The organism is Methylophaga sp. UBA3603 (assembly GCF_002375335.1).
Taxonomy (GTDB): Bacteria; Pseudomonadota; Gammaproteobacteria; order Nitrosococcales; family Methylophagaceae; genus Methylophaga.
Genome location: NZ_DFMC01000009.1, coordinates 510,468 through 625,810, shown reverse-complemented (window position 1 = coordinate 625,810; position 115,343 = coordinate 510,468). Strand labels below are relative to the sequence as shown.

Annotated in this window: 103 protein-coding genes, 1 tRNA gene and 5 riboswitches (1 of these 109 only partly in view); of the genes, 18 read left to right on the top strand and 86 right to left on the bottom strand. The window is 43.3% G+C overall.

The window, feature by feature from the left end:
* Nucleotides 1-403 carry the start of an excinuclease ABC subunit UvrB gene (gene uvrB / locus B4F66_RS10220; RefSeq protein ID WP_292356016.1) on the bottom strand. The gene continues 1,610 nt to the left of window position 1, outside the view, so 403 of the gene's 2,013 nt are visible here — the first part of the coding sequence; the start codon lies at nt 401-403; its stop codon lies beyond the left edge, outside the window.
* Nucleotides 404-475: 72 nt separating this feature from the next.
* Here uvrB and B4F66_RS10215 point away from each other — a divergent pair, with 72 nt between their 5' ends.
* A complete protein-coding gene (locus tag B4F66_RS10215; protein ID WP_292356018.1) occupies nt 476-1,663 on the top strand; it encodes a pyridoxal phosphate-dependent aminotransferase in 1,188 nt (395 codons plus the stop codon).
* Between the two features lie 25 nt (nt 1,664-1,688).
* Here the strand turns inward: B4F66_RS10215 and B4F66_RS10210 are convergent, their stop codons facing one another.
* Complete coding sequence (locus B4F66_RS10210) at nt 1,689-2,333, bottom strand: hypothetical protein (protein ID WP_292356020.1); 645 nt, start codon at nt 2,331-2,333, stop codon at nt 1,689-1,691.
* Nucleotides 2,334-2,498: 165 nt separating this feature from the next.
* On the opposite strand from B4F66_RS10210, the gene B4F66_RS10205 reads away from it, so the two are divergent.
* A tRNA-Asn gene (locus B4F66_RS10205) sits at nt 2,499-2,574 on the top strand.
* 335 nt (nt 2,575-2,909) lie between these two features.
* The gene (locus B4F66_RS10200) at nt 2,910-4,682 is read left to right on the top strand and encodes a methanol/ethanol family PQQ-dependent dehydrogenase (protein WP_292356022.1); all 1,773 of its coding nucleotides are present in this window, start codon (nt 2,910-2,912) and stop codon (nt 4,680-4,682) included.
* A gap of 161 nt (nt 4,683-4,843) precedes the next feature.
* Here B4F66_RS10200 and B4F66_RS10195 read toward each other — a convergent pair whose 3' ends face one another.
* The 4 genes from B4F66_RS10195 to B4F66_RS10180 all read right to left on the bottom strand — a co-directional run bounded on the left by B4F66_RS10195 (nt 4,844) and on the right by B4F66_RS10180 (nt 8,459).
* Nucleotides 4,844-5,524 (bottom strand): response regulator transcription factor, encoded by a 681-nt coding sequence (locus B4F66_RS10195; RefSeq protein WP_292356023.1) that lies wholly within the window; start codon nt 5,522-5,524, stop codon nt 4,844-4,846.
* A 2-nt stretch (nt 5,525-5,526) separates the two neighbouring features.
* Complete coding sequence (locus tag B4F66_RS10190) at nt 5,527-7,083, bottom strand: sensor histidine kinase (protein ID WP_292356024.1); 1,557 nt, start codon at nt 7,081-7,083, stop codon at nt 5,527-5,529.
* Between the two features lie 113 nt (nt 7,084-7,196).
* Entirely contained in the window at nt 7,197-7,874 is a 678-nt protein-coding gene (locus B4F66_RS10185) for an OmpW/AlkL family protein (protein WP_292356025.1), read from the bottom strand.
* A 63-nt stretch (nt 7,875-7,937) separates the two neighbouring features.
* Nucleotides 7,938-8,459, bottom strand: a complete 522-nt coding sequence (locus B4F66_RS10180; RefSeq protein WP_292356027.1) for a metal-independent carbonic anhydrase family protein — start codon at nt 8,457-8,459, stop codon at nt 7,938-7,940.
* A 334-nt stretch (nt 8,460-8,793) separates the two neighbouring features.
* Here B4F66_RS10180 and pstS point away from each other — a divergent pair, with 334 nt between their 5' ends.
* The 5 genes from pstS to B4F66_RS10155 all read left to right on the top strand — a co-directional run bounded on the left by pstS (nt 8,794) and on the right by B4F66_RS10155 (nt 13,470).
* Complete coding sequence (pstS, locus tag B4F66_RS10175) at nt 8,794-9,885, top strand: phosphate ABC transporter substrate-binding protein PstS (protein ID WP_292356029.1); 1,092 nt, start codon at nt 8,794-8,796, stop codon at nt 9,883-9,885.
* Between the two features lie 200 nt (nt 9,886-10,085).
* The gene (gene pstC / locus B4F66_RS10170) at nt 10,086-10,991 is read left to right on the top strand and encodes a phosphate ABC transporter permease subunit PstC (protein WP_292403011.1); all 906 of its coding nucleotides are present in this window, start codon (nt 10,086-10,088) and stop codon (nt 10,989-10,991) included.
* Complete coding sequence (gene pstA, locus B4F66_RS10165; RefSeq protein WP_292356032.1) at nt 10,988-11,887, top strand: phosphate ABC transporter permease PstA; 900 nt, start codon at nt 10,988-10,990, stop codon at nt 11,885-11,887. Before pstC ends, pstA begins: the two co-directional genes overlap by 4 nt.
* Nucleotides 11,888-11,901: 14 nt before the next feature.
* Nucleotides 11,902-12,729 (top strand): phosphate ABC transporter ATP-binding protein PstB, encoded by an 828-nt coding sequence (pstB, locus tag B4F66_RS10160; protein WP_104934604.1) that lies wholly within the window; start codon nt 11,902-11,904, stop codon nt 12,727-12,729.
* A 66-nt stretch (nt 12,730-12,795) separates the two neighbouring features.
* Nucleotides 12,796-13,470, top strand: coding sequence for a hypothetical protein (locus tag B4F66_RS10155; protein ID WP_292356034.1), 675 nt, complete (start codon nt 12,796-12,798; stop codon nt 13,468-13,470).
* 32 nt (nt 13,471-13,502) lie between these two features.
* Here B4F66_RS10155 and B4F66_RS10150 read toward each other — a convergent pair whose 3' ends face one another.
* The 5 genes from B4F66_RS10150 to B4F66_RS10130 all read right to left on the bottom strand — a co-directional run bounded on the left by B4F66_RS10150 (nt 13,503) and on the right by B4F66_RS10130 (nt 19,214).
* The gene (locus tag B4F66_RS10150; RefSeq protein WP_292356036.1) at nt 13,503-13,802 is read right to left on the bottom strand and encodes a hypothetical protein; all 300 of its coding nucleotides are present in this window, start codon (nt 13,800-13,802) and stop codon (nt 13,503-13,505) included.
* A 286-nt stretch (nt 13,803-14,088) separates the two neighbouring features.
* Complete coding sequence (gene amtB / locus B4F66_RS10145) at nt 14,089-15,342, bottom strand: ammonium transporter AmtB (protein WP_292356038.1); 1,254 nt, start codon at nt 15,340-15,342, stop codon at nt 14,089-14,091.
* Between the two features lie 9 nt (nt 15,343-15,351).
* Nucleotides 15,352-15,690, bottom strand: a complete 339-nt coding sequence (locus B4F66_RS10140) for a P-II family nitrogen regulator (RefSeq protein ID WP_292356040.1) — start codon at nt 15,688-15,690, stop codon at nt 15,352-15,354.
* Between the two features lie 829 nt (nt 15,691-16,519).
* Nucleotides 16,520-17,692, bottom strand: coding sequence for a trans-sulfuration enzyme family protein (locus B4F66_RS10135; RefSeq protein WP_292402370.1), 1,173 nt, complete (start codon nt 17,690-17,692; stop codon nt 16,520-16,522).
* Between the two features lie 154 nt (nt 17,693-17,846).
* On the bottom strand, nt 17,847-19,214 hold the full coding sequence (locus B4F66_RS10130; RefSeq protein ID WP_292737774.1) for an ammonium transporter: 1,368 nt from the start codon (nt 19,212-19,214) through the stop codon (nt 17,847-17,849).
* Nucleotides 19,215-19,618: 404 nt separating this feature from the next.
* Between B4F66_RS10130 and B4F66_RS10125 the strand changes: the two genes are divergently transcribed.
* Nucleotides 19,619-19,960 (top strand): cupin domain-containing protein, encoded by a 342-nt coding sequence (locus tag B4F66_RS10125; RefSeq protein ID WP_292402364.1) that lies wholly within the window; start codon nt 19,619-19,621, stop codon nt 19,958-19,960.
* 354 nt (nt 19,961-20,314) lie between these two features.
* On the opposite strand, the gene narL is transcribed toward B4F66_RS10125, so the two are convergent.
* Together narL and B4F66_RS10115 are read right to left on the bottom strand one after the other, a co-directional pair.
* Complete coding sequence (gene narL / locus B4F66_RS10120; RefSeq protein WP_292355707.1) at nt 20,315-20,959, bottom strand: two-component system response regulator NarL; 645 nt, start codon at nt 20,957-20,959, stop codon at nt 20,315-20,317.
* 18 nt (nt 20,960-20,977) lie between these two features.
* Nucleotides 20,978-22,543 carry a histidine kinase gene (locus B4F66_RS10115; RefSeq protein ID WP_292355705.1) on the bottom strand — a complete coding sequence of 522 codons (1,566 nt, stop codon included), beginning with the start codon at nt 22,541-22,543 and terminating at the stop codon, nt 20,978-20,980.
* A gap of 296 nt (nt 22,544-22,839) precedes the next feature.
* Here B4F66_RS10115 and B4F66_RS10110 point away from each other — a divergent pair, with 296 nt between their 5' ends.
* Entirely contained in the window at nt 22,840-24,243 is a 1,404-nt protein-coding gene (locus B4F66_RS10110) for a PAS domain-containing protein (protein WP_292355703.1), read from the top strand.
* 53 nt (nt 24,244-24,296) lie between these two features.
* Here B4F66_RS10110 and B4F66_RS10105 read toward each other — a convergent pair whose 3' ends face one another.
* From B4F66_RS10105 to B4F66_RS09950, 32 genes are all read right to left on the bottom strand, one after another.
* Nucleotides 24,297-25,079: a TorF family putative porin gene (locus tag B4F66_RS10105; RefSeq protein WP_292355701.1), complete on the bottom strand. Its 783-nt coding sequence runs from the start codon at nt 25,077-25,079 to the stop codon at nt 24,297-24,299.
* A 101-nt stretch (nt 25,080-25,180) separates the two neighbouring features.
* Nucleotides 25,181-26,224 carry a heme-dependent oxidative N-demethylase family protein gene (locus B4F66_RS10100; RefSeq protein WP_292355699.1) on the bottom strand — a complete coding sequence of 348 codons (1,044 nt, stop codon included), beginning with the start codon at nt 26,222-26,224 and terminating at the stop codon, nt 25,181-25,183.
* Nucleotides 26,225-26,233: 9 nt separating this feature from the next.
* The gene (locus tag B4F66_RS10095; RefSeq protein ID WP_292355697.1) at nt 26,234-27,187 is read right to left on the bottom strand and encodes a PDR/VanB family oxidoreductase; all 954 of its coding nucleotides are present in this window, start codon (nt 27,185-27,187) and stop codon (nt 26,234-26,236) included.
* Nucleotides 27,184-27,786, bottom strand: coding sequence for a dimethylamine monooxygenase subunit DmmA family protein (locus B4F66_RS10090; protein ID WP_292355695.1), 603 nt, complete (start codon nt 27,784-27,786; stop codon nt 27,184-27,186). Before B4F66_RS10090 ends, B4F66_RS10095 begins: the two co-directional genes overlap by 4 nt.
* 64 nt (nt 27,787-27,850) lie before the next feature.
* Nucleotides 27,851-28,966: an aminomethyl transferase family protein gene (locus tag B4F66_RS10085; protein ID WP_292355694.1), complete on the bottom strand. Its 1,116-nt coding sequence runs from the start codon at nt 28,964-28,966 to the stop codon at nt 27,851-27,853.
* A 154-nt stretch (nt 28,967-29,120) separates the two neighbouring features.
* Entirely contained in the window at nt 29,121-29,615 is a 495-nt protein-coding gene (gene ribH / locus B4F66_RS10080) for a 6,7-dimethyl-8-ribityllumazine synthase (RefSeq protein ID WP_292355693.1), read from the bottom strand.
* Between the two features lie 159 nt (nt 29,616-29,774).
* Nucleotides 29,775-30,734, bottom strand: a complete 960-nt coding sequence (locus B4F66_RS10075) for an electron transfer flavoprotein subunit alpha/FixB family protein (protein ID WP_292355692.1) — start codon at nt 30,732-30,734, stop codon at nt 29,775-29,777.
* Nucleotides 30,735-30,736: 2 nt separating this feature from the next.
* The gene (locus tag B4F66_RS10070; protein WP_292355691.1) at nt 30,737-31,531 is read right to left on the bottom strand and encodes an electron transfer flavoprotein subunit beta/FixA family protein; all 795 of its coding nucleotides are present in this window, start codon (nt 31,529-31,531) and stop codon (nt 30,737-30,739) included.
* A 47-nt stretch (nt 31,532-31,578) separates the two neighbouring features.
* The gene (locus B4F66_RS10065) at nt 31,579-32,973 is read right to left on the bottom strand and encodes a hypothetical protein (RefSeq protein ID WP_292355689.1); all 1,395 of its coding nucleotides are present in this window, start codon (nt 32,971-32,973) and stop codon (nt 31,579-31,581) included.
* Nucleotides 32,951-35,086, bottom strand: a complete 2,136-nt coding sequence (locus B4F66_RS10060) for a heterodisulfide reductase-related iron-sulfur binding cluster (RefSeq protein WP_292355687.1) — start codon at nt 35,084-35,086, stop codon at nt 32,951-32,953. The genes B4F66_RS10065 and B4F66_RS10060 overlap by 23 nt, the downstream gene beginning before the upstream one ends.
* A gap of 90 nt (nt 35,087-35,176) precedes the next feature.
* Nucleotides 35,177-37,429 carry an oxidoreductase gene (locus B4F66_RS10055; RefSeq protein WP_292355685.1) on the bottom strand — a complete coding sequence of 751 codons (2,253 nt, stop codon included), beginning with the start codon at nt 37,427-37,429 and terminating at the stop codon, nt 35,177-35,179.
* Between the two features lie 177 nt (nt 37,430-37,606).
* A complete protein-coding gene (locus B4F66_RS10050; protein WP_292355682.1) occupies nt 37,607-39,319 on the bottom strand; it encodes an APC family permease in 1,713 nt (570 codons plus the stop codon).
* A gap of 326 nt (nt 39,320-39,645) precedes the next feature.
* Complete coding sequence (locus tag B4F66_RS10045; RefSeq protein WP_292355680.1) at nt 39,646-39,951, bottom strand: hypothetical protein; 306 nt, start codon at nt 39,949-39,951, stop codon at nt 39,646-39,648.
* A complete protein-coding gene (locus B4F66_RS10040; protein WP_292355678.1) occupies nt 39,948-40,997 on the bottom strand; it encodes a DMT family transporter in 1,050 nt (349 codons plus the stop codon). The genes B4F66_RS10045 and B4F66_RS10040 overlap by 4 nt, the downstream gene beginning before the upstream one ends.
* Nucleotides 40,998-41,006: 9 nt before the next feature.
* Nucleotides 41,007-42,191 carry a bifunctional 3,4-dihydroxy-2-butanone-4-phosphate synthase/GTP cyclohydrolase II gene (gene ribBA / locus B4F66_RS10035; RefSeq protein WP_292355676.1) on the bottom strand — a complete coding sequence of 395 codons (1,185 nt, stop codon included), beginning with the start codon at nt 42,189-42,191 and terminating at the stop codon, nt 41,007-41,009.
* Nucleotides 42,188-42,991, bottom strand: a complete 804-nt coding sequence (folE2, locus tag B4F66_RS10030) for a GTP cyclohydrolase FolE2 (protein ID WP_292355674.1) — start codon at nt 42,989-42,991, stop codon at nt 42,188-42,190. The genes ribBA and folE2 overlap by 4 nt, the downstream gene beginning before the upstream one ends.
* Nucleotides 42,992-43,327: 336 nt before the next feature.
* The gene (locus tag B4F66_RS10025) at nt 43,328-44,785 is read right to left on the bottom strand and encodes an APC family permease (RefSeq protein ID WP_292355672.1); all 1,458 of its coding nucleotides are present in this window, start codon (nt 44,783-44,785) and stop codon (nt 43,328-43,330) included.
* A gap of 507 nt (nt 44,786-45,292) precedes the next feature.
* The gene (locus B4F66_RS10020) at nt 45,293-45,577 is read right to left on the bottom strand and encodes a hypothetical protein (protein ID WP_292355670.1); all 285 of its coding nucleotides are present in this window, start codon (nt 45,575-45,577) and stop codon (nt 45,293-45,295) included.
* Nucleotides 45,574-46,239, bottom strand: a complete 666-nt coding sequence (locus B4F66_RS10015) for a hypothetical protein (RefSeq protein WP_292355668.1) — start codon at nt 46,237-46,239, stop codon at nt 45,574-45,576. Before B4F66_RS10015 ends, B4F66_RS10020 begins: the two co-directional genes overlap by 4 nt.
* A 123-nt stretch (nt 46,240-46,362) precedes the next feature.
* Nucleotides 46,363-46,791, bottom strand: coding sequence for a universal stress protein (locus B4F66_RS10010; RefSeq protein WP_292355666.1), 429 nt, complete (start codon nt 46,789-46,791; stop codon nt 46,363-46,365).
* Nucleotides 46,792-46,805: 14 nt separating this feature from the next.
* On the bottom strand, nt 46,806-48,200 hold the full coding sequence (locus tag B4F66_RS10005) for an APC family permease (RefSeq protein ID WP_292355664.1): 1,395 nt from the start codon (nt 48,198-48,200) through the stop codon (nt 46,806-46,808).
* Nucleotides 48,197-48,376 (bottom strand): hypothetical protein, encoded by a 180-nt coding sequence (locus B4F66_RS10000; RefSeq protein ID WP_292355662.1) that lies wholly within the window; start codon nt 48,374-48,376, stop codon nt 48,197-48,199. Before B4F66_RS10000 ends, B4F66_RS10005 begins: the two co-directional genes overlap by 4 nt.
* Nucleotides 48,373-48,789 (bottom strand): hypothetical protein, encoded by a 417-nt coding sequence (locus B4F66_RS09995; protein WP_292355660.1) that lies wholly within the window; start codon nt 48,787-48,789, stop codon nt 48,373-48,375. Before B4F66_RS09995 ends, B4F66_RS10000 begins: the two co-directional genes overlap by 4 nt.
* Nucleotides 48,786-49,109 carry a hypothetical protein gene (locus B4F66_RS09990; RefSeq protein ID WP_292402331.1) on the bottom strand — a complete coding sequence of 108 codons (324 nt, stop codon included), beginning with the start codon at nt 49,107-49,109 and terminating at the stop codon, nt 48,786-48,788. The genes B4F66_RS09995 and B4F66_RS09990 overlap by 4 nt, the downstream gene beginning before the upstream one ends.
* 186 nt (nt 49,110-49,295) lie before the next feature.
* Nucleotides 49,296-50,627 carry an FMN-binding glutamate synthase family protein gene (locus tag B4F66_RS09985; RefSeq protein WP_292355656.1) on the bottom strand — a complete coding sequence of 444 codons (1,332 nt, stop codon included), beginning with the start codon at nt 50,625-50,627 and terminating at the stop codon, nt 49,296-49,298.
* Nucleotides 50,628-50,651: 24 nt separating this feature from the next.
* Nucleotides 50,652-51,335 (bottom strand): GltB/FmdC/FwdC-like GXGXG domain-containing protein, encoded by a 684-nt coding sequence (locus tag B4F66_RS09980; RefSeq protein WP_292355654.1) that lies wholly within the window; start codon nt 51,333-51,335, stop codon nt 50,652-50,654.
* A 24-nt stretch (nt 51,336-51,359) separates the two neighbouring features.
* Nucleotides 51,360-52,262 (bottom strand): class II glutamine amidotransferase, encoded by a 903-nt coding sequence (locus B4F66_RS09975; RefSeq protein ID WP_292355653.1) that lies wholly within the window; start codon nt 52,260-52,262, stop codon nt 51,360-51,362.
* Nucleotides 52,263-52,297: 35 nt separating this feature from the next.
* Nucleotides 52,298-53,632, bottom strand: a complete 1,335-nt coding sequence (gene glnT / locus B4F66_RS09970) for a type III glutamate--ammonia ligase (RefSeq protein ID WP_292355651.1) — start codon at nt 53,630-53,632, stop codon at nt 52,298-52,300.
* Nucleotides 53,633-53,733: 101 nt separating this feature from the next.
* Nucleotides 53,734-54,399, bottom strand: a complete 666-nt coding sequence (locus B4F66_RS09965) for an aminomethyltransferase family protein (RefSeq protein WP_292355649.1) — start codon at nt 54,397-54,399, stop codon at nt 53,734-53,736.
* Between the two features lie 11 nt (nt 54,400-54,410).
* A complete protein-coding gene (locus B4F66_RS09960) occupies nt 54,411-57,311 on the bottom strand; it encodes a 2Fe-2S iron-sulfur cluster-binding protein (protein ID WP_292355648.1) in 2,901 nt (966 codons plus the stop codon).
* Nucleotides 57,308-57,571: a sarcosine oxidase subunit delta gene (locus B4F66_RS09955; protein ID WP_292355646.1), complete on the bottom strand. Its 264-nt coding sequence runs from the start codon at nt 57,569-57,571 to the stop codon at nt 57,308-57,310. Before B4F66_RS09955 ends, B4F66_RS09960 begins: the two co-directional genes overlap by 4 nt.
* A gap of 15 nt (nt 57,572-57,586) precedes the next feature.
* Nucleotides 57,587-58,828: an FAD-dependent oxidoreductase gene (locus B4F66_RS09950; RefSeq protein ID WP_292355644.1), complete on the bottom strand. Its 1,242-nt coding sequence runs from the start codon at nt 58,826-58,828 to the stop codon at nt 57,587-57,589.
* Between the two features lie 246 nt (nt 58,829-59,074).
* Here B4F66_RS09950 and B4F66_RS09945 point away from each other — a divergent pair, with 246 nt between their 5' ends.
* Complete coding sequence (locus B4F66_RS09945; RefSeq protein ID WP_292355641.1) at nt 59,075-59,710, top strand: helix-turn-helix domain-containing protein; 636 nt, start codon at nt 59,075-59,077, stop codon at nt 59,708-59,710.
* 41 nt (nt 59,711-59,751) lie between these two features.
* Here B4F66_RS09945 and B4F66_RS09940 read toward each other — a convergent pair whose 3' ends face one another.
* The 3 genes from B4F66_RS09940 to B4F66_RS09930 form a co-directional block, all read right to left on the bottom strand.
* Nucleotides 59,752-60,156: a group II truncated hemoglobin gene (locus B4F66_RS09940; protein WP_292355639.1), complete on the bottom strand. Its 405-nt coding sequence runs from the start codon at nt 60,154-60,156 to the stop codon at nt 59,752-59,754.
* A 152-nt stretch (nt 60,157-60,308) separates the two neighbouring features.
* Nucleotides 60,309-62,099, bottom strand: coding sequence for a sodium-extruding oxaloacetate decarboxylase subunit alpha (oadA, locus tag B4F66_RS09935; RefSeq protein WP_292355637.1), 1,791 nt, complete (start codon nt 62,097-62,099; stop codon nt 60,309-60,311).
* A gap of 23 nt (nt 62,100-62,122) precedes the next feature.
* Entirely contained in the window at nt 62,123-63,538 is a 1,416-nt protein-coding gene (locus tag B4F66_RS09930) for an acetyl-CoA carboxylase biotin carboxylase subunit (protein WP_292355636.1), read from the bottom strand.
* A gap of 119 nt (nt 63,539-63,657) precedes the next feature.
* Between B4F66_RS09930 and B4F66_RS09925 the strand changes: the two genes are divergently transcribed.
* Together B4F66_RS09925 and B4F66_RS09920 are read left to right on the top strand one after the other, a co-directional pair.
* Nucleotides 63,658-64,599: a LysR family transcriptional regulator gene (locus B4F66_RS09925; protein WP_292355634.1), complete on the top strand. Its 942-nt coding sequence runs from the start codon at nt 63,658-63,660 to the stop codon at nt 64,597-64,599.
* Nucleotides 64,600-65,065: 466 nt separating this feature from the next.
* Entirely contained in the window at nt 65,066-65,593 is a 528-nt protein-coding gene (locus B4F66_RS09920; RefSeq protein WP_292355631.1) for a cytochrome b, read from the top strand.
* Nucleotides 65,594-65,659: 66 nt separating this feature from the next.
* Here B4F66_RS09920 and B4F66_RS09915 read toward each other — a convergent pair whose 3' ends face one another.
* The 36 genes from B4F66_RS09915 to galE form a co-directional block, all read right to left on the bottom strand.
* Nucleotides 65,660-66,619, bottom strand: coding sequence for a DHH family phosphoesterase (locus B4F66_RS09915; RefSeq protein ID WP_292355629.1), 960 nt, complete (start codon nt 66,617-66,619; stop codon nt 65,660-65,662).
* A 1-nt stretch (nt 66,620) separates the two neighbouring features.
* Nucleotides 66,621-67,229 (bottom strand): adenylyl-sulfate kinase, encoded by a 609-nt coding sequence (cysC, locus tag B4F66_RS09910; protein WP_292355627.1) that lies wholly within the window; start codon nt 67,227-67,229, stop codon nt 66,621-66,623.
* Nucleotides 67,230-67,511: 282 nt separating this feature from the next.
* Nucleotides 67,512-69,893 (bottom strand): tetratricopeptide repeat protein, encoded by a 2,382-nt coding sequence (locus B4F66_RS09905; protein ID WP_292355624.1) that lies wholly within the window; start codon nt 69,891-69,893, stop codon nt 67,512-67,514.
* 16 nt (nt 69,894-69,909) lie between these two features.
* Nucleotides 69,910-71,436, bottom strand: coding sequence for a VPLPA-CTERM-specific exosortase XrtD (gene xrtD, locus B4F66_RS09900; RefSeq protein WP_292355622.1), 1,527 nt, complete (start codon nt 71,434-71,436; stop codon nt 69,910-69,912).
* 22 nt (nt 71,437-71,458) lie between these two features.
* The gene (locus B4F66_RS09895; RefSeq protein ID WP_292355620.1) at nt 71,459-72,598 is read right to left on the bottom strand and encodes a WecB/TagA/CpsF family glycosyltransferase; all 1,140 of its coding nucleotides are present in this window, start codon (nt 72,596-72,598) and stop codon (nt 71,459-71,461) included.
* Nucleotides 72,595-73,857, bottom strand: coding sequence for a glycosyltransferase (locus B4F66_RS09890; protein ID WP_292355618.1), 1,263 nt, complete (start codon nt 73,855-73,857; stop codon nt 72,595-72,597). The genes B4F66_RS09895 and B4F66_RS09890 overlap by 4 nt, the downstream gene beginning before the upstream one ends.
* Nucleotides 73,850-74,773 carry a glycosyltransferase family 2 protein gene (locus tag B4F66_RS09885; RefSeq protein WP_292355616.1) on the bottom strand — a complete coding sequence of 308 codons (924 nt, stop codon included), beginning with the start codon at nt 74,771-74,773 and terminating at the stop codon, nt 73,850-73,852. The genes B4F66_RS09890 and B4F66_RS09885 overlap by 8 nt, the downstream gene beginning before the upstream one ends.
* Before the next feature lie 9 nt (nt 74,774-74,782).
* Entirely contained in the window at nt 74,783-75,757 is a 975-nt protein-coding gene (locus B4F66_RS09880) for a glycosyltransferase family 2 protein (RefSeq protein WP_292355614.1), read from the bottom strand.
* A 123-nt stretch (nt 75,758-75,880) separates the two neighbouring features.
* Nucleotides 75,881-76,816, bottom strand: a complete 936-nt coding sequence (locus B4F66_RS09875) for a sulfotransferase family protein (RefSeq protein ID WP_292355613.1) — start codon at nt 76,814-76,816, stop codon at nt 75,881-75,883.
* Nucleotides 76,817-76,904: 88 nt separating this feature from the next.
* Entirely contained in the window at nt 76,905-77,438 is a 534-nt protein-coding gene (locus tag B4F66_RS09870) for a serine O-acetyltransferase (protein WP_292355611.1), read from the bottom strand.
* Nucleotides 77,435-78,271, bottom strand: coding sequence for a sulfotransferase family protein (locus tag B4F66_RS09865; protein WP_292740873.1), 837 nt, complete (start codon nt 78,269-78,271; stop codon nt 77,435-77,437). The genes B4F66_RS09870 and B4F66_RS09865 overlap by 4 nt, the downstream gene beginning before the upstream one ends.
* Before the next feature lie 19 nt (nt 78,272-78,290).
* Nucleotides 78,291-79,271: a glycosyltransferase family 2 protein gene (locus B4F66_RS09860; protein ID WP_292355607.1), complete on the bottom strand. Its 981-nt coding sequence runs from the start codon at nt 79,269-79,271 to the stop codon at nt 78,291-78,293.
* Entirely contained in the window at nt 79,268-80,341 is a 1,074-nt protein-coding gene (locus B4F66_RS09855) for a glycosyltransferase family protein (RefSeq protein WP_292355605.1), read from the bottom strand. Before B4F66_RS09855 ends, B4F66_RS09860 begins: the two co-directional genes overlap by 4 nt.
* Before the next feature lie 24 nt (nt 80,342-80,365).
* Nucleotides 80,366-81,226 (bottom strand): hypothetical protein, encoded by an 861-nt coding sequence (locus B4F66_RS09850; RefSeq protein WP_292355603.1) that lies wholly within the window; start codon nt 81,224-81,226, stop codon nt 80,366-80,368.
* Nucleotides 81,223-81,969 carry a metallophosphoesterase family protein gene (locus tag B4F66_RS09845; RefSeq protein WP_292355601.1) on the bottom strand — a complete coding sequence of 249 codons (747 nt, stop codon included), beginning with the start codon at nt 81,967-81,969 and terminating at the stop codon, nt 81,223-81,225. Before B4F66_RS09845 ends, B4F66_RS09850 begins: the two co-directional genes overlap by 4 nt.
* A complete protein-coding gene (locus B4F66_RS09840) occupies nt 81,923-83,263 on the bottom strand; it encodes an O-antigen ligase family protein (RefSeq protein WP_292355599.1) in 1,341 nt (446 codons plus the stop codon). The genes B4F66_RS09845 and B4F66_RS09840 overlap by 47 nt, the downstream gene beginning before the upstream one ends.
* 69 nt (nt 83,264-83,332) lie before the next feature.
* Nucleotides 83,333-84,244: an NAD-dependent epimerase/dehydratase family protein gene (locus B4F66_RS09835; RefSeq protein WP_292355597.1), complete on the bottom strand. Its 912-nt coding sequence runs from the start codon at nt 84,242-84,244 to the stop codon at nt 83,333-83,335.
* On the bottom strand, nt 84,241-85,389 hold the full coding sequence (locus B4F66_RS09830) for a glycosyltransferase family 4 protein (protein WP_292411210.1): 1,149 nt from the start codon (nt 85,387-85,389) through the stop codon (nt 84,241-84,243). The genes B4F66_RS09835 and B4F66_RS09830 overlap by 4 nt, the downstream gene beginning before the upstream one ends.
* A 16-nt stretch (nt 85,390-85,405) precedes the next feature.
* A complete protein-coding gene (locus tag B4F66_RS09825; RefSeq protein ID WP_292355593.1) occupies nt 85,406-87,001 on the bottom strand; it encodes a lipopolysaccharide biosynthesis protein in 1,596 nt (531 codons plus the stop codon).
* A 116-nt stretch (nt 87,002-87,117) separates the two neighbouring features.
* Nucleotides 87,118-88,041: a glycosyltransferase gene (locus B4F66_RS09820; protein ID WP_292355591.1), complete on the bottom strand. Its 924-nt coding sequence runs from the start codon at nt 88,039-88,041 to the stop codon at nt 87,118-87,120.
* A 1,165-nt stretch (nt 88,042-89,206) separates the two neighbouring features.
* Entirely contained in the window at nt 89,207-91,084 is a 1,878-nt protein-coding gene (locus B4F66_RS09815) for a right-handed parallel beta-helix repeat-containing protein (protein ID WP_292355589.1), read from the bottom strand.
* Between the two features lie 386 nt (nt 91,085-91,470).
* Nucleotides 91,471-92,262, bottom strand: a complete 792-nt coding sequence (locus B4F66_RS09810; RefSeq protein WP_292738292.1) for an ExeA family protein — start codon at nt 92,260-92,262, stop codon at nt 91,471-91,473.
* A 102-nt stretch (nt 92,263-92,364) separates the two neighbouring features.
* Nucleotides 92,365-93,201, bottom strand: coding sequence for a P-loop NTPase (locus B4F66_RS09805; RefSeq protein ID WP_292355584.1), 837 nt, complete (start codon nt 93,199-93,201; stop codon nt 92,365-92,367).
* Nucleotides 93,202-93,235: 34 nt separating this feature from the next.
* Nucleotides 93,236-94,999, bottom strand: coding sequence for a GumC family protein (locus tag B4F66_RS09800; protein ID WP_292355582.1), 1,764 nt, complete (start codon nt 94,997-94,999; stop codon nt 93,236-93,238).
* 15 nt (nt 95,000-95,014) lie between these two features.
* Nucleotides 95,015-96,199, bottom strand: a complete 1,185-nt coding sequence (locus tag B4F66_RS09795) for a porin family protein (RefSeq protein WP_292355580.1) — start codon at nt 96,197-96,199, stop codon at nt 95,015-95,017.
* A 38-nt stretch (nt 96,200-96,237) separates the two neighbouring features.
* Nucleotides 96,238-96,789 (bottom strand): polysaccharide biosynthesis/export family protein, encoded by a 552-nt coding sequence (locus B4F66_RS09790; RefSeq protein WP_292355578.1) that lies wholly within the window; start codon nt 96,787-96,789, stop codon nt 96,238-96,240.
* Nucleotides 96,790-96,911: 122 nt separating this feature from the next.
* Nucleotides 96,912-97,415, bottom strand: a complete 504-nt coding sequence (locus B4F66_RS09785; RefSeq protein ID WP_292355576.1) for a hypothetical protein — start codon at nt 97,413-97,415, stop codon at nt 96,912-96,914.
* A gap of 42 nt (nt 97,416-97,457) precedes the next feature.
* A riboswitch (cyclic di-GMP riboswitch) is annotated at nt 97,458-97,536 on the bottom strand.
* A gap of 155 nt (nt 97,537-97,691) precedes the next feature.
* Nucleotides 97,692-98,210: a hypothetical protein gene (locus B4F66_RS09780; RefSeq protein WP_292355573.1), complete on the bottom strand. Its 519-nt coding sequence runs from the start codon at nt 98,208-98,210 to the stop codon at nt 97,692-97,694.
* 29 nt (nt 98,211-98,239) lie between these two features.
* Nucleotides 98,240-98,321, bottom strand: a riboswitch (cyclic di-GMP riboswitch).
* Nucleotides 98,322-98,531: 210 nt separating this feature from the next.
* Nucleotides 98,532-99,056, bottom strand: coding sequence for a hypothetical protein (locus B4F66_RS09775; protein WP_292355571.1), 525 nt, complete (start codon nt 99,054-99,056; stop codon nt 98,532-98,534).
* 28 nt (nt 99,057-99,084) lie between these two features.
* A riboswitch (cyclic di-GMP riboswitch) is annotated at nt 99,085-99,170 on the bottom strand.
* A 322-nt stretch (nt 99,171-99,492) separates the two neighbouring features.
* On the bottom strand, nt 99,493-100,017 hold the full coding sequence (locus tag B4F66_RS09770) for a hypothetical protein (RefSeq protein WP_292355569.1): 525 nt from the start codon (nt 100,015-100,017) through the stop codon (nt 99,493-99,495).
* Between the two features lie 28 nt (nt 100,018-100,045).
* Nucleotides 100,046-100,130, bottom strand: a riboswitch (cyclic di-GMP riboswitch).
* 236 nt (nt 100,131-100,366) lie between these two features.
* The gene (locus tag B4F66_RS09765) at nt 100,367-100,876 is read right to left on the bottom strand and encodes a hypothetical protein (RefSeq protein ID WP_292355567.1); all 510 of its coding nucleotides are present in this window, start codon (nt 100,874-100,876) and stop codon (nt 100,367-100,369) included.
* 29 nt (nt 100,877-100,905) lie between these two features.
* Nucleotides 100,906-100,984: riboswitch (cyclic di-GMP riboswitch) on the bottom strand.
* Nucleotides 100,985-101,176: 192 nt separating this feature from the next.
* Nucleotides 101,177-102,580, bottom strand: a complete 1,404-nt coding sequence (locus B4F66_RS09760) for an undecaprenyl-phosphate glucose phosphotransferase (RefSeq protein WP_292355564.1) — start codon at nt 102,578-102,580, stop codon at nt 101,177-101,179.
* A gap of 28 nt (nt 102,581-102,608) precedes the next feature.
* Nucleotides 102,609-104,009 carry a mannose-1-phosphate guanylyltransferase/mannose-6-phosphate isomerase gene (locus B4F66_RS09755; protein WP_292355562.1) on the bottom strand — a complete coding sequence of 467 codons (1,401 nt, stop codon included), beginning with the start codon at nt 104,007-104,009 and terminating at the stop codon, nt 102,609-102,611.
* 26 nt (nt 104,010-104,035) lie between these two features.
* On the bottom strand, nt 104,036-104,185 hold the full coding sequence (locus tag B4F66_RS09750) for a hypothetical protein (RefSeq protein ID WP_292355561.1): 150 nt from the start codon (nt 104,183-104,185) through the stop codon (nt 104,036-104,038).
* A gap of 115 nt (nt 104,186-104,300) precedes the next feature.
* Entirely contained in the window at nt 104,301-104,450 is a 150-nt protein-coding gene (locus B4F66_RS09745; RefSeq protein ID WP_292355559.1) for a hypothetical protein, read from the bottom strand.
* Nucleotides 104,451-104,555: 105 nt separating this feature from the next.
* Nucleotides 104,556-105,536, bottom strand: a complete 981-nt coding sequence (gene galE / locus B4F66_RS09740) for a UDP-glucose 4-epimerase GalE (protein ID WP_292355558.1) — start codon at nt 105,534-105,536, stop codon at nt 104,556-104,558.
* A 246-nt stretch (nt 105,537-105,782) separates the two neighbouring features.
* Here galE and galU (B4F66_RS09735) point away from each other — a divergent pair, with 246 nt between their 5' ends.
* On the top strand, nt 105,783-106,640 hold the full coding sequence (gene galU / locus B4F66_RS09735) for a UTP--glucose-1-phosphate uridylyltransferase GalU (protein WP_292355556.1): 858 nt from the start codon (nt 105,783-105,785) through the stop codon (nt 106,638-106,640).
* Between the two features lie 349 nt (nt 106,641-106,989).
* Here the strand turns inward: galU (B4F66_RS09735) and B4F66_RS09730 are convergent, their stop codons facing one another.
* Both B4F66_RS09730 and B4F66_RS09725 read right to left on the bottom strand, forming a co-directional pair.
* The gene (locus tag B4F66_RS09730; protein ID WP_292738294.1) at nt 106,990-108,030 is read right to left on the bottom strand and encodes a beta-alanine-activating enzyme beta-propeller domain-containing protein; all 1,041 of its coding nucleotides are present in this window, start codon (nt 108,028-108,030) and stop codon (nt 106,990-106,992) included.
* Nucleotides 108,031-108,374: 344 nt separating this feature from the next.
* Nucleotides 108,375-108,740: a hypothetical protein gene (locus tag B4F66_RS09725; protein WP_292355552.1), complete on the bottom strand. Its 366-nt coding sequence runs from the start codon at nt 108,738-108,740 to the stop codon at nt 108,375-108,377.
* 879 nt (nt 108,741-109,619) lie between these two features.
* On the opposite strand from B4F66_RS09725, the gene B4F66_RS09720 reads away from it, so the two are divergent.
* The 4 genes from B4F66_RS09720 to galU (B4F66_RS09705) are packed head-to-tail and all read left to right on the top strand — an operon-like array spanning nt 109,620 to nt 115,269.
* Nucleotides 109,620-111,383: an HAD-IIB family hydrolase gene (locus tag B4F66_RS09720; protein WP_292411212.1), complete on the top strand. Its 1,764-nt coding sequence runs from the start codon at nt 109,620-109,622 to the stop codon at nt 111,381-111,383.
* 17 nt (nt 111,384-111,400) lie between these two features.
* Nucleotides 111,401-112,624 (top strand): glycosyltransferase family protein, encoded by a 1,224-nt coding sequence (locus B4F66_RS09715; RefSeq protein ID WP_292355549.1) that lies wholly within the window; start codon nt 111,401-111,403, stop codon nt 112,622-112,624.
* 8 nt (nt 112,625-112,632) lie between these two features.
* Nucleotides 112,633-114,384 carry a sugar phosphorylase gene (locus B4F66_RS09710; protein ID WP_292355547.1) on the top strand — a complete coding sequence of 584 codons (1,752 nt, stop codon included), beginning with the start codon at nt 112,633-112,635 and terminating at the stop codon, nt 114,382-114,384.
* A 36-nt stretch (nt 114,385-114,420) separates the two neighbouring features.
* Nucleotides 114,421-115,269 (top strand): UTP--glucose-1-phosphate uridylyltransferase GalU, encoded by an 849-nt coding sequence (gene galU / locus B4F66_RS09705; RefSeq protein WP_292355545.1) that lies wholly within the window; start codon nt 114,421-114,423, stop codon nt 115,267-115,269.
* Nucleotides 115,270-115,343: the final 74 nt, after the last annotated feature.

The following is a 115,343-nucleotide window of genomic DNA, read 5'->3' as shown; positions in this document are numbered from 1 at the left end:
CGCGCCGTTCCAGCATGGCTTTGGTTGCTGATAAACGCATTTGTTCGATTTGTTCGTTCACCGACGCATCTTTGTCTATAAAGGTATCGGATGACGGCACATAGGCTTCCGGCTGATAATAATCGTAATAGGAAACGAAATATTCCACCGCATTATTGGGAAAGAACTCTTTCATCTCACTATAAAGTTGTGCAGCCAGCGTTTTATTGGGTGCCAGAACCATTACCGGACGCTGCACAGCTTGCGCAACATTGGCAATCGTAAAGGTTTTTCCCGAGCCGGTGACCCCCAACAGGGTCTGCCACATTTCACCGTTGTTTAATCCCTCAACCAGCGAGGCAATCGCAGTTGGTTGATCCCCCGCCGGTTCAAACTCGCAGACTAATTCAAATTGTTTTTTCATACTCTTTAGCAATGTCCGTGTTTATCGTATATTACGGTTTTCTAATCACTATCGTTTCTCGAAGGACAGATTTTGACTATCAAACTCTCACAGCGCGTTCAAAGCATCAAACCCTCACCTACTTTAGCCATTACCGCACGCGCCGCGGCCTTGAGAGCCGAAGGTAAAGATATTATCGGTCTTGGTGCCGGCGAACCGGATTTCGATACGCCGGATCATATTAAACAAGCAGCCGTTAAAGCGCTTGATAAGGGCCAAACCAAATATACCGCGGTTGATGGTACCGCTGAATTGAAAAACGCCATCATCAAAAAGTTTTCCCGTGATAACGGTTTAACTTACGAAGCCAATCAAATTCTGGTTTCATGTGGCGGTAAACAAAGCTTCTTTAATCTGGCACAGGCTTTATTAGAGTCTGGCGATGAAGTAATTATCCCGGCCCCTTACTGGGTATCTTATCCTGATATGGTTTTACTCGCTGATGCCAAACCGGTGATCATCATTGGCGACCGTGATCAACGTTATAAAATCACTCCACAACAACTTGAAGAAGCCATCACTGACAAAACCCGGTTATTTGTCATCAACAGCCCTTCCAACCCAACCGGCATGACTTACACCAAAGCTGAACTTGAAGCATTGGGCGAAGTGTTGCGTAAGTATCCTGACATTCTCATCGCCACTGATGACATGTACGAACTTATATATTGGGCCGATGAACCGTTTTACAATATCGTAATGGCTTGCCCTGATTTATATGACCGCACAATCGTTATGAATGGTGTCTCCAAAGCCTATTCAATGACTGGCTGGCGTATTGGTTATGCCGGTGGCCCTGCTCAATTAATCGGCGCGATGAAAAAAATTCAATCGCAGAGCACATCAAACCCCACCTCTATTTCACAAGCGGCCTCAGTCGAAGCCTTAAATGGTGATCAGGGCTGTGTACAAACTATGCTGGTTGAATTCAAAAAACGTCACGATTTTGTGGTCGAAAAACTGAATCAGATGCAAGGCATTACCGCTCTCGAAACAGATGGTACTTTTTATGTGTTTCCAGATATCAGTGGTGTATTGGCTAACAAACCAGATTTAACAGATGATATGGACTTTGCAGAAGCCTTATTGGTTGAAAAAGGTGTTGCAGTGGTTCCTGGAACCGCATTTGGTCTGAAAAACCATATTCGTTTATCAATTGCCACCAGCGAAAGTAATTTACAAAATGCTTTACAACGCATTGCTGAATTTATTGAGCAATAAATTACTCTGATAATTGCATTTGAGCCTAGGGATTAGGCTCTTTTGGCTTTTCCTGATCATCTCTGTCTGTTGGATGATTAACTGGGTTAAGTTCTGTTTCAATCCAGTTAATCACCTCTTTCTGTTGTTTACGGTTCACCATCTGCTCAGTGGAGATCTGTTTTGGAAAAATGCATGAACCTCCATCATGTTTTAGTTTAAAGCCACGCCGGGCTCCCACTGGATGTTTACTGGGCGCATGTATAGCAGCAGCTCTTAATTCAAGCGTTTCAACCTGTTCAAGCACAATTGCTTCTCCTTTTGCTGCTTCAGCATTCTCAATAATATCTCTGAAGGTTCCAAGTACCAGATAGCCCCCATTTAACAATGGTCCCTGACGCAGAGTCTGCTGAACATTTTGCTCCATCACATTCACCCGTTTGAACTGGGTAACACCAAGCTCATATATTTCTCCGGATTGCATCGTTACAACTGCCTGGACACATTGAATATGAATCGCTCTCTCACCCATATTGACCAATAGGCACAATGCATCAGGATTTTCATTCTGGGCATGGTGAAAAATCAGATAAGGTCGATTACTGCGGCGATATTGAACAAATAATAGTTGTAAATAAATCACCCAGATAAGTGCCATAACGGCAGAGCTAATAGGAGCAATATATTCCACTTAATCCTCCTTCTGTCTAAAAAGTGTTTTAAGCCAGTCAACACGATACAGTTGAAAAAATATTACAATCAATAACATATATAAAGTCATGCCCAGACAGTTAAAAAAATTAGTAGTAATCCTTGACCCTCCGGGCTCAAATCACTATCATAGCCATCTTTCTGTTCCCCGATAGCTCAGTTGGTAGAGCAAATGACTGTTAATCATTGGGTCGCTGGTTCGAGTCCAGCTCGGGGAGCCAATGATTATTAAAAAACCTCAGCAAGTGCTACTTCTGAGGTTTTTTTATGTCTGAAATTTGTTAATCACTTCTTTAATACTCCATCAATTTGTAAATCGATCTCTTCTCCATCAGATAGACCGTGCTCAAACTTATATATATGTTCTTTACAGAATTTCTTCTGCTTAACATCTACCGCGCCAACTTGACTGTGGTTCCAGAGCGTTAAAAAAGATTCGGACACACGGGCAATTATTCCTGTTACCTCGTTGCTAACATCCTCACTCCGTTCAAAAGCTAATTTCACATGACGGTTAATTATCGGTTTTTGAAGCGGCTAACATAGAGGAAACAATATGAATAAAACTAAATTATCTATCGCAATGATGTCATTGGCGCTTCCCGGTCTCACTGTTGCAGATGAGTTACTCGGCATGCAGGAAAATCCAGAGACATGGGTTATGTCAGCAGGAAACTATGCCAATACACGTTACAGCCAATTAGATGAAATCAATCTGGAGAACGTTAAAGATCTGGAAATGGCCTGGTCTTTTTCTACCGGCGTATTACGCGGGCACGAGGGTAACTCGTTGATCATTGATGATGTGATGTATGTCCATACACCTTATCCAAATATCGTCTATGCACTGGATTTGAACAACGATGGGGCCATCAAATGGAAATACGAACCCAAACAAAACTACTCTGAAACGGTTCCAGTAATGTGCTGTGACGTGGTCTATCGTGGTTTGTCTTATGGGGACGGTAAAATTTTCCTTAACCAGGCGGATACCACGTTGGTGGCGTTAGATATTGATACCGGTGAAGTGCTCTGGTCAGATAAACGTGATACCCCAACTACCGGCGCAACCAATACCGGTAATGCCAATGTCTTTAAAGACAAAATCATTGTCGGTATTTCCGGTGGTGAATTTGGTGTTCGTGGCTATGTTCAAGCCTATGATATGAATGGCAAAACACTCTACAAAGCATATAGCACCGGACCTGATGACGAAATGATGGTCGATCCAGAAAATACCACCGCTATGTTACAACCAATCGGCAAAGATTCCTCATTGAATTCCTGGCAAGGTGAGCAGTGGAAAATTGGTGGCGGCACTACCTGGGGCTGGTTCTCCTATGATCCTGAAATGAATCTTTATTACTACGGAACCGGTAATCCATCTACCTGGAATCCGCTACAACGACCAGGTGACAACAAATGGACCATGTCCCTGTTTGCTCGTGATCTGGATAGCGGTGTAGCCAAATGGATCTATCAGATGACACCCCATGATGAATGGGATTATGACGGCGTTAACGAAAATATTCTGGTGGACCAGAAAGTAAAAGGCAAAATGCGTAAGATGCTGGTGCATTTTGACCGTAATGGCTTTGGTTACACCATGGATCGTGCAACCGGTGAATTATTGATAGCTGAAAAATTCGACCCAAGTGTTAACTGGGCCAACAGCATCAATATGAAAACGGGACTTCCGGATCGTGTGGCCACTTACTCACCTGAAGCCAATGGTGAAGATACTCAGACAACCGGTATCTGTCCTGCGGCCCATGGAGCCAAAGATCAGCAACCTGCGGCTTATTCTCCAAGAACGGGTTTGTTCTATGTACCAACCAACCATATCTGTATGGATTTGGAACCGTTTGAAGTTGAATATTTAGCCGGTCAGCCATACGTCGGTGCTGAAGTAAATATGTTTGCGGCCACCAAAGACAATATGGGTAACTTTATTGCCTGGGATGCTCGTGAAGGCAAAATCGTCTGGACAAATCCTGAACGGTTCTCAGTTTGGTCCGGAGCCATGGTTACCGCTGGCGATGTTGTTTTTTATGGCACGCTGGAGGGGTATCTGAAAGCCCTGGATGCCAAAACCGGACGTGAACTTTGGCGCTTTAAAACTCCATCGGGCATTATTGGCAACGTCAATTCATACAAACACGATGGTAAACAATACATCTCAATTTTGTCAGGCATTGGTGGTTGGGCCGGTATTGGTATGACCAATAATCTGGAAAATGATACCGATGGTCTTGGCGCTGTAGGTGCCTACAAATCCCTATCGAGCTGGACCACACTGGGTGGTGTATTAAGCGTGTTTAGCTTGTAAGTTAATGTAAAAGCAGCTTCATAAATTGGCCCGGCATTCTTAGTAGTGCTGGGCTTTTTTTATTGGATTCTGTGGAAACAAATTCAACAAAGGAAGATTTTCACTGACCTAAGAGTTTGCAGCAAAATGGCTAATTGAAATTCCCAGCCGACATCCTTATGTCAATTAATGTTTAATCTGTAACCTACACCACGAAGCGTTTCGATAAAGGATTCGGATTGATGAATGTCGAATTTTTTGCGTAAACGATTGATATAAACATCAACCACATTCGTCAATGGATCACTGTTGAGTTGCCAGACAGCATTTAGTATACGTTCACGACTTAACACACGACCTTTGGATTTTGCTAAAAACAACAATAAGTCAAATTCCATTGTGGTCATTTTTATCAGCTCATTCCCCTTATAAACTGTCCTGTGGGTCAGAGAAATAGAAATATCATTCAGTTTAATAATATTTTCATCGACATCAGGTCCATTTATTCCCCGACGGGAAAGCACTTCGATACGGGCAAGTAATTCTTCAAAATCAAAAGGTTTTGTTAAATAATCATCGGCTCCTGCACGCAAGCCGTGAACCTTTTCTTCAATATCATCCAACGCTGTAAGAAATAACACCGGCGTAGAAATACCTGCATTACGAATATGCTTTAAAAAACTGATGCCGTCTGTATCCGGTAACATTCTGTCAAGAATAATGACATCGAAGCTATGTGAATTGACCAGCATAAGCCCTGATTGACCATTATGAGCCTGTTCACAAAAATAGCCTTCAACCCTCAAACCTTTGCAGATAAAATCGGCCACACGCTTTTCATCTTCAACAATCAATATTTGCATTGTTACTCCACAGCAAGCTTAATATGAATTGCCAGTCCGTCTTCCGTATTGACCGCCCAGATAGATGCCTGATGGGCATCACATATTGATTTGGCAATGGACAAGCCCAGTCCTGATCCCGTTGGTTTTTCATGCTGCATTCGTTGACTTCGATAAAATCGGTCAAAAATTAATGGCAACTCGTCATCTGCCACCCCAGCACCTTGATCCTGAACAGTAATGATTACATTACCAGCATCCAGTTTTGACGAAACGGTAACGTTGGTATCGGATGGACTATATTTAATTGCATTATCAAACAAGATTCTCAGCAATTGTTGAAATCGATCTTTATCAACCCTGACAATAGCCTCATCAAAAGGAAGGCCACATTTCAGATTGATTTTGTGCTGATTTGCCGTACGTTGAAATTCATTTACGCAATTTTTCAGCAGCTTATTAATCGAATATACATCTATCTTTAACTGAAGATTATTGGCTTCTGTTCGAGCAATAAACAACAAATCATCCACTAGACGACTCAATAAAAGAGACTGTTCATGAACGCTTTCCAAAATACTTCGTGCCTCGGTCTCATCAAGTTGTCTGCTCTGTCGAAGCGCGACCTGGGTTTCACCACGAATGATGGTGAGTGGTGTGCGCAGTTCATGACTGACATCTGCCAGAAAGCTTCTTCTGGCAGCATCATTTTTTTTCAAGGTTTCATTGAGGACCTGCAATTCACTGGTGCGTTTATTAACCTCAAACTCCAGCTGACTATTGAGTTTATCCCGCAAAGATTTCTCTTCAGAAAGTTTCTGGGCCATATCGTTAAAGGCGGCTGAAATCGCATCAAACTCTCGGTCAAATCCTCGTGGCACACGATAATTCAGGTTTCCGTCAGCAAAAGATTCGGCTGCTTTTTTTAGAAAATCTACTGGAATCGAAATATTACGAATCATGGCATAACTACCCAACAGTGCTGCAAATACCGCAAAAATAGTGAGTGCTGCAGCAGCCCAGGCAATATTGGTGTGAATATTTTCGATATCAGAATTTAGTGAATTGACGATAGTACTTTGTCGTTGCAAAGCTGAATTAATGGCTTCCCGAAACCGATTATCAATCTGCTCCTCCAGCAGGAAACGAATTTTTTCAGTATTAAGCTGACTTACCGGCTCAGCAAGCACCGCGTCAAACGCATCAAGAATATCGTTGAGTAACTTTTCCAGCTCCTTGGTATCTTCTATCGTTCCCTTGGTGGCGATTTCGCCCAGAGCCAGTCGTTGTTGTTGTTCAAGTTGCGTTATTGTGGAAATGGCATTGGCAATCAACTCTCGCTTGTTACGAACTAACGCCTGATTGGCATTTTTGCCAAATAATAATTCATCGGTAATCTGTTTGAATAAACGATAACTGTTATTGGATAATTTCCAATGCTCTGTGAGCAATGCATTTGCCATGTTCACTTGAACGATGTTCTGGGCAGTCAGTCTTGTTGACCAGATAGCCAGCGCTCCTGCCAGGAAAACCATGGCAAGAGCGACAACAGCAAAAGCAATAATTTTTTTCCGGTACATCAAATGCAACCCAGTGAAGAATAAAATCGTTCGCAAAACCTAATATATCAACATTCAGGCAGTTTACTTAAACCATCTCCACTATCTCAGATTAATCTAATGGGTTTTTCACATTAAAAACGTCTGCCGATACCGATACCGAAGATCACTGGATCAATATCAGTACTGACAGACACCGAGCCCGCCGCCGTATTCCGATAAGTCGCTGTGGTATCAATATCGATGTATTTCAGGTCAAGGTTCACAAACCAGTCATCGTCCAGTGCATAGTCAACACCCGCCTGAAAAGCCAGTCCCCACGATGATTTAAGTTTGACCGAGTCACCGGGATTACTGAGGCCAGAGCTGTTGGGAACCTTTTCATCAAAGAAATAGGTGTAGTTCACTCCCATTCCGATATACGGCTTCAGTTTGGCATTTGGGCGGAAATGATATTGCAAAGTTAGGGTTGGTGGCAGAACTTTGGTTTCAGCGACCGGCCCCAGAAAATCCCAGCTTTGGCTACCATCCACGGTGTGCTCGGAATACCCTAAAATCAATTCTATGCCCCAGTTGGGTGTCATCATGTAGGTGATATCCAGTTCCGGTACAGTATCGCTATCAACACTGACACCTTCCGTTCCTTGATCAACTCCATTAACTGATACCGTTCCACTTGAATCATTTGGATTAACGTTAATCACCCTTCCACGAACCAACCAGTCACCAGCCTCATAAGCCTGAACATAACTCACAGGACCAATAAACCCGGCCAGCAGCATAAACAAAGGTGCACTCGAATATTTCTTCATATTAAGCAGACTCTTTAATAAAGGAGAAAAAGCCTGCACAAGATCTTGTGCAGGCTGAATTAATTACTTACTAAAAGGTAAGGAAGAGTGATGTAATTCGATTTTGACACTGCCATCGTCATCCAATCGATAACCAAATGTGTATTCAACTTTGGTTTCGTTACCAGCCGTATCGGTAAAGTAGTAAAGCCCCATTGCAAGGGCATTTTCGTCACGAATCAGCAGGTCTTCATTCTCAAATCGAACTGCAGTCCAAGGCTGCAGAGCAAAGCCTTTATCTTCCTCAAGCATGCCGCCTACAAAATACGAAAGTGCTTCTTCATAACTGTTTCGGAACGGGTCATCCACTGCTTTAGTTGGTTTGAATAGCACTTTGTCGTCGAATGCATACAAGTTGTCCAGTAACTCACTGGCGACTGCGCCTGCATCTTCACCATTGATTTTGGCCTGGCCGATTTCCACAATACCTTCTGCCCAGGCGTTTTGTGCTGCCTGAATAGCTTCTGCATCGATTTTATCGATTTGAGCAAATGCCGAGGTGGTAAAAATCAGACTGAATGCGCTTGCAAGATATGTCGTTTTCATTGTTGGTCTCTCCTGTTGTTAACCTGAGAGCCATGATATTTGCAAGAGATGAAAATCAAACCGACAAGGAATTAAGCTTGGATGAATAACAGATTAACAAGTTGTTAATCTTTTATTGTCTGTTTTCAGAAGAAAGCATTGGGATATCAACCGTAATACTAGTTCGATGACCTGATAAACAAGGCTAACATGAGATTTCACCTGTTAATGCCGTCGGTCCAGGAATACCCTTAAGGCCAAACTTACGCGTCATTTAGAGAGATACATTCAACATCTTCGCCACTGTCATAAATCTTTAACAAACCACCAATAGACTTAGCAACCAGTAAATTGAGTGTTTTACTTTTTTCATTTGTCAGGAGTTTTTATGAAACTATTTGCGAAGAGCGCAAAGTCAGTTTTTGTCATTGGCGCGCTTATTGGTGCCATGAGTTCATCCGCTGCATACGCTGATCTTAAATTGATTGGTTCTGGTGCAAGTTTCCCAGCACCACTTTATAACAAGTGGTTTAAAGACTACAGCAAGCAAACTGATGGCGTTCGTATTGATTACCAATCTAAAGGTAGTGGCGCAGGTATTCAGGATTTCATTAACGAAACGGTAGACTTTGCAGGCAGTGATGCTGCAATGAAAGACAGTGAAATAGAACAAGTCAAAAAAGGCGTTATTCTGCTTCCAGTCACGGCGGGCGAAGTCGTCATTTCTTACAACCTTGATGGTGTTCAAGAATTGAAATTGCCACGTGATGTTTATCCGGAAATCTTCCTGGGCAACATTACGAACTGGAACGACCCAAAAATTCAGGCGGCTAATCCTGGTGTAAAACTTCCTGACCAAAACATTACTGTTGTTGTTCGTTCTGATTCAAGTGGTACCAGCTATGTATTCACTAATCACTTAGCAGCGATCAGCGATAACTTCAAAGAACAGGTTGGTGGTGCAAAAGCACCAAACTGGCCAAGTGCTGGCACAATTGTCAAAGCACCTAAAAATGATGGTGTAACAGCGACTATCAAACAAACACCTGGCGCAATCGGCTATGTTGAATATGGTTTTGCCAAACTGACCAAAATGCCGACGGCCATGCTGGAAAATCAAAAAGGTAACTTTATTGAAGCTGGTGGCGAAACAGGTGCTTCAGCCTTAGCGACGACTGATTTCCCGGAGGGTAATCTGCCAAATAGTGATGTACCGGACCTGCGTGCATGGGCAACTGACCCATCGGGTGATGATGCCTATCCTATCGCAACGTTCACATGGTTATTGGTTTACAAAAACCAAGGTGAAGAGAAAGCCAAAGCCTTAAAAGACCTTATTGAATACATGATTACAACAGGTCAGGAATCATCTGAAGCAATGGGCTATATCCCGCTGCCAGAAAATGTTGTTGAGAAAGTTCGCAACGCGGCCAGCATGATTCAGTAATCACTCTTGGTGATCGGATAAAACAATGCTGCAAGTGTTTTAAACACTTGCAGCATTTATCTGTTCAAGAGCCTGAAAACGATGTTAGCGATATTTACTATAAATATTCACGATTGATAGGAACACAAATGGTTCACGATCCTTTTAAAGATTCCGCAAGTGGCAAAACATTGTCCGCGCCACCTTCTCCCAGTGATTATATGAAAGATTCTGTCTTCCGATCTTTTGCTTATTTATGTGCTTTATCAATCATACTTTTATTGGCTTATATCGTCTTTGAACTCGGTTCTCAGGCTTTACCTGCAATTAAGGAGCATGGTTTAGGTTTTATTACTGGCACAACCTGGGATACCAACCAGAATGAATTTGGCGTGTTACCTGAAATTTGGGGCACGTTATACAGCTCACTGCTCGCGCTGCTGATTGGTGGTGGATTAGGAGTCGCTATTGCCATCTTCCTGACCCAGGGATTCATGCATGCCAAAATCGAAGTGATGTTCAGAACCATCATTGAGCTGTTAGCGGCTATTCCTTCGGTGGTTTATGGTTTGTGGGGTATTTATGTACTTATCCCGCTAATCAGGCCGGCCGCCCATTGGCTACATGAAACGTTTGGCTGGTTTCCTTTATTTAGTACTGATTTAAGTGGTCCAGGCCTGGCTCCCGCCGCATTAGTACTCGCTATTATGATTCTTCCGACTGTCGCAGCCATTTCAGCCGATGCCTTCCGTCGTATTCCTTATAAAGTAAAAGAAGCAGCCTATGGTATGGGGGCGACAAAATGGGAAGTGATTCTTAAAGTCATGTTACCAACAGCCTCCTCCGGGATTCTGGCCGGTTTGGTATTGGGATTTGGTCGCGCGTTGGGTGAAACTATGGCACTGGCCATGTTAATTGGTAACGTGAATGACATCAGTGTTTCGCTGTTTGCCCCTGCCAACACACTGGCATCCTTGCTGGCTTCAACCTTCCCAGAAGCAGGTGAGATTGAAATTCAGGCTCTGATGTATGCGTCTCTGGTTTTGCTGCTTATCACCTTTGTGGTCAATGTTGCCGGCCTGGCCGTACAGCAATACACCATGCGTAAATTTGAGGGTAAAAAATGAGTCAGATTAACGAACAGATTCTTCCACCAAGAATCAATTTACCCAGTCTTGAAAAAAATGTGCTCGAACTGAGAGCCCTGAAAGATTTTTTCCTGACAGGACTGGTTTGGGGGCTAGCCATATTAGCCAGTATTCCGCTGGTATCGGTTATTTACATGCTCATCATGGAAGGTGGTGCAAGGCTTGATTTCGAGGCTATCACAGCCTTGCCACCAGCCGGATTCGAAACCGGCGGTGGTTTTGGTAATGCCATCGTGGGAACGTTAACCATGGTAGGTATTGCCTCCGCACTGAGTATTCCTATTGGAACCATGGCTGCTCTGTATCTGGCCATTCTTAATCCCAACAGTAAAACCGCGACCGTTTCCAGATTTTTAGCCAAGGTGCTGACCGGCTTTCCTTCTATTTTGGCCGGTGTGTTTGTCTATGCTGTCATCGTTATCACCACCGGCACCTACTCGGCCTGGGCCGGTGGTGTGGCATTGGCTGTATTAATGCTGCCAACGGTCACTCTGGCTGCTGAGGAAGCCATGAAGCAGGTTCCACAAAGAATGAAAGATGCTGCGTTTGGCATGGGATGTACCCGTACTCAGGTCATATTTAAAGTGGTATTACCGACCGCCCTACCCGGGATTATGACCGGGGTCATTCTGGCTGTTGCCGGTGCGGCGGGTGAATCTGCTCCATTACTGTTCACAGCCTTGTTCAGCAATTACTACATGTCAGAGCTGGCAGAACCAACAGCCTCGCTCTCCATTCTGATTTACAACTTCTCTGGTATGCCGTTTGAGAATCAGATTGAACTGGCATGGACCGCATCGCTGGCGCTGGTCTTACTCGTACTGTTTTTCAATATCGTTGCCCGTGTCGTTGGCAGAACGAAATTTAAAGAATAACCAAGGAAATAACTATGAATATGCAAGCCGAAACAGGTGAATTTATTGCCAAGAAATATGAGCCTAAAGGCCCAGTCGTTTTAGACTGCTACGTCAAAAATATTTACTACGGTGATTTCAGGGCTGTTAGAGATACCACTATCCCGGTTGAAAAAAATAAAGTGACTGGCTTTATTGGTCCCTCTGGTTGCGGCAAAAGTACCGTACTCAGAAGTATGAATAGAATGAATGATTTGATTGACTCGTTCAGATTTGAGGGACACATCCAATATCATGATCATGATATCTACAGCAAAAAAGTGGATGCCGTGATCGTAAGACGTTATATCGGTATGGTTTTCCAGCTTCCTAACCCCTTCTCAATGAGCATTTATGACAATGTAGCGTTTGGTTTACGACTCAATGGTTATAAAGGCGATGAAGAAGAGATGGTGGTCAAAGCGCTGAAAAGAGCGGCTATCTGGAATGATGTTAAAGATAAACTTAAAAACAGTGGTCTCTCACTATCAGGTGGTCAGCAGCAGCGTTTGTGTATTGCACGAGCGATTGCAACAGAGCCCGATGTGCTGTTAATGGATGAGCCCTGCTCTGCCCTGGATCCCATTGCCACACGACAGATTGAAGAGCTGATGGTTGAGTTAAAACAGCATTACAGCGTAGCGCTGGTCACCCACAATATGCAGCAGGCAATGCGTGTTGCTGATGTCACCGCATTTCTGGGAGTGGATATTTCTAATGGTGGCCGCACCGGCTATCTGGTGGAAATGGATGACACAAAGAAAATTTTTGAAGACCCACAGCAATTGCTCACCAAACAATATGTCCGGGGTGAGTTTAGTTAATCCTGGTCTTTTGTCATTTTCACGAATAATTACGGAACAACATGATGAACTATCGGGCTTGATTTGATGGACAATATTGCAAGACTTGATATTGCTGCCATCAGATCGTGCCTGATAGATACGCAACTCAACTTTAAAAAGATTAATGCCTCGCTCAAGGTGAAACGCACACCACCAAGCGATACGGTGATCGAAAACCTGATAGCGGGTTATGCAAAAATAGACGAGTACCTGATCAATGGTATCGATTTATTTGCCTATGGTAATTCGGGGTTACTTCTCGAACTGAACTATATTGTTCTGTATCAACACTCCACCACATCATCTATAGAGAAACACTCCCAGTTTGAAGCCACTCAAGCCCACTTTTATGATGTAAGAGATGGTGGGATTGGTCAGTTAATGGATTGGCTGGCATTAAATCAGAATACAAATGTCTGGAAACGATGTGCTGGTATTTTCACCAACATCCTCAGTCAGCCACAGCTATTTTTAGAAGGAAATCACCGCACAGGCTCCTTGATTATGAGCTATGTGTTAATGCGGGAAGGTTATTCACCTTTTGTCTTATCTTATGAAAATGCCAAGCATTTTTTTGAGCCAGCAGAGTTAACTAAAAAGCGGCGAAAAAAATCGCTGGTAGATGACTTCATTTACCTACCCAAACAAACACGAAAATTTGCCAAGCTACTCAGAAGCGAGCAGGAGAAACGCCGGTTTTTACTGAGTGGTGCTTGTTGAACTTCAAAGTCAGTTATAAATGTGAACAGATCCTAATGATAGTTTCCCGTGGCTTTTTTATCTTTTAATTCACCACGATTGGAGCGCAGGATTTTTTGAAACTGTTCGGGATCGTTTTTGAGAATATCGACATATTCATTTACTAATTCATGCCAGTCGGAACCACCGTAAATGGAAAACTTCTCCAGTGACACCATTAATAATTTAGCAGCGACTCTGAGTTCTTTGTTATCCGCTTCACCATACCAGTCGGTTAGCTCACTATAGAGTGCTTCGATTTTTTCTAACGGCGTAAACTCCACCACCATATCCTGATTTTCTTTTTTGCTCATAGTGATTCTCAAATACTGTAAACGGTGTTTTGTCTGATAGAGGCTCAGTCAGCTCAGATAGTTAATTCATAGGCTAATGATATATCTTGGGCCATGCCATTACGTAAAACCAATAATCGACTTTTGTTCGTAGTCTTAAGCTGCACAATTATTCGCTTTGATTCTATTGTAGGTAATGTTGTCGGCTGCCAGTATATGATCCGCTAAAAGCCGGTTTGAATAAATCCCCAAAGGTAAAACGCCGGCATTAAGCCGGCGTTTTAGTGGAACAATGTCACTGCTCGATTTATTTATCAGATGTAAATTCCGGATAAGCAGACATACCGCATTCGCTGATATCCATACCTTCCATTTCTTCTTCTTCATCAACACGTAGTTTGGCGAATTTATTAATAATCGACAGTACGATAAATGAAGCGATAAACATCCACGCAAAGGTGACTACTGTACCGATCAGCTGACCGGCAAAGGTAGCATCCGGGTTACTGAACATGACCGCGAAGATACCCCATATACCGGCAGTACCATGGACCGAGATTGCCCCAACTGGATCATCAAGCTGCATTTTATCCAGAAAGATGACAGAGAACACCAGCACAATACCACCAACTGCACCAATGATCAGTGCCAGCCCAGGACTTGGCATTAAGGGTTCAGCAGTAATTGCCACCAGACCAGCCAACGCACCACTGATTGTCATAGTTAAGTCCGTTTTACCGAACAGGAATCTGGCCAGCAATGATGCCGCGACCATACCCGCAGCGGCGGCCATATTGGTGTTTACAAAGATCTTCGCTACGGCATTGGCTTCTTCAATATTGGCAATTTTTAACTCAGAACCGCCATTGAAACCGAACCAGCCAAACCACAGAATAAACATCCCTAATGTTGCCATCGGTAAATTCGCACCTGGAATCGCGTGAACCTCACCATTTTTACCGTATTTGCCCTTACGTGGCCCGATAATAATGACCGCGGCCAACGCGGCGGCGGCACCAGCCATATGCACGACGACTGAACCGGCAAAATCCTGGAAGCCCAGTTGATCGAGGAAACCACCACCCCATTTCCAATAACCTTCTACCGGATAGATAAAACCGACCATAAACACAGCAAAGATCAGGAAAGGCCACAAACGCATACGTTCAGCTACCGCACCAGAAACAATCGACATGGTTGCTGCAGCAAATACCGCCTGGAAGATAAAATCAGCCATCGCTGAGTAATATGGCGCACCTTCGCCACCGGCTAATACCGATTCAGGACTATTATCTTCACCGAGGAAGAAGTCCAGACCAGGAATCCACGAGTTTACTGGATCGGCGGGGTACATGATGTTGTAGCCGATAACAAAGTACACCAGACAGGCAATACCATATAAAAGAACATTTTTATTGAGAATTTCGACAGTATTCTTACTACGTACCAATCCCGATTCCAACATGGCAAACCCAGCTGCCATCAACATCACCAGCGCTGTACACATCAGGAAATAAAATGTGTCGAGCGCATAACTTACTTCAATTACAAGCGTATCCATTTTACTCTCCTAAATAGCTGCTTCACCGGTTTCACCCGTTCTGATACGAACAGCCGACTCCAGTGTTGAAACGAAAATTTTGCCATCACCGATTCTTCCGGATTTGGCGCTGGTAGAAATGGCTTCAATGGCTTTTGCCACATCATCATCACCCACCACTAATTCAAGTTTGATTTTTGGCTGAAAATTAATCGTATATTCTGCCCCCCGATACATCTCGTTATGGCCTTTTTGCCGGCCATAACCCTTAACCTCTGTCACGGTGAGGCCGGATATACCAATTTCCTGAATCCCGGCCCGCACCAGTTCGAGAGCATGTGGGCGAATGATCGCCGTTATCATCTTCATTTCTCGCTCCTGTTGATTAAAATTAAATTTAATTTACCCTGGCGAAACAATGAAAAATCCATGCCACGTATTTTTCCTATAATAGTCAGTGAGTTAAGAATAAATGTTAGATAGATGAAGAACAAACGCATCATTTTGGTGCAGCAGAAAAGTTAAAAATGCACTGGCAATGTGCACCTTTAAGTAAAGGAATTTTTATTCAGGATTCAAAGCAGGTTCTGTTATTAGGGCGTGTTGATCTTTCATCTCCGTTTCTGTTGTGAGCTGAAAAAGCGTCAATCAAGGCACGAGGAGCGCCTTTTGTGAGATACATCCATGTATCCCACCCCGTTGGGGCTTACGCTCAAAAACGTTTATCTCCATGGATGGAGTGTATGCAAAAGCAATGTCTGGAACATTGCTTGTCCCGGCGTTTTTGTAGTTGTTCTAAATAAGTGACGAGCAAAGCTTCCGCATCCTGCTCACGCCCCTGACCTAAATCCATGTAGGCCACGCAGACTGGCGCGCGCCTCCCTGGCGCGCCGGCATATGATGGGCAAGGATGCCCGAATGCCGCGTTAGCAGGGATAGCGATAGCGGCCTGTCCGTCCGTGGACATAAGTGGCGCTTTTTCAGTCACAACCCAAAGGGCTGGGACTATTTTTACGCCCGCCAGCGTTGTATGAAATACATCCCTGTATTTCACCGCTACGCGGCCAGCTAAGCTGTTCAAATGAGTTCCAGACTCATTTGTCAATCACTTATGTAGGATGGCTACACGGCGTGCTTTCCGCCTTGCCGGACACACAAATAGTCGCCAGCAGTGGTGGAGATGAAAGATAAACACGCCCTAGCAGCGACTGAACGCCTGTTCCAGATCATTAATCAAATCTTTGATATCTTCCAGTCCGACTGACAACCTGATCAGGCTGCCGTCCACATCAGCCTGTTTAAGTGTTTCTTCTGATAAACCAAAATGAGAGGTGTAAATCGGCTGGGTAGCAAGACTTTCTACGCCCCCCAGGCTGGGCGCTATGGCAAATACATTCAGAAGATCAACGAAACGCTCGGCCATTGCGGCGTCGCCATCAATATAAAAGCTGACCATACCGCCAAAACCGGACATTTGCTGGTGAATAAAATCATGTTTTTGATGTCCCTTTAATCCGGGATAACAGGTTTTACGGACCTTTGGATGTGTTTCCAGATAGTCAGCAACACGCTGAGCATTAAAATTATGCCGTTCTACCCTGAGTGCCAATGTAAGGAGGCTGCGGGATAGTTTGTGTGCAACTTCCGTCGAGATCGTCTGACCGAGATTTTTACGCCAATCGTTGATCGCCTCGAGTTGCACAACAGGCCCGGATAAGACTCCGGCAGTCAAATCACTGTGACCACCCAGATACTTTGTTGCACTTTGCACAGTAAAATCTGCCCCAAGCGCAATCGGGCACTGATTAACAGGCGTTGCAAACGTATTGTCTACCGCTAACAACGCATCGTATTCATGTACCAGTTTTGCTAACCGATGGATGTCTTGTAACTGTAATGTGGGATTACTCGGCGTTTCGATAAACACCAAGGCCGGTTTTTCAGCTTGCAGTAAAGCTTCTACTGCTTTCAGATCTGTTTTCTGCAGTGAGAATGTCTTGATACCCAGTGCTGGCAATTGTTTGCTTAAAAGCTGCTGAGTGCCGCCATATACATCCCCAACACAAAGAATACCCTGAGTAGAAAAATGCATAAACAGAGCGGAAATTGCTGCCATTCCGGAAGAAAATGCCAGGCTGGCTTCAGCTTTATCTAATTGAGTCAGTTTAGCTTCCAGGGCCGTGATAGTGGGATTCATCCCATAGCGACTATAAAAAGCGCCCGGTGTCTTACCCTCCATCACATCTCGCATGGCCTGCGTGCTCTCGAAAGCAAACAGGCTGGTGTCATATAGCGGGGGTTGAGGTGAACCTTGATCATTATGATAGGAATCACTGTGTATGCACTCAGTCATTGTCAGCTTTGATTTCATGCCGATATCTCCTTGGTAAACACAAGTTTTTTGCCAAAAATCTGATAGTTAGCATCCAGTATCAATGAATTATATGTACTGAACAAAAAAATCCGGCCGAAGCCGGATTTTTTAGAAGTGCAATAAGGCGAACTAACCCTATTTCACATCAAACTCAGGATTTGTTGTCAGTAACTGGATCAACATCCGGCTCAATGTCCCAATAAACTTTATCAAGACCTTCCGCCTGTGCATCATCCGATACATCCAAACCAGTGGTATGCTTCAGAACAAAGGACAATACCAAGGCGGTAATAATACCGAAGCCAAGACTGACCACGATGCCTACCAACTGCATTACCACGCCAATCTCACCATGCTGGAACGCATACGCACCTTCTTCAATACCGAGATAACCACCACGTGGTACACCGATATGCAATAGCCCTGTCATGATAAGACCATAGGAACCTACACCGGCAAATAATGGCAATAATTTATGTTCATCAATTTGTCTTTTTTGCAAAAACTCATAAATGACATAAGCAACAATTGGCGCGCCCAGTGCGACCAAAAACATTTGCCATGGTACATACACGTCAAAACCTGATGCACCAGCGACATAACCTGCCAATGGACCCAGCAGTAAATAGCTGAACTTACGAGTTGAATAAGCCAGAACAGCACCCATCAAAGCACCACCAGCCCAAGCCGCACCATAGTTGTTAAAAGCAATACCCACGCTGGTATCAGCCATGGTCACACTCACTGCCAATGCACCTGGGTCAAAGAAGAACAGACATGACAGAATAATCATCGGCAGGCCGGCGAAAATTGTCATTATGCCCACTGTCAGCAGACCAAGATTTGGCGGGCGGTATTCAGAGACCTTAGGATGAGCCGAGAACATGCCTGGACGAGGTCTTAGTGTACGTGAAAACACCATTGCCATACCGGCAGGGAATAGATAAACGAAACCTACACCAAAGAAGTCATGGAAGCCCAAATTAGTCAGTGGACCGACCGAACCCCAAGTAATCCAGCTCAAAATGGATGAAACAATGGTGGCGACAAAAGCAGTGATGTAATAAGCCGATGCTTTCATCCGTTCCGATACTGCAAAGTGCAGCAGAACATTGACGATACCAGCAAAACAAGCAAGGAAGAAAATAAAGATCTGGAAGTTATTCAAACCCGGAAAAACTGCCGGATCCACATTTTGCGCCATTGAATTTGAAAGTCCACCGCCGGCCCACCAGTCTTTAATGGTATCTACCAGGGTGTAATCTACCATGATGTAATATTGTGATGCCCAAAAAGCAAAACCAATCAGAAAGTAAGCCGTAAAACCGATAAAAAAACCAACCATTTTTTCTATCGTGGCATTAAAGATATTACGTCTTCGGACTCCCCCCACATCAATCAGCATTAAACCAATCACAACAAAAATAGCCCCGACGGTACCCGAGGCATACACCAGATTTTGCACAAGCATTCCCAGACTAACCTGCTCGGCAAACAAATTTGCGACTTCTGTTTCCATAAAAGTATCCCTTATTATATTTTTAGCTGCGGATGGGAATTCAACCGCAGGGGATCGAATCTATTCCCCGGTCAAAGGTGTGTCTATTAGTCAGACTAATTACTACTTAGGGGGTAATAGCCGTTGATATGGCTTACTTTTTAGCGATTTGGCATTATTTGGGGTGAAGAAATGGCTTTGTTTTTTTATAAGAAAAACTAAATTGTTTTCGCAATAAAAATTCAGAAAACGTATTTTGACAATCTGCGGATCTTCTATACCTGATTTTAAACAGGTATCTTTACTAAAAACATGCCAAGTTACTGTTTATAAAAGGCTATACAAACTGAGTACTACTTCAGAAGGATTGTCCCTAATCCAGTGACGTTATTTAATCGGACCGTCACTAACGAAGGAGACATTTTATGAAAATTAAAAAACAGGCTGTTAAAGACCCACAACCAACAATGGGCCTTGATGGTATTAATGCCACATTAGGTGACAGCATCGTTTCAAACAGCCAGGACAAAACACTTTGTGCCGGTTTTTTTCACCTGAACAAAACGGATAAACCACTGGTATATACCTACGATTACGAAGAAATGAAGTATGTCGCAGAAGGTGAATTCTTTATTACGGATGAATCCGGTCAGAAAGTACATGCCACTGTCGGTGACGTGCTGTTTTTTGGCAACGGTGAAACCATTACCTTTGAAACTCCGACACGTGGTGTTGGTTTCTTTGTAGGTCAGCGTAAAGCACTGTAATTTGCTAGGGCGTGTTTATCTTTCATATCCACCACTGCTGGCGACTATTTTTGTGTCCGGCAAGGCGGAAAGCACGCAGTGTAGCCTTACTACATAAGTGATTGACAACGCAGGCGGCCGCAAAAATAGTCCCAGCCCTTCGGGTTGTGACTGAAAAAGCGCCACTCTGCGTTGCTCGTCACTTATTTAGAACAACTAAAAGGCGCTCCTCGTGCCTTGATTGACGCTTTTTCAGCTCACAACAGAGGAGGAAATGAGAGATAAACACGCCCTAGGGTCTGATGACCTTTGTAAATCCAGTAATTATTGCCGGCAATCCTGGTTGAGGATTGTCGGCATTAATTTATTCAGTAGTTACCTGCCATCCTGTTGATGCTTCCACACCACCGCCTCCAAACGTGAAGTAAGATTCAGTTTGCGCAGGATATTTTTGATATGCACTTTGACAGTGGTATCACGAATGTCCAATTTTCGGGCAATGGTCTTATTATTCATTCCCTCAGCCAGACATTCCAGAATTTCGTTTTCACGCACCGTCAGATTGACCTCATCCGCACTCACTTTATGCTGCGGGTCTATGAATGCTTTCTTTAATATTTCGGTCATGCTGTCCTGTAACACGGTGACGCCTACAGCGGCTTTAAGCAAATGATTCCTTAAATCCTCTGGTTCCATATCCTTAAGCAAATAACCATCAGCGCCTATTCGCAATGCCTCAAGCAGATTCTCTTCCGCATCCGAGACCGTCAGAACGACATAATGAGCATCCAAGTCTGTCTCTTTGAAACGTCGTAATGTTTCCAGCCCATCCATGCCTTTCATATTAAGGTCCAATAAAACCAGATCCGGTTTAACCTCAAGGGCCAGATCTATCCCTTCCTGACCTGAAGCTGCTTCACCCACAATTTCAAAACTCGGATCATCCGAAATGATCTGTCCAACACCCTTACGAAATAAAGGATGGTCATCAATCAGAAGTACTCTTATTTTCTCAGTCATGTTTTTCTCTCGCTATAATTATTGTACTGACTTTGGTGTAAACACCAATCGAACTCGAGTGCCTCCATGGCGTTTGGCCATCACTTCAAGATCCCCTCCCAGGCTATTGGCACGTTCCTTCATGATGATCTGACCATGATGATCATAGGTGTTGGTATTAGCCGTAAAACCTATACCGTCATCTTCTATGGTTAATACAACATTTCCATTTTTACGTAGCTCCAGGAATATCGCTACATTCTTTGCTTTAGAGTGCCGCACGATATTGGATAGTGCCTCCCGGAGCACGTGTAACATATGAAATTCTTCATTGACCGTCAGACGGCAGTTGACAAGTCGATAATCAAGATTGATGTTGATACTGGAACGCTGTGAAAACTCATCAATCGTGGTTTGAATAGCATACCCCAAACCCCGCAAGTCCATATGCACCCGGAAGGTGGTAAGCAGTTCACGTAGCTCGCGATAAGCCGAATCAAGACCTTGCCGAAGCTCACCTATCATCTCGGCACTTTTTATCTTGTTATCGCCAGCCGACTGAAGCCGAGCCAGTTGGATCTTCATAAAGGATAAGGATTGTGCCAGGGAGTCATGCAGTTCTCGGGCAATCGCGGCACGTTCCTCCAAGACAGCCAGCCGACGTCCCTCTTCATCATGACTGTGAAATTTGGTGGCCATCGTCAGTAGTTTTGCAGTAATTTCCAGTACCTGGATTTCGGTATTTTCCAGAAATCTGTCTTTTTCTGTCTCAATCAACAAGATCCCAAGTGCTGACGCGGGCCCACTGAATGTCACTCCCACACAGCGAATTTCTTCACCTTCCGAATTCTGTTCCATATAACTGGACATGTTGTTACGGTGCAATTCATCGAATCTTTGATTATCCAGTTTTGGCGGCGGATGATGCGAAAAAATGATTTGTTCACTGGAAATAACCGCTGCGTCATCGGTGTAAATAATCGCAACATTAGAAAAATTCATCGCTCGTTCAAGTGAATAAATCACTTTGAGCAACGTTTTTTCACTTAGAATTTCATGGCTGGTCGTCTCAATGAAATTAAGAATAAACTCATGAGAACGCAATAAAATAAGCAGTTTTTCATTGGTACGTTCGGCCCATGCAACCTGTGAGGCATAGCCTTCTATTTTGGCTGTCATTTCAAAAATACGTTGCTCCAGGCGAGTAAACTCATCAGCATTTGGTTCCTGCTTTTGAGCAGGGAACTTGAACATCAGGAAGGTCTGTAACCTATCCATGCGTTCAACCAGAAAATTTTTCGCTCCCAACATAATGGCAATGATGCAGCTGTAGAGAAATAGCAGGCTGATGATATTAAGCAAAGCGATCACTGAAATTTTGATTTCACTATCCCGATGCAAAGCATCCGCCAGCTCTTTATAAGAATCCAAAACATTTTCAGCCAATCTGAGCTGAGTGGCCATACGAATGTTCAGTTCTGCTACGCCATCAAAGTTTTTCTGGGCTTGTTTAATATCCTCAAGCGCCACTTTTAATGCATCATTTTCCTGATTAAGCATCCAGGCAACAGATTCATCCTCAATATCCAGGTAATTTTTTTTCATTTGAGCCAATGTTTTCTGTGCATCAGACGGTCGCAGACTATTCAAATAAAATAAATGTTTATCCCAATAAATCTTATGTACATTAACCTTTTCAATTGCACGTTGGCTTGAAATCATATAATCCAACAAAAATAAAGTTCCTGCCTGAATTAAAAGCACTGTCATTGCAATACATAAAAGCAACGTAATCAGCTTGGAAAAAACAGCTCTTTGGCGTATGCTTTTAAAAATATATTTCAGGTCAAATTTCTTCAAAACCGGGCTTCCCGATAAAGCTGTTCTCAAGGGTCAGAACAATGGGTCTCATTATATTTACCATGATCATGTTAAGCATGATCACAGCCATCGTATTTGGTACATGGTGGGACAGCACAGCCCCATTCAAAATACATTTTGCGGTGGCGGCAGCCATATTTGCAGCATTATTTTCTGCTGTACTTACCATTGCTTTTTATCCTCGTAGCCAACGGAAACTGATGCTGGCTGGCAATCAGCCATCAGACAAGAATCTCGGTTGGGCAAATGATGTTGCAAAACGGCTATCAACACCCTCTGCCGTTATTGATGGTTTTAATATCATTTTTGCCAATAATGCCTTCCTACGTGAGCTGGGAATGAATGGTATGCGCGAACTGGTCACTAATATGCCACTGACCAATATGGTGCACCCCAGTAATCATGCTGCGTTGACTAATTTCATGCGACATATGAAAACCAACCATGAACCACATCAGACACTTACGCTACGTATGCTATATGTCGATGGCACGACCATACCCGTACATATATCACTTTCACCACTCAACTCCGAGGGTCAATCAAACCTTAATTTGCTCCAATTTTCTTCCATCACACAAGCGCAAAATGATTCAGAATTAAAATCAGAAAAATTCAATTTCCCAAGCCTCTTAAATAATATCAGACAAATCATTTTTATAAACAATGTCGATCAGGATATTATATATGCAAATACGGCCTGGGAAATATTGACTGACTTTAGTGTTTCAGAATCAATAAACAAACCTTTTTTAAGCTTTATACACCCTGAAGATATTTTACTTGTTGAATCAAGAATGAATTCACTTATTCAGGGAAAACGTCAATATTTTCAAATCGAATGTCGTGTCATTACCAAAAACGGTTCATATCGATGGGTCGAAATCCGTGCTTCCCGCAGTTCCAATTTTAAAGGTGAACGTTCCAGTGTCATTGGCACGTTGACCGATATCACTCAGCTCAAGCAACTTGAAGCAGCGCAGAAACATAATCGTCACTCACCCGTAGATATGATTATGACTAATATTCCCAGCATGGTTTACCGTTGTAAAAATGATCGTGACTGGACATTTGAATTTGTCAGCGATAGTTGCCTTGAAGTCACTGAATATCAGCCTTACGAGCTGATAAACTCAAACAATGTCACCTATATGCAGCTGATTCATTCCGAAGATCGACCTCGTTGTTGGGAACATGTACAGGAACAAATAGCCAAACAGCGAAAATTCCAGATGATCTATCGTATCTGTACTCGCACCAACAAAACCCGTTGGGTGATGGAACAAGGTGAAGGTATCTTTTCTGCCAGTGGTGAATTGCTAGCCCTGGAAGGTGTTGTTATCGATCTGAGTAACGATACTTCCTCTCAACTTGAGTTTGGACTACGTGAAATGCTTGAAAACAGACCCGATTTAATAAAATAACAGCCCCCCTTAATTAAGGGGAGCTGTGACTGTGATACATTTAGTAAGCTAAATCAGAAACTGCGTGAGATATATCCGATAAATTGGTCGTCACCACGATCGCCCCACCAGTCTTCATCAGCGTTGGTATCGGTATAGTTCACACCTACAGTCCAACCTTCAGAACCAGCAATCGTTAGGTCTTTACTCAGACCAATCTGGTAGTCTGTGTAATCATATTCACTGTAATTTTCGACATCCAGACGACCAACGTGCGCTGACAAATTGAAGCCCATTGGCAAACCGTAAGCGAAATTCAATTCATAGTACCCTGTGCCTTTGGAATCACCATTTGCGTCAGCACCCATAGTATTGTTATTGACACCGCCCCAATCTGTCAGCGTACGACTATATTTAGCAGTAAACCATTTCCAAGTCCCAGCCACATAGGCTTCTGTGGTATCAAAATCTTCATCACTACCACCGGCCAAGCCTGGTACTTTCTCACGATCAGGGTAGTAGAACTGCAATATACCCACATCGACACTAAAGTCATCGGTAAACTGATGGTAATAACCACCATAAAAGTCTACTTCAAGACTGTTACCCACATTAAGATCTTCTTCCAGACTGGAAGCCCATACGCCCGCATACCAGCCACTGGTATGAGCATAGTCAAAGCCACCCTGCAGAGCCACGTCTTCATCACTAAAATCAATACCACGGAAATTGTATTGACTGAACAGACCGACATTGGCACTGACACTATGTGGCGAGGTTGTTTCGGCAAATACTGATGCGCTCGTCATTAAGCTCATCCCGGCCAACCCTGATACCACCATATTTCTCATTTTCATTTTTGTTTCCTTCTGGGTTTTTAAAGGTAATGCGAACCGCTGGCCGGCATTAGCCAGCGGCCAGTGCTATGGACGAAAGCCCATATTCTTTGAAAGGAAATTTATTCCGGCTGGGTACCCAATCCCAGTTCGGCTCCGTCTTCTAATGGTTCCAAATAATCGATAACGGTTTGTCGATAAAGATCCAGGCCCTTATATTCGGAGAGATCAGGATGCAGATTAGTCAGCACCCGACGTAGCCGTTTTGCCCATTTTGGATAAGTGATCAATTCATCGAGGCTGATAAGATAACCACGCACACTGAAGGCAATCGCATTACTACGTGGCAGACGGAATAGCGCCTGCAATTCAACACGAAGGTGCACTTTCTCTCCGACATTTTCCGGAGTAACAGAAGCGTTATCCGGTCCCCATAATGGAAACTCTTCAGGAGAAGTATCAAGACGTGGATTCACTGTCATGGTCCAGTTAAGTCGGCGCACCGGACTGCCATATTGCAGATGCAGCAAATATTTCAATGCCCGGTCAAAAATGCCGATTTCATTCGCTTGTGGAACCGGGCCATGCCACTCTTTGAAAGACATTCCGGCATCAAAAGCGATTGACCAGTCGGCCTGACTGGTGACCATACCCATATCAGCAAACAAGTCGTCGTCGCGATGATCCATGATGATCCAGTCACCCTGTACCTGACGGCTGATGTATTCAAACGGCTCCATTGGCAATGTACTGGTATCACCAAAAGTAAAGGTCTGATCAATTTCCAGTGGTTTGTTAATCCAATGCCATTGATTGCCGTTTTTGGTCAGTTCAAACCATTGGGGATAATCTGTCGACAATGAATCCATGATCAGTTCGACCATGTCCCATTGAGCGTCCATCATGTGTGGCAATGCAATATAACGCGTAGGATCGCGTTCAAGAGTCAGACGTCGATCCTCACATTCGGCGATGTAATGCTCATCAATATCGATGGCATATTCAAAAACCGATCCCGGGTTGGTAGATACATGCTGCTCGATATTGACGCTGTACATGTATTCATCTTCGGCAAACGGAAATGGAAAACGCCGTATTGCCTCAGGTGAATTACGGAAAGTGTAATCGTCACGGAAAGTTTCTTTTTTAAAGGCTGGAGTATTCATAAGACGTCCTCAGATATTGAGTAATAATTTCTGACAGCGGGCCCTGGAGACGCAGGGCATGATTTTGTTGCCAGACGCTTTCTCGGCATCAGACAGATAATGATCGTTATGCATCAGTGCACCATCGCACTCCAGAACTTCGACTTCACAGCGCCCACATGCACCGCCACGGCAGAGAAAATCAGGTTCCAGACCAGCCTCTTCCATTGCTTCGAGCATGCTCATATCGCCAGGGACTTCAATTTCCATATTGGACTTGACGAGTTGCACTCGAAACGAATCACCGATAGGTGGTGCCAGGAACTGCTCGCTATGAACATGCGTTTTTGGCCAGCCTAAATCTTTGGCTGTCAGTAATAATGCATTGACCATCGGCTCTGGACCACACACATAAATATGGGTACCAAGAGGTTGGTTGGATAGAAGGTCATGGAAATTAATTCGCTGTCCTTCACTTTCAATATGCAGATGCAATCGATCACCACACATTTGTTGTAGTTGTTCTACAAAAGCACCATGCTCAGCTGAACGGAAGGCGTAATGCATTTCATACTCATCACCGAGTCGGTTTAAATCGGCGATTTGCGACATAAATGGCGTAATTCCGATACCGCCGGCAACCAGAATGTGTTTTTTTCCTAACTTGGAAAGACTGAACAGATTGACGGGATAGGTTATCTGCAACTTGGCTCCTACTTCGACGCCGTCATGCATGAATACCGAACCACCACGCGAATTTTCCTGTCGACGCACTGAAATATGATAACTATCAGTATTTTCCGGAGATCCCATCAGTGAATAAGGATTACGATGGATTCGACCATTGATGTTCATCGACACTACTACATGACTGCCACCGGAAAACCTCGGTAACGGCTGGCCATTTTCTTGAACCAGCGTGAAATGTTTCACCATATCGGTGACCTGTTCGACATCGGCCACTTTTACGTTCAGGATACTCATGGATAAACCTCTTCAATCTGTGGAATGTTGCCAGGCTCCTCTGCATCCACCATCACCCCCATGTACGCACCAAGACGCCGGGAAAAATGGTCACGGACAAACAGATGTCGACCACAATTGCTACATGGGAAGACATTGTGATGAACATCACGGGTAATGGTTTTGCAATGAACACAATACACCGGCCTTGCCAATGTGCCGCACAACTCTTTCTGCACATCAACATCCTGAACACCAGCAGCACGGGTTTTCTGCAAAACTTGCCACATAAAAGCTTCGCTGCCTGCCACATAAAAGTGGGTTCCCATCGTGCAGTCTTTCAGTCGTTGTTCCAGATTTGCCAGCAAGCTTTCTTCTGAATCACAAATATCAAGCTCCTCCAGTACGATTTGCTGCAGGATGTCTGAATAATTTTTTTTGGCCGTTGGTAAATCTGCATAAAGCACCTGAATAGGCTCTTTGGGGTACATCTGCTGAAATAATTTAAGAACAGCAATACCACCCTCGCCCCCGGCTACCACCAGATGTGCAACCGCAGGGGTTTGCCATACCAGTGAGTCGTACAGTGGTTTGCTTCTTATCCAGTAACCTCTTTGCATAATGATTTCCTCATTAAATCTGGCTAAGCGCGACCAGATTCCTGGCTGGCGCTGTGCAGACTATTTACTTTTGTTGTTCCGGATGAGTACGCAGGCGCATCGGATCATAGAAAGGCATTTTGGCAACATAGGCTTTGACCGGTTGTTTGCCTTCCACCATCACTTGAGTCCCTATCGCGAGATGATCAGGATGCAAATGCACCAGCGCCAGAGATTGCATCAGGTAATTGCTGTAACTGGAACTGGTCACCACCCCAATATCTTTACCGTCATGGGTAATACGAGAACCAGGCTCAACAGCCTCGGCGGTCATACAGGTAATACCGGCCTGCTTGAAGCGTTCTTTGCCTTTAGAGGCCAATACAGCTGCTTTGCCGATATAATCGCCAGGTTTATCCAGATCGACACCCCAGCCCATATTGACTTCCCAGGGGGTGGTATCGCCCTCAGGCATCTCATAGGGGAAAAACAGCAGACCTGCTTCTACACGGGTAAGATCAAGCGAATCCCAGGAGGCGGCAATCACACCAAATGGTTTGCCTTTTTCCAGAATCATGTCCCAGATATGAATGGCATCATCGGCACTGCAGTAGACTTCATAACCACGCTCGCCAGAATAGCCGCCACGGGCAATTTTGATAGCACAGCCAAACAGTTTCGCGTCAACATGACGGAAATAAGGCAGCGTTTCCAAATCAAAGTCCAGATGAGGATTCAGCACTTCCAAGGATTTTGGTCCCTGCAATGACAGGATATGTACATCCAAGTCCGCTGCGATCTGAACATTTTTACCCTGAGAGAGCTTCTCCAGCTGCTGTGGGGTGGCACCGCTGCCATGTGACAGGCGGAATTGATTCGGCGCATCGCAAATTACCATAATGTCATCACATAACGCACCAGTCTCATCCACTTCAGCTGCCAGCCTTGAGGTACCTGGTTCCATTTTGGTGACATCAATAGTGACCAGTTGGTCCACTACTGCCGTTGCATCAGGACCGCTCACATTCAGAATATTCAAAGCAGATACGTCATACAGACCTGCCCGAGTACGAACAGCAATCACCTCTTCATCAGCATCCGATTTATAGCTCCACGGAATCGGCATATTGTTCCAGGTGTCCCCATTCAATAACGAACCGAGTTCCTTATGACGTACGTTCAGGATTGAATTTCTAAGCATTGCGATCTCCACATTCATTAAAATTTATGGCATAGACAAACCATAGCCCAGCAAGCAATGCTCGAAAATTCCCAAGATGGCGTACTCCCAATGGAGTAAATAGCCATACTCGAATTGAATCAGTTGAGGTCTTCTACAAGATCAAGAATATTTATTAAGCCGATATAGATTTTGGGAGTTGCTGTAACCGTTGCAGGGTTTGAATCATTTCCAGCACAACCTGGGCTGACTCTTTGCCTTTGACACGAGCTCGGGTACTCGCCTGTTCTTCGTTTTCGGTCGTCAGAATGGCATTGGCAATAGGGACACGGTAATGCTGCTGTATTTCCGTAATGGCCCGAGCTGATTCATTGCAAACCACCTCAAAATGATAGGTTTCACCGCGTATCACACAGCCTAACGCTATCAGACCATCAAATTTTCCGCTCTCCGACAGTTCTGATAAAACCAATGATATTTCTAGTGCGCCTGGTACGGTAAACAGCACAATATCGTTGCTGGCTACCGCCGCTCGATTAAGTTCATCGATACAGCCGCTGACCAAGGCGCTGCCAATGGCCGGATTAAAGCGGGACTGAACGATACCGATCCGTAGACCTTTGCCATTCAAACCAGCTTTCGTTGCTGACACTTTTAGATCATCTGTCATACCGATTTTCCTTCATATAGGTCGCGAAACCAACGGGGATGTCTGCCAAGGCAGACACTGCCAGTAACCCCGCCAGCCCACGAATTTAGGAGGGTCAATTGTTATTCCATCACTAATTGTTGAATGTTCTGAGAGAACAACAATCCCTATAAATCCAGCCTATTCAAAATGGCTGCGCAACTCTTCTTCGATTTCGAAAATATCGCCGACAATGCCGTATTTGGCGATAGTAAAAATCGAAGCGCCTGGATCACTGTTTACAGCAACAATAGTCGGCACATGTTTCATGCCCGCCATATGCTGAATCGAACCGGAAATGCCCATCGCTACATACAGTTTGCAGGATCCAACCACCTTGCCTGACTGACCGACCTGACGGGATTTTGGTAACCAACCGGAATCGGCAATAGGTCTTGAGCAACACAAAGTGGCATCTGCCATCTCAGCCAGCTCACGGAACTGTTCAACATTAGCTTCTTCGGCAATACCCCGGCCTATCGACATAATGAAATCGACCGTGGTGATATCAATATCATCTGCCCCACCGGCCTCAACAAATTCCAGGTTAGTACTGCGTGATTCGATATTGGTCATATCTTCTGACGATACCGATGGAGAAGCTTTTTCCTCAGTCGGTTTGAAGACGCTTGGACGAATGGTCAACAGCACACATTGCTTGCCTGGAAAATCCAGCTCTACATTGACCTTCTGGTCATAGCCGGATCGTGTCGCCACCAGTTCATCGCCATCATATTGCAGTCCATATACATCGGTAGCAAAGCCATAATTACCCTTGCGTGCCAGAGTGGCTGCGTAGCCTAGAGAATCGACACTATGAGGGAGCAGAACCACTTCGGGATCCAGCTTTTCCATCAGCGAAGTGATTGCAGCTTCAAAGATATCCGGATCAAACTCGACAGTGGCCGTTTTTACCGTGATGATTTCATCTACACCGGCCACTGACAGATCGGCAACATAATTTTCAGCCTGTTCGCCAATCACAGCTACCACAACCTTGTCATCAGCCTGTCTTAGTTCCTGTGCCGCAGCAATAACTTCCAGTGAGATAGGTCGCAGTTCGCCACGACGGTGTTCAGCAATTAGTAAGAATGTTTTCATGGTTATTCCCCTTTGAACTCACGAATAATTTCAGCCAGTTTTGCTGCCTGTTCAGCAGGTGTACCTTCAATCATTGAGGCCATCCCTTTTTCAGGAATATACATGCGCCGTACACGTGATAAAGCAGCATCAACACCAACATCACTCTCACTCAAACCCAAATCACTCAGGCTGATTTCATCTACAGGTTTGGCAGCTGCCTGCTTGATGCCACGTAATGAGGCGTAACGCGGGGTATTGATACCAAGCTGGATGGTGAGCACTGATGGGCAGTCAATTTCCACTTCCTGTGAAAGTCCGCCTTCCAGTTCCCGGGTGATTTTGGCTTTATTACTGCCAGGCTGATATTCAAGTCCTGCAACCACTGCCGCATGTGGCCAATTAAGGCTGGCTGCCAGTGAAATACCGGTTGAACCAGCGGCTTCATCTGATGACTGCACACCAGCAAATACCATATCCGGTTTTTCTTTTTCGACGACAGCGGACAGGATGCGACCAATCGTGACAGAATCAGAACCTTCCATTGCATCATCCCAGACTCGAATAGCGCGATCAGCACCTTTAGCCAAGCATTTTCTCAGGACGTCATCGACCCTTTCCGGTCCGACCGATACCACCACCACTTCAACTTCGGTGTCAGATGATTCTTTGATAACCATCGCTTCTTCAAGTGAAAAATCATCCCACTCGTTGAGGTCGTAAAGCAGAAAATCCTCATCGACATCAAGTTGATCATCACGAATTTCGAAGTCTTCATCTAATGCAGCGACTTCTTTAACTGCAACCAGTATTTTCATCAGATTTATCTCCTAGTTGACTGTATAAAACAGCATTTCTAATGCAGCTAAGGCTGCAAATATTTTTGTGTAAACCATTTGAACACCATAAAACGGACGGATAGATCAGGATCGTCATGCAGGCTCCAGCGGTCGTGATCATTCAGTGAAGGGTTGGATACCAGCATTAACCGATGCAAGTAATACGGGTCTTCCAGCAGAGGCAGCAGAGTGTCTCGCTCGGCCTTTGGATTAATAATTACGCCACGACGTATATCAGTCTGTTGAGAACCCGACAGTCTTATCAAAATGGCTTGCGGGGTATTAGCGTTGCTGGCCACTCCGCTCAGCACGTCGACATCATCTTCAGCAGACAGCATGCCGAGCACATCTGCAGGGGTGTTCTTTTGATACGCCACACCGGCTCTGACCCAGACGCTGTTATCTACAGAAAGCCGTCTGAGAATATCGATGGATGTCAGTGGGTTTCGCGTTACTGCACGACGAACTTCATCATTCTGGTCCTGGGCCAGTTTATTAAGCAGCATTTCATCTAATTGGGGATGACGGGCTACTCTCTGTCTAACCCAGTGATCTTCATCATTAGCCAGCTGCTGCAAATTTTCATCTGTCAGGTCAGTTCGACTCGCCAAAGCCCGACGCACAATATTGGTACTGTTATGGATCATCTGGTTAGCGAGCTCTTTGCTCAGAGATGGATTACCTGCCAGAGTACGAAGCACGCTGACGTCATCATGTTGCGCCAGAATGGCTAATTTTTCCGGGGATAACCGGGGATTTGCCGCCAGATGTCTTAGAATGTTTATGTCTGTTTCATTAAATGCCAAATCCAGCAAAAACTGTGGACATCGGATATGAGTCACCACAGCGGATCGGATAAAACAGTTACCTCGCTGATAGAGCTTTTCCAGTAATTCAGGGGGTGTTTCAGCATGGACAGCCAGTTCGTTATCAAACATATCTGGATAACGTTGTTCAAGGCGATTCAATGTATTTGCATCGGTATTTGGATGCGCAGCAATGGATTTGAGAATTGGAATGTCATCCTCGCTCATAGCCAGACTGTTCAGTAATGTCGATGAGCTGTGTGCATGCTGAGTCAGCAGGCTGATCAACTGCCGATCATGACCACCTTTTTTATAGATAGTGTTCAATGTGCCGGCACGACTGGATGGATTTTTATCCAATCTTAACCGGATTGTTTCATCCTCGATTTCCGCCAGCATTTGCAGCACTGCTGCAGGTGTATGCTCCCAGCGAGCCAACAGCAGTGTGTTGCGACGCTCCTTACAAAGTATGTCGCTCAACTGCTGTTTATGCTCACCCTCAGCCAGTTCATACACTGCTGCTGCACTATGCAGATCGCCACTGCTTATCGCACAGTTAATCAGTGCATCGGCAGTCTCCGGCAGGCAGATATCAGGCGGAAACAACATCGGCATCGATGACCTCAACTTCATCAAACTCGACACATTCATTGACCAGCTCAATTAACTCTTTCACGACGAATTTGCCTTCATATCCAGCGGTTTTGAGTGCATCTTCAAACATGGTCAGATCTTTCGGGCATGACACGATAAAGACATCAAGCTCTTCAATTTCTGCTGCCTCACGCATCCGGTTCTCAGACGGTTTTTCAATACCGACCGGATCCGGAATCCAGATACGACCACCACCGGCACCACAGCAGAAGGAGTTGTCACGATTACGATCCATTTCGATCAGTTCACATCCCAGCAACTTGATCAGTTCACGAGGTGCGTCATAGCCTTTGTTATAGCGTCCAAGATGACATGGGTCATGGAATGTCACGCGGTAATCTAGTTTTTTGTTGAGCTTGAGTTTGCCCTGTTCAAATAACTGCTTGAGCAAGGTGGTGTAATGCTGAATTTCAAATTCACCACCGAAATCCGGATATTCATTACGAATGGTGTTGAATGAGTGAGGGTCGGTGGTTACAATCGAATTGAAATCACATTTTTCCAGGGTGCTAATGTTGGCATTCGCCAGGAACTCGTAGAGCCCTTCCTCACCGACTCGACGCACATCATTACCGGCATTCATTTCTGCTTCGTAAAGCAAGCCGAAATCAACGCCTGCCTGTTTCATCAACTTGGCAAAAGAGCGGGTCACTACCTGGTTTCGGGGATCAAAAGAAGCGTAGTCGCCGACAAACCACATCACATCAACCGGTTCTTTACGTGCATCTTTAATGGTGAACGGTAATTCTTTGGTCCAACGTGGACGTTTACGTTTCGATTCATTCATCGAGTTGCCGTTTTTATGGATTGACTGCATGGTTTTCTGCAGAATCGGTTCCATATTGCCTTCATCTACCAGCTTGCGACGCATCTGCACAATGATAGGAACATGCTCGATCGCTACCGGACAAATCTCCACACAGGCCATACAAGTTCGACATGACCAAAGTGTTTCCATGAATACCTGACCGACATCCTTGCCATGAACATCCAGCTCGGCCTGTTCTGGCAGCTCCTTGGATTGCAATGATTTATTGGCAAATTCACGTAATGACAGGATCACATCACGCGGTGATAACGGTGCACCTACAGCAGTTGCCGGACAAGCTTCATGGCAACGGCCACATTTGGTACAGGAATCGAGATGCAGCAACTGTTTCCAGGTAAGGTCAGTAATGGTTTTGATACCAATATCTTCCTGATCTTCCGGCACACTCGGCAACCGCTTACCCGCCATCGGATCACGGAACATCAAAGACGCAGATGCAGTGAAGATATGTTTCACTTTGGTGTATGGAATCAGTGCGACAAAGGCCAAAGCCAACACACCATGGAACCACCACAGTCCAGTGCGGAAATTGCCTGCTGCTTCTGCCCCCATGCCCAGGCCAGCCATTACATGTGCCATCAGTGCCCCGATGGGTGACCACCAGCGATAATCCCAGACAGTCGCGGTATCACTTAACCAGACCAGACGTGCGGCTTCCAGTAAAAAGCCTGTGAAGCCAATCAGGATAAGCGCCCATAAAAAAGCCCAGTCTTCGCGGCGGTAACCACTGCGATCATAATCGGGGTCGCCGGGCTCACGATCCGGGCGAGCATAGTCAAGTTTGGGCAGCTTTAACCATTTTCTGCGGTACATCATATAAAGCAGTCCCCCAATCAGGCCGACACCAGCCAAATCCAGAACCAAGGAGAACCACAGATAAAAATCGCCATACCAGAACGTGATACCAAACAGGGGTTCCAGAATGTCGTATTCGAGGGTAATCGTGGCTGTGCCGATAAACAGCAGCACAAAGCCAAAAAATATCAATGCATGGGCACGACCAGCTGACTTATCACGCCGTTTAAGGGTGCGATGCGTAGCCATGGTCTTGCACATGTCTTTAAAGCGTGCAAAAAACTCACCCCAAGAAGCATCAGGCTTGCCGCGACGATACTTGCGGATCTGCACATAAACACCGTAAAGAAATATACCGATAGCGGTATAGCCAATTACGTAGAAAAGATAAATTGACCAGTTTGAAAAGCCTTCAAACAGAATTCGAGTAATTTCATGTGCTTCATTCATGACACACCTACTTTCCTGGGAAATTCATAATGATTGAGCGAACGGTAGGTGTGCTGTCACAATTGACAGCACACAACCGGTTCCTGCTATTTAGATCTTGTACTCGATCTCATGGTTACCACCCGGCATATGCGGTGTGCCCCAGGCAATCGTTTCGCGTTTGTATGGCAGCGGGAATTGAGGATTTTCAGACTCAATCTCACGTGCCACACGATGACCGGTAAAGGTGGCATCGGCGATATAACGAGGCGCTTCAGCATCACCAATCAGGTACACGCCTTTGATATCGTTCTCAGCCCATTCACTTTCACGAGCCTTGAGTTCCTGATAAAGCTTGTTATCAGATTTACGACCTGTGACCAGTACCAGAGAATCAAACTCCAGCCAGCGATGCGTTTTGTTCTCGTCACGTGGCAACTTGCCAGGGCCACGGTAGCTGCGACGTGAGCCATCACCCCACATGTTGTAAATTTCCAGACGTCCGGTTTCAATGCGGCTACAGAAATGATTGCCAATTTCTTCGATATTCAATTCGTGCAAACGACGCATCATATTTGGATATTCCAGGGTGAATTCCATATATTTCGCCAGGTGGACACCCGTAACGATGGTGACTTCATGACCGTCATTAACCAGTTTTTCAGCCAGACTTGGCGCCATGAAATAACTGTCGGCATTGAGAATAACGACCCGCTTACCGATTTTCTTTTCACCTGATATGACTTGTTCAGGTGTTAATTGATCCGGTAATGACGCATCAGCCCCGGGAATGGCATCATGAGTCAGACAGTTATCCCCATTGGTATGCCATTTGGCACCGGTAGCGATAATGACTTTTTCTGCACCATATTCCAGTACATCATCGGCAGTGAGCGCTTTTTGCCCCAGCGCCAACACACTGTTTTTGTTTTTCTTGACCAGTTTCTGCAACTGGGTTTCACGGTAATCACGGTGATATCCCCATTCACCCAGGCCTGGTAAAGATGCAATCTGGTTCAAATGTCCACCGACTTTTTCAGCGGTATCGTAAACGTGAACCACATAGCCTTGCTCCATCAGTACACGCGCAGCCTCAGCACCTGAAGGTCCTGCACCAACAACCAATACTGAATCAGAGGAAGTGGCTTTCTTGAATTTTTCCGGATGCCAACCGCGGCGATACTCTTCACCCGCTGTCGCATTCTGCGTACAGATCATTGGCGGGCCACCAATTTCCCAACGGGAAATACAGACATTACAACCAATACATACTCGAATATCGTCGTAACGCCCTTCTTCGATTTTCTTCGGTAAGAACGGATCTGAAATAGATGGACGTGCCGCACCAATAATATCGGCATACCCTTTGGTGACGATTTCAGTCATTTTTTCCGGATCGGTAAAACGGCCTACGCCGAGTACTGGTTTTTTGGAAACTTCTTTAACAAACTTGGTCCACGGAACCTGATGACCTTGCTGATAGAAGCGTGATGGACCGGCATCTTCGCCCCACTCCGCAATATCACCGACATCCACATCCCATAAATCAACCAGAGGATCAGCCATCTGAATGAACTTCATACCATCTTCTTCAACTTCAATCTGGCCCGGTCCATAAAGGGTATCGACGGCAAATCGAGTCGCAATGGCACAATCACTACCAACGGCATTACGTACTTTTTCTAATGTTTCCAGCCAAAAACGTGCCCGATTTTCCAGTGAACCACCATATTGGTCAGTTCTTTTATTGTAATAAGGATTTAAAAATTGCAGTGGCAGGTAAGAGTGCGCGCCGTAAACATAAATAATGTCAAAACCGGCATCACGTGAGCGGTAAGCTGCATCAACGTAGTATTGCTGGACCCGTTGGATATCGCTCAGATCCATCTCTTTACAATAACTAAGAGTTTCAAATTCTGAAGCAATCTGACTTGGGCCCATCGGGGTTGCCCGACTTTCCAGACAAGGCGCATGAGCACCGCCGTACCAAAGTTCCACACCGGCTAACGCACCAAATTTATGGACTTCATCGGTCATGGCTTTTAGATTACGTACGTCGCCTTCATCCCAGATACGGGCAGACAACCGCATGGTGTCGTCAGATTCAGGGTGGATCGAGCAATATTCAGTATTCATCGCCGCCCAGCCACCCTCAGCTTTCAATGAGCGATGGGCTGCCTGGAAGCCTGGTTTATCTGAACCGGCACCAATACAATGTGGTACCTGATAAAAACGATTTCGAAGGGTTTTGGGACCGATTTGAATCGGTTCAAATAATATATCGTGCTTAGGATCGCGTGCCATATTCTGTTCTCCATTATTGTGAGTTCGGGCAAGCTTATTTTCAGCCTTGCCAAAGACCACAACAATTCTCCTGATGTGTTACCACCTAGGAAGTACGTGAGGCTTGAGCGAAGTGATTACTCTGTCGGAGATAGTATATGGGCTGTCAGATATGACTTAATGAGCACAAGTTTCGCCATGCGTTGAAATTGATTCGAATACATGAATTTTGAAAGAAAAAATGCTGGGGGGGTGAGGCTACAGATCAGCCACCAGCAAACTGCTGTAAAAGACAATAAGAATGCCCGTCAGCACGACCAGATAAGGCAGAATACCGGCACGGCAAATAATATCGCCGCCATTTTCATCCAGTGACATGTCTTCACGCATGGCTTTGGGAAATACGCCTTTGTCCACAAGGTAATGACGCCAGATAAAAATCGGAATCACCAGCAATGCCAGCAGAATGCCACTCATCAATGTTCCTTTTCCCCAGACATTCGCCCCCATGCCCATCAGCACCATATTTAGGTAGGACAATAGCGTGCCAATAGCAATCAGCACTGTTGGCGCACGGTATGGTCGTTCCCAATTTGGTCGATCCAGTCGATGGATCCAACCAGCGTTGAGATTGAGAAAATTAAAAATGATATATCCCACATTGGAAGCAGCCAGCAGGAATACATAATCAGACATGCTAAGCAGCACCAGATTGACAATCAGGTTGGTCCACATTGCTGCAGTCGGCGCTCCCTGTTCATTTACCTTGGATAGATAACCGGGCAACATACCGTCAATAGATCCCTGATAAAGAGTGCGTGATGAACCGGCCATAGTGGTCATCACTGACAACAGCAATGCCAGCACCAGCATCACCACAAACACATTGGCAAACATACTATCCCCACCCAGAATACCGGCCAGCACATTCGCCACCCCCATACCACTGTAGATTTCTGCCGATAACATTCCATCATAAACTGCCGGCGCCACAACCTGACCGGCACTATTGAGCGTTTCCCGCTCTACAAGCTGTCCAAGTCCCAGGTGACCCTGAAATGCCAGTGGTACCAGTGAAAACACTGCAATACACAATAAACCTGAAAAGAAAATGGCCTTGAAAGTATCGCTTTTGGGATTTTTGAATTCCCGCGTATAACAAACCGCCGTTTCAAATCCATAAGTTGACCAGGCTGCGATAAACAGCCCTCCGGCCATCAGTTTCCAGCCTTCAAGGTTCCATTCACCGTCGATCACCTGACCGATTGAATCATAGGCCAGAGGTGTCAGAGGGGTAATATTGGATAACGGTAAATCCCCGGTAATAAGTGGCACCAGGCCGACTAGTATTAATGGCAACAAACCGGTCAAACCAAAGATCATGGTGGCACGTGCCGATCGAAGTATGCCGCCATTCTGGATAGCAAACACCACCAGCATCAGGGCACTACCGATGATAAATGTCGCGTTGATTCGCAAACTCAAACCATCTTTCAGGTAGGACAGATCGACCAGCGTAATTTGCCAGCTATTGATGACAGCATCTGGTGCAAACAGAGCGGAGAGAATATATCCTGCTGCCAGCCCAGAGCCGATAGCAAGTACCGGCCCCCAGGCGATCCAGTTGCACCATACTGATATTGGCGCAACAATCTTTATATATCGGATCCAGGCTACTGCACCATAAACTGATGCACCGCCTGTTTTATGTGGAAATAATCCGGCGATTTCGGCATAGGTAAAGGCTTGCAGAAAACCAAAACTGATAGAAATGATCCATATCAGCCAGGCTGGCTGGCCAACTGTTGCTGCTACCGCCCCCATGGAAAACAGCACAAGTGCCGGTACGCCACTCGCTACCCAGAAGGCCCCGGTCCAATTGATTCTACGGTGCAACGTTGATGGATCTGCCCTATTTTCTGCCAGCAAATCGACGGCTGCCACATTGGCAGGTACTGAAGGCTCACTCACCCGTTTTCCCCTGTAGTTACAGCTCTTTGGCTGTAATTTTTTAGTTGTTATTGTTTACATTATCACGCATCAAGGATGGTCAACTGACTATCCTGAAAATACAATTAACAAAAGCTCGAAGCTGGGTATCTGACAATATGATTGCTAATGACATGTTATGGCAACACGCCTTTAGACGTACTTCCAAGGAGGTAGATGAATAGCTGACGTGAGTTATAGAGACTTAATACGTTTTGACAAAGATCCTTGCACACACTAAAGCCACAAGGCTAAGCCCAAATATAATTACAAAAGCCAGCACATCGGCGTAAGGATATCCCCAGAATTCAGTCATTGGTTGTTACTCCATCTAATAGACCGGTATCCATCATGCGTTGTCGACCAAAGTCAGACAAAGCAAACTCAAACAATAAACGATCCTTCGCAATCGCTTCACCATCATCAAGCCGATACCCGATACGGTTAATGAGCCCGGCTGAGGCCAGCTCATCCAAAGCAATACTAAAATGATTAATCCAGTAATGGCCCTGCAGCTCATATTCAACCATTGCCCGTTGAATCAGTTCAAAATCCCACAAACTCGGGGACTGATTTAGCGTGATCAGCAGAAAACCCTTTTGTGGTGGTTTCATGATTTCACCTCACGAAGAGTAGAAATGTTCTCAGCCGGTTCACGATACATAACAAAGCTGCCGGTTACGGTCAGAATCAGGCCCAACACGAAATACCATTCGGGTAGTTCCAGCGTGAATGCCATAACAAACAAGACAGCAAACACCCCGTATAAATTACCGATAGCCTCACCCCGGCCCACACCAATCAGTGAAAAACTCTTATAAAATGAGGTATAACAATATGCATGAGCAATCGAAGCCAACACCATCCAGATCATCACCATAGGGCTGGTCAGCATATCTACCAGTAATGTAATAATGGGTAAATCTGTCAGCAGGTAGATCATTGGCAATACCAGAATGCCCCAAAACAGAATTTCAAAGCTGAAGCGACATTGAATACCAACATCAGGATCAGTAACGTCCATTGCACGCGACGCTACCGCCCCCTCAGCCCCCCAACCAATTGCTGACATGATGCCACCCACATACCCAAGCCAGGCATAGTTTTCGCTTATATCAATTTCCCCAAACAATCCTGGACCATAAATGACCATACCGCCCATGATAATAATTGCCATGCCAAGTGCAGCACGGCCGGAGATTTTTTCGTGATACCAGAGTCGCGCAATTATTGCTCCGACAACGGGATAAAATAGCGAGGTAATCGCTGCAAACACAGGGCCGACATAGCCCATCGCCATATATGAACCGAAAATGGCCATCGGACCACCACACAAAGAAGCGAGTGCATACCATTTAGAGATTCGTCTGAAACGCACAATAGTGCGTCCATAATCACGTAACTTGCCCAGCATACCGTTCCAGATAACTAGAAACAGTAATACTACAACAGCGTGGATCCAGGTCATCACAGCCGTGGCAGCCAGACGCATGCCATGATCTCCGCTATGAATACTGACAAAGGGTTCTTCATACCACATTGCTGTACCGGGTACATACCAGGCACCCCACAGCACAGCGGTCCATAAAGCCCAGGTAAAACCCCAACGCTGACTGCGTTGGAAATGATTGTGCAGTGCTTTATCCAACGATAATGACATTAAATTTCCCTACAACGCCTGTATCAGTTCTGCAAGAGCAGCATCCATCCCCTTTTCCGACTTTTCAGGTAATACATAGTCTTCCACTACCAGACCAAACCCCGTCATATTGTGGATTTTGCGTGGGCGTGTCATCAGACGCATACGTCTGATTCCGAGATCCAGCAGAATTTGAGCACCGATGCCATAATCCTTCAACTCAATACTGGCGACAGGCAAAGAATCCGGACTGCTGATTTGCCTGAGAATGTCCTGTTCGGACTCATCACGTCGTAACAACACAATCACACCGGCCCCCTCGCTGGCGATTTTCTGCATTGCAGCATGAATACTCCAGCTATGGGAGTGTTGCTTGGCATCAAGTAATTCAATGACTGATAACGGTTCATGAACTCTGACTAACGTGCTGGCAGATTTTGTTGGATCTCCATACAGCATGACCAGATGCGTTTTATCCGTTGTAATATCCCGGTAACCGATCAACTCAAAATCACCAAACACCGTATTGATCAGACGACTGCTTTTGCGTTCAATCAATGTTTCTGTCTGATGCCGATAGGCAATCAGATCAGCGATGGTGCCGATTTTCAGGCCATGCTCACGGGCAAATCCCTGCAGATCAGGCAATCTCGCCATGCTACCGTCCTCATTCATGATCTCGCAGATCACTGCGGCCGGGGTTCTATCAGCCATTGCTGCAATATCGCAACCGGCTTCAGTATGGCCTGCCCGTGCCAGCACACCGCCAGGTTGTGCCATTAACGGAAAAATATGCCCTGGCCGAACAATATCGGTTGGAGTGGCATTCGCTGCCACTGCAGCCTGAACAGTTCGAGCACGGTCTGCAGCAGAAATACCAGTGGTCACGCCTTCTGCGGCTTCAATGGATACCGTAAAGTTGGTGCTTAACTGCGCTCGATTATGTTTGACCATCAAGGGCAGTTCCAACTGACGACAACGTGCTTCGGTCAATGTCAGACAAATCAGTCCCCGGGCATAACGGGCCATGAAGTTGATATGTTCTGCTGTGACGGCATCGGCTGCTATCACGATATCCCCCTCATTTTCCCGATCCTCATCATCAATCAGAATAACCATTCTGCCCTGGCGTATTTCATCAATGATTTCTTCTACCGGAGAGATTACTGTCGATTCAGAAAGCGGAAAACTGGGTGGCTGTAATGGATAGTTCATAGCGATCCCCTGCTTTTCTGCAACATGGCATAAGCCGAATGGTTATGTATCGACTCGAAGTTTTCACATTCAATGATGTAATCGACAATGGCTTCACAGCTATTTAACGAGGCAGCCACATCACGCACCAGATCTTCGACAAATTTTGGATTATCGTATGCATATTCGGTGACGAACTTTTCATCTGGGCGTTTGAGCAAGCCGTAAAGCTCACTGGAAGCCTGTTTTTCAATCTTCTCAATCAGAGATTTTAGACTGATAATCTGTCCCAATTCCGCAGTCACGGTAATCATTGAACGCTGATTGTGAGCACCATATTCGGAGATTTTTTTCGAGCAGGGACATAGACTGGTTACTGGAATCGCTACTTTGAGTTTAAGACTGAGCGTTTCCTGCATATTGGCAATCAGCGTGATATCGTAATCCATCATACTGCTGACGCCGGAAACCGGTGCCTGCTTACGAATAAAAAAAGGAAACTGCATTTCCAGGTGACCGCTATCTGCTTCAAGCTGAGTCAGCATGGTTTTCATAAAATCGCCAATACTGTCAGTTGACATAACCAAATCGGGCGTTTCCAGCAGTTCGATGAAGCGAGACATATGCGTGCCTTTGACATCATGCGGTAACTTCACATACATATTGAAGTCAGCTACCACACGAATAGGCGCTTCATCAGCATCACTCTGAAAAAATATGGGATAACGCAGAGATTTTATACCAACTCTATCGATGATTAGGCAGCGTTTATCTGGCGTATTCTGAACATCTTCCAGTTGAATATGCAGGGGTAGGTTCATCGATCTATCCTTCTGTTTTTAGATTGCTGGTTAATCACCTGCTGTATCCCTCAAAAAAAAGGTGGATCAGCCTTTGATAACAAAAAACTGCTAATTTCGTTATCTGGCCTGATCCACCCAACGCCTCAACGAGAGAACGGATCGAGGAAATTAAATGAAGCTGAATTTAAGCTGTAACTCAGCAACGATTACATTATTACGTCGAGCAAGGGCACTAACAATTCCAAAGAAGGATTACTCCCAAGTAGTTAGAAAATCACTGTAAATTTGTGATCAAAATTACACTTCATTAGAACTGCAAAGTTCCCATTTTTACTATATGACCCGACGATTTTATTAATCTCCCGCTGCAGCATTTACAACGATCTCTGGCTGCGAGCGTGCTTCATATTGCGTGTAAAGCCAGATAGGCAGGTACATTCCCAGAACAATAAAACCAACCCATGTAGAAAACCAACCCACTTCAAGACTGTTCAGATACACCACACCGATCAGGCAAAGCGGAATATTGAACAAACCGAATAGCAGAGCAACGTTCTTCCAACCTTTTGGCGCTTTGAATGGTCTGTCCAGATTGGCAAAGTTAGGATTATTTTTAGCTTTGACATAAGCAAACAGGCTGATGCCATTTGCACAGGTATAACCAATAGCTGAAGCAGCTAAAATGGCCGCCGGTGTACCCATCGAAATCAATATCAGGTTAAAAAGACCGATAACCACCATTGCCACAACGGGTGTTCCTCGTGAATTCAATTTGCCAAATACTCTCGGTAAATTTCCTTCACTCGCCATTGAGTGCATAGCTCTGGCAGAGCCAAGATAGGCTGTTTGAATAATCAGAATCATTGCAGCAATCAGCATAATAATGGCAATCATTGCACCCGCCTTACCAAAGGCAGCTTCAGCAACTGGAATCATTGGTGACAAGGGTTCAGCAAGAACACCATCAACGCCTAAAACGCCGATAACAGCCGCCTGGACCAGTACAAAGGAAAATAAGCAGATTGCCCCACAGACAAACAATGCCTTGGGAACGTCCGTGCCTGGTTTTTTATATTCAGGACCGTAAATCGCTGCGGTTTCCCATGCACAGGCACTCCATTGGGCAATCGCAAACAAACCGAATAAAATCAATATATGGTGCATATCCCAGGACCAATCTGCAGGCAACCAGCTGTTTGTGATATTACTGATTTCCACTGCCCCGGTAGCAAAAGGGGTAACAGTCATTACCACCAGTGGTATCAACGAAATGGCTGCCAGGATGTAACCTAAAATCGCACTGTCTTTAAGACCAAAGCTGTTGATGATAAGCAGTACACTAAAAATCACACCTCCTGATATCAAAGAGAGCTGATATTCGGTAAACATCGTTCCCAGCACCGGAAATAGTCCATGCAGATAACTACCGACAAGTATGGCAAAAATCGCCAGTACTGGATTCCATGCAAACCAGTAACTCCAGGCACTGAAACCACCGATAAGCTTTCCTTTGTCATAGTTTCCATCGTAATTCTGGGTTTTGAATACATTTTGGGCAAAACCAGGTAAACCCGAGGCTTTAGGAAAGGTAGTGGCTAATTCAGCATAGGCAAGATTTTGCATAAAGCCCTGCAGTACCGATAAACCCCAGATAAGGATTGCTGCAGAGGCGACCCAGAGGGGAAAGTAACCCAATGAAGGTAAAATCAGTAACGGTACGCCGGACGCAATAGCCAGCCCCTGCTTCCAGTCTATGGAGCGTTCAAGGTCATTGGAATGCTCTCCCGTGACGGAGGCACTTGTAGTGCTCATGTTATTTTCTCTCATAAGAATCATCTCCAGCTTATTAAGCGTGTAATTTCTTGTAGTTATTATTTTGATAAGTAATTTAAAAAAAACATTTAACATGTTGAATACAGGTTCATTTCAAACCCGCTTTGAACTTAGCTTAATAATGATGGATTGATAATTCTCCTCAATAAGTACTCCTTTAGGTGTACCTGTCAGCCGATATGCAATGCAAACTATTGAGAAAAATGTCCAGCTATCTAGGGCCTGTTGATCTTTCATAGCCGCCTCTGTTGTGACTGAAAAAGCACCAATCAAGGCGCAAGGAGAGCAGTTTAGTCATTCTAAATAAACGACGAGCAACGAAGAGTGGTGCTTTTTCAGCCTCAACCCGTAGGGCTGGGGCTATTTTTCCGCCCTACGGCGTTGAAAATGACTTATGTAGAACAACTACATCGCATCATTTTCGCCTTGTAGGACGAAAAAATAGCCTCCATCAGTGGTGGCTCTGAAAGATCAACAGACCCTAGTCTATTTCTGCTTTGCCATAGTCCAGTGCAACCGCGCCCACATATACGCATCCATGATAGATATGGCATAAATAAAAACCCCACCGGCAAACTTGCCAACCAGCGAAATATCCGGCGCAGCCAGATTGAAAGTAATGACCCCCAGAACCATCATAAAAAACACCATCATCAGACCTCTTATAGGTGCATGATTCAGTACCTGACCTACCCCGGGCAATAAAATAGCGACGAGCAGTACGAGGTATGGATGAACGGGACGGAATGGTTTTCGCAAAGTCTCGCTCATGCGTTTTTGCCTCCAGTTAAATGCTGTTGTAAACGCTGTAGCTGACGCGTCAATGCTGCTATCTGATCAGAATCGATCGGTTCGTCATCAAATTGCACCGATCGCAAAAGTAAATAATTACCCCTGTCAGCCTGACGAATCAGATATGTCAGTCGAACTGCATCGGGGGTTATAAGAAGTTCTTTGACTTTTTGATCGGCAAATATCGTCCTGACATCAGCGTCAATTGCCTGTAGTTCTGGCGTCACCCCCCGGCTCATATAACGGGCATGTTCCGGCCAGCCAGACAATGGCTTAATCGGTTGAGACCATTGCCATGACGGACTGTAAAACTCGGTATTCTGTGGTCGTACCAGAATATCGAGACTGCCGTTTATGGCAGGAGTGTTAGGCAGTTGAATATGCAACCACATCACCGGAATCTTACGGGCAGTAAGGTTATCCACCTCAACCCTTAAACTCAGCGGTGTCTGATTAAAAACACCTTTTAATGAGGCATAACCGGCAGTATTAAAGTGAGTTTCACTTACATTCATGACCTTTGCGAAACCATTAAGCAAATTCGCACGCGATTGAATCACCTGTCGATGATGTTGTTTATATAGCCACCACAGGGAAAAACTAAACACAATGACCAGCATAAAAACACCTAGATCAGACATAATGTCCTCCCCACCCCAGTACAAAAAATAATTGACTGAACATTGAGAAATCCTCTGCAAAACAGTAAAAAATCGTGAAAAAAGACCCCGCAGTCAGCTTTTCACTCACTGCGGGGTCAACGATTAACGCACCACCGTTACCGGGCAATGCGCCTTACTGATAACCTGCTCGGCAATAGAACCAAGCAGTACCTTAGAGACACCGGTGCGGCCCACAGACCCGGTTATCACATGGTCATAATGATTTACATCAGCAAAATGGATAATTGCTGCTGCCACATTATGTCCCTGTACCGTGGTGCAGGACACCGATCCGAGCCCCTTCTGTTGGGCCTTATCAAAAGCTTGCTGCAACTCCCTCTGTATCTGCTCATCAGCTGCTCTGAGCATAGTAGAGTCCCAGAAGTAGGTTTTAGTAACATCTTCTCCAGTCGGCCTGATCACATGAATAAATGTCAGTTCAGCCTTCGCCAGAAGTGCCATTTCAACGGCAAACTCAACGGCTTTTTCAGCACTGTGAGAACCATCTGTTGCACATAGTATTTTTTTCATTTCCGCCTCCTCCTTTAATAACCTTTCGGCCGTGGCCAAGGCATGGTGAACTGATCACCGCGTTTCACAAACTGATAACGACGTTTTACAAACCACACTGAAGCAACAATGTAGAACGCCATAATTGACAGCAATGAAGCGCCGTAACCGAGGAAAGTAGCAAAATAAACCACCGAACAAAGCGCTAGCAGTGTAAATGCCGGAATAGGATGAAACGGATGAATGTAGCCACGCTTAATCACATCCAAAGGCCACATTTTTCTGAATCGCATCATATTGAAGGACATAAAGGTATAGCCCAACAAACCTGACAGAATCGAGAATGTAATGACCTGATCCAACAGACCGGTGAATGCAAATGAAACAGCTATTGGGATCAGGAAGATGATGGCCCGGAATGGCGTTCGGTAATGAGGATGAATGGCTCCGAACCAGGTTGGCATATAACGGTCACGCCCCATTGAAAACCAGGCTCTTGCCGCATCATTGATACATCCGTTAGCAGAAGCAATCGCCGCAAACATGGTGCCGATAAACAACACTATCTGCAGCGATGGATTACCAATAATGGATGCCGCATCATACAAAGGAGTAGTTGCCTGTCCCAGATATTGCCATGGCATCAGACCCGTGGAAACATACCAGGTCAAAGTCGCAGCCACCAGCAGGGTTAGAATTCCACCAATAGTACCTAATGGAATAGCTCTTCCAGCACTACGTACCTCTTCTGCAGCCTGACAGGTTCCTTCAATCCCCAGGTAATACCACATGCCGAACTGCAATGCCGCAACCACCCCAATCCAGCCATAGGGTAGCTCAGTTAATAAATCACTATGCTTGAGAATATTGCCAGGATTCAGTGGATCACTGCCAATAAACAAAGCAATAATGGCCAGAAAAGCAAACAGCGTAATGACAAAATTTACCGTCAGGGTCATAAACACCCCCCGGTAATTCAGCCAGGCCAGAAAAGCGATGGTCAACACCACAAACGGCTGGGGATTCAGATCGGCATAACCTGTGGCTGAAGCCACCGCAGCCATCAAATCTCCAACAATCAGTGCATCGGCAGCTTCCAGCATGGTATAAGCCATGACCAGATACAGACCCACATTAAAGGCCATAAGCGGCCCAATAATGTGTTTGGCCTGAGTATACTGCCCACCCGCTGCTGCCACAGTTGATGTCACTTCAGAGTCGATCATCGCCACGCAACTGTATAACAACCCAATTACCCAGCATGCAATCAAAGCACCATATGCACCACCTTTGGCAACTGAAAAGTTCCAGCCCATAAACTCACCGACCAGTACGATACCGACGCCAAGTGCCCAGACATGAAATGGATTCAACACTTTCAGCATTGAAATACGTTTTTGATCTCCACCAGTAGAAGTAGATTGGCTCATTTGTCTTCTCCCTCGTGTTTGATTTGCTCCAATAATTCATCAGAGCCTTCTCGAGAACTGACCAGTAGCTCCTCATCAAACTGACGAGAGACGCTCACGGCATCGACTACAATCCATAACAGCAGCCCGGCAGAAATGATCCAGGCGGCATAGCTCAATAAATCCCAATAAATCATCTCGCGTCCCCCTGTTCGTTATTTGCCTGGCTACCAGCAGTACCGAATTTTTCCGCAATCACCTCGCGGTATTGCCTGTCTGAAACTCGGAGAACAAAAAAGAAGTAACCGATAATGACTAACGCCGTGATAATCAGCATGACCGGGTCGATGGTGTAATCAAATCGGTCGTTAATGATCTCGGCAGCAGCTAACTCATCAAAGCCTAGCTTTTGCCACTGTTCCTGTTCCACGGGTGAGACATCAAGAGACTCCCAGGTGATTACCTGGGCAGATGTTGTTTCATCGGCTGATTTGGTATCAGACTCCAGAAACAAAGGGATATAAAGACTTACGTAAACTAAAAATAGAATAAATAAACTGTCAAATAGTTGACCGCGTTTATGCTGAGTTTTGGGGATATAGTTAGTCATAGCCTTTCCTCATTAGTAGACTCTTGCATTAATTTTTTCGCTTCTCGATTTTCATCAAGATGCTTAATGTCTAATTCGTATATGAAATTCTTATCTTCAGCGTAGTGTTTGGTCATTGCTGCCACTGACGCCGTATTGAAAATCACTAACAATGCACTGGAAATTATCAACACCACTCGGATGAAGGGATCTTCCACAATGCTCAAGATACTAATGAGGACAAAGCCTATTGCCAGCCAGAGTAAAACGATATCCGACCAGGCCATAACACAGTCCCTTTTGTACATACTTTCTATACGTTTTTTTAAATTATTATTCATAGTTATGTCTCTCTCTTATTTAAAGATAGTTAATGACTACACTTTTGCCTCCTCTTTGAAATGAAAAAAAAAGGGCTGATGCCATCATGAATAAACTGACTTAAATTGACGGGGTAAGGATCTCTTTAAGTAGGTTTAATCAAAACAGCATCAGCCCTTGTCTCGATTACTCTTTGTAATGCGTAATCAGAACGGCTGTTGGCCTGGTATCCAGTTAGTACCAGCGAGTGGTACTCTGGCCATTGCAGCGGATTCCACTGTTAAGGCCACCAAATCTTCAGGTTCAAGGTTACGCATATCATTTTTGCCACAGGCACGTGCCAGTGTCTGTGCTTCCAGTGTCAGCACACGAAGATAATTGGCCAGACGGCGTCCACCTTCAACTGGATCCAGCCGTTTGCTTAGCTCAGGATCCTGGGTTGAAATACCAGCCGGATCACGACCTTCATGATAATCATCATAAAAACCGGCTGCTGAACCAATGGCTTTAAACTCTTCATCATATTTAGGATCGTTACATCCCAAAGCGATCAAGGCTGCTGTACCGATGGCAACTGCATCAGCACCCAATGCCATACATTTAGCTACGTCGGCACCGTTACGAATACCACCGGAAACGATCAGCTGTACTTTACGATGCATGCCCATTTCCTGCAGCGCCTGAACGGCCTGTGGAATAGCGGCCATAGTTGGAATACCAACATGTTCGATAAAGACTTCCTGGGTTGCCGCCGTACCGCCCTGCATACCATCAACAACGATGACATCAGCACCGGCTTTAACCGCCAACTTCACATCGTAGTAAGTACGTGTGGCACCGACTTTGATATAGATAGGCACCTGCCAGTCTGTGATTTCACGCAATTCAAGGATCTTGATTGCCAGATCATCCGGACCCGTCCAGTCTGGATGACGGCAGGCACTGCGTTGATCAACGCCCATCGGCAAGGTACGCATTTTGGCGACCCGCTCAGTAATTTTCTGGCCCAATAACATGCCACCACCACCTGGTTTAGCACCTTGTCCCAAAACCACTTCGATAGCATCTGCCTTACGCAGATCATCCGGATTCATCCCATAACGCGATGGCAGGTATTGATAGACCAGTTTGGTTGATTGACCACGTTCTTCAGGCGTCATACCACCGTCACCGGTTGTGGTTGAAGTGCCTACTGCAGACGCACCACGGCCCAGAGCTTCTTTTGCATTGGCCGATAAGGCACCAAAACTCATACCGGCTATGGTTACCGGTGTTTCGATAACGATCGGTTTTTTGGCAAAACGAGTGCCCAATGTGACCTGGGTATTACATTTTTCACGATAGCCTTCCAACGGATAACGAGACATACTCGCACCCAGGAATAACAAGTCATCAAAATGTGGCAACTTACGCTTGGCACCCCAGCCACGGATATCATAGATACCAGTTTCCGCTGCCCGACGAATTTCGGACATGGTCGACCGATCAAATGTCGCTGACTCACGGAGCTCGGTAATGTATTTCTTTTTTTCACTCATAATAGATTCCTCGTAAAATCAGCATTAATACGCAGAAGCGTTATCGACTTTGAAATTGTATAGTTGACGTGCTGAACCATAACGTTTGAAAGCATGAGGATCTTCATCCACCCCGGCACGCTTCAGTAAATGACTCAGTTCCTGGATGTGTTCATCACGCATTTCTTTGGCAATGCAATCCGCACCCAATGATTTCACTTCGCCTTTGACGTAAATGTGAACTTCATACAGTGAATCACCCAACGCATCTCCGGCGTCACCGCAAACCACGAGGGTACCGGCCTGTCCCATAAAGCAGCTCATATGACCAACATTGCCTGTTACGACTATGTCCGAGCCTTTCATTGAAATGCCACAGCGTGAACCAGCATCACCTTCTATAACCAACAGCCCACCGATAGATGTAGCCCCTGCAGAAGATGAAGCATTACCTTTAACGCGGACACTGCCAGACATCATGTTCTCTGCTACGCCTTGACCGGCACTACCGTGAACCACGATATCGGCTTCTTTGTTCATGCCCCCACAGTAATAACCGGCATGTCCCTTGATATCGACTCTGAGTTTCTGATCAAGACCTACGGCCAGGTTGTGCTGTCCTTTGGGATTAAGCACTTCCCATTCTGTTTCAGTGCATGCAGCAGCTTGATCATGTAAGGCCTGATTTAAGTCACGCACCGTTTGTTTAGCTAAATCAATAGTTTTCATTGTGTTCCCCTTAAGCACTTCTGGTCAGTTACTGCCACGTTCCCAGGCATAGATAGTTGACGGTTCCGGTTCCCAAACCTTGGCATTTTCAATTCCTGGCAAGGTGGTTAATGCCTGATATTCAGAGGCCATTGCCACATAATCATCAGTTTCTGCAATAACAGCCGGTTTGCAGGCGATAGGATCACGAACGACTGCAAAACCATCTTTGGTGCCGATAGTAAAGGTGTAAAAACCATCTAACTCTTTTAAAGCGTGTTCCAGGGCTTGATGCAAAGAATCACCTTGCTGCAAACGATAGGTCAGAAAACCCGCCGCTACTTCAGTGTCATTCTCGGTATCAAAATGAATACCATTACGTTTCAATTCCTGACGCATACGGTTGTGATTAGATAGAGAACCGTTATGTACCAGACACAGATCCATACCGGTTGAGAATGGATGGCTACCCGCCATAGTCACCGCAGATTCAGTCGCCATACGGGTATGGCCAATGATGTGAGTTCCCTGCATTTTGTCCAGGTTGAACATATTCACGATACGTTCTGGCAGGCCAACTTCTTTAAGGATCTCAATCGAAGTACCAGCACTCATGATCAACACATCAGGATGATTTTCATGCAGATAATTTTCGACAAAGTCAGCATCTGTATTTACTTTGAAAATAGCTACTTTGCTGTTCTTAAACCAATCAACCTTGCTAACCAGTGCTTCTTCAATATCTTTTGCCAACTTTTCCCAGTCATAGTTTTCATCTTCATGACGGAGAGTAAATTTGATACCGGTATCGACGGCATCACCATAAATGGCAAAGCCGGCACTGTCAGGTCCCCGTTCTGTCATTGCAATCATCATTGGGGAAAACAGTTCACCCAAACGACTTTGATACTTATCATTTTTTAAATAAAGACCAACAATTCCACACATTAGATTTCTCCTAAAAATTCCAACTATCGGGATGCTTAATAAAATTCAGCGTAACGATCAATTTCCCAGTCAGAGACATGCCGCATGTATTCCACCCATTCCATGTGTTTCAGTTCCAAAAACTCATTTGCCAGTCCTTCACCCAAAGCACCGCGAACGACGCTGTCTTTTTCAAGGGCCAGCAGTGCTTCATGTAAATTCTGAGGCAAGATATCGATGCCTTTTTCTCTCAGCTCCATCGGGCTGAGATCATAAAGATTGGTGTTGTGACCCTCGCCCGGATCAAGCTCTCTTTCAACACCATCAAGACCTGCAGCGATAATCGCAGCAGTGGTCAGGTAAGGGTTGCACGAACCATCCGGGAGTCGCATTTCAATACGTCCGTAAGGAATGCGAACCATGGTTGAGCGATTGTTATCGCCATAAGTGATGTACGCAGGTGCCCAGGTAGCTCCAGATAAAGAACGACCTACCACCAGACGTTTGTATGAGTTAACGGTGGGTGCTGCCAAAGCGCACAATGCCGGAGCATGTGCCAGCAGACCGGCCATAAAATGATAAGCCAGCTTACTCAGACCATGCCCCGCTGGGTCACTATCATCATGGAACAGGCATTTTTCACCATCACCGATCGAAATATGCAAATGCATGCCATTGCCGGGACGGTTACTGAATGGTTTTGGCATATAGGTACAAATCATGCCCAGTTCATTGGCGATCTCGCTGGCCGCCATCTTGAACATAATGAAGTCATCTGCACTTTTGAGGCAATCTGCGTAGGTATAGTTAATCTCGAACTGGCCATTAGCGTCTTCATGGTCAATTTGATAAACATCCAGACCGACTTCAATCAGCGATTCCGTTAATTTTTCCAGGAAAACACTTTGGCGAGTTATGCCTTTATAGTCGTAGCAAGGCTTTTGTAATGTATCGCTATCTTCAAACGGATGAATATGACCATGCTCATCTTTTTTGAGCAGCGAAAATTCAGGCTCAAGACCGGTAAACATAGTCCAGCCCTTTTCTTCAAGCCGCTTGATCTGGTTTTTCAAGACAACACGAGAATCGAAGTTATACGGTTCACCGTTAACATGTCCGTTACAGATAACGCGCGCATAACCCGGCTGCCATGGAATCAGTGTCAACGTCGACAAATCGCCCATCGCCATGTAATCAGGACCGTTAGGCTGAATACCCATACCGCAGATAGCACCACCAGCAAAACCGGCACCGGTTTTAATGATGTCTTTAAGATGTGCAGAAGGGACCGATTTAACCTTGGCCACACCATGAATATCGACAAACTGTGCTAAAACATATTTGACGTTGTTGTCTTTAATAAATTGTTCTGCCTGTTCTAAAGTTTTCATCACTTTTGCTCCTGGTTATCGGTGATAGGCTCACTTAGGTTTGTTTCTGGCTCGAATTTCATCGCCTGACCTATGGATTAATTTATTCAGCGCCGGATGGTTTAATTACTATTGAAAAACTGGTTGATACCAACCGGTCCGCCGCCTAGCTCTTTAATAATATTCAACAGGGTCTCCCACAAATAAACGCCAAAAGTGCCATCGCACCAGAGACGCACTAGAGATTGACCTGCCACTTCCTGTCTGAGAACAACCACAGAGACACCTGCTATTGAGGTCATCGCCAGTTGATTGTCTGCCAACATTGGCCCGCTCAGATTAATTGCACATACCTGGGCCAGTAGCTCTTCAAGCAACTCACCACTCAAAATAAAAGACGCATCATTACGCAGCACGACATGAACACCGTCGCCACTTTGCAACTGTTCAGTTAATTGTTTGCACTGCTGTACGCCAATCGGGTCTTCCAGCAGAAATTCACTATTACCAAGACGCATGACCAGCGTTGCATCATGACGACTCCAGCTGTTTGCTGAACCGGGTAATTCAATCCCTTTTGCTTTTAAAGAATCAGCTGCTGCAGGGCCTTTGATAGCGAAACGTGTCAGGCAACTGACATCGCAAATGGCCAGTGTTGCAGCATGACGACTTTCCACATCCGGATCGGAATAGCGATTAACAATTGCCATGCCGTTGATAAAACCCATTTCCGGTTTCAGAGACGTCTGGGCAAACGCAACTGGACTTTGTAATACAACATTTTGCATATGCTGGCTCCTTAGCCCTGATTCAAACTTAGAAAAGAGTGCTCAACTACTTCAGCCATTTCGATCCGTCCACTATCCGTGCGAATCGCAAAGCGATGACCAGCCTTGGCTTGTTCTGGCAGGACAAAGGCAAAGCCAATGACCCGATTTACATATTCACTGAAAGAAATACTGGTCACCCGACCGGCAATCTCACCCTTTTCAATTACCAGATTGCATTCCTTGGGCAATTCACCAAAATCCGCATCCAATACAAAGGTCACCAGTTTTTTCTTAACGGGTTTCTTCTGCAGGATTTTCAGGCTGCGTTGACCAATGAAAAAGGCTTTATCCATTGCCACCAGTGATTCAGCATGTGCTTCAAACGGATTCGTTAAACCATCAGTATCGTGACTAATCAGATGATGTCCCATTTCCAAACGCAGCAGACGCTGGGCATCAGTACCAAACGGCCGTAGTCCATAGGTTTTGCCTGCTTCCATAATTTTCTGCCATACATGCAGACCGGCACTCGATGGAACATGAATTTCAAAAGCAAGATCCGAAACAAATGCCACTCGCATCACTATGGCTTTGACACCGGCCACTAAAGCCTCGCGATATGCCCCTTGTGGAAAAGCTTCTTCCAAAAGATCCAGATCAGTCAGTTCACTGAGTATTGAACGGGATGAAGGACCAGCCAATGTCATGGCAGACATCACACCAGTCAGATTCACCAGAGTGACCTGCATGCCCCAAAGCTGCAGATTACGTTGCATTTCACGATATACCGTGGCTGCATTGGAGGAATTGGTCGACACGTAAAACTTGTCTTGATCCAGACGGACTGCTACGCCGTCATCAACAATTACGCCGGCTTCATCAAGTAACATGGCAATACGGCTATTGCCGACTTTCTGACTGGCAAATTTACCGGTATAGAAACGTTCCAGAAACGCAGCAGCATCTTTGCCAAAGACTTCGATTTTGCCCAACGTACTGCCATCAATCATGCCAGCAGATTTACGAACAGCCATCGCTTCCTGTTGCACTGCCTGCTGACTGGTTAAATTAATACCCAGTGGCAGGTAATAAGCAGGTCGCAACCACACACCAGCTTCCATCATCACCGCGCCTTCTTTCACATGCCATTCATGCATGGCTGTATGACGATGTGGATGAAAACCGCGTCCGCCTAAATGACCAATCGGAGTTGGATGGAAAAACGGTCTTGCTGTGGTGGAACCAATTTTTTCAACTGGCAAATCTCGTATGCGAGCCAGAATACGAATAGCATTCATATTGGAATGCTTACCCTGGCTTGGTCCCATACCAACAGTAGTAAAGCGTTTCATTAACTCAATGTTGTCAAAACCTTCCTTGGCAGCATTGATAAAATCTTTTACCTGAATATCTTCATCAAAATCGACAAAGTTTTTGCCTTTTGGATGATTCACAATTGGGTAAGGATGACTGGGCGAGTTACCACGATGTGCCATAACAGCAACGGGATCAGCAGTACTCTTGCCAAGATAGCGTGCAGCTTCAGCACCGGCCCGTTTTCCATCCAGCAACCGTTGCTCAAGTTCAAAGATGCCATTGACTTTACCGGCAGCAAATACCCCTTCTGGCAGCTGATTCGGCACAAACTGCTGAACCGCCTGGTCATAGCGCATCTGAGTACCGGCCTGATAAAGCAAAGCTGCAGCCGGGGCCCAGCCAGCGCTCATCGCAACACCATCACAATTCAATACGACTTGCTGATGCGGGTCAGCCTCGGCAGTAGCCTCATTATAAGGACATACAATAACGGCACTGACACCCAGTTTGTCGGATGAAGGCACTACCTCATAAATACAGCTGCCCAGATGAACAGCGATACCAGCCTGTTTAACCTTTTCAGTCAAATCACCATCGGCACCGGTTTGACGCATATCAATGACGGCAACTATTTCGACTTTGGCTGCAGCCAGATCCAGTGCCGCCCGATAGCCATAATCATTCGCAGTGACCAATACACCTTTTGTAAAGGGTTTAACCGAGTAACGATTCACCAGACGTTGTGCGGCTGAGCTCAGCATCACTCCTGGTAAATCGTTATAACGAAATACTGGAGGTTGTTCAAAAGCACCGCTGGCAACAATTACTGTACCCGCACGAACTTTAGTAATGCCACGTTTTTCAACAATTGGCACCAGATGATCGGTGTAATAACCACCGGCATAGGCATCAGCAATCACCTGAATATTGGCGTGATTGAGTACATTTTCAGTCAATTGTTTTAACAAAGAACCGGAATTCACATCCGCGGCCATATCATAAGTTAGGCTACCGCCAATTTTGAGATTTTCATCCACCAGAATGACCTGACTGCCAGCTTCGGCTGCTTCAAGTGCTGCAGAAAGTCCTGACGCACCCGCCCCGACAACCAGCACATCACAATGTGCATAGCGTTTGGCACGAGTGATTCGTGGATAGTTGAAATTGACTTCACCCAGGCCCGCCGCCTTACGGATCTTGTCTTCCCAGAAGGGGAACATCCATTTAGGTTTATGGAAGGTTTTGTAATAAAAGCCCACTGGCAGAAACGCCGATATCTTATCGATATACCGACCTTTATCTTTTATTACACCACCATCGGTATTGACTGCAGTCAGCTGCATATTATGAGTAACCGGGATCACATCAGCACGGATATTGGTGTCTACACCATCCGTCATCAACGCATTGACATCATGATTGGCAAAACTCAATAAACCACGCGCCCGGTGATATTTGAAACTGCGTCCCAAAACCTTAATATCCGCAGCCCAGAGTGCACTACTAATGGTATCGCCTTCATATGCTTCAATTTGTTGGCCTTCATATTCGAAGGTCAAAGGCATATCACGGTTGATCCATTCATTCTCTTGTTCAGCGATACGCAATGTCATGCCTTATTCTCCTGACCGTAAAGATAGGTCCGGCTGACTTTGTCCGTCAGCGTGTTTCTTTCTGCGATAAACCAGGTTCCGCTCGGACCGTGGTACCACCACTCTTTTTTCAAACCCGGCGCCCCATGCCGGTAATGCACATAACCAGCCCACTCTTTATCACTGCAGGTATCTGGGTCGGGCATCTCTCTGTATTCCCCACCGTAGGTAAATTCACTCACCGGGCGGATGCCATTAACGGGGCATTGAAGTAATTTCATCTTGCTATCCCTAAATTAGTGGCCGACCGAGGCTGCGCCTTTTTCACCGGTCAGCTCATAATCTTCAAATCGTGATAGACGGAATGATTTGATCATATCCGGGGCCATATCTCGGGCGATGGTTTCAGCCATTGTCTTGCCGCTAATGGGAGTGGCTTTAAAGCCCCAGGTACCCCAACCGGCATCAATGTAAAAGCCTTCGACTTCAGTTTTGCCCATGATCGGAGCAAAGTCCGGCGTCAAATCAGCCATCCCAGCCCATTGCCGTACGACTTTCACATTACCGAGGAATGGAAACATATCGGTGATATGCGACGTCAGGCCTTCAACAAAATCCAGTGATGAACGGGTTGAATGAATTTCGTAAGGATCCAGTGATGACCCCATAACCAATTCACCGCGAGAGGACTGGCTGACATAAACATGCAAGCTGCCGGAAACCAGGATAGTGTCTAACCAGGGTTTCATTGGCTCAGTCACACATGCCTGCAGCGGATGAATCACAATGGGTGTTTCAATATCGACCATTTCGCAAATGCGTGGCGTAAAACCAGCGACTGCTGATAACACGCGGTTGGTGCTGATATAACCCTTGTTGGTCTGCACACCAACGACCTTGCCGCTTTTCACATCAATACTGGTCACTTCAGTGCTCTGGAATATTTCCACGCCCATGCGATCAGCTTCCTTTGCATAGCCCCAGGCAACAGCATCGTGACGGGCAACTGAACCTGGTGCGTGATATAACGCGCCAAGAATAGGTGCCTGACCACTGCAGGAAATATCCAGTTGTGGGCATGCTTTTGAAATCTCATCAGGGCCAACCACATAGCTTTCAACGCCTACATGTTTGTTGACTTCTGCACGCCAGCGCATGGTACGCATGGCAGAATCGGTATGCGCCAAAGTGAAATGGCCACGGTTAGAATAAAACAGGTTGAGATCGAGCTCTTCTGAGAGATCTTCAAACAACTTGACACTGGCATTGTAAAAATTGACACCTTCCGGAGTCAGGTAGTTGGAACGAACAATAGTGGTATTGCGTCCGGTATTACCACCACCGATATAACCTTTTTCCAGCACTGCAACATTAGTGATGCCGTGATCTTTAGCCAGATAATAGGCTGCAGCCAGACCATGCCCGCCGCCGCCAATGATGACCGCATCATAGGTTTTTTTCGGTTCAGTACAGTCCCGGAAAAAACGGGGAGCCGGATGTTCTCGACTGACTGCATATTTCAAAAGTCTTAATGGCATTTTTGCCCCTCATTAATATGTTTGCCATTCCATCTACTACCTAATAGGTATAGAGAACTACCACCTTTTAGGTAAACTTTGTTTCACATGATGAAACCATGGGTTCATTTACTCACGTGAGAAATCGGATGTCAACACCTCAAAGAAACTTTTTTTCCTCATATGAATCTTTCGTGACCTTCCACGAAAAAAATTCGTGTATGATCAAGGTTCTATTAATGTAGCAGGCAAGGAGATTTAAACGGCGTGAGCGATAAACAAGAGATGAATGGAATCGAAACCACTATCAAATCCCTGGACAAACACCTTGGCAACACGCTGCGCCATATTCGTCTTGATAACGGACTGACTATTGCCGAAGTTGCCAAACGGGCCAGCCTGAGTCGGGGGATGCTTAGTAAAATTGAAAATGGCTTAACGTCACCGAGCCTGGAAAAACTGGAACATTTAGCGAATGCGCTAGGCGTTACGCTGTCCAAACTGTTTCATGATTACGATACCCCCAGAGGTGGTGCGCAATATGTTAAAAATGGTGAAGGGATGGAAGTGGTCAGACGTGGCACTAAATCCGGCCACACCTATCATTTGCTCGCCTACGATCAGGGGCCAAAAAAGTTATTTGAGCCTTTTTTAATTTCACTGGAAGAAGAAAGCGAAGTATTTGCCCCATTTGAACACTCTGGTGTCGAATTTATCTTCATGCTGGAAGGAAGGCTTGAATACACTGTCGGTGATGAACGCTATATTCTGAATCCAGGCGATTCACTGACATTCAATGCTGAACAACCACATCGTCCTGAAGCCAAGTTAAAAATGCCTATCCGCTATCTGGCGATCATTTATTACGACAGTTTGGATGCTATGGAGCATGAGCAGGATTAACCAGATTTAAGGGGCAACAGCCCCTAGTTGTTTAGTCCCACCTAGTGCTTGACCAATAAACCGGCCATGCGCTCAAAGTTTTCCATTAGAAGTTGTTTCATCTCGGGGTCGTAATTCAGTTTTTCGATAGCCAGTTGCATGGAAGCTAACCAGGCATCCTTGTGTGCTTCGGTGATTTCAACATGCTCATGGATTTGTCGCACATTGGAATGCCCCCACTTCTCAGCATAAAGCTTCGGCCCGCCAAACATACCCGAGAAAAAATTGAACTGTTCCATACGGGCGTGTGCCATACCATGACCGCGTAAATGCAGCAGATGAATCGGCCGTCCGACTTCTGTTGTTTCCAATACATCACAAAAGGTATTAACTAGCTTTTCAATACCCTCAGCTCCCCCCAAATTATCGTATATTGAGGGTTTTCTACGCTCAGCCGTCAGTGTCATTATGCGACTCCACAATACTTATCTGTATCATCGAGTCTAGCGCCAGAACATCTAATAAGTTAATACACAGGACTAAGTACTACTTAGATAGTAATACGCCGTCACAATCGCTAAGGATTAAACCTTGCTTTAAGCCAGCCAAAGAAAAAGTGTTAACCAATTTCGATCAGCACCTCTCCAGGTGTCACCCGATCCCCTTTAGTGACATGGATCGCTTTGACTTCCCCATCGATATTAGCCAGCAACTCGGATTCCATTTTCATGGCTTCGATAATCATCGTCGATTGTCCGGAGTTCACTTTGTCGCCAACATTGACAAGGACTTCAACCACATTACCTGGTAATGGTGTGGTGACATGACCAGGATCGCTGGCTTTTTTGCGGCCTTGCTGAGCACCACCAGAAACAAATTCGCTGATGGTTTCAAATACGACTTCTTCGGGCATACCATCGACTGACACATACATTTTGCGTTTGCCGCCACCAACGTCGCCGACACCGGTAATGGCAACATCATATGTTTCACCATGCACATCGACTTTAAACTCGGTTGATACCGTGCCTGGTGCTTTACCTTTACTCTCAGGAATCAAAGGCTCTGGTTGCAACGTTCCATCCAGGCGTTGCTGCAGGAATTCACGGCCGATATCGGGGAACATGGCAAACGTTAATACATCTTCTTCGCAGGTTGCCAAATCCCCTACCTTGGCACGTAATTTATCCATTTCAGGGGCAATGGAATCGGCTGGACGTGATTCCATCACGGTTTCATTGCCAATGGCTTTGCGTTGTAATTCGGCATTAATCGGTGCCGGTGGCTGGCCATAGCCACCCAGTAAATAACGTTTCACTTCATTAGTGATGGTTTTATAACGCTCACCACTTAATACGTTATAAACCGCCTGAGTACCGACAATCTGTGAGGTTGGCGTGACCAATGGTGGAAAGCCCAGATCTTCACGGACTCTTGGGATCTCGGCAAATACTTCACGGATACGATCCAAAGCATTCTGCTCTTTCAGCTGATTGGCCAGATTGGACATCATGCCACCGGGCACCTGATTGATTTGAACCGAAACATCTTCACGCGTGAATTCGCTTTCGAACTGATGGTATTTTTTACGCACTTCACGGAAATAATCGGCAATTTCCGACAATAAATTCAAATCCAGACCGGTATCCCATTCGGTTCCATTTAACGCCGCCACCTGGCTTTCCGTGGCAGGATGACTGGTGCCGCCAGCAAAGGCTGATATGGCGGTATCAATCCGGTCAACGCCCGCCTCAATGGCTTTCAACTGACACAGCGGTGCCAAACCAGAGGTGGAATGACTATGAATCACTAATGGTAAATCCACAGCGGATTTAATGGCTTTGACCAGCTCATAAGTGGGATACGGAGCCAGCAGACCGGCCATATCTTTTATCGCAATGGAATCCGCGCCCATATCACGCAGCGTTTTAGCCTGTTCAACAAACAATTCAGGTGTGTGTACCGGACTGGTGGTATAAGCGATAGTGCCTTGAGCATGTTTACCGGCATCCTTCACCGCTTTTATTGCGGTTTCCAGATTACGCATATCATTCAACGCATCAAAAATCCGGAACACATCAATGCCATTCTCAGCGGCTTTGGCCACAAAAGCCTGCACCACATCATCCGCATAGTGACGATATCCCAAAAGATTCTGACCACGTAACAGCATTTGCAATCGTGTGTTGGGTAACATTCCACGTAACAACCGCAACCGTTGCCATGGATCTTCTTTCAGGTAACGCACGCAGGCATCAAAAGTCGCCCCGCCCCATACTTCCAACGACCAGTAACCCACCCGATCCAGCTTTTCGCAGATCGGTAACATGTCATCAGTACGCATGCGGGTGGCAATCAATGATTGATGTGCATCACGCAGCGTCACATCAGTAACTTGAATTTGTTTCATTACAATTCTCCGGCTAACTTGTTTTACCAGCCTGCATGCGCGGCGATGGCCGTAGCCAATACCAGTGCCAATGCGGTGGGATGACGTTTATCTGAATAGGTCAGTAATTCGGGATGAGCAGCAACAAAGCTGGTATCAAATTTTCCTGCTCTAAAATCGGGATGTTTGAGGATCTGTTGATAGTAACTGGCCGTGGTTTTAATGCCATGCAAACGCATATCATCAAGAGCACGACGACCACGATCGACGGCATCTTCCCAATCCAGTGCCCAGACCACCAGCTTCAAACACATCGAGTCAAAATAAGGCGGGATTTCATAGCCGGTATAAATCGCGGTATCGACACGAACACCCGGGCCACCCGGTGCATAGTAATGTGTGATTCGACCGAAACTGGGCAGGAAATCATTTTTCGGATCTTCAGCATTTATCCGGAACTGCAGAGCAAAACCTCGGTAATGAATATCTTCCTGACGATATCGCAAGGTTTCACCGGCGGCGATGCGCAATTGTTCGCGAACAATATCAATACCGGTGATCTGTTCGGTAATGGTGTGTTCGACCTGGATCCGGGTATTCATCTCCATGAAATACACCTGATTTCCGGTCAGCAAAAATTCAACGGTTCCGGCATTTTCATAACCAACGGCTTCAGTGGCTTTCACCGCCAACCCACCAATATAGTTACGTTGTTCTGGTGTTAACTGAGGACTTGGAGCAATTTCAATCAATTTTTGGTTTCGGCGTTGGATGGAACAATCACGTTCGTATAAATGCACCACATTGCCATGACTGTCTGCCAACACCTGTACTTCAATATGCCGTGGGTTAACGATGCACTTTTCCATAAACACTTCAGCTGAGCCAAAGGCTTTGGTCGCTTCAGAAATAACCCGGGGAAACTGTTGTTTCAGTTCAGCCGGTGTATCACAACGACGAATACCTCGACCACCACCACCGGAAGTGGCTTTAATCATGATGGGGTAACCAATCTCGTCAGCAACCGTTAATGCTTCTTCAATATTTTCAAGGTTACCGTCAGAGCCTGGCGTAATAGGAACACCAGCTTTACGCATGCTATCGCGAGCGGCAGTTTTATCGCCCATCTTTTCAATGACTGAGGCTTTAGGGCCAATAAAGATAATGCCGTTTTGTTCGCACAAGCGGGCGAAACGAGCATTTTCAGACAAGAAACCATAACCAGGATGAATCGCATCACAGCCGGTTTCGACGGCCAGATTTACCAGCCGGACCGGGTCCAGATAACCTTCCAGCGGGTCGTCGCCAAGTGAATAGGATTCATCAGCGCGTTTCACGTGTAAGGCATAACGATCCGGTTCAGTATAAATTGCCACTGAACGAATCCCCATTTCCGAGCAGGCCCGGACAATTCGAACAGCAATTTCGCCGCGATTGGCGATCAGGATTTTTTTCAACATAGCTCAGCCTCGGCCAGATTTGTTGGCAAAGCGTAAAACAAATTACTGATAAACAAAAATCAATTAAATATAATTCACCGATAAGTAAAAACTTATCACTTAATATACAGGTGCAGTAAATGGCGCTCAGTCTTCAACAATTAGTATCCCGTTTGTCATTCAGACAAATGCAGGTTTTTCAGGCGGTCTACCAATATAAAGGTTATCGCAAAGCAGCGGAATATCTGGGTCTTACCCAACCTGCGGTCAGCTCACAAATGCGGCATCTGGAAAATGCACTTGAGCAGCCACTGTTTGAATATATCGGACGCCAACTGTATTGCACCGAAGCAGGTGAACGGGTGGCAGTGTTTATAGAACGTTTATTTGGTCAAATGAGTGAACTACAAAGCGAATTGAATTTATTGCGGGAAGCGCTCTCAGGCGATTTACGCTTAAGTATTGTCAGTTCATCGCAAACTGTCGTGCCCTATTTACTAAGCAGCTTTCTGAAAGAATTCCCAGCGGTAAATGTTCATATCGACGTTGTAAACCGTACCCAGGCCTTGGAAAGATTAAAACTGAATATTGATGATGTGGTCATTATGGCAATGGTCCCTGAAGGACGCTCATTAAGCACATTACCTTTCCTGGATAATGAACTCATTGCTGTAATCAACAACCAACATCCTTTGAACAAACAAAATCAGGTCACAGCAAAGCAGTTTTTTGCCGAGCCCATGTTGATACGAGAAAATGGTTCAGGAACTCGGTTTGCCGTTGAACATCACTGTCAGCAACATCGTCTGCAAATTAAACCGACCATGGAATTAAGTTCCAATGAAAGCATTAAACACGCTGTTATTGCCGGTCTTGGAGTAGCCATCCTGCCAAGGTTAAGTGTGATTGCTGAGTTACGAACCGGACAATTGAAGATGTTGGAAATTCAAGACTTTCCCATTCGCCGTTCATGGTGTCTGGTTCACCCAATGGGCAAATATCCGTCACGTGTGGCCCAGTCTTTTATTGATCATGTGTATGAACGACTGGAGCAGATCCACACGCATTTTCAAGAGGTCTGATAATGCAAAATTGATAACGAGGGCCTAATCATAATCTCTTAATAAACACTTAAACTTGCCGCTCATATACTAGGGCTTGTTTATCTTTCATCTCCGCCTCTGTTGTGAGCTGAAAAAGCGTCAATCAAGGCACAAGGAGCGCCTTTTAGTAATTCTAAATAAGCGACGAGAAACACAGAGTGGCGCTTTTTCAGTCACAACCCGAAGGGCTGGGACTATTTTTGCGCCCGCCTGTGTTGTATGAAATACATCCCTGTACTTCACCGCTACGCGGCCAGCTAAGCTGTTCAAATGAGTTCCAGACTCATTTGTCAAACACTTATGTAGGAAGACTACACTGCGTGCTTTCCGCCTTGTCGGACACAAAAATAGTCTCCAGCAGTGGTAGATATGAAAGAAAAACAAGCCCTAAGCGAGATAACGTTCTCGTGAAGATAAGAAATGATGGCAAACAAAGGAGAGAGAAATGTTAGATGACGATAACGAACGCTATGGCTCCATCACGCGTTTTTTTCATTGGGTAATCGCCGTATTGGTGTTGCAGCAGTTTTTTAAATTTGCTGATCGGATTAATGAAGGCGAACATTGGCTGGGTGATACCTTTGGTCCATGGCATGTCTCCATGGGTGCCATTATTCTGATTCTCACAATCACGCGCCTATTGTGGACGATGAAACAAAAACCTCAGCGCCCAACTAACCAGGGAATGGACGGCACTATGGCCAAACTGGCACATCGGTTGATGTATCTATCCATGCTTGTTATGCCTTTCCTTGGGGCCTTATATATTCACGGTAAAGGCTATCCGGTCAAAGTGTTTGGTGTTGAACTGATTGGCAAACCTGCTGGTGAAGTTCCGTGGGCACTTTCCCTTGGTGAGTGGCACTCTCCTTTTGCATTTTTATTGGTATTTCTGGTGATCGCCCATATTACCGGGGCGCTATATCATCACTTCATCCGAAAAGACGATGTTTTAAAACGCATGGCAGGTTAAAACTACGCATAAAAGAGCCCTGCAGATTAAGTTCTGCAAGGCTTTTTTAAATTTAACATTAGTGTTCTAGGCGTATTGTTTCTCCATCACCTCAATAAGCTGATCAAGCTGATTCATTGGAAGAGCATTAATCCCGGCGGCCGCTTTACGTCCACCACCGGTTGGAAATTGACCGGCAATCTCATCAGCGCCACTCCGGTTAGAGTTCGGTGCCCGTATACTTACCAGATAGTGATCAGCATCTTTTACTGAAACAATCGCATGTGCTCGGTCGGGAAACTGGTTTGCCAATTCATTACCCAAAACCCCACTGACACGACGCGCCCACTTTTCATCAGGCAAACAGATAACGGCCAGCTTGTCTGTTTGATATTTTGGGGAAATGGTTAAGCCAGAACGCATATCTTCGTTATAACCGGTTGAAAGCTTTTCATAAGCCGCACGATTATCATGGATAAAATCAAAGGGGGAAGTGTAAGCAACGCACTGTTTAAATAACTCGGCCGGATGGAATAACAAATCATCCGTATTGGCACCATAGCCGTTGTAATTAAGATAAATCCCCAGCGAGGATAACTCTTCACGTTGGGCATTGCTCATTCCGGCTTCGTCAGCAAGTTTATCTGCCACAGCAGTCAGATTATCACCATATGCGGCAGTAATAGCCCACTGATGAAATTGTCCCTCAAGATAGTTATCAACGATGAGTGAGGTACAGGTAGTTGCGGCCATATCGATATAAGCAGATAAGCCGGCATGTTGTGGAATATCACCTGGTTGATGATGATCGGCATAAAACACATCGGCTCCTGCATCAAGCAAACGCATTAAATCAACGGCATTCTTTTCCATTGAGATATCCAGCACTGTCAGCTTGTCACCTGCATCAGCCTGAACGTTCTTAAGCAGGTTAATATCACGCTTAATGCCTGTAACTAACTCGGAGTCCCTCGGTTCGGCAAGTCGCAATTGCACCAGCGCGCAAATGCCATCGGCATCGCCATTAAATACATCAATAAACCGCATCTTAAGCCTTACTATGGATGATATTGTTTGTCCGTAAATACTCAATTACCTGTGCCACGCACTCGGCAATATCACATTCGGCCGTATTCAAAGTGACTTCGGCCGCTTCTGGAGCTTCGTATTCGGAATCAATCCCCGTAAAGTTCTTAATCTCACCCCGACGGGCTTTTTGATAAAGACCTTTTGGATCTCGCTGCTCACACACACTCAGTGGTGTATCCATATAGACTTCGACAAATTCATCTGCTTCGACCAAGTCACGTACCAAACGGCGATCAGAGCGAAAAGGTGAAATAAAAGCGGTTAAAACAATTAATCCAGCATCGGCAAACAACTTAGCCATTTCACCGATACGGCGAATATTTTCAATTCGGTCATCATCAGAAAAACCAAGATCTTTATTCAGCCCATGTCTGACATTATCACCATCCAGCAAATACGTATGATGTCCTAACTCAAATAAAGCCTGTTCTACTGCACCGGCAATAGTGGATTTGCCCGAGGCACTTAAACCGGTAAACCATAAAATGGCAGAGCGCTGTTTTTTTTGCTGACTACGATCCGCTTTGCTGACTTTGTGCATGTGCCAGACTATATTCTCCCTTTCCACAGGCAAAACTCCTTAAATTAGCTTCAATTAGATTTTGATGAGACTATTAAGAAAACAACTTTGTATTCCAGCTCATCAGGTTGGTTAGCTTTTAAAACCCTATTGCCTGCATATTTACTAGGACAGCTAAGCAAAAAAAAGTAAGTGCGTTTATTTTATCTCGGACTCAATCAAATCAACCGATGCAAAACGGATTAAAGTTAACAGTTTATTTTTTTACAAAAACTACGCTCTTTAATCCGTTATCAATGCCATAGAGTTTACTAACAAAAATGTACTACGTTACAACTGACTTAATTGTTCAGTAATTTTAGCCACCAACGCCTCATCATTCTCTTCATTTGCCATACGTTGAGCGCGCTCAAATGACTGACGAGCCTCTTCAGGCATACTCAAGGCAACATAAACACGGCCAAGATGATAATGGAATAAAGCAATTGCATCATCACTTGAAGCTGCTGTCTCCAATGCAGGTCTGGCATCTTCATAATTACCCATTTTGTAGTTTACCCAGCCAAAGGTATCGGCAAAATAAGGTTGTTCAGAATCCCGAAAACGGCTGGACAATGTTAATGCCCGCTGCAGATTTTCTGGCGATTCAAACTGATCCGTCAGCAAACTGGCCAGATTGTTGGCAGCAACATCAATTGAAGGATCTCGGGAAATAACTTCTTCATATAAATCCCGGGCCTTTTGAAACTCTCCCATAGATTCATATGTTGAGGCCAGCTGTAAAGTAAGAACGTTGTCTTCAGGTAATTTTTCCAGACCTTGCTGATAAGTTGAAACGGCCTGTTCCATATCACCTTTTTGATGATACATACCAGCCATCATGCCATAGCCTCCACCCCACTGAGGATTCGTCTGAATTCCTTTTTTAGTGACATCTATCGCAGCATCCCAGTCGTTCTGCGACACATAGTAATTACTTAATACTGAGTACCCATTCAACTGTTGAGGATGATCCGCAATGTGTTGATTAAGGTATTCAATCATCTTTTCTTGCTGTTCCAGACGTACATAGCTTTGGGCCAGCTCCTGCAAGGCACGAGTAAGACCAGGATCAATCTGTAAGGCCCGATCATATTCAGATATAGCCAATGTATAATCTTCAAGCCCTTGATACATCTGAGCACTTAAAAGGTGCGTCAAAGCCGACTCAGAATCCCCTAAAGACTCCAATGTTTTCTGGGTGCCAGCCCAGTCACGTTTAAGAATTCGGACTTGTGCTAAAGCCTGTAATAACTCTTCAGAATCCGGATTACCTTCCAAAGCACCAATCAATACATTTTCAGTTCGCTCCAGATCATTGCTTCGCATAAGGCTACTGGCAACCGACATGGCAGCCTGAGGATTACGTGGATTGACAGATAACGCCTGCCTGAAGCTATTCTCAGCTAATTGTGCTGAACCGGTTTTCATATAGACCTGAGCAAGCAAAACCATCGCCTCATCGGCTTCAGGATTATTACGGATTATTGTGCGAAGATTACTTATCGCAGAATCAAAATCCTCATTACGAATTTGTAATTTTGATTTGATCAATAATGCCTGTTCATTTTGTGAATCAATGGCAAGAACTTCATCGGCCATTTTTTCAGCCTGGTCAAAGTTTTGCTTACTGGCTTCAAGGCCAGCTAATGTCGCCTTTGCTCTCAAACCACTATCGGTATCAGGTTCAGCAGCAATAATAGCTTCCAATTCAGCCACCATATCATCGGTTTTACCCTGTCTCTGCAGCATTTCCAGTTTGGCAAAGCGTAATTCCTGATTATCAGGGTTTTCTGCTAAATATTGATCAAGCTTCACTACCGCAGCATCGGCATCAGAATTATTTAAAAAACCGACATAAGCCAGTTTGGTTTCAATATCATCAGGATTAGCAGCAATATAATCTTCCATAACCTTACGTGCTTCCTGAGGACGGTTTAACCCATCATTGAGCAATTTAGTACGAGAAATCGCAATCCAGCTTTCATCAGGCATTTCTTCTGATAGCGATGCGAGCAATGACGCCATTGCATTAAAATCTTTTTGTGCTTCGTAAATACTCAACTTAATCATTTTTACTGGCAATGAATCTGGATGAGCAGCTAATGCTTCGTCAGCAGCAGAGAGTGCTGCGTCATATTGTTCAGTTTCTTTGTAGAGCATTATTCTGGCTGACAATGCCTCCATAGACTTACTATCTATAGATAAAGCCTGATTAATTTGCTTTTCTGCTTCGTCAAATTTTTCCTGTTTGATATATACAGTTGCCTGAAGCAAGATGGCTTCGATATTTTCCGGCTCAAGGGAAAGCGCTTTTTCAGCCCGCTCCATTGCTTCTTCAAGCCGTCCAGATAGCAATTGTATTTGACCCAGTTTAACAATGGCATTGACGTGATTCGGCTCCAGGGACTCTACCGTGGATAAATTGGCATACATCCCTTTCCAGTTCTGATTCTTTTCATCAATCAATGCCAGTTGGTAATAGCCTTCGGCTTCTAACGGATTAATCTGCAAGGCATTTCGGAACTCTAACCGGGCTTTGTCATAATCCCCCTCGTTCATAAGCTCTTTACCGCTTTCAATGAACTTTTCAGAAGATTCCTCGGCAGAACCACAGCCTGAAATAACACCAACCAATAGGGCTGTAAGAACGGTACGTTTTAAATTTTTCATAGCCATATTCCTAAACTTATTCTGCAAGATAACGTTTAATTTCCGGTGAAGTATTCTTCATAAGCGACTGGATTCTGGCATCAGCGTCCTGATGACTCTCACCTGGAAGCACAGGCGTGACATAGCGAACCAGTGCACCATCTGTTCTGTTTTCCATTAAAGCATCTTTGAATAAAAACCACTTATTCAAATACTCATTGGCAATCTGTCTGCCGCGCCCCTGGAACCAGTAATAAACCAACTGTTCCTGATCACCATTTTTGATAATAACGCGGTTAATTGGCTCACCCATGACTTCGGTTCGGCGAAAATCTGCAATCTCCCAACCACCACCCGGGATACATACTCGCGGCGAATGGGGTGACTGACCTTTACGTTGTGATTCATAGTAAGCCACATAAAGGTTAACAATAGTACTGTCCATTCCCGTGAAATTAACAAACAGATAATCTGTCATCCCCAGCTTATCAACCACACGTTCATCTAACTTTTCGTGCTGACCAATCCAATCATTAAATTGTAATGGGAAACTAATAAATTCCTGATGCTCAGGAACTTCTTCAACACGATTATCAAAAAATTTGGTAGCAAACAGAGCTGCACTTAACATCAGCAGAACGACTATAAATGGTTTGTAGGAATACCCAAGTGAATCCCCACTAAACATTTTGTTCGCAGGTGCATGATCCTCTACACCAAAAAGCTGTGACAGTGTTTTGCGACTAGGTGCAATTTTCTCCAGCAACACCACCAGTAAGAAAAGCAAAGCCGCGCAGGCCATAAAGATAATCCAGCCCTCAAAATCATGCAGAAAGCCTTCTGCCATTGAGATGCCCCAATTATCGACCATGACGCCAATAGCACCGATCCGGAAACTGTTCATCAAAATGGTAATTGGAATTGTCATCAGAAAAACGGTGGCACGCTTCCAGAAAGCCGCTTGATAAAAATACGCAGCAATAAATCCCAAACTCATTAATGGAAAGAGATAACGCAGACCACTGCAGGCCTCAACTACCTGAAGTTGATAGACACCCAGGTCAATAATATTGCCTTCCAGGAATACCGGAATCTGGAATAATCGAATGACCTGAACACCTAACCACGAGGAAAATAACTGAAGCTTGGCAGTAAGAACGACTTCTATAACGTAGGGTAAGGGAATCGCAAATAAAAGTAACAGTATAGGAGCAAAGGTATATTTAGTTGCTTTGCCGACAGTGACCATCGAAAGCCCAAGCAGAACCATTACAAAGGAGTATTGAATAAGTAAAAACAGCGCGCTGATTTCGCCCACAATAAAAATAATTATGGCAATCAGTATCACGAACACCCCAGACCACAGAGGGGGCCCTTTTGCAGCATTAATTAAATTACGTTTTTCCCATAGAATAAAGAGAGTAACTAATGGGATTAAAAAACCATGGCTGTATTCTTCCTGGTTGCTCCATCTTGAAACAGCTTCAGCAAGCCCCGCCCAATAGGCTATTATGGCTATTGTGAGTGCAAGGATAAACATCCCTGTCGTCTTTATATTAAACAAAGTCTACCCCTCTTCCCTATTTTTATTTATTGGTCCAGATTAGCCTGAATCTGGGTAAAACGCCAGACAAGCGTAGCAGTGTAACAATCTTGTCAGGAAAATCTTTTAAGAACATTTGTTTATTGCAATTTCTCAGCTTACCTTGATAGATAATTATCCTGGCGAGGACATCCATTGATACGTTTTGAATATTTTCCCCATCAATAATTATATTTTTATTTTTTTCCAAGGCGGTTTTAAAAGCCGAGTCTAATTCGGGTAACTGTTCAGCAGAGATATTCCCTTTTAGGCTTACCATGAAATCTTCATGATGCGGTAATGTATCAGCTAAGACTTCTGAGTTGCTAGGGTCAATGTTTCGTTCAAGCTTCTTTCTATATATAGATAAAGGCAATGTTTGTGTCAGCAACATCTGTATGAATCGCAAACCATCACCAAAGTAGCGTTTATATAGCTTCGGTTCCTGTTTAATTCGCCATAACCATTCAATACCAAAACGTTGCCATTTTTCAGGGGCACGTTGAACACTACCTGCAACAAAATTAATCACAGCTCCCAAATGACTAATAACTGGGGCAGTTAAGCTGTCTCGATTTTGCATAATCCAGCGCTGTCCTTTTTTCGCGCCTAGCGCAACAACAATAAAATCAGGCGCACAAGCATTGATATGCTCAATAATGCTCTCTTTACTCATGGCTTCAATCGAAACAAACCCCGGATCATAAAATCCACAACTTTCCATACCTGGACTGGTTTTATTCAATTCATGATGCGCTTTTTCAGCAATGCCGCTTTCACCACCAAAGAAAAAAACCCGAATTTTTCGCTCTCTGGGTTGATCTGATAAATAAGCAAACAGATCTGATCCGGCAATTCGTTCTTCAATTGGTAGGTTAAGTAGCTTAGCGACCCAAATAAGAGGCATGCCATCTGCAACAACCAGATCACTTTCAATCACCGAGTTATAAAATTCAGGATCATCCTGTGCCATGACGGTGAAATTAAGATTAGGCGTAGAGACACAACAGGGAGTCTGTTGTTCGATAGATTCTGAGATAATCGCTGCAGCCTCTTTAAGTGATACGGCATCAAAAGGCAGCCCCAATAAACAATACTGATTCCTAACAAAACTCAACGGAGGTGTTGAAGCCGTTAATTTCATTTATTTATTCTGCTATTTATTGAGGTCTGAATTAACTTTATAAGCTTTGCCACATTTTTATTTAACAAGAACTCATCCTCAACTCGTTGCTTGCCTCCTGAAATCAAACGTAATCTGGTATCAGGTGAATCCATAAGTTGGCTTATCGCCCTAGTTAATTCAATATCATTATCAGGAGATATCGTTAGACCGGAAATATTATTTACCACTAATTCTGGAATACCTGAAAGCTCAGTTGAAATTACCGGTATCTGGCAAAGCATGGCTTCCATTAACACCACGGGGATACCGTCCATATCACCGTTACTGTCTTTTTTACACGGCAACACAAACACATCCAAACCGCTTATAAACTCAGCCACCTGAGCATGGGGTAAGGCGCCGACAAACTGGACTGACTCGTCTGTTAATCCGAGTGAAACTGCCTGATTTTTTAAGGCAGATTCCAGCGGACCATTACCAGCAATTTTCAGACATACTTTTCGATCACTTTTAACCAGTGTGGAAATAGCATCGATAAGCGTGTCTATTCCTTTTTTTTCAACCAGTCGGCCGACTGTACCAATAGTGAATATCTCATTCTTTTGGGTGGGTTTAGCAGGAGGCTGCCATCCCTGGTCAACACCGCATCGAATAATTTTAATTTTTTTTGAATCGGCGTTTAAATTCTCAAGAAATCGTTGATTAAATTCTGAAATGGTGGCGAAAAAAACAGAGCGATCTACCTTTTTTTTGAGTAACCAGCCTCTTTCAAATAAATCATTCGCATGCGCCTGGACACTAAAGCCAATGCCTGCCATCGGCGCAGCATACATCGCTATATCCGTAGGGATATGAGCAAAATGCGTATGCAAGTGTTGAATTTTTCCTTGTCTTAAATGTTTTGCCAAAGTTGCCGCATAAAAAAATCGATAACCAAGACCCAATGCAGACCGGGAAATCAGACCCTGATTGAAAACATCACTTATTAATCTTCCAGCAGCTTGAAGATATCCATTCGGACGAGTAAATAGCATAATCAGATTATCTGATAAAACCTGAAATTTAGCGGTCTCGTACAAATGGAAAACGTTATTTCTTATCTGACTAAGAGTTGCTTCAGTGGCTAGATGCCCCGGCCGATGAACCGAAAAAGGCTTTACATCAACCCCAAGCTTATTGAGTTCTAATATTTCGTTATAAACAAATGTTGCTGATAGTGCTGGAATCTCGGGTGCCAGATAAGCTATCCGCAATGAAGAATCGGCCTTATCAGGCATATTGTTGATCCCACACCTTTGCCTGCTGAGCATTTATCTCTTCAGTTGCTTTGGTTTTACCCTTTAATAAACACTGCCACTGATATTTATTAATAAATCGTACAAGTTCTTTATCATCAAATCGTGGTTTACCTTGCAGCATGCTTTTCACATATCCCCACCACATGGCAGCACCGCCAAGGAAATAAGGAGGATGCAACATCCGAAAGATCGATGATGCTGTCATGTAGGTAAGGCCGGTTCCCATAAAATACTGGCCAAATCCATGACGCATGCGTCCAGTCACAATACCTTGCTGGCTTGATCCCATTGGCCGCAAATGGATAAAGCGTAAATCGGGTTCATCCCAACTTACTGCAATCCACCCCATTTGACGACATTTATGACAATCAATGCCATCCCACATAACCTGGCGTACAAATCCGCCAATCGCTTCAAAACAAGTGCGTCGATAAAACTTGGTCATACCAACCGACATTTCATCACCACATTTTTCGCTTATCAGTTCACCAGTTTTTTTATCACGGAAATAAGCTTTACCACTACATGTACCAATACGTGGGTTCTGCTGCATCCGGTCTATCAAAGTTTCAAAATATCTGGGCGGTAAATCAAGATCTAAATCAAGCTTACAAACATAGTCGAATTGAGAAACATCCACTTGATTGTAGCCATGATAAAAAGCTTCAATCACTCCAGGCCCTACACTTCGATGCCCACGGTTTTCACGAGTAATAACTTTAATAAATGGATATTTTTCTGCATATTCAGCCAGAATATTTGGGGTTTCATCCGTCGAGCCATCATCTACAATTACCCACAAAGAAGGTGTAATTGATTGCTGAACAACCGTTTCAAGAGTCTTCCGCATATAAGCTGATTCGTTTCGGCACGGCGAAATTATTAGATAACTCATTAACTATTCCTATTTGTACTCGATTAAAACCGAATCTTTCCCGAAAACTTTCTTCAAAACAAAGCTTATAACACCAGCTAACTGAGCAAACTTACCCAATACATTTGAGCAGGCGTATAAAAGAGCGTTTTTGTCGCTCAATCCATCACGATAAGCCAGGTATAATCTCAATACCTGCAAGGGGTAAACTACTGAAAATATCAACCAATAACCCGATAAGGAGATACTGAGGACTAAAATAAAAACGGGTAACATCAACCCCCATAGCAAAATACTCACCAGTTCCCGCTTACGAAACTTCTCCACATCAGAATGATGAATATACAGGCTTTCGGCATAGGCATGTCCAGCACGTTTCGACCGTTTCCACCATTGAGATATTCTGGTCATTTCCGCATCATGCTTAGTCATTTCAGTATCTATACGAGAGATTTTCCAACCCGCCCCACGCAATCGATAACACATTTCAGGCTCTTCACCTGCGATCATTGAATCACGATAGCCATTCACATGCATGAAAGCAGAAACTCTGATTAGTGCATCACCACCACAAGCCAATGTATCGCCAATTGGAGTATCCCATTCAATATCACAAAGCTGATTATAAATACTCGCTTGTGGGAACCTTTCCCGACGACGTCCACATACAACGGCATAATCCGGATTCTCACGAAGAAATTGGCTTGAAATTTCTATCCATCCGTCAGCTATTTCACAGTCACCATCAACAAATTGAATAAACTCAATATCTGGATATTTCTGTAACAGATAGTAAACACCAGTATTTCGGGCACGGGCAGCGGTAAAAGGAATAGTAGTATCCAATTCAACTACTTCAATACCAAGCGCTTTTGCCGAATTGACACTACTATCCGTAGAACCTGAATCAACATATACAATACTATTTGTATCAACTAAAGATTGCAGACAACGAATCAGCCTTTGACCTTCATTTCGACCAATTACAATTGCACCTATTTTCATGAGAGCCTGCGACTTAAAGTTGGATTCATTTGTGCTCGTCTAGAAATTTTAATTACGTGTTATTACAATTTTTTGATGTGATTTTACCGATAAAAACTGCTATTTCAATTATTTAAAACATCATCACTTAACGTATTTCAATTCAATTTGGTTCATTTTAACTCTAATATCTTGGTGTTTTTCTACCATACCAAAATTTCTATAGAACTTTTCTTTGATAACAAGACCATAACCATATCTTTTAGTATTAAAATTAAATCTAAATAGTTTATTTTGATAAGCCAGTAACAGTTTATAAAAAAAACCAATTTCAATTGGAGAAAACCCACTCATTTCATATGACAGTGACTTCAACCTATGTCCCGCTTTTGTTTCAACTAATCTTACCTCAGTTTCTGACAGCCTCTTTTTCCATTGAAAAGCGAGAGATGGGTCGAGTTTCTCATACGTTGAGTTTTCATGGTAATTAAGCATCATACTGTCAAATTCGACACCAATAAATTTACATAAATTATCGAGAGTTTTATAAGGATCACTAACTAAATCTTCGTATTTTAAAACATGAATATTTTCTGGCTTCACCACTTTTGTAAGTTTATCCCACGACAGTTCACTTTCAAGCCAATGTTTGACACCAAAATATACATTTCCAGCCCAGCCCATAGATATACTGGATTTTGCCACATCACGTGGATCTCTTACTAAATGAATGTATTTAGCGTCAGGAAAATATTTTGGAATATGCTCAAAATTTCTATGTATATTTAAGATTAGTTTTTTATTGTTCATCCCCAATTGCTGAACAAAATCATCCAGAACATCAGAGTAACTTATAGCTGACTCTGGAAAAGAAAGCCCTTTAGAATTATAAATTCTGTGCGTCCCCAACCATGATTTATAATACTTCAAACTTGGCTCTTCACCATTTTTATTTATCTGATCAAAGAAAAAATCAAATTCACCAGGATTGTTTAATTTTAAATGGTTATCTATCATCAGATGTAACAGAGTCGAGCCCGAACGAAGAGCACCACAAACATAAAATATTTCATTTTTCATAACCATTCCTTTTTGACATATCAACATTTGAAATAAATGTAAATAATGTCATAACAAGATATTAATGACATTGGCTTTTATTTAGAACTTATTCAGATTTATTCGAGCTGTTATACCCAACTACTTTTGCAGGGACACCGGCAACGATAGCGTATGCGGGTACATCTTTTACTACCACTGCATTAGCACCAATAAGAGCATGCTCCCCAATCGTAATATTGCCTATAATCTTTGCCCCAGCTCCAATATCAACATGTCCGCCTATTATGGGTGCACCAGGATCACCACGCTTCACACCAATTGTAACCTGTTGATGTATAAGGCAGTTAACACCAATCACGCTTAAAGGATGAATCACTATCCCATTGGGATGAGGGATCGACAAACCACCACCCAGCTTACCGTTCAGTGGAATATCTGCACTCGTTATCACGGACCAGAATCGGTGCCTCAATACTGCCAGACGCTTGAACAAACTAGACCAAGCTGATCCACTCTGCTTATGGCGGTCATAGTCTCTAATTGATTTCAACAGTTTCCGATTTGGCATCCAAAACTGTGTTATTTTCTCTCTACTCCATTCAGGGACTTCAGAAGAAATTCCAGTCAGATCATTGCTCATGCCCCCCTCTCCCACTTATAGGCGATAGCATTATCTTTGAATGTAGCTGTTTGAAACTCCTGACCCAGAATTTTGCTGAGATTAACCAAATCTTCATCAAAAATCCGGTTCAGTTCAATTAGTTTTGAAGGAATTATTTCGGGTTTTTTTCGCATGGACAGTAATCCCCTAACCTGTGTTCTAAAACTTTTGGGAATTAAACTTCTTCTTAGGAATGTCATTATGGATGAGTCAACCAAGAGTTTATAGCCACTAAATCGTCTCACTCTCTGACTCGAAACGTTTTGTTCACACAGATTTTCTTGCCACTTTACTCTATTGGGCTCGACTCCCAAAAATTTCGCAACTCTTTCCAGCTCGGCTTGTGGTCTGATACGTAAAGCTTCGTTAAATACAAACAGAATATTGTCACGCCCATAGGTGTCAATGTAAGGCTGAATTTGATAGGCGTAACGGCTGTAATTCACAAGTTCATCATATCGGTCTATCGCCTCATTAATATCACAGCGAAATACATTCTGAGACCACTGATGAATATAATGCGAAATCAAGCGCTCCACAGGATCTCTTAACACGTATATCAGTTTGATCCTAGGTAATTCAGATTTCATCCGATTGATGGTATTTGGATAATCTGGCAACTTGGTGTAGTGCGTACTGGACTCACCACAAAGTTGATTTGGTTCAGCATTACTGAACAGGTTCAGGTACCACTCTCGCCCCCGGGAAAATACTTCATCGTCACTGAAATAAAATGGCTCCTTTGGGGTAGACATAAAAAAATCCGGTTGAAGTGCAAGTTGTTCATGTAACGTACTTGTAGCACTTTTCATCGCGCCAATAATGATGAAATCAGGTTTTCTTGTAGTCATCTGGATGGGTGTACTTTTTAAGAGGGTTAAAAAAGTTTGTCCAAATATCCTGCCATTGTTTGTCAGAAATATCTGGGCTATAAGTTGATGAAATCAGGCTTCTCAATCTGGTAATCACTGCGCCAAGAGTCCACATTATGTTGGCAAGAAAAAGTCCCAAACGTCCATAAGTTTGATAAAAATAACGACTTCTGGATTCATAATAGTAAAGCGGTAAACGTCTTTTGAGACGCGTCTGTTCTTTTAGTGGTGAACTGCCTCCACGAAGGTGCACGACATGTGCATCAGGATTATTGAGGATTTTCCAGCCAGCCTTCCTAACTCGATAACAAAATTCTGCATCTTCAAAGTACATGAAAAATCCCTCATCCATAAGACCTACTTGTTCAAATACTTCTCGTCGTATGAGGACGCAGGCAAAACTTGTCCAATCTGAGTAACTGAGCGACTCTTCCAATGGCTTTGCAACAACATAGTTATTCAATATTCTGCTAAACAAACCTGTTTTAGCCGCAGATAAGAATTCACTAACAGGCGTGTGCATGTTAAAACAACTAAGTTGAGGTTTTCCATCCAGCCATTCCAGCCTGGGACTTACTACGCCTGCTGAAACATTAGCCTTGATAGTTTCAAGCAAAACTTCGATGGCACCCTTTCGAACAACTGTATCGCTGTTCAGTAATAGATAGTTGTTTGCATTTTTATAGGAGATACCAAGATTGTTGCCAAAGGCAAAACCACCGTTATATTCGGAAGAGATCAGATGTACCTGATCGGTACTGTTTTTAATAATCCAAGATTCGATTTGTTTTACAGAGTCATCCCGTGAATCATTATCAACCACAGCAACATGAATATTTGAATTAGGGATTTCTGGCAAAAGCGAAGCCAGACAATCACAGGTCATTTCGGGTGTTTTATAGTTAATTAGGACAATCAACAAATCTAATTGCGAGCTCATGATAATGGCAACTTTTCATCAATTTTTTCGATCAGCTCACGAATGAATGACTGTTGTCGCTTTTCTGAAAATAAATCTTTGAGATACTCAATGGAGTTCAAATCAAGCTTTTCTTCTCCTGCATCAAAACGCTCAACTGCAGCGAGAATCTTTCTGACAAAGTCTTTAATGTCTCCACAATAAACTTCTTCAAAGCAAGGCAAATGAAAATACTCTTTATTGGCTTCGCCAGTGTAACCAATCACCCTGTTTCCTGACATCGCCGCCATCGCTGGGGGCATCGCTAATCCCTCAAACTCACTGAAGGACAGAAAAATCTTCGATTCATAGAAAATATCGTAGACTTCTTGTTCGGTAACTCCATCAATCGCTTTTACAGACCAATTGGCCGGTAATTTATCACCCAGGAAAAGCAGAACAAGTGAACTATGCTTACCCAGTTTTCTGGGCATGTAGGTAATTATATTTTTTTTCTTTTCTACCTGTTGGTGTTTAGCTTTATTTATAACGAAGTAGGATCTAATGATTTTTTCAGCTACTTGAGGAAAAACTGTCTTTACATTTTTCAGGGTGTCCTCGGAATTCGCGATAATCAAATCTGCAAAGTCATACACCTTCTTCAACGTGGAGAAATCTTCTATTTTAAGCAGAACTTCAAGCCCTAAAGAATAGCCATTTTGGACGTGAATGCCATACTTTATGCCTAATTTCAGAAAAAGAGGGGCATACCTACAGGCCATCATTTCGGGAATTAAAACAAAGTCCTTATCTTTATCGAAGTTGGTGTCGCGCTTATATATCGATTTGGTGTTAAATTTACTTGTATCATATTTAAGCTCGACCGGATAAAAGACTTGAGAGTTGAAACCTTTATGATTAAGTTTGTTTATCGTCAATGAATGATGATGTGAAACGATTGATCCGCCTGCCGGTTTTTCCGAAACTGGCAAGACAAAAATGATATTCCTACCGCCCCCATTTCTCTCAACAACTTTAAATGGTTTTTCTGTAATTTGGTCTTTAGTCAAACAGCCAAAAAATTTACTTATTTTTTTTGTTAAAGAGGTCATTTTTTATAATTTCGAAATAGGAGTTTAAATACTGAAAGTCTTGCGAAACCACTTCATGAATATCCATTTTTTGAAAGTCATGTATTCGATAAGAGCATCGTAGTACACACTATAAAAAGATAGTCCATTTTTACGAAATATTTTCCTCATTTCTCTTGCATAGGTCAGAGGTTTCCCCATTGATGGAAAATGTATAATCGCGGGTGATACCTTGCCAAATATAGCATCCTCATAGGAGCAAAAATTGTTATTCACATCAATTTTGAAACTATTGTTTACTGCAGCCCAGGGACTTCCAAGAAAACTTTTGTTATCTTTAGGTCTTATATCCAATTTTGACATCGCGATTCCCATCACATCTTCATCGGCAAGTCTCTCTGCTTTAAAAACAGTATAATTTGCCGCGATTTCTCGAGCTTCATTAAAAACACGTTCGCATGCCGGTTTTTCAAAATACGCATGTCCTGCCCCTCCTATGTGAGCAAATTCGGTCTTATCTATAATTGTCAGAGCAAGTTCTCGATCAAGGCCAAAACTACTTATACCGCTCGTTACAAGATGACCGCGAACGGCATAAGCCGAACCTGTCCAATCTGCAATGTAATCTCCAATCTCCCGAATCATAAGAATATCTGCATCGAGAAAAAAAGTTTTCTCGAAGGGCGAATATTTATCCAAATACAACTTATGTTCAAAGCCTCGCAGATTTGGATATTCTGTTATGACAGTATCAAAAAAAGGAGAAAGATTATCATGTAGGAATGAAGGACAAACCACAGCAATAGGAATGCCAGGCATCAACTGTCTTATTCTGAGTGAAAGTGCAATTGCTTTTTTATAATCTTTTTTGATCGCTAGCGTTAAAAAACCAAACTGACTGCTCATTTTTGAAATATCCCCATTATGGTTTTTTTAGGCCAAAACATTAACACTGCCAACGCATGTCTTATCACACCAAACCTCCCAATAAATGATTTTCCATCACTCCCCCTGACACCTGAAATATATGCCGGGTAAATAGCTTTTGAGACTAAAATTGTGGTTTTCTTTTCAATCAGCAATCTGGGGATAATAATCTCCGGTGGCATTCGACTCTTTAAATGCTCCGGCAAGGAACGAATGAGTTCTGAAAATCCTTTTTGACTCCATGAAAAAATTTCCATCGCCATCCAGCCCTTATTTAATTTGCATAGCACATCAAAGTTAGAGTCCGAAAACCGTATTACGCTGTTGATATTTTTTATCTTATACCGGCCGGTAATTTTCCATACATGACCATGCTTAGAAACACTCTGAAGCAACTTTGAATGTTCATATGCTTTTACGATAAGCGTCATCTCACCGTAACCGCGATGATATTCAACTGGATAATCCAAACCATAAAACGAGATTATCTCTACGTCATCCCGCCCATATTTTTGTCTGAGATCACTTACATCGTACCCTGAGTTATCCACGAATACGATAGCATCAATATCACCTGAAGCTTTGGCATGAATATAATATTCTAATGCCTGGCTATATTGAAATAATCTCTCTTTCTCATCCGTGATGATCAGAGATGGTTGATTCGTTTTGGGGCTAATAGTTGCTGTTAGCAACAGAATGTTTCGGCTGTATTTTTCCATTGAGTACCTGTTTTTTTGAATCAGCGAACATTAACGCTCTTGAAAATAATGAGCCAATTATTAACCAGTAAAGCGGGTGGAGTGATGCATTTGGCATCTGATTAATCAAGATCAGCGCCACAATAAGGCTATGTGCCGCCATCAGGTATTGTTCATGCTTTTCATGCATATACCTTTGGTTCTTGTAGGAGAGATATATAGCCATTAATACAAAGTAAAATAATGCGATAAATCCCAACCAGCCCCCAGTTCCCAACGCAATAACCCAATACCCATCTGTAACACTGAGGTCAGCCCCCGTTTCTGGATCATAAACCCGGTTACGTCCCCAACTACCCCAACCGAAGGCTGGTTTTTTGAGGGCATGTTGTAATAGAACATCTTCCTGTTCGAAGCGAAAACTCAGAGACTGAGCACGCTCAGCGCTTAATGAAGAAGCTACATTGATTATCTGCTGATGTGGAAAAATGCCCATGGATGATGTCACAGGGTAGGTCAAAAAGATTGCAGCAATACCAATCGTGACTAAATGTATTTTACGAGGAGAAAAGAAACCGAGCATTGCCACAGCAAGCAAAGCGTAAAGCATTGCCCCATAGCTTTTCTGCAGCACAATGGTTACAAACAAAACTAATAAGAGCAATCTATTATCAAATCTCCAGGCTCTGACCTTTGCCTTGTGCAAGGCAAAAATACATGCGAAACCCACTACCATGAACATAGCCACGACCAGCCCATGACCAAGAAACACAACTGCTCTGAAGCCACCTTCACGATACTGCTGTAAAAAAGAGTGAGGAAAGTATCCATAGAGTGATGCATGTAACTGTGGACTCATTCTAATTTCATACAGAACAAGAACTGAATACAAGACCGCTGCAATCGCTACGAATCGGAGCAACATGATCTGTCGTTCATGAGTATTGAAATACGCCAAGCCCAACAAAAAAGGAAAAAAACTTAAAAAACCGATACCCGACTGGGATAATCCATCATATAGACTCAGTCCCTGTATAAAATGATAGCGTTCTTGGTTCGTAATACTGGTCAGGAAAGGTGAAATCATCAGCATTAGAAAAACAAACTTATGCCAGCCTTTTAATTCCCGGTAACCAGTAGGTTGTTTTGTAAGCAACAAATATATCAATAAAACCAATGAAGTAAGCGTATATTTATTGAGTGCGGGGATAAGCGGAAAATCAATGTCAAACCCGGCGGGTAGAATCAAATATGCAATTAAAAGACACAGTAAAATCCCCCTCGACGTACCAAAGCGGTTAAGAAGAAACAGCATAACCAATGGCCAGGCTATCAGTGAGGTGTATGCAATTATATTTGGCAAAGTAAAAATCTTTTTTGGCTATTATTTCAAGCCATGTTGAAGAGTAAGCCCCAACCCCTGCTCGATTGAAGTTAGAGGTGTCCAACCGAGAGAGGTTTTAGCCAACTGGTTGTCCAGAATAACTTCCGGTATATCGAAACTGCGTTTTTGCTGATAAATAACTTCAATCTCTTCACCTTTGTATTTTTCAATCATATTGATGATTTGATTCAGAGAATATCCTACCCCACTGGAAATATTTACTGGACCTGTATACTCAGTAGTCATTGCTGCCAAACAAGCCGAAACTACATCGTCAATATATACATAGTCCCTGACAACGCTACCATCTCCCCAGACTGTAATAGGCTGACCAGCATTTATCTTATCAATACACGTTCCAATAAAACCTTGTACTCCCTTGTGTGTCTGTCCCGGTCCGTATGGATTTGAGGGTCTGAGGATAGTGACATCAAGCTGATAAAGCTCAGCATACATTTGCAAATATTTTTCAATGGCTAGTTTGACAATACCATAACTACAGGTCGGATTAGTGGGATGATTCTCAGTAATTGGCAAGCTTTTGGGTGCGCCATACACTGTACCGCCAGAAGAAAGATAAACGATACGTTTAAGGTCAGCATTACGCATTAATTCGAGAAGTTTTACTGTATTGACCAGATTACTTTCGATATCATGAACTGGATTTTTATTCGATGTGGCAGGCACAGAGGTACTGATCAGATGAAAGATCATATCCACGCCACTCATTGCCTCTGTAAGGCTCATCACATCGGAAAAATCAGCCTGCACAGCGTCAGCAATCTCAGGAAATTGCTTTCTAAGCGTTTCGATATTACGATCAAAAACCTTAACCTGATGCCCTTGATTCAACAAACCATCAATTAGTGCACTGCCAATAAAACCACTGCCACCTAGCACAAGCACTTTCATCGTTTGTCACCTATCCTTGTAATGAGCGCATCAGCGCGACGCTGGCCAACATTATGCCACAAGAAATACTCCGAACGGGCATAAGCGGCCAATGACATTTCCTTAAGTTTTGCTTTATTAGTAGCCAACAACGATAATACTGAAATCCATGCCGACTTATCATGTGGATCAATAATATAGCCATCCACGCCATCCCGAATCACGCCCTCACCGCCCATCGGAGAGACGATGCAAGGTAAGCCAGCACCAATGGCGAGGTAGGTCACCAGCGGACTTCCCTCTTCAAGACTGGGCAACATGAATACATCAGCTTGTTTGAAATATTGATCAATATTCTTGGTGAAATTGATAAATTCAAATCTAGAATCATCGCGATAGGGTTTAACTATATGTTCAATAGCTGGATCAATGCTTCCAACAATGACCAGCTTACCTTTCAAATTAGCATCTCTCCAATACTCAAGTAAAAGATGAATACCCTTTCTTATAATACCGCTACCGACAAAAAGTCCATTAAGCTCACCGGGTGGCGAAGTCGTCTTTTTAGGATAGTGACGCTGATGCTCACCCAAACCATAAGAGGTTTCGATCAACTTCGCAGGCTCAATACCATTTTCTAGCATGGATTTGGTGACGTTGGGGCTTGGACAAAAAATATAATCTGCCATTGTTAATTTCAGGTTCTCATCAGCAATACTCGCCTCAGGTATTTTCTTATACTCTGCAATACCAAGTATTTGCATTTCTTTATCAAGAATTTGATTAGCTGTATTTTGGTGGCAATTAATTGACTCAATAACTAAGATTTTTCCATGTTTTTTTGCCTGTTGAAAAGTACGTAAATGCGCCCCCGGCCACAAATATGCAATATCATATTTGCGAATAAGGTATTTGAATTTATATTCGGAAAGTTTACGTATTCTTGCCAGACCAAGGAACTTGTTAAGGACAGAAAAAAGGAGTTTATTTCTGACGATCGTCTTTCGTTTATCCAGTTGTAGGTCTAAATCACTAAACAATGAGAAAACATCTACTTCTAGATCGGAACTATTCATGGACATAGCTATCGAATCTGCAGCGTAGCCAATTCCAAAACTGGTAGTATATCTAGGATCGTAAAGTAAAATGCTTTGAGTTCTATCCATGTGTATAAGGCTATTTTTAATGTTGGCTGTTCTTATCAGAACCATGACCTCGAGACAGATAAATTAATACCGGCTTGAGAAAGTGTGGAGCTTTATGGCTAAATTTATATATATCTATCTTATCCTGTTGTCGGATGCCAATAATCACAATTGTAATTACGTATAATATTGCACTGAATATTGAATATACTATCAACTTAATCCATGAGTCTGGAGGACTAAATTTCAGACACAGAAAACATAAAATAACAGAGGGTATCGCCGTATATATAGTAGGTTGAAAAACTTCTTTGAACCAATCTTCAAAGCTCGTGTGGGCAATCTTCCAGCAAAACGGCCATTTAAGTGTTACTTCTACGAATATAAATGCTGTCAATGTTGCATACGCCGAACCATATGCTCCCTTTTGCAAATAAATAACAAACAGTACCGTCAGTATTAAATTCACCGATTGAACAACAATTACTCTTAAAGAGAGCCCTTTCATATCACCAGCTGCCAATGCAACAGCCGAGCCTAGAGCATTCATTGCTGCTAGGACACTCACAACCAGAAGGATCGCCATCACGCCCCCGGCCTCGTCATACTTACCATCAAGATATAGGTGCATCAACTGTGTTGAAAAAATCATCGCCGGTACAGCGATCATCATTACCACCCACGTATGGTATCTTGCTGTTCGTGTATAGGTATTTCTAAGCTTAATGAAATCTTGTGTTGCGTACATTGCCCCAAGAATCGGGTAAAATGGACGAGTGATCGGCGTTAAAACTTGAGTAAGCAACCTGGGCCCCATATCAGCCACATAAAATATAGTCACATCAACCGCAGTAGCAAAACGATTTAAGATCAGCGGATCCATCGATCGTTTAAGCACATCAGATAAGCTTCCCACCAGCCACCAGCCACCAAACTTGCTAATTTCTTTTGCCAGAGCCGCCTTAAACATCTTAAATCTGAATCGCTGAGCTGGGACCAATTTCATGGAGATAGGAGTAGTAATACTCATACCAACAAGTTCACTTATAACCAGAGCAACGGTCACCCATAGAGCTCTAGTGCTAACCTCAAAAAGCAAAACAAGCAATAGCCCAACTCTTAAAAATTGACATCCGATATCAATGAGATCTGACCAGACAAGTTTTTGTCTCACCATAAAACCAGAATTAAATGCCGTAATTGGTAACCGTAATGAGGTTGAGAACACCATTAATATCAACATAATCTGAGCATCAAAACGATATTTAGGGTCAATTACCAGAACACTGTCAATATTCCAGGCAAGTATTAGTCCCAATATGAATAATGCAACACCAGCCATCAATAACAATGGAAACATGGAAGAACATATCCGCGTGACTTCTTCTTCATCACCACGTGCATAAGCAACGGTCATGTATCGCGCCATACCACCAGTTAGGACCGTAGTTATAAGTGGAGCAAAGGCCATCACAGATAAGACAATAGGAATTAAACTATATTCTTCTGGCGGAATATGCCTGAGCAAATATTGCTGAAGCCACAGTAAAACTGTGACATTTACAACAAGTGATATTGCTGAACTTGTTGAGTTTATGACAATAAGTTTTTTGCTTATTTCTATCGTACTCATATATCAAAGACAACCCAACTTTTGCTCTTTAATTAAGAGCATAGATAATGTAATAAATTCAGCATATTATTTATAATGTTTAAAACCAATAAAGTGAATTAGGAAAGTTATTTTAATTAACCCACATTTTTATCCCAAAATTTGGACAACAATTTATTAATTATTACCTTTGGTAACATTTTATAGTTACTTGTGGCCAGACTTAACTTTATAGAATTTCGGTTTGTCCATGGATACCTGGAGCGGATTACTGTTTCCAATAAATCAGCATCAAGTTTATCTTCCCGCTTCAACCTTTTTACTATTTCATGAAAATGAGTGTCATTTCTTGTATCAAATCTGATAGTACTGTAGTGATAAACAACAGGATTTTTAGCCCCAGTTCCTTTTTGTAATACCAACATGACGTTATACTCCGGGGGTAAAGCATACACATTCATTGATTCTCTTCGTAGGGCCTCATGCATTGCAGGCTGATCTTTATGTAAGCCAAGCTTACTACTCTCAGTCCACAAATCATGCCAAGTCCTAAAAAAATCTTTCGTGCGTTGATTATCCCTTACCAGCATAACTCCAGAATTAAAATATCTACTCGGTAATGGCCAGTGGATTTTGTCAAATATCTCTCTTTCAAATGGGCGAAAAACAAACTTTTCTGGAGGTAAATTCATATCATGTGACATAGCTATATCTGCATTGATATCAAAAATTGAATTTAAGTCATCAACTGGTAGTGCATCAATATCAACATACAAATAATCACCCTCAACAATGTTACGCAATTGGGTTTTTAACATACGACTGGTATAAGCATTATTCTCGCCTTTGAGATCAACAATATTAATTTTGTCGACCATCTCAATCACTTTCGCACGAAAACCTATAAGATTATTAAAAGTTTGCTTATCTAAGACTAGCTCAACAGAAGTAGAAGGGGAATAACGTCTCGTACAATGTATAGACGTCATAGCCATTTCTGTATAATGGTCTTCAGTGTTGCTTACAAGGACATAAACAACCTTTGGTTTACTTTGAGTCACTTTAACCTCATTTTTTCAGCTATTTTCTGAATTCACTAATACCACTCAGTTGGTCTAAAAATCAGTTTTCAATAAATCCAACCACTATTATAGAATGACCGTAGTAAATTAACTCATACCAGTTTTTGAATAATTTGTCGTAATGCTCTACAACATACTACAAATAGTATGCCTCACCATCTTATATAGCTTATTTTATACGTAAGTGTAACTAAACATTTAAGTTTAGGGTTAAACTCTTGAGTTAATGGCACGTATCAAAATTACTAATAATTTAAACTTTTACCAAACTAAATAAAATTTACTTGGCAAGCTTCTCAATATTAAATTTTGTAAATCACAATACTAAATATAAATTTTATGTCACATAATTTAATATTTGATTAGTAGATTATCTTTAAACTTAAGCGAAACATTTACACGTAAAGGTTATGTCTATTTGTTACCTTTTAAAGTAAAAGGTTATCTCCAGACTGATAAGCTAAATTGAAAGAAATTAGAGTTTAGAACTTTCTTCAACGTTAAATCTTTCGTTAGCAAATCCAACAAAACTTTGTTTAGAACAAATGCCTTTATAAGATTTTACCAATTCCATTGTTTTCTATATTTACTTAATAATCTTCTTAAATGAAGTACTAAAATTATCCTCCAGTTAAAATATTTAAACTTGGGGCTCCAGACAAATTTAACACTAGACTCAATTAGATAAAATTGACAAACATTGCAACAATTTTATTAGGGTAACATAAACGCAATTTTCTATTGTTAACTAAACAACAAGCCTAAAAAATCAATATTTTATGATTCGCCTAATTTTAGGATTTGTCCAACAGCAGATTTTTTAACATATCGTATAGAAAACCCAATTATAAAACTTAAAATATATAAACTTTTTCACAGAGAATTGCCCACCTCATTGGGCAGTAATCTTCGAAGCTATTATCAGAAATAGTTATATTCTTTATCCAAGCTGCTATTGATCAATTTGACCTTTTCATATGCTGGGCGTGTTACAACATATATTGATACGAATAGAAATTAATAAACATATAAAAAAACTCCGGCCATAATAATATGTCCGGAGTTTATTTGCTTTACAATCTATTTTTTTAATGAAACATAATTTCGGTAAAACTATTCAGTTCATTAAAAGAGCATGAATATACTACCTCATCATGCAACGTCCGCGTGCAAATACGCGACATTGACTTTCTTCAACGGGAATATCGTTCTCAATTACATTTGTCACTTCGTTTACTGTAACTGAACGAGCCTGATATGAGCTTATTGATTCGGAACTACGTGTAGTTACTGGTTCAGAAGCAATAGGATCTGATATATCTGAAATAATTGATTGATCAATCATTGATGCAGACTCTTGAACTGATGCTGATAACATTGCGCTTCTGGAAGTTGAATCAATCATCTCATCTTCCAGCATTGAATCAACCGTTCCAGTACTGGAGGTACCTGAGCTAGAGCCAGAAGTACCTGAAGAACTGGAGCTAGAAATTTCTTCCGTCGTTGTATCTGTTGCTGTTCCACGATCAGTAGAGATTATGTTAGAGGTAGTTTCACTGTCAGTAGTAGTCTCATCTGCAACTACTACATCGGATACTGATACTACTGGGCGCGAATAAAGCGGTGTTGTATCAAGCTCAGGTTCTGCAAGTATTACCTCCGGTTGGGTATTTTCTTCCACCGGTATTTCATCAGTTAATAAACTTTCATCTATGATGCTGACAGAGGTATGTGAATTACAAGTATTTTTACTTACATCAATCTTAAGATTAGCATCTAACCCTCTAATACATGCAGCTCTAGAATCTGTAGATGAGAGACTTATATCATTTCCAGTGGCGCTGAATCTATTTTGGCCACCAAGCATAATCCCAACCCCAAGCTGATGGTTGTTGATTATTTTATTATTTCTGATGGTCACGTTTTCTGACTTTAGACTATCTTCAGGTTTATTGGGCACTGCAATTGCATTTCTTATGATATCTGATTCGTCAATAATGATGTTATCTGCGATGAGAACATCTTTACAAGAAGCACAACCGATACCCAGACCGCCGACATTCCGAACAGTATTACGCTTAATTGTCAAACCAATAAACGATTCATTAAGGTTATTGCCTGGATCTACCGCGATCCCCCAACAGGCTGAACCAGCTTTACCTTTATCTTCAATTATACTATTGTCAACAATTTCAAGATTCCGAATAATTCCATGCACCACCAAGGAAGCCCCCTGACAAATCCCATCAACCCTTGTTGAATGTTTGATTATGTTATTACTAAATTTTATATTACTATTTTTGAAGTCTTGTGATTTAGTCGGACTACTAATGTAGATATTGTGATAAAGAATAGGGCCTTTAAAACCATTGTTTTCGAATGTATTATTATGAATGAGACAATCATTACAACCACCAAGCCATCCCTGATGTGCGTTATTAATTATGGTAGAGTTTCTTACTATTATCCGATCATTTGCCTGATTTGAGCCTTGCTCTGGGCTATTTGCCCCTGCAGCATGGATACCAACTGAAAATCCTTCGATATGTACATTTTCAATTAGTAAGTCATCTACATCGTTATACATTGCAATACCGGAATGACGACTAGCGTTTGAAATAATCATCAGATCCCTGACAATATAGCCACCATCTGGTTTTGATGAACCAGAATTCTGGAAATTAATTGCAGTTTCCCCGTTGCTTATCAGCATTGGCTTGTCTAAAGATTCATCACCATAACTTTGGATAGCGCATGGTTTTTCTGCATTGCATCGGGAATTGGCTATCCACTTTCTTTCGGTGATTTCAAATTTACCCCCCCGGCAGAAAAGGATATTATCTCCTGCAGACATTTTATCAAATGTATCCATTGCTTTTTCGTATGAGCGGAATGGCGAGGTTTCGGAACGGCCGTTGTTATTGTCGTCGCCGTTATCACAAACATAGTAATTTTGTGCGGATGCTGCAGAAGCAGAAATCGCTAAAAGTAAACCTGAAAATAGAATTGAAATAAGTTTCATGATCATCGTCCCCCCTATGAATTAAAGATGATACGCGTTGAATGATATGTACATACTACACAAATAAAGGTGACCAAATTCACACATTCACAATTGGTTGATTTTTGAACAAGAACTTGTGAGATTGTAAGCAAAAATTCTTGCTTTCAGTACCTATCAATAGACCAATTTACCCAGTAATAAGCTCCAAAAAAAACCCGACCTTTCAGTCGGGCCAAAAAGCCTCTGGGGGGCAGAGGATTTTTAAAGGATTTTGATATTTCGATGGCTTCATCTCCTTTATTATGGAGATGGTTGAATATTAATAATTTAGTAAGAGCTTAATCGTGATACTTATCACAAAAAGAAATAATTTCGGTTACAAGTGAAAAATTCCCGATAAAAGATCAGACTATCTGAATATTATGCTGCTCCAGCAACCAGCTTTTAACTCGTTTTACATCCGGGTTCTCTGAAGCCTTGGTCTCCACAATACGAGAAGATTTTTTGTCCCGCATCATATCTTGTATAAGGGCGACATCAATTTCTTTTTTATCATCAGCAAAGGCATAAACCAAAGCAAAATCGCACAGGTTATTAATACGTCTGGGGATCCCCTCGCTATAACAATAAATTACGGCGCAGGCTTCATTGCTGAAAATTTTATGTTTAGCTCCCGCTACTTCCAAACGGTATTCAATGTAATTTTGTGTCTCCGGATAGCTAAGCGCTTTAAGATGGAACTCTACCCCAATGCGTTGTGCAAATTGCACAAGTTCTGGTCGGTTCAGTTTTTCGATTAACTCAGGCTGCCCCGTCAATACGAGCTGCAAGAAAATATCCGAGTCGATATTTACATTGGATAAAAGTCGTAATTCTTCTAATGCCTGAACCGACAAGTTTTGCGCTTCATCGACAATTAATACTACCCTTCTCCCCTGAGCATGTTGCTCGACAACAAAATTAATGTAATCGCGATAGCGGCCAGCGTTATCTGTCGCACTAGACTCTATTTCAAGCGAATCCAGTACCCATACCATCAGCTCACCAAATGATTCATGTGTGTTATTTATAAGGCCAATAACACAATCATCATCAATCTTTCCTAGCAAAGCCCGTATCAGCGTTGTTTTACCCGCACCGATTTCGCCTGTCACCACCGTGAACCCAGCATGACTCATCAAACCATATTCCAGCATTGTGAGCGCTTTTTTATGGTTGGGGCTCATATAGAGAAACTGAGGATCGGGTACCAGGTTAAAAGGCTTATGCTTAAGACCAAAGTGTTCTGTATACATAGATTAATAATTTTGATGTTCGGGGGGACTGGCAGATTTATTTACCACTGTACCAAGCAAGGGTGAGCCTTCAAGCATCTGCAAAGATTTAGTAATATTCGATTCAGTATTTTTACCATCTTCGAGTACAAGCAAAGTACTGTCAAAATAGCTTGCTGCAAGCGACACATCATCAGTCTGCAACACAGGTGGAACATCGAAAATAATGACACGGGAATCATACTGAGATTTAATATCAGCCACCAGACTGGCCATTTTGGGGCTGGAAAGCAGTTCAGCAGAATCTTCTGCTCTGCCGACTCCCGGTAATATAACCAATCGTTTGATACCTGGGTTGATTAAAACCTCTGAGAGTTTTAAGTCACCTGAAAGATAATCTTTGAGACCCACCTGAGCATTGAGACCAAAATAATTACTGATACTCGGATTACGCAAGTCCATATCTACCAGCAAAACGGTTTGATTGAGCTCCATTGCAATTGCCATAGCAAGGTTAGCAGCCACAACTGATTTACCTTCACCGGCAGTTGGAGAGGTCACTGCCAGCGTTTGCCAGCGATTACTGCGCATTTTTTTCAGTACCTGGGTCCGTAACATTCTGAACACGGCTGATTGCGGATTATTGTAGAAACCGGCAATGATTCGTTTGCGTTCAAGCTGATGATTTGGAACATTCACCACTTTGGTCTGGGAATACGATATCGACTCAATAGGAGCTGCCAGTGGATCTTCGGCTTGTGAAACACTATTCTCAGCTTTAGTTGGTTCTACTCTGATGGGTTCCGGTTTCTGAGCATGCCGCTGTTTAGCTTTTTCAAGCGCTTTCTGAATTCTATCCATAATTAAACTACCGTATTAATTGTTGATACTGTTGTTACAGCAAGCTCAGTTTATTCAGTACTTTGAACCATAACACTTCAAGGTTCATTACAAAGAAATGAAACAATATGACAGCACCTAGGCCAAGGATAATTCCTAAAACGATCAAGCTATAAATGATTCGTCTCTTACGGCGTTTTTCGTGGTCGGTCTGAATAAGAGGGATAACAACAATAGGTGGCTTTCCGACAATTCTGGAAATTTGGGTATAGCCACGCACTCCGCCAAATAACATTTCGACCAGAAGCCCAAGACCAACTCCAGCACCAATTGATCCTGCAAATCCCATAACAATAAGTTTCTTGCGATTTGGCTTTTCGGCGGTATTGGAAACTTGAGGCGGTTCGATCAGAGTAAAGTTTTCGCCCTTGTTCTCTGTTTCGAGTGTTTGTGCCAGTTCTGCTTCTAATTGTTTGGCTCTTAACTCTTGATATTTAGCTAATTTATTCTCACGATCACGGGTCAGATCCTGATAAGCACGTTGCACCTGATTGGTCTGGTAAACACGGTTTTCATACTCAGCCAGTTTTTCACGCAAGTCTGCCTGCCTCTCTCTCAAACGACCGATCTCACGTTCAGTTGCATCAATTTTGGCGCTGACTTCTATATATACTGGATTTGTAGAACTAGTAGTGGTTTGTGTTTCAAAATCAGTATTCTCTTCAGGCAGATCCGCTAGACGTTGTTCCAAACGGGTTATTTCTGCTTCAGCAGATTTTACATCCGGATGCTCTGTCGCATAACGTTGCTTAAGTGTTTGCAAATTACTTCTGGCAGAAGTCAATTGCATTTCAACTTCTTCACGAGGGGACGCATCGACACCAACTTCTGCCTCAAGGGCATCTATTTCACGTTTTACGCGTTGTAAATCAGGATGGTTAGCCGAGTATTTACTTTGCATCGAACGATATTGCGCGCGTAGCTCTTGTAAAGCCATCATCGGTGCTGAAGGCTGACCTGCAGCATTGCTGGTCGCACCGGTAGCTTGCTTGGGAATCATCGAAAGCTGTAACCCCATGGTGGTCATCTGGTCACTCAACACCATGATCTGATTTTGTATTGAAGAGATTTCTTCCTGAATGTTCTGAACCGTGCTCAGATTGTAATCCAGCATATCAGGAAGACTGTCACTGTATTGATCTCGAAATTCCGCAATTTCTTTTTCGGTTTGCTGAATTTCTTTCTGCATTCTGTCACCTTCCAGTTTCAAAAACTGGGTGGTGTCCTCGGCCCGGTCTGTTCTAGCTCTGGCATTTTCATTTAAAAACTCTGTAACCAGCTCGTTAGCAACTTGTTGAGCTTTTCGTGGGGACTGATCCATGAACGAGACAGTAAAGGCGATACTGGCTTTTTTGGCGCGACCACTGGCAGGGTCCGTCACATTTGCTTGAATAATATCCACACTAACATTGCTTTTAAACAACTCAACAATTGGTGCGGTGATCGGTGAGCTTTTTCTTTGTTCAGAATAAAGATTATGTTTTTCAACAACTTCCATAATCCGGTTGGTGGTGAGTAGACGCTGTTTGATAACCTCTATACGCTGATCTGCGTAACTAGTGACGGTGGTGCGAATCAAATCCTGTGGAATTTCCTGTGATTCGATCAAAATCAAACCCTGGGATTTAAAACTCTCTGGAAGTGAGTATGTGAATACTACCGTGCCTATCATCAGAGCTAAAGCTGGAATCGCAATCCAGTATTTACGTCGCCACAGAATATCCAGATAATCCCGTAGACTTTTGACTTCTTCTTCCATTATGTACTCTTAAAGTTATCGCGAAAAACGCAGTCCATCCCAGTTATAGTTTACCGTTAAGAAAAACATATTACTGTCGACTTTGTCATCAATCGTATCGAACCCACCAAAACTGCTGCCTTTTTGCTGGCGATACTGATACCCCATCTTAAGGGCAAGGTTTCTTTCGAGTTGCCAGTTGAGCGCTGGCGAAAGGGTAAAATATTCTCTATCAGTGTTAGATAGGTCATCAGCAGACTGCGTTTCCTGATACGACGTATTGACTGACAACGAAAGGGTTTCTGCAATATCCCTGTTCCAATTAAGGGATACTCGGTCAGTTTCATTGACCACTCCCTCACCCGAAGGATTAAGTGAACGTGATAAGGAAAATGTCAAAGTATTTAATTCACCAATATAATTTGCCGAAAAATCAAATAACGATCCTGAGCTTCTGTCTGTTTGTCTTGGCCCACCAAAAAGTGATTGCGTTTCACTGTCAGATGTTCGATATCCTACTTGTCCTGAAAATGACCAACGTTCACTCATTAGATAAGTACTGGTTACACTTAGGTTATAGCTGTCATATTCTGATTCAATAAATTCTGATTGAGATTCGTATTGTGCATAAGTTAGTGCCAGCCCCCCGGTCAAACGTTCTGACAAATTGCGCCGCCAACCTGTTGTTAAGGACCTCGTCTCATTATCGCTAAAACCGCTTGTATCATAAGTTCGCTCGTTATAATTAAAACTGGTATAAGCAAAGTCACGTTCATTAAATTGATATTGATAGCTTGGTGCCAATGATTTTGATGTTACCGTTGCATTAGACGCAAAATCACCGGTATCTTCATCAGCAATAGAGCGTTGAGCTCTTTCAGCATAACTTGCTGTTAAAGCATAAGCACTGCGTTCTGTATTATAACTACCCGTTAAATTGGCAAAAGGATCCTGGCGATCCAGCTCACTTAAACTAGTATATCTTTCTACCCTGTAACCGGTATTAAGTGCGACTGTTGAGTTTTCGACAGAACGAGAAAGTAATAATGTCGGTGCAAGTTTGGTAACAAAACTGCCCTCTTTATCTTCTTGTAACTGAACATTGTCATCATAACTGAATGTTGGAGAAAAATCGGCACCAATAATGTATTCGGCTGAACTGGCGATATTGGATTGGAACATGCTTGCTACCAAAACCGACATAATAATTTTTATTTTCATGCTGACTCCATTTTGGTGTCGATAATTATTATTCCTCATTAAGGAATAATAATGACATCACCGCTTTCAAGCAGCACGTTAGATTCAAGTGATTTGCCTTGTTTAATATTTGCGTAATAGACCGGAATGATTTGCTGTTTCATTCCATCTCTACGCAAAATGATAATGTCGTTTTCTTTCGCATAAGTCGTAAGTCCACCAGCCAAACTCAAAGCTTGCATTGCATCAAGCGGTTGACTCATTCCAAAGGAGCCGGGAGTCTGGACTTTACCTAGAATATGTACAGTGTTACCTGAAACCCGATTTACGGTAACGTTAACGACTGGATCCGAGATATATTCTGAAAGTTTTTCTTTAAGTTCGGTTTCTACTTCAACTACCGTTTTATCTTTCGCGTTTATTTGGCCAGCTAAGGGAAACGAAATAGTACCATCTGGAAGAATAACGACTTCTTTCTGCAGGGCATCTTCATTCCAAACTGAAATGCTTAACATGTCACCTGCATTAAGTGTATAAGGTTCTGAAGCATGAACAACTGTTCCAATCGAAAGTGCCGCTAATAGCAACACTGCATTTATCAATTTATTCATTATTCTTCTCCATGTTTATAAATTACTTTCGCTTCGGATGATAACACGTTATTTAAGCATAAAAAAAGGGAGCATTTCTGCTCCCTTATTTTAACTGGATATTATTATTGAATTAATCAGTTTTACGCTTTTGATTTAGCACGTAAACGCAGTCCCAATAGGCCGAATAAGGCAGGTGCGAAGAGAAAAAGCGCTGCTGGAATAGGCACAGCCGATACTGAAACATCATATTTCAGCTCATCAGAAGAAGCACTAAAGATATCCAAACCATAGTTTATACCAGTCATAAGCGTGGCGGTAAATGAGTAATCTGAGATGAGATTAAACTGATCGATAACAGCACCACCCATCTCAAATAACGATACGGTAGCTGAACTTAGATTTGCTTCTGGATTAAATGACCATACAATTTTAACGGGTGTATTTTGATCTGTAGATAGATCAAAAAATGATGACCAGTTGGTGTTTGGCTCATCTACCGTTCCGTGGCCTAATACAACATCGTTGTTATTTAAGCTAACTTCTTGCGTAGCACCTGATGATCCGGCGGTGGTCAAATTTAAGGTTGCTGCATTTACACTAATTGAGAAAAATAACGTCATAAAGAAAAGCATCGCTTTTTTCATAAGTCGCTCCTTTAAGGGGTTTGATTTATAGATTAAGTTAAGCAATGCAACCCGGCGATCTTACAAGGTAAGACCCGTGGCTTTCCGCCCCCGCCTCACAACAGGTTTGGCTATTGATAGGAAAGAAGAAATCCTTTCCATTGTGAAAACTTCCCAGCTTTTTAAGGAAGTTAATTTAACCATAACGTTTTTTATTCAGTTTGTACAGAGTCTTTTCTGACAAAAAATATATAAAAAAGGGAGCTTCAAGCTCCCTTTTTATTTCTCCTAACCGTTTCAGCCTGCAGTCATCTTGGCTCTACGACGCAAGCCAATCAATCCTAATAAGGCGGGAGCGAATAAAAATAATGCGGCTGGTACAGGCACTTCTGATAATGAGGTAACTGACACATCATATTTTAATGCATGTGATGTAGCATCTAAAATATCCAAACCGTAAGTTTTACCTGCTGACAATATGGCCGAAAAAGTAAAATCGCCCGTTATATCGTACGTTTCTGTAAAACTACCATCTAATGCAAAAATTGCTACAGTAGCAGAAACCAGATTTCTCACTGGGTTAAATGACCATTCAACATCAACCGCAGTATTTGTATCTGCTGTGACGTTAAACATTGAACTCCAATTTGATCTGGAGCTTTCAACAACACCACCACCTAAAACAACATTGTTCTTATTTAAGGTGACTTGCTGTTGGGATGCCCCATTTGAGCCCTCAGCTGTTAAATTAAGAGTTGCTGAGTTTGCACCAGCAGAGAATAAAAAGGCTATACATAATAGCATCGCTTTTTTCATAGCAATTTCCTTCTAAGTGAAAAAATAAGCAATGCAGCCCGGCCATCTTTAGTCAATTAAAGATCCGTAGCTTTCCGACCCTGCCTCACGACAAGTTTGGCTTTATATTGAAGATAGAAACAGAATTGTTTCTAAAATTGAGACTTTCTTATATTCCTGAAAGTTCAGTTACAGACTAACAGTTTTTGTGGATTTTTCAAATCAGGTAGGTAAATCGCAGATGCAAAATTTTAGAGTCTTTTGATGATATTGAGCCCCACAAAGAAAAGGGAGCCGAAGCCCCCTTTCCTTGAACCAACAATATTGTTAACTCATTTGTTACTATGCAGCAGCTGTTTTCAGTGCTTTACGACGTAAACCGAAAAAGCCCATCAATGCTGGAGCAAATAACCATAATGCAGCTGGTACTGGTACTGCAGAAATTGACAGGTCGTATTTCAGAACATCTGATGTGGCATTAAAAATATCAACACCAAAGAATGATCCCGCTGTCAAAATAGCAGTAAAGATAAAATCACCAGTGATGTTAAAAATAGTTGGCGCACCAACATAACCACCACCAGGGCCAGTCAACAGACCAAAGGCCAATTGAGCATTACTCAAGCTGTTAGTTGGGTTAAATGACCACTCAACTTTCACCGGTGTATCAACATCAGTTTGAACATCAAACAATGATTCCCAAACTCCTGAATTAGCAACAGTACCACCAGCAAGAACTGTACTGTTGTTATTCAGATCAATACTTTGAGTAGCACCTGAAGAACCAACTGTTGATAATGTCAGTGTAGCGGCATTAGCACCAACTGAGAACAATAAAGCTATACAAAATAGCATCGCATTTTTCATAATAATTTCCTTTAATTGAAAAATTAAGCAATGCAACCCGGCCATCTTCATAATCCAGCCAGAAGATCCGTGGCTTTCCGACCTTACCTCACGGTAAGTTTGGCAACAAAAACAGAAACAACATTGTTTCTGAACTTTTTATCTCCAAGAAATATCTCGGTGATGATTAAACACTACTACTTCATTTGCATGATTGAAATTGTACTATGGTACTAGTGACAAATTTATTGCAAAAAAATTATATATTTCAGGCTGATTATAGCTGATTTTCTTTTTCTCACAATATCCATATTTAATGAACTTTATAACAATATTCTATTGGTTGTCCCACTTCATGCTGTGAATAATAGCTAACTGAATCAAGTACATAACTGCAAAAAAAGGGAGCCGAAGCTCCCTTTTCTTAAAACTAACAATATTGTTAACTCATTTGGTGTTATGCAACCACTGTTTTCCGTGCTTGACGGCGTAAACCGAAGAAGCCTAACAGTGCTGGTGCAAACAACCACAATGCAGCTGGTACTGGTACTGCAGAGATTGACAGGTCATATTTCAAAATACCTGAAGTGGCATTAAGAATATCTACTGCAAAATATGAACCTGCAGTCAAAATGGCAGTAAAGATAAAGTCACCAGTGATATTATAAATAGTTGGAAAACCAACATAATTACCACCAGGGCCAGAAATCAGACCAAAAGCCAATTGAGCTGAATCCAAGCTTGTTGAAGGATTAAATGACCACTCAACTCTTACAGGAGTATCAACATCAGTTGTAACATCAAACAATGATTGCCAAGAACCTGAATTAGCAACAGTACCACCAGCAAGCACAGTGCTGTTGTTATTTAAACTGATTTCTTGAGTCGCACCATTTGATCCGACAGTTGATAAACTCAATGTAGCCGCATTAGCACTAACTGAGAACAATAAAGCTATACAAAATAGCATCGCATTTTTCATCGTAATTTCCTTTAATTGAAAAATTAAGCAATGCAACCCAGCCATCTTCAAATAATACCTGAAGACCCGTGGCTTTCCGACCTTGCCTCACGACAAGTTTGGCGATTTAAAATAGGAACCATTTTCGTTCCCAACAAATAAAGCCACTTAGAAACAGCTCTCAAGTGACGGTTGAACAATACTGTTAATTTGTTACAAATAATGAGCCCTGCGACACAAAATTTAGCTGGATTAACTCAAATGTTTAATCAAATGTGAATTGATTCACAGTGTTTACAATGGTTTTGCAAATTAAGGAAAGGAACAAAGCTCCTTTCCTCAAGTAAGCAGGAAATCAATACGTTTAAAATTAAGCTGTAGCAGATTTAAGTGCTCTACGACGTAAGCCGAAAAAACCCATTAATGCTGGAGCCAGTAACCACAATGCAGCTGGAATCGGAACAGCTGATGGTGAAATTGACAGGTCATACTTCAAGATATTTGAGGTTGCGTTCAAAATTGCAACAAGATATGTCGTACCAGCTGTCATGGAAGCATTGAAAATAAAGTCACTACTGATATTAAACATTTGTAATGGGCCACCAACTTCACCAAAAGCAAGTTGGGCGGAACCAAGGCTAGTAGTAGGGTTGAATGACCATTCAATAACTACGGGTGTATCAGCATCTGTAGTTGCGTTAAAAGCTGAACTCCAAAGGCCGCGAGCAGCAACAAAACCACCGGCAAGCACAGTGCTGTTATTGTTTAGATCGACGTTTTGGGTTGCTCCAATAGAACCAGTACCTGTTAACGATAAGGTAGCTGCATTGACGTTAATCGAGAACAACAAGGCTGCAAAAAATAGCATTGATTTTTTCATAATTTTTTCCTTTTGATGAAAAAATGAAACAATGCAACCTGGCGATCTTAACTTTAAAGACCCATGGCTTTCCGACCTCACCTCACGGTAAGTTAGGCTAGATTGTCGGGAACAACATTGAACCCGAAATGATTGACTCCCAGATGTTTCTCTCAGCCGACATTTCTGATATGCGCATTACCTATCGTGTCGATAGATAACTCAGTCAAAGGAATTGCAATTGAGTTTTAATCTTAGGAACGAGTTTAAATTTCTTGTTGGCTAGACAGCGATGTCATACCGAAAATTTAACTCTGGACATTAATATACATCCTTTCCAACAAAACCTCTAGTGATCGTTAATAAAATAATTTTCAGATCAAGAAGCAATGTCCAGGTTTGAATATACTGTAGATCATATTTGATACGCCCTTCCATTTTATCCAGCGTATCCGTCTCTCCACGAAAACCATTTATCTGGGCAAGACCGGTAATACCAGGCTTAACCTTATGCCGAAGCATATACCCTTGGATTTTCGCTCTATATTCTTCATTGTGCGCTACAGCATGTGGCCTTGGGCCAACGATTGACATAGAACCGCCTAACGAATTGAAGAATTGTGGTAATTCATCTAGTGAAGTTCTTCGTAAAATTTTGCCAAAATGCGTGACCCTTTGATCGTTCTTTTGGGCTTGAATGACCTTATCACCATCTTCAGTAACTGTCATGGTACGAAACTTCCAGACTTTTATTTTTTCACCATCCATTCCATAACGTGTCTGTTTAAAAAACACAGGACCTTTGGAAGTCGCTTTAATGCCAATGGCTATCAATAACATCGGAATGGCTATCAGACACAGTATAAAAAAACTCAAGACAATATCTTCAATGCGTTTGATTGCACTATCAATACCGGCAAAGGGTGTCTCATAAATGCTGATTGCCGTTATTCCCTGATAATCCACCCATCTGGAGTTAAGCAGATTAAAAGTAAACAAATCGGGTACCAAATAAACCGAAGCGGTAGTATCGGCAAGCTTTTCAGTAATCAAACGAATACGGGCTTCAGCTGCCAAAGATAATGTAATAAAGACAATGTCGATTTTTCCTGTACGGCAATCTCTTATTAAGTCTTCGATACTGCCAAGGACAGTCGCTGCATTTTCTTCCAAACGACGATTTGGGGCCGGTTTACGATCATCGTAGAAACCACTGAAACGGTAACCTGTCCATTCCATTTCATCAAAGGATTTTTCCAGTCGATAACCAAGCTTCGTCGCTCCTACAATAGCCACGCGTCGGGTATTTAACCCCTTGGATCGCATTATTCCAAGCACCATTCGAACGATGGCATGCCAGGAAATCAACTCGATAGGTGTAGCGATTATCCAGATTAATATGAAAGGTGTTGCATAGGTTTGTTCATTAATGACAATCAGTTCGATTGTCACCAATACCGCGATACTCGTTCCCCAGGAAAATAATACTGCAGTAACCTCATCCCTTAGATACGTCCCGCGCCATGAACGATAGGCATCCTGTGATTCGGCAAAGAAGTGAAAAAGAATAATTGAAAATAATAAAGACCAGACATGCTTTGGTTGCCATTCAATAGCAAACAAATCCATTAAAGCCAGAAAGGTTACTAATATAATGGCACTATCAATTAGCCTTGAAATAGCATTAATTTTTGAGTCGTAATGTCTGATTTTTCCTTGCGCCATAATTGTCCTTAGGCCATCTCTTATTCTGTTATTTACGGTTATAGGTATCTTGAAGCCTGATAATGTCGTCTTCTTCAAGGTAGGCGCCGGATTGTACCTCAATGATTTCCAAAGGGACTCGTCCAGGATTACGTAAACGATGCACACTTCCAAGAGGAATAAATGTTGATTCGTTTTCGCCCAGTAACATGACCTCATCATCCCGTGTGACTTCAGCGGTTCCACTTACCACTACCCAGTGTTCAGCACGATGGTAATGCATTTGCAATGACAAAGATGCGCCCGGGTTCACCAATATGCGCTTCACTTGAAATCGGTCACCCATATCAACAGAGTCGTAATTACCCCATGGGCGATAACATTTACGATGGGTTATAACTTCTTTACGGTTTTGTCGGGTCAGTTCTTCAACGATTGTTTTAACTTTTTGTGCCTGATCTTTATGCGCCACCATGACAGCATCATGTGTTTCAACAACAATCACATCGTCCAGGCCTAACACCGTCACCAGACGATTTTCGCTATGAATATAGGCGTTATGAACATTTTCAACCAGAACATCGCCGATCAACACATTCTGATCAGCATCACGGGTGAAAGCTTCCCATAAAGAAGACCATGAACCGACATCACTCCAGCCCGCATCGAGTGGAACAACCATAGCTTTATCGGTTTTTTCCATGACCGCGTAATCAATTGAGTCACTCGGACTTTGCTCAAAAAGCTCAGGATCAACACGGACAAAATCAAGATCGATAACCGCTTTTTCAAGGGATTGTTTACAGGAAGACAACATCTCAGGCGAAAAGCGTGCGAGCTCTTTGATATATGCGGAGGCTTTAAACAAAAACATCCCACTGTTCCAGAAAAAGTTTCCGGCAGACAGGTAGGACTCTGCTGTAGCCAAATCCGGTTTTTCGATAAAACGTTTTACTGAACTGGGTTTCGACTTTTCTTCTGCTTCAATATAGCCATAGCCGGTGTGAGCAGATTGTGGCTGAATACCAAAAGTAACCAGTTTATCTTGTTCAGCCAATATTTGCGCTTGTTGTATAGCCTTATGAAATACAGCCACATCCGAAATTAGATGATCTGCAGCTAATATTAACAGTAACGGATCTTCACCGTTCTCCATGGCCTTTAATGCTGCCAGAGCAATCGCTGGAGCGGTATTACGGGCACAGGGTTCAAGAATAATGCCATTGGCTTCCAGACCTATTTCCTGAAGCTGTTCAGCTACCATGAAACGATGCTCGTTATTACAGACAATTAATGGAGCTTCGAGAGACTCCAAACCATTTAAACGAGTGAGCGTGCTTTGAAACATCGATGAATCGCCAAACAAGGTTAAAAACTGCTTGGGCTTGTTTTTTCGTGATAATGGCCATAAACGGCTTCCGGAACCACCGGATAAAATTACTGGAATCATTTCAAGTCTTCCTCACAAGGATTTGTTTATCTTTCATAGCCACCGCTGCTGGAGGCTATTTTTTTGTCCAACAAGGCGGAAATGATGCGATGCAGTTGTTCTACATGAGTCATTTCCAACGCAGTGGGACGGAAAAATAGTCCCAGCCCTTTGGGTTGAGGCTGAAAATGCACCACTCTTCGTTGCTCGTCGTTTATTTAGAGTCACTAAACTGCTCTCCTCGCGCCTTGATTGGTACATTTTCAGTCACAACAGAGGTGGCTATGAAAAATAAACAATTCTAGGGTCTTTTTATCTTTCATAGCCACCACTGCTGGAGGCTGTTTTTTTGTCCAACAAGGCGGAAATGATGCGATGTAGTTGTTCTACATAAATCATTTCCAACGCAGTGGGACGGAAAAATAGTCCCAGCCCTTCGGGTTGAGGCTGAAAATACACCACTCTTCGTTGCTCGTCGTTTATTTAGAGTCACTAAACTGCTCTCCTCGCGCCTTGAGTGGTGTATTTTCAGTCACAACAGAGTTGGCTATGAAAGATAAAAAGACCCTAAAATCTTTCATTTTGATGCCAAGCCCATGCTGTTTCGATAATTGATTCAATGTCCGTAAATGCAGGCTGCCATCCCAGAGCTTTTCTTGCCGCTGATGAATCGGCTACCAGCACTGATGGATCGCCAGCTCTTGGGGGTTCAATCGTAAAAGCGATATCGTGTTGAACTACTTGCTTGGCTGCTTCAATTACTTGCAATACGCTAAATCCATTCCCATTACCCAAATTGAAAGCAAAGGCACCGTCATGTTGTTGTAAATATTCTCCTGCCAGAATATGGGCTGAAGCCAAATCGTTTACATGAATATAATCCCGAATGCAGGTGCCGTCAGATGTTGGATAATTATCACCAAACACTTTTAATGTTGATGCTTTGCCGACAATGGCAGATTTAAGAATATTAGGAATTAAATGTGTTTCAGGTTCGTGACGTTCGCCGATTTCACCGTCCGGATCTGCACCACAGGCATTAAAATAGCGTAATGCCACAGACTTTATACCATATGCATGATGATAATCCCCCAACACATCCTCAATCATTTTCTTTGATTGTCCATAAGGATTTATCGGCATACGGGGATGCTGTTCATCTATTAGATCTTGCTCAGGCAGACCAAAAACAGCGGCAGTAGACGAGAAAACAAGTTTATCGTGTCCGGTTGCTACCATTGCATCCAACAGGTTTAAGGTACCAGCAACATTATTTCGGTAATATAACGCCGGATTTTGTACAGATTCACCAACCAGTGACTTGGCACAAAAATGCATTATCAAATCAAATGGTCCTGCATCCTGCAAAATACTGAGCAATGCTTCGGCATCCAGAATATCGGCTTCAATGAATTGACTCCAGCGAACCGCTTCTCGATGACCAGTGCTAAGGTTATCTAATACCATCGTTTGATGATTCATCAAGGCCAATGCCTTGCAAATATGAGATCCAATATAACCTGCACCGCCGAGTACTAAAACTTTCATTTTTATTCCTTGTTGCACCCAAAAACATTGAAATCCACCTAGGCAGAATTCATAGACCTCTTTGCACGAACTTTAAAAGGATTTTTTTGAGCGAAACTAAATAGTAATGTTCAACATTTACAATATATCAGTCCGACTATGACTTATCTAATGTTGTTTAACTATGGAGTTCTTGAACTTCACAGGCAATTACTTTAGCTTAACGTCATCTCTTTTTTCCACAACAGTTTGATAAGGATCTCGTCAATGGCTGTAAAAAGTCTTATAAGAAAATGTTTATTCCCTGCGGCAGGTTATGGCACACGATTTCTTCCTGCAACGAAAGCAATGCCCAAAGAAATGTTACCCATTGTCAGTAAGCCTTTGATTCAATATGGTGTTGAAGAAGCCATGGAGGCAGGCATTTCACAAATTGGTTTTATAACTGGCCGTGGTAAACGAGCCATTGCTGATCATTTCGACACCAGTTTCGAACTGGAACATCAAATTAAAGGCACCTCAAAAGAAAAATTTCTCGATGATATTCGTTATCTGATGGATAACTGTGAATTTGTATTTATGCGCCAACGGGAAATGTTAGGACTGGGTCATGCGATCCTGACCGGCGAACCGATGATTGGCAATGAACCATTTGCAGTCATTCTGGCTGACGATTTATGCGCCAAACCAACGGAAGGTGGTGAACGTGCACTGAGTCAATTGGTTGCGTTATATGAACGTTATCAGTGCAGCATCGTCGCGATTGAGGAAGTCCCTGCTGATGAAACCCATAGCTATGGTGTCATTTCCGGTGATGAAATCGCTCCGGGTATTTATCAAATTAAAGACATGGTTGAAAAACCCAAACCTGAAGAGGCCCCCAGCAATCTGGCGATTATCGGACGCTATATTCTGACGCCGGAGATTTTTGAATATCTGCGTAAAACCAAACCCGGCACCAATGGTGAAGTTCAAATAACGGATGCCTTGCGCTTGCTGGCACAGGACCGTCTAGTATTAGCCGTAAAATTCAAAGGTCAACGTTTTGATTGTGGCAGCGTAGAAGGTTTTGTTGAAGCCACCAATTATTACTACGAACATGAGCATTTGAATAAATCAGCGTAAGGTAGGGTCTGTTTATCTTTCAGAGCCACCACTGCTGGCGGCTATTTTTTTGTTCAACAAGGCGGAAATGATTTGATGTAGTTGTTCTACATAAATCATTTTCAACGAAGTTGGGCGGAAAAATAGCCCCAGCCCTTCGCGTTGGGGCTGAAAATGCATCACTCAGTGTTGCTCGTCGTTTATTTAGAATGACTACAAAAACGCCGGGACAAGCAATGTTCCAGACATTGCTATTGCATACACTCCATCCATGGAGATAAACGTTTTTGAGCGTAAGCCCCAAAGGGGTGAGATACATGGATGTATCTCACAAACTGCTCTCCTCGCGCCTTGATTGGTGCATTTTCAGTCACAACAGAGGCGGAGATGAAGGCTCAATAAGCCCTAATAAATCTCCATCATCACTGCTTATATAAAGTATTCCATTATCTACAAACGGTGATGCAAATATGGCCCATCCTGAATCGAGACGCCATTTTTGCTCACCGTTATTTATATCAAGCGCATAAAGATATCCATCCATTGCACCAATATAGACTTGGTCACCTGCGATAGCTGGCGATGAAAAGACCGTTGCCTGAGCATCAAATTGCCAGAATGGTTCACCACTTTCTTTATTCAAGGCGAACACCCGGCCATCAGTGGCAGCGAAGATGATTTGCTGATCTTTCAAAGCGGCTGAGGCAAATAGTCGTGAACCCGATTCAAAGTTCCATACCGACTGACCTGTTTCAAGATCAACAGCAAACAACACCCCGGCATCGTTGCCAACATAGAGCATGTTGTCATCGCTAGCGATCACTGGAGAAGCATCAATCGGAGCACCGGTATCCAGATTCCATAACATCTCCCCGTCCATGGATACGGCATATAACAGACCATCATCACTACCGAAATAAAGCGTATCGCCATGTCTTGCCGCTGACGAATCAACATGACCGCCGGTTTTAATGCGCCATTTCAATTCGCCACTATGCCTGTCGATGGCATAAAAGAAATGATCCAGGCTGCCAACAAGCACCAGGTCGTTGGTAATTAAAGGAGAAGCAAACACCTTATCCTGTGTTTCAAAAGCCCACAGGAAACTGCCGCTGTATTTATTGAGGGCATAGATATTCTTATCATCACTTCCAAATATGATTTGTTCCTCAGCAACAGCCGGTGTTGAAAAGATCCCCGCCTGAGTGACAAATCGCCATTTTTCTTCGCCCGTCTGATTATTCAACGCCAGCATCAAGCCATCAAAACGTCCGGAAAATATCAGGTTACCGCTACTGACTGGCGAGGATGAGGCACCTACTTCTGCATGATAACGCCAGAGAATTTCGGGTTTTGTCTGTGGTCCTGTCGTTTGGAAATTTCCGCTGCGCTGTATATCAGCTCTGAACATGGCTGAAGATTCGGTTTCCGTTTTTTCCGAACACGCTGACAGGATAAACAATAGGCATAGCCCAATGAAAGGTAATGAAACGTTTGAAAAAAAGGTTCGGCGCATTGTTCAGGTTCTTGAATAAAAAAATATGAGTAACCATACCAACACTTCAACCACTAAATGGCTAGCGTTTTGGATTAATTAAAAGATTATAGCCTATGCTCTTGGGCTTGTTTATCTCTCATATCCACCACTGCTGGTGGCTATTTTTTCGTCCTACAAGGCGGAGATGAAAGATCAACAAGCCCTAGCAGGTTTAACTTGCAATGCCGTTCCTAAGAAACTTAACTGGCTAGCGCTTGTTATTCGGATAAACGGTCTGATCCGATTGGATAACCAATTCGATCCTTCACCTGCAGAATACGTTGCTTCATGTCTTCTTTAGTGGCGGTAAAAACGTATGGTGCCAGTTCTCGAAGACCTCCCTGAATATAGGGAGAAATCTCTTGATTCTCCAGAAAGAGTTCTGTTCGGACTTCACAAATTCGCTTAATTCCGTCACGAAAGCCGGCCACACTGTCAGCGGGTCGACGATCTTCACCTAATGTCCAGCCACGACTTTGCCACTCCTGATAACAATCTTTGATCAGACTTTGAGAGTTTTGCATATCGGCAGCAATGACTGGGGATGAAACCATTAAAAAGAGATAAACACTGATTCGATTCATTCGGACAAACTCGCTTTGTTACTCAAACGTATTAGGGCTTGTTTATCTTTCATATCCACCACTGCTGGCCGAGATGAAAGATAAACAAGCCATAGTATTGACCAACAATGAGTTAGGAAAAATTCCTTTGTTGAGCACTTGGGTCAGTTGATCTTTCAGAGATACTTTTTCTGGAGTTTAATTTTGTACAACGTGGTTAGAAAAGATCTACAGCCCTGGAGATGCGCTGCTGAGGTGCACGACTGCTGTTTTGTGGTGCGAAAAATGGACTTAAATTTTTTGATAAATTCATAAGTTATTGTTTTTATTTTAATTAAAATCTTGGCATCGTTCATGCAATAACACAATTGTAGTTTTCTTCAGTGCATGTTCGTTCTCTCTCGCTGCGTGCTGAGCTTTGGGTAAACCTTCGGGTTTACCCTTTTTTTTTGCCCTTTTGTTATTCTCTAAAGTTTTAATGGTTTTAAAATGTTTCATCACAAAACCAAGTAAATTTTTCCACTCAAAGCTGTCTTTGTGGAAAAACTTCTACTAATTCTTCATAACTATCATCTGATCTAGGAAGTTTACATTTATCTTAGCCTTCGGCTTTAGTTCATCAAGATGGCTTTATCGTTAGGGTTGAGGCTGAAAATGCACCACTCTGCGTTTATTTAGAATGACCATAAAAACGCCGGGAGTGTTTTTGGGCTCAAGCCTCAAAAGGGTGAGAGACATGGATGTATCTCACAAAATGCTCTCCTCGCGACTTGATTGCCACATTTTCAGTCATTCCAGAGGTGGCTATGAAAGAGCAACAGGCCCTAGTATGAATGGAATTTTTCACTATCCCGGTATGAAACTTGCGTCAGGCTGATTTAATATCGATTGGAACAGGCAATGGTGATGGTCAATCCCTCTACAAACATTCAGAATTTCCTGAGCGCGCATCAGCTCTCAGCTAAATATGCTCAACAGATTGATCACTGGTTTTCAGACATTACTGATGATTTTATATTGCACCAAAAAAGAGCAAAGCGCCCTATAATCATCGGCATTCATGGTGCGCAAGGGTCCGGAAAAAGTACCTTAGCCGAATGTCTGGTGCAGTTACTCATCACTAAACACCATCAGACTGCCATTGCCCTCTCTCTCGATGACTTTTATCTCACCCATCAACAACGCATTGATTTAGCGAATTCAGTTCATCCTTTATTAGCGACTCGTGGGGTGCCGGGAACACATGATATTGAACTGGCATTGACGACCCTCGATAAATTGCTCTCGGAGAGAAAAAACATTGCCATTCCGCGGTTTGATAAAGCGCATGATGATCGACTCCCTATTGAGCAATGGCCGGTATTAGAGGTTGCCCCCAAATTTATTATTCTGGAAGGCTGGTGCATGGGGGCCTGTCCTCAAACGGATGAAATGTTAACGCTGCCAGTTAATGCTTTAGAACAGAATGATGATCCAGATGTCTATTGGCGACGTTATGTGAATCAAAAGCTCGAACAGGACTACCCTGCCCTTTTTCAGCGTGTTGATAGCTGGATCATGCTTAAGGCCCCTAATTTTGATTGCGTTTATAACTGGCGACTGGAACAGGAAGAAAAACTGCAACAAACAGCCGCTACAGTAAGCAACAAAATTATGACTGCTGAGGATATTTCGCGTTTTATTCAGTATTACCAACGTATCACTCAACACTGTCTGGAAACTTTGCCGGAGCAAATGGATTATGTTTTTGAACTCAATATGGAAAGAGAAATTGTGGCCTTGAAACGTCCGAAAAAATCGACTCCTTCAGTTACCTGCCCCAAAGCATCCTTACTGGTTTTTACTGATTTGGATGGCAGTCTTCTGGATCATCATAACTACCGGCATGATGAGGCGGATCCCGTGTTACAAAATCTCAAACAGTTACAAATCCCGCTGATTCCGGTCAGTAGCAAAACCCAGTCGGAAATTGAACAGATAAATGCTTCTCTGGATAACCCTCATCCATTTATCTGTGAAAATGGCGCCGCTATTTTTATTCCGGTTGATTATTTTCCAGAGCAACCAGCCGAGACCAAAACAAGTGGTCAATATTGGGTAAAAGAATTTGTTCAGCCCCGCGCGCATTGGCAGGCGATTATCAAATCAGTGAAACCTTTATTTAGTGATGATTTCACTACGTTTGCGCAGGCAGGTATAGATGGAATCATTGCCATGACCGGCCTGGATGTTCATGCAGCTGCGCGTGCTGCCAGAAGACAATATGGCGAAGCGCTGGCCTGGCATGGCAATCCCGGTAAACAAAAACAATTTATTGAAGAAGTCCGTAAACGGGGCGCCCAGGTATTAATCGGTGGCCGCTTTTTACACGTTTCCGGTCAATGTGACAAAGGCCAGGCTATCGAATGGCTTAAACAGGTTTACGAACATTTTTGCCCTGATAAACGCTTTACCAGCCTGGCGATTGGAGACAGTCAAAATGATGTGGCCATGCTGGAAACAGCCGACATGGCCCTATTGATCCCTTCACCGGTAAATTCATTACCCAAATTAACTCGCCATCATGATGTTATGAAGGCAACACATTGCGGTCCACGAGGTTGGGCTGAAGGCGTACAACAAGTCTTGAAGCAGCTCCATATAAGCACAGCAATAGTGCATTAAAATCACAAGAGGCTCACATGGCAGATTTTCATCAGAACGGTATTATCACAACATTACATAATCTTACGCATCGTCATCTGGCTGATTTAGAGCAGGATCTTGTACATTTCAGTCAACAGCGTCCAATGGGATTATTGCTACCCTCATTATTTTCAGAACTGCAGGGAGAGGCGCTTCCAGCAATTGTTCAACAGTTGAAAACAGTGCCATATTTATCTGAAATTGTGATTGGACTGGATAGAGCCAGTGCTGATGAGTATAAACATGCGTTGAGCTTTTTCGCGGACCTCCCACAACATCATCGGATCATGTGGCACGATGGACCACGGTTAAGTGCTATTGATGCAGAGTTACAGGCCCTGAATCTTGCCCCTCATCAGGCCGGTAAGGGGCGTAATGTCTGGTATTGCATGGGTTATATTTTAGCTTCTGGAAAAGCAGAATCAATTGCCCTGCATGATTGCGACATTACCACCTACAGTACCGAACTGTTGGCTCGACTGATTTATCCTGTTGCCAATCCAATGTTTAATTACGAGTTCTGTAAAGGTTATTACGCCCGGGTCGCCGGCGGGAAAATGAATGGCCGGGTGAATCGTCTATTAATTACCCCCCTGTTACGTGCTCTCAAATCGGTCATGGGACCAAGTGATTATCTGGATTACATGGACAGTTTTCGCTATTCATTGGCCGGTGAGTTTTCGTTTCGCCGTGATGTATTAAACGATATTCGTATTCCCAGCGACTGGGGTCTGGAAATTGGCGTGCTATCAGAAATGCACCGTAATTATGCGAACAACCGTCTATGTCAGGTGGATATTGCTGATATTTACGATCACAAACATCAGGATCTCTCATCCGATGATCAACACAGCGGTTTGTCGAAAATGTCGATAGATATTTCCAAGGCATTATTTCGAAAACTCGCGACCAAAGGCACCGTCTTCAGTCCCGAGCATTTCCGCAGTATTAAAGCGACCTATTATCGGATTGCTCTGGATTTCGTGGAAACCTATCGAAATGATGCGGTGATGAACGGTTTGCAATTTGATATTCATCAGGAAGAAGCCTCTGTGGAAATGTTTGCCCGTAACATCATGGATGCTGGTCAGGCTTTTCTGGACAACCCGATGGAGACGCCATTTATTCCTAGCTGGAATCGTGTGCAAAGTGCCTTACCGGATATCTTCGAGCGAATTTATCAAGCCGTTGAAGAAGATTATCAGGAATTTTCTGCATAAGAATGGTTATGACACAGACATCTGAACGCCCGGCAGTTTTCCAAAATGTGCTTTATCACCTGAACAAGGTGTATGGCGATTTTATTGAACCCAAAGTACTAGCCTCTTTAGCCCATGAATTACTGGCTACTATGCGGGTAAATCCAGATGCACCAGCGCCACAACCGCATCAGAATAAATGGCATGCCTCTGATATCACTATGATTACCTATGGTAATAGCATATTGAAGAATGATGAACCGCCCTTGCAGACACTCAAGCGGTTTCTGGATGATTATTTTGCTGGCTACATTAATAGTGTGCATATCCTGCCGTTTTTTCCTTTTTGCAGTGACGATGGTTTTGCAGTGAAGGATTTTTTCCAGGTAAATCCCGAGTTGGGTGACTGGGAAGATATCAAAGCTATCGCCAAAGATTATCGATTGATGGCAGATCTGGTCATTAATCATGGTTCAAGCAGCAGTCAGTGGTTTAAGAACTTTATTGCCGGGCATGGTGAGGGCCATGATTATTTTTATACCTGTGAGTCTGATACCCCTATTTCTTCAGTGGTTCGTCCACGTACCTCGCCGTTGTTGAGAGAGACTGAGACTGCAGACGGGATTAAAAATGTGTGGTGCACTTTCAGTCATGAGCAGGTGGATTTTGATTTTCGTAACACCGAGGTACTCAAAACCTTTGTAAAGATTATTCGGTTTTATCTGGATCAGGGGATCTGTCTGTTTCGTCTGGATGCTGTGGCTTTTTTATGGAAACAGGCTGGGACCAATTGTCTTAATCTGCCTCAGACACATGAATTGGTCAGGCTATTACGTTTACTGATCGAACAGGCGAAAAGTGATGCCGTCATTATCACGGAAACCAATATCCCAAATCGGGAAAACCTCAGTTATTTCGGTAATGCCAATGAAGCACACTGGATTTATAACTTTTCGTTACCACCGCTTTTATTGAATACACTTTTAACCGGAAATTGCAGTTATTTACGCCAATGGTTAATGAGTATGCCGCCGGCTCAAAACGGCACAGCCTATTTTAACTTTATTGCATCACATGATGGCATTGGTTTAAGGCCCGCAGAGGGTTTATTGACCGATAGTGAAATAGCCTCATTGATTTCCACTATGCAGGGGTTCGGGGGGGAAATCTCCTGGCGCGCGGCTGAAAACAATATCAAGAAACCTTATGAAATAAATATTGCGCTATTTGATGCACTACAAGGAACCGTTAAAGGTCCTGATAAATGGCAACAAGAACGGTTTATCTGTGCCCATGCGATTATGCTCGCTCTGGAAGGTATTCCCGGAATCTATATTCATAGCCTGCTAGCCACAGGAAACGACTACAAACGACTTGAACAACATCAACATAACCGCGCCATTAACCGTCATCAATGGGATGATGCGGCCATTCGTGCAGCATTAACGCATACCGCCAATAACCATTATCAGATTTATCATAAAATGACCGAACTGATTAAGCTGCGTATGGAGCAGCCAGCTTTTCATCCCAATGCAACGCAATTTACCTTGCAACTCGGTGATACATTATTTGGCTTCTGGCGACAAAGTATTGATCGTCATCAAAGCATCTTCTGTATATTTAATATCAGTGATCAGCCACAAACATTACGCGTTGCCGATCTCAATCTGGTTGCGACAGATGAATGGCATGATCTCATCAGTGGTCGTGCAACTGACTCCTGGCAAAGTGAAATTCAGCTAACGCCTTATCAGTGCGTATGGTTGAGTAATCGCTGATTTATGCCACCCAATAAAACATAAGGATTATTATTCATGACAGCAAACGTTTCTATCCGTAAATGTCTGTTTCCCGTCGCCGGATATGGGACACGTTTTTTGCCTGCAACCAAGGCAATGCCTAAAGAAATGCTGCCCATTGTTGATAAACCATTAATTCAATATGGTGTTGAAGAAGCGATGGAGGCTGGCCTGCGCAGTATGGGATTTATTACTGGGCGAGGTAAGAGAGCTATTGCAGATCACTTTGATACCAGCTTTGAACTTGAACATCAGATTCAGGGAACCAGTAAAGAATCACATCTGGATGACATTCGTAATGTGATGGATTCCTGTGATTTTATTTTTATGCGTCAACGCGCGATGTTGGGGTTGGGTCATGCCATTTTGACCGGTGAACCAATTATCGGTAATGAAGCTTTCGCAGTCTTGTTGGCAGATGACCTATGTGCAACACCAGAATCAGGTGGCAAACGCGCATTGGGCCAACTGGTTGATCTGTTTCAGAAACACCAGTGTTCCATTGTGGCAATTGAAGAAGTTCCGGCCGAGGCAACAGGTAGCTACGGTGTGATTTCAGGCGATGAAATTGAACCGGATGTATATCGCATTACCGATATGGTAGAAAAACCAAAACCTGAAGATGCTCCCAGTAATCTGGCGATTATCGGCCGTTATGTTCTGACTCCAGATATTTTCGATTATTTACGTAAAACGCCCCCAGGTGCTAACGGTGAAGTGCAAATAACCGATGCTATTCGGGCCATGGCGCAGGATAAACCGGTCCTGGCAGTTAAATTTAAAGGACACCGTTTTGATTGCGGCAGCATCGCCGGTTATGTTGAAGCTACCAATTATTACTTTAATAAGCAGTATGGTTCGTAATTAATTAGTAAACTAGGCCGCTGTTTTTAGCCAGCGGCCCAGGGCTTGTTGATCTTTCATCTCCGCCTCTGTTG

Excerpts from the sequence above, each read along its gene's own strand:
- B4F66_RS09875 (WP_292355613.1), bottom strand. The coding sequence starts at position 76,816 with ATGAAAAATGAAATATTTTATGTTTGTGGTGCTCTTCGTTCGGGCTCG.
- ribH (WP_292355693.1), bottom strand. The coding sequence starts at position 29,615 with ATGACAGATGATCTAAAAGTGTCAGCAACGAAAGCTGGTTTGAATGGC.
- B4F66_RS10115 (WP_292355705.1), bottom strand. The coding sequence starts at position 22,543 with ATGAAAAAAAATTACCTGGATATTGAGGATGAATCTGTTGCCTGGATG.
- B4F66_RS10125 (WP_292402364.1), top strand. The coding sequence starts at position 19,619 with ATGAAAATTAAAAAACAGGCTGTTAAAGACCCACAACCAACAATGGGC.
- B4F66_RS09815 (WP_292355589.1), bottom strand. The coding sequence starts at position 91,084 with ATGAAACTTATTTCAATTCTATTTTCAGGTTTACTTTTAGCGATTTCT.
- galU (WP_292355545.1), top strand. The coding sequence starts at position 114,421 with ATGACAGCAAACGTTTCTATCCGTAAATGTCTGTTTCCCGTCGCCGGA.
- B4F66_RS09785 (WP_292355576.1), bottom strand. The coding sequence starts at position 97,415 with ATGAAAAAAGCGATGCTTTTCTTTATGACGTTATTTTTCTCAATTAGT.
- B4F66_RS09955 (WP_292355646.1), bottom strand. The coding sequence starts at position 57,571 with ATGAAATTACTTCAATGCCCCGTTAATGGCATCCGCCCGGTGAGTGAA.
- B4F66_RS09980 (WP_292355654.1), bottom strand. The coding sequence starts at position 51,335 with ATGAAAACTATTGATTTAGCTAAACAAACGGTGCGTGACTTAAATCAG.
- B4F66_RS10010 (WP_292355666.1), bottom strand. The coding sequence starts at position 46,791 with ATGAAAAAAATACTATGTGCAACAGATGGTTCTCACAGTGCTGAAAAA.
- B4F66_RS10060 (WP_292355687.1), bottom strand. The coding sequence starts at position 35,086 with ATGAATGAAGCACATGAAATTACTCGAATTCTGTTTGAAGGCTTTTCA.
- B4F66_RS10185 (WP_292356025.1), bottom strand. The coding sequence starts at position 7,874 with ATGAAGAAATATTCGAGTGCACCTTTGTTTATGCTGCTGGCCGGGTTT.
- pstA (WP_292356032.1), top strand. The coding sequence starts at position 10,988 with ATGAGTCAGATTAACGAACAGATTCTTCCACCAAGAATCAATTTACCC.
- B4F66_RS10020 (WP_292355670.1), bottom strand. The coding sequence starts at position 45,577 with ATGAGCGAGACTTTGCGAAAACCATTCCGTCCCGTTCATCCATACCTC.
- B4F66_RS10140 (WP_292356040.1), bottom strand. The coding sequence starts at position 15,690 with ATGAAGATGATAACGGCGATCATTCGCCCACATGCTCTCGAACTGGTG.
- B4F66_RS10045 (WP_292355680.1), bottom strand. The coding sequence starts at position 39,951 with ATGAAACCACCACAAAAGGGTTTTCTGCTGATCACGCTAAATCAGTCC.
- oadA (WP_292355637.1), bottom strand. The coding sequence starts at position 62,099 with ATGAAACAAATTCAAGTTACTGATGTGACGCTGCGTGATGCACATCAA.
- B4F66_RS09780 (WP_292355573.1), bottom strand. The coding sequence starts at position 98,210 with ATGAAAAAAGCGATGCTATTATGTATAGCCTTTTTATTCTCTGCTGGT.
- B4F66_RS09895 (WP_292355620.1), bottom strand. The coding sequence starts at position 72,598 with ATGAAATTAACGGCTTCAACACCTCCGTTGAGTTTTGTTAGGAATCAG.
- B4F66_RS10040 (WP_292355678.1), bottom strand. The coding sequence starts at position 40,997 with ATGTCATTATCGTTGGATAAAGCACTGCACAATCATTTCCAACGCAGT.
- amtB (WP_292356038.1), bottom strand. The coding sequence starts at position 15,342 with ATGGATACGCTTGTAATTGAAGTAAGTTATGCGCTCGACACATTTTAT.
- B4F66_RS10075 (WP_292355692.1), bottom strand. The coding sequence starts at position 30,734 with ATGAAAACATTCTTACTAATTGCTGAACACCGTCGTGGCGAACTGCGA.
- B4F66_RS09825 (WP_292355593.1), bottom strand. The coding sequence starts at position 87,001 with ATGAGTACGATAGAAATAAGCAAAAAACTTATTGTCATAAACTCAACA.
- galE (WP_292355558.1), bottom strand. The coding sequence starts at position 105,536 with ATGAAAGTTTTAGTACTCGGCGGTGCAGGTTATATTGGATCTCATATT.
- B4F66_RS09755 (WP_292355562.1), bottom strand. The coding sequence starts at position 104,009 with ATGATTCCAGTAATTTTATCCGGTGGTTCCGGAAGCCGTTTATGGCCA.
- B4F66_RS09760 (WP_292355564.1), bottom strand. The coding sequence starts at position 102,580 with ATGGCGCAAGGAAAAATCAGACATTACGACTCAAAAATTAATGCTATT.
- B4F66_RS09880 (WP_292355614.1), bottom strand. The coding sequence starts at position 75,757 with ATGAAAATAGGTGCAATTGTAATTGGTCGAAATGAAGGTCAAAGGCTG.
- B4F66_RS09845 (WP_292355601.1), bottom strand. The coding sequence starts at position 81,969 with ATGGAAAAATACAGCCGAAACATTCTGTTGCTAACAGCAACTATTAGC.
- B4F66_RS09730 (WP_292738294.1), bottom strand. The coding sequence starts at position 108,030 with ATGTTCAGAGCTGATATACAGCGCAGCGGAAATTTCCAAACGACAGGA.
- B4F66_RS10085 (WP_292355694.1), bottom strand. The coding sequence starts at position 28,966 with ATGCTTAGAAATTCAATCCTGAACGTACGTCATAAGGAACTCGGTTCG.
- B4F66_RS09930 (WP_292355636.1), bottom strand. The coding sequence starts at position 63,538 with ATGTTGAAAAAAATCCTGATCGCCAATCGCGGCGAAATTGCTGTTCGA.
- pstB (WP_104934604.1), top strand. The coding sequence starts at position 11,902 with ATGAATATGCAAGCCGAAACAGGTGAATTTATTGCCAAGAAATATGAG.
- B4F66_RS09720 (WP_292411212.1), top strand. The coding sequence starts at position 109,620 with ATGGTGATGGTCAATCCCTCTACAAACATTCAGAATTTCCTGAGCGCG.
- B4F66_RS10090 (WP_292355695.1), bottom strand. The coding sequence starts at position 27,786 with ATGCAAAGAGGTTACTGGATAAGAAGCAAACCACTGTACGACTCACTG.
- B4F66_RS09990 (WP_292402331.1), bottom strand. The coding sequence starts at position 49,109 with ATGAATAATAATTTAAAAAAACGTATAGAAAGTATGTACAAAAGGGAC.
- B4F66_RS09770 (WP_292355569.1), bottom strand. The coding sequence starts at position 100,017 with ATGAAAAATGCGATGCTATTTTGTATAGCTTTATTGTTCTCAGTTAGT.
- B4F66_RS09790 (WP_292355578.1), bottom strand. The coding sequence starts at position 96,789 with ATGAATAAATTGATAAATGCAGTGTTGCTATTAGCGGCACTTTCGATT.
- narL (WP_292355707.1), bottom strand. The coding sequence starts at position 20,959 with ATGACTGAGAAAATAAGAGTACTTCTGATTGATGACCATCCTTTATTT.
- B4F66_RS09710 (WP_292355547.1), top strand. The coding sequence starts at position 112,633 with ATGACACAGACATCTGAACGCCCGGCAGTTTTCCAAAATGTGCTTTAT.
- B4F66_RS09940 (WP_292355639.1), bottom strand. The coding sequence starts at position 60,156 with ATGACACTGACGGCTGAGCGTAGAAAACCCTCAATATACGATAATTTG.
- B4F66_RS10015 (WP_292355668.1), bottom strand. The coding sequence starts at position 46,239 with ATGTCTGATCTAGGTGTTTTTATGCTGGTCATTGTGTTTAGTTTTTCC.
- B4F66_RS09975 (WP_292355653.1), bottom strand. The coding sequence starts at position 52,262 with ATGTGTGGAATTGTTGGTCTTTATTTAAAAAATGATAAGTATCAAAGT.
- B4F66_RS09985 (WP_292355656.1), bottom strand. The coding sequence starts at position 50,627 with ATGAGTGAAAAAAAGAAATACATTACCGAGCTCCGTGAGTCAGCGACA.
- B4F66_RS10065 (WP_292355689.1), bottom strand. The coding sequence starts at position 32,973 with ATGCCGATGTTGTTTCCGCCTGATATCTGCCTGCCGGAGACTGCCGAT.
- B4F66_RS09965 (WP_292355649.1), bottom strand. The coding sequence starts at position 54,399 with ATGCAAAATGTTGTATTACAAAGTCCAGTTGCGTTTGCCCAGACGTCT.
- B4F66_RS09765 (WP_292355567.1), bottom strand. The coding sequence starts at position 100,876 with ATGAAAAAATCAATGCTATTTTTTGCAGCCTTGTTGTTCTCGATTAAC.
- B4F66_RS09950 (WP_292355644.1), bottom strand. The coding sequence starts at position 58,828 with ATGCCATTAAGACTTTTGAAATATGCAGTCAGTCGAGAACATCCGGCT.
- B4F66_RS09810 (WP_292738292.1), bottom strand. The coding sequence starts at position 92,262 with ATGCTGGAATATGGTTTGATGAGTCATGCTGGGTTCACGGTGGTGACA.
- B4F66_RS10105 (WP_292355701.1), bottom strand. The coding sequence starts at position 25,079 with ATGAAAATGAGAAATATGGTGGTATCAGGGTTGGCCGGGATGAGCTTA.
- B4F66_RS10130 (WP_292737774.1), bottom strand. The coding sequence starts at position 19,214 with ATGGAAACAGAAGTCGCAAATTTGTTTGCCGAGCAGGTTAGTCTGGGA.
- pstC (WP_292403011.1), top strand. The coding sequence starts at position 10,086 with ATGAAAGATTCTGTCTTCCGATCTTTTGCTTATTTATGTGCTTTATCA.
- B4F66_RS10155 (WP_292356034.1), top strand. The coding sequence starts at position 12,796 with ATGGACAATATTGCAAGACTTGATATTGCTGCCATCAGATCGTGCCTG.
- B4F66_RS10190 (WP_292356024.1), bottom strand. The coding sequence starts at position 7,083 with ATGTACCGGAAAAAAATTATTGCTTTTGCTGTTGTCGCTCTTGCCATG.
- B4F66_RS09835 (WP_292355597.1), bottom strand. The coding sequence starts at position 84,244 with ATGAAAGTGCTTGTGCTAGGTGGCAGTGGTTTTATTGGCAGTGCACTA.
- B4F66_RS09995 (WP_292355660.1), bottom strand. The coding sequence starts at position 48,789 with ATGACTAACTATATCCCCAAAACTCAGCATAAACGCGGTCAACTATTT.
- B4F66_RS09860 (WP_292355607.1), bottom strand. The coding sequence starts at position 79,271 with ATGAGCTCGCAATTAGATTTGTTGATTGTCCTAATTAACTATAAAACA.
- B4F66_RS09890 (WP_292355618.1), bottom strand. The coding sequence starts at position 73,857 with ATGCCTGATAAGGCCGATTCTTCATTGCGGATAGCTTATCTGGCACCC.
- B4F66_RS09925 (WP_292355634.1), top strand. The coding sequence starts at position 63,658 with ATGGCGCTCAGTCTTCAACAATTAGTATCCCGTTTGTCATTCAGACAA.
- B4F66_RS10070 (WP_292355691.1), bottom strand. The coding sequence starts at position 31,531 with ATGAAAATACTGGTTGCAGTTAAAGAAGTCGCTGCATTAGATGAAGAC.
- B4F66_RS09870 (WP_292355611.1), bottom strand. The coding sequence starts at position 77,438 with ATGAGCAATGATCTGACTGGAATTTCTTCTGAAGTCCCTGAATGGAGT.
- B4F66_RS10110 (WP_292355703.1), top strand. The coding sequence starts at position 22,840 with ATGGGTCTCATTATATTTACCATGATCATGTTAAGCATGATCACAGCC.
- B4F66_RS09805 (WP_292355584.1), bottom strand. The coding sequence starts at position 93,201 with ATGGATAGAATTCAGAAAGCGCTTGAAAAAGCTAAACAGCGGCATGCT.
- galU (WP_292355556.1), top strand. The coding sequence starts at position 105,783 with ATGGCTGTAAAAAGTCTTATAAGAAAATGTTTATTCCCTGCGGCAGGT.
- B4F66_RS10000 (WP_292355662.1), bottom strand. The coding sequence starts at position 48,376 with ATGATTTATTGGGATTTATTGAGCTATGCCGCCTGGATCATTTCTGCC.
- B4F66_RS09905 (WP_292355624.1), bottom strand. The coding sequence starts at position 69,893 with ATGAAAAATTTAAAACGTACCGTTCTTACAGCCCTATTGGTTGGTGTT.
- folE2 (WP_292355674.1), bottom strand. The coding sequence starts at position 42,991 with ATGAACCTACCCCTGCATATTCAACTGGAAGATGTTCAGAATACGCCA.
- B4F66_RS09915 (WP_292355629.1), bottom strand. The coding sequence starts at position 66,619 with ATGCGGTTTATTGATGTATTTAATGGCGATGCCGATGGCATTTGCGCG.
- B4F66_RS09725 (WP_292355552.1), bottom strand. The coding sequence starts at position 108,740 with ATGAATCGAATCAGTGTTTATCTCTTTTTAATGGTTTCATCCCCAGTC.
- B4F66_RS10100 (WP_292355699.1), bottom strand. The coding sequence starts at position 26,224 with ATGAATACTCCAGCCTTTAAAAAAGAAACTTTCCGTGACGATTACACT.
- B4F66_RS09795 (WP_292355580.1), bottom strand. The coding sequence starts at position 96,199 with ATGAAAATAAAAATTATTATGTCGGTTTTGGTAGCAAGCATGTTCCAA.
- B4F66_RS10005 (WP_292355664.1), bottom strand. The coding sequence starts at position 48,200 with ATGAGCCAATCTACTTCTACTGGTGGAGATCAAAAACGTATTTCAATG.
- B4F66_RS09775 (WP_292355571.1), bottom strand. The coding sequence starts at position 99,056 with ATGAAAAATGCGATGCTATTTTGTATAGCTTTATTGTTCTCAGTTGGT.
- B4F66_RS09855 (WP_292355605.1), bottom strand. The coding sequence starts at position 80,341 with ATGACCTCTTTAACAAAAAAAATAAGTAAATTTTTTGGCTGTTTGACT.
- B4F66_RS10180 (WP_292356027.1), bottom strand. The coding sequence starts at position 8,459 with ATGAAAACGACATATCTTGCAAGCGCATTCAGTCTGATTTTTACCACC.
- B4F66_RS09800 (WP_292355582.1), bottom strand. The coding sequence starts at position 94,999 with ATGGAAGAAGAAGTCAAAAGTCTACGGGATTATCTGGATATTCTGTGG.
- B4F66_RS10150 (WP_292356036.1), bottom strand. The coding sequence starts at position 13,802 with ATGAGCAAAAAAGAAAATCAGGATATGGTGGTGGAGTTTACGCCGTTA.
- B4F66_RS10025 (WP_292355672.1), bottom strand. The coding sequence starts at position 44,785 with ATGAGCACTACAAGTGCCTCCGTCACGGGAGAGCATTCCAATGACCTT.
- B4F66_RS09865 (WP_292740873.1), bottom strand. The coding sequence starts at position 78,271 with ATGAAAAGTGCTACAAGTACGTTACATGAACAACTTGCACTTCAACCG.
- B4F66_RS09840 (WP_292355599.1), bottom strand. The coding sequence starts at position 83,263 with ATGCTGTTTCTTCTTAACCGCTTTGGTACGTCGAGGGGGATTTTACTG.
- B4F66_RS09920 (WP_292355631.1), top strand. The coding sequence starts at position 65,066 with ATGTTAGATGACGATAACGAACGCTATGGCTCCATCACGCGTTTTTTT.
- glnT (WP_292355651.1), bottom strand. The coding sequence starts at position 53,632 with ATGAAAACTTTAGAACAGGCAGAACAATTTATTAAAGACAACAACGTC.
- B4F66_RS09830 (WP_292411210.1), bottom strand. The coding sequence starts at position 85,389 with ATGGATAGAACTCAAAGCATTTTACTTTACGATCCTAGATATACTACC.
- B4F66_RS09850 (WP_292355603.1), bottom strand. The coding sequence starts at position 81,226 with ATGAGCAGTCAGTTTGGTTTTTTAACGCTAGCGATCAAAAAAGATTAT.
- B4F66_RS09960 (WP_292355648.1), bottom strand. The coding sequence starts at position 57,311 with ATGACATTGCGTATCGCTGAACAAGAGAATGAATGGATCAACCGTGAT.
- ribBA (WP_292355676.1), bottom strand. The coding sequence starts at position 42,191 with ATGAACTATCCATTACAGCCACCCAGTTTTCCGCTTTCTGAATCGACA.
- B4F66_RS10200 (WP_292356022.1), top strand. The coding sequence starts at position 2,910 with ATGAATAAAACTAAATTATCTATCGCAATGATGTCATTGGCGCTTCCC.
- B4F66_RS10195 (WP_292356023.1), bottom strand. The coding sequence starts at position 5,524 with ATGCAAATATTGATTGTTGAAGATGAAAAGCGTGTGGCCGATTTTATC.
- B4F66_RS09715 (WP_292355549.1), top strand. The coding sequence starts at position 111,401 with ATGGCAGATTTTCATCAGAACGGTATTATCACAACATTACATAATCTT.
- B4F66_RS09885 (WP_292355616.1), bottom strand. The coding sequence starts at position 74,773 with ATGAGTTATCTAATAATTTCGCCGTGCCGAAACGAATCAGCTTATATG.
- B4F66_RS10135 (WP_292402370.1), bottom strand. The coding sequence starts at position 17,692 with ATGAAATCAAAGCTGACAATGACTGAGTGCATACACAGTGATTCCTAT.
- B4F66_RS10095 (WP_292355697.1), bottom strand. The coding sequence starts at position 27,187 with ATGAGTATCCTGAACGTAAAAGTGGCCGATGTCGAACAGGTCACCGAT.